Raw genomic sequence first — 101,504 nt, 5'->3', positions numbered from 1 at the left:
AACGCCTGGTTCAACGAGTGTGGTTTCACGGTACAAAATGTGTTGACCGACAACGGATCCTGCTACCGGTCACACAAATTTCGTGATGCTCTGGGTGACATCAAGCACCGACGAACCCGCCCCTACCGTCCACAGACAAACGGCAAGGTCGAGCGTTTCCACCGCACGCTTGCCGACGAATGGGCCTACGCCCGGCTCTACCGCAGCGACGCCGAACGCTGCGCCGAGTTCCCGCGGTGGCTACACACCTACAATCACCATCGCGGCCACACAGCACTCAAAGGTCAACCACCCGCCAGCCGCGTACCTAACCTCTCAGGTCAGTACAGCTAGCCGGCGGCGAGCTGCTCGGCGCGCGTCTTGAGGTTGCCGGCCAGGTGGTCGAGCGCGTCGTTGACGACCTTCTTGATCATCATCGACGGGATACCCGGCATGTCGACTTCGACGTCCATGTCGACGGTCAGCAGGGCGCTGGCCCCGAGGTCGACCACGGAGAACAGCTGCTCCTGCTTCGAGAACAGGTTGCCCTGCTGCATGACGGTCTGAATCTGGCCGTCGCCCGGGTAGTAGACGGCCTGGATGTACGAGCCGTCCATGCCCTGGATCTTGGTGTCCAGCCGCAGCTGGCTGGGCCGGCCGTCGTCGTAGCGGTGCAGGATCCAGCAGCCGGTGACCTCTTCGTTCCACTGCGGGTAGGCCTCGAAGTCGGCGACGATCCCCAGGATCTGCGCTGCAGGTGCGGCAACCTCGACGGTCTTGCTCACGATCGGCATGGCCCAGAGCATATCGAGGCCGCTGCTCCGTCCCTCTTGCGCGTGCGTCCGTTGATCCTGAACTGGCGGCGGATGTCTCTCGACATTTCCCGCCCTGGGTACAGGCTCAACGCATCCGGCGGCTGGTCCGGCCGTTGACCCTGAGCTGACGCACTCCGCTACTCGAGCTTCTCAGCCATCAGCGCAGAGTCAACTGACGACGGCGGTCTCCAGCAGTTCCCGGATCGGCGCCGGGATGGGGACGGGACGACGGGTGTCGCGGTCGACGTAGACGTGCACCCAGCTGCCGACTGCCGCGGGCGTGCTGTCACCGTCGGCCCACAGCCCGGTGCGGTAGGTGACGCTGCTGTTGCCCAGCCGGGTCACCGCCAGCCCGACGACCAGCTGCGACGGGAACTTCAGTTCCGCGAAGTACCGGCAGCCCGATTCGGCGACGACCCCGAGCCACGGCGCGGCCACCGGGTCGACGTCGCGCGTGGTGTTGATCCACGCGTTGATCGCGGTGTCGAAGAGCTCGTAATAGACCGCGTTGTTGAGGTGGCCGAACATGTCGTTGTCGGTCCACCGGGTCTGCACGGGCCAGTGCACCGGGAATTCAGCGGTGGTCAGTGCCTGCTCCATGTCGGCCAGTCTGTCAGGCTGGTGCCATGTTGATTCGCGGTGCCGTACTCGAAGAGATCGGGCGCGCCCGCCCGTACGCCGAATCGAAGCCGCTGACCATCAGCGAGCTGGACCTGGACGCCCCGGGCGACGGCGAGCTGCTGGTCCGTATCGAAGCGGCCGGGCTGTGTCATTCCGATCTTTCGGTGGTCGACGGCAATCGGGTTCGCCCGGTGCCGATGCTGCTCGGTCACGAAGCAGCCGGGATCGTCGAACAGGTCGGCGGCACTTCGGATTTGGCGGTCGGGCAGCGCGTCGTCATGACGTTCCTGCCACGCTGCGGCCAGTGCCGGTCCTGCGCGACGGACGGCCTTGCGCCCTGCATTCCCGGCAGCGCCGCCAACGGCGCGGGCACACTGCTCGGCGGCGATACGCGGCTAACTCGAAGCGGCGCAACGGTTCTCCATCACCTGGGGGTCTCGGCTTTCGCGACGCACGCGGTGGTTGATCGCCGTTCGGTGGTGCCGGTCGACGCCGACGTGCCGCCCGTGGTCGCCTCACTGCTCGGCTGCGCGGTGCTGACCGGCGGCGGCGCGGTGCTCAACGCCGGACAGCCGAAGCCCGGCCAGACGGTTGCCATCGTCGGCATGGGTGGTGTCGGCATGGCCGCGATGCTCACGGCCCTGGCGCACGACGATGTCCGGGTCGTCGCCGTCGACCGGTTGCCGGACAAGCTCGAGCAGGCCCGCGCGCTCGGTGCGCACGACGCCGTCACCGATCCGGGAGACATCAGGGCCGACGTGGTGATCGAGGCTGCCGGCCACCCCGCGGCCCTCGAGACCGCCATCGGCATGACGGCCCCCGGCGGCAAGACCATCACGGTCGGCCTGCCACACCCCGACGCGCGAATCTCGGTGTCGCCCTTGGCATTGGTCGCCGACGGACGGTCACTGATCGGCAGTTATCTCGGGTCGGCCGTGCCGGCTCGGGACATCCCGCGCTTCGTCGAGCTGTGGCGCTCGGGTCGGCTGCCGGTCGAGAAGCTGGTGTCCGACACCATCTCGCTGGACGACATCAACACCGGCATGGACGCGCTGGCCGACGGCCGCGCGGTGCGGCAGATTGTGCAGTTCTAGACCGGGGCCGCCGCGGCCGCCCCGGCCGCTTCGAGAACGCGTTGCCGCAGGGCATCCGACTGTTCATCGGCGGATACCCCTCCGGCGGAAGGACTTCCGGCCGCGGGCTGAATGAACCATCCCCGCGAGACCCGTGCGAGTTGATGACTCAGGGTGACCATCTCGGCCGTCCGCTCGTGATACCTGTTGAAGGCGCGCAGGTGATCATCGGGTTTGGTGGTCAGCTCGTCGGCAAGCACCGCGGCGCCGATGATCGCCAATGTCGCACCCATTCCCGACAACAGCGACGGGCTGTGGGCAGCATCGCCGACGAGCGCGACACGGCCCCGATACGGCTGCCCGACGACGACCTGGGCGACGGAATCGAAATAGAAGTCGTCGGCGTGACCCATGCCGTCCAGTAGTTCCGCGGTCCGCCACCCCATGCCGGCGAAGGCTTCATTGAGCCAAAGTTGTTGAGCCGTAGCGTCAGTTCGGTCGTAGGGGACCGCCGGCGAGTCGAAGAACAAGCCGACGACGATCTTGCTGTTGCGCTCGACGCTGTAGCAACCGAGGGTGCGGCCGGGTCGATTGAGCAACAACCCGGAGCGATCGAGATTCAGCACGTTGTCGGTGGTGAAGTGCGCTTGGTAGCAACCCAGGTGCCGCACAAATTCCGATTCGGGCCCGAAGGCCAGGGCTCGGGTCTGCGAGTGCAGTCCATCGGCGCCGATGACCAGGTCGAAGTCGTGGCTCGTGCCGCTCTGAAACGTGACCGCCACGTGGCTGCCGGCATCGTCGAGCGACGTGACGGAATCATTGAATCGGTAGGCGATTCCGCCCTGTGCCGCGGCGAACAACACGGCGCTGAGGTCGGTCCGAAGCAGCTCGATGTCGCCGCTGATCACTTCTGGCGCCATGGTGACGACGCGGTTGCCTGCAGGGTCGATGCGATAGAAGTCGGCGAGCTCGGTTGCGCGCGTGCGCAGCTCGCCGTACACCCCCATATCGGAGACGATGTCGACCGCCGGTCCGCGCAGGTCCACGGCGTTACCACCGCGGCGCAACGCCTGTGCCCGTTCGACGACGGTCACCCGGAAGCCACCGCGGGTGAGCCGGTACGCCAAGACGATGCCGGCGATTCCCGCACCACAGATCAGCACTTCGCGGCCGGCGACACCGGCCGAATGATGGTCAGCCAAAGACATTTCATGGTCCTTTCGGCCGCGGCCGAGCCCATCGCCCGGTCCGACCCAGCCCAGGCTAGAGCGATACTTGACCAATGGTCAAGTATCGACTTGTTATCGTGCTCGAGACCGGAAAGGGAGGCGATGGCGCGTCTTGACCGAGCAGCTGTCCTCGCAGGTGCCTGGGCATTCATCGAGGAGCACGGCATCGACGCCCTGACGATGCGCAAACTCGCAACGTCGCTGGGCGTCAACCACGGAACGCTGTATTGGCACGTCGAGAACAAGCAGGGACTGACCGACGCGCTCGCCGACGACCTGCTCCACGGGGTAGCCGACGAAACCGGCTCGGGCGCACAGGGCAGCGACCGGTTGATCGAGCTCGCACACCGGCTGCGATCGGCGTTGTTGTCACATCGAGACGGCGCACGCGTCCTGGCCGGCACGTTCGTCCGCCAGCCCAACACGTTGGCTTTCGGCGAAGCGGCAATCAGCGCCGCCCTTGCCGCCGGCGCGCCCGAGGCCGAAGCCGTCTTGGTCGCTTTTTCTGTGCAGTACTACGTCATGGGCTTCGTCATAGAGGAGCAAGCTGCCTACGAGCTCGCCCGGGACGAATCCCGAGACAACGGTCGGGGACCCATCGACGCCACGTCGTATCCGAACGTGTCCGCCGGGTTGGCAACACTGCGAAACACCCCGCGCGACAGGCAGTTTGCCTACGGCCTGACTCGGCTGGTCACGAACACCGGCACGCCCGCCTAGAACCAGGCGTCCCGCATCTCGAGCGTCGTGCGGTCCAGCGACTCGAGCAGGTCCAATTGCGGTGCGGTCTTGGGCAATTCGAATCGGAAGAAGTACCGGGTCGCCTGCCGCTTGCCGTCGTAGAAGTCGCCGTCCTTGCCTGCCGACGCCACGAACTGTTCCAGCCACAGCCACGCCACCACGATGTGCCCGAACGCTTCCAGGTAGACGTGGCTGTTGGCCATCACCGCGGGAATGTCGCCCGAGCCGAACATGCCGCCGGTCACCGCGACCAGTCGCTGCCACGACGCATCCAGCGCGCTCGCCAATTCGGCGCCCTCGCCGCCCAACTCGTCGGCTGCGCGCACCGTCTCTGCGATGACCTGCCCCAGCGCCGCCAGGCTCGCACCGCCTCGCTGAGTCACCTTGCGGCCCAACAGGTCCAGGCTCTGGATGCCGTTGGTGCCCTCGTGGATCGGGTTCAGCCGGTTGTCACGGTAATGCTGCTCGACGTCGTATTCGCGCGTGTAGCCGTACCCGCCGTGCACCTGGATCGCCAGGTTGTTGGCTTCCAGACACCACTGCGACGGCCAGCTCTTGACGATCGGGGTCAGGATGTCGATCAGCAGACCAGCCGCGTCGGCCTCGGCATCGGACTCCGCGCTGTGCTGCACGTCCACCAACCGCGCGCAGTACAGGCCGAGCGCCATGCCACCTTCGACATAGGCTTTCTGCGCCAACAGCATCCGTCGTACATCGGGGTGTTCGACGATGGGCACCTGCGGCGTCGTCGGATCCTTGACGTCCAGCGGGCGGCCCTGCGGCCGCTCCCGCGCGTACTGCACCGACTTGAGGTAGCCGGTGTAGCCGAGCGCCACCGCGCCCATGCCGACGGCCATCCGGGCCTCGTTCATCATCTGGAACATGTAGACGATGCCGCGGTGCGGCTCGCCGACCAGATAGCCGACCGCGCCGTTCTCGCCACCCGGATTGAATTGCGTATCACCGAAATTCAGCACCGTGTTGGTGACGCCGCGTTGCCCCATCTTGTGATTGAGGCCGGCGATGGCCACGTCGTTGCGCTCGCCGATCGATCCGTCGGGGTTCACCAGGTACTTGGGCACGATGAACAGCGAGATGCCCTTGGTGCCGGGAGGTCCGCCGGGGAGCTTGGCCAGCACGAGGTTGACGATGTTGTCGGTGATCTCGTGTTCGGCGCCCGAGATCCACATCTTCGACCCGAACAGCCGGTAGGTGCCGTCGTCGCGGGGTTCGGCGCGGGTGGCCACGTCGGCGAGCGACGATCCGGCCTGCGTCTCCGAGAGCGCCATGGTGCCCGAAAAACGGCCTGCCAGCATGGGTTTGACGTAGGTCTCGATCTGCTCGGGCGTGCCGAACTTGGTCAACAGATTCGCGTTGGCGATGGTCAGCATCAGGTAGCCCGACGTCGACACGTTGGCCGCGGCGATCCAGGCGAACGCCGCCTGCGCGACGACGGCGGGCAACTGCGCGCCACCCACCGATTCGTCCATCGACATGCCGATCAGATCGGCGCCGACGAACGCGTCCCACGCCTCTTTGACCTCCGGGACCATCGTGACCGTCTGCCCGTCGAAGGTCGGCTCGTTGGCGTCGCTCTTCTTGTTGTGCGGCGCGAAGTAGCGTTCGGCCAGTTGCTCACTGAGGTCCAGAACCCCGTCGAAGGTCTCGCGCGAGTGATCGGCGAACCGCTTGCGGCCGGTGAGTTGGTCGACCTTCAGCCACTCGTACAGGAGGAAGTCGAGGTCGCGGCGGGACAGCAGCTGGGATTTCATCGGACCTCGGTCACCTCTCGATCGCGGGTTCTATGCGCCGCCGCCGAGGGGGTCCTCGGTGCGGATCGTTTCGTCGCGGATCAGGCCGCGCAGCAGTGCCGTGCTGAATTCGACGGCGATCTCGGAAGCCGTGCGCCGGCCGTGCGGCCGCAGCCACCGGTAGGCGCCCAGCGTCATCCCGATGTAGCCCAGCGCGAGGACGTGCGAGTCGCAGTCGTTGAACTCGCCGCTGGCGATGCCGCGGTCGATGACGTCGCGGACGTGCTCGTAGACGGTCGTCTCCGCCTTGCGGATGTAGGCGACCTGCTCCTCGGTGAACCATTCGGTGATGTACGGCCCCTCCTGGAAGTACACCGCCGCGGATTCCAGGTCGCTGGCGATGCCGGTGAGCAGCCGCCGGGTGAAGTTGAAGATGGTCTCGCGCGCCGAGGCCGTCGGGTCGTCGTGCAGGGCATCGACGGTGAAGTCGGCGGTCGACTTGTAGATGTCCCAAAGGATCAGCGACTTGCTGGCGTAGTAGTGGTAGACGGTCGCCTTGTTGAGTCCGACGGCGTCGGCGACGTCGTCCATCCGGGTCCCGTGGTAGCCACGGGCCGCGAACAATTTGGCGGCCACCGCCAGCAACTCCTCGCGCCGCGACGAGCCGTTCGACCCGTTCGACGCAGCCGAGGCCCCCGCGGGCGATCCCGTGGCAGAACCTTTTGTCGACGACTCTGAGGACATGTCAGCTCACTCTATGCAGCCGGGCGCACGGCCCGGGACCCAATCAACTGGTTGGCCAGTCTATGCCGTGGCATATCGACGACCGATCCGCCACTCGCAACCGGGACCCAGCAGCTAAGCTCGCGAGTAACAAGCTTGTCGGTTGGAGGCACCTGATGGATCCGAGCCCGGACTACGACGCGAGCGACGAGGTCGAGTACTTCTTCAACTGGGTCCCGTGGGGCCTGCGCGGCGTGTACCCGCCCCCGGCGTACCCACCGGTGTAACCACCCGAGAATTCCACCTCACCGACCGGTGTGTTGGCGCGCGGCGTCCCACCGGTCGGAATTGCGTGTGCAGACGAACAACTAGCGCAGGTCGAGCCCCTCGACGAGAGTTACCGTAGGTAAGCGGGGGCCGTATCCGCGGAGTTGACGGTGTTGGGGGATGTCCTGTGGGTCTGTCGATAGCCGACATCGACAAGTGGAACCCGGACTCGCTCGATGCGGTCGGCACAGCGAGCACAGCTCGGGCAGATGCAGCGTCTCAGGCCAGCTCGCGTTTGGGCAATCTGCCAGCGTTCGAGAGTTGGCAAGGCTCAAGCGCCAGCGCTGCGCAGCAGCGGACCAAAGTGGAAGCGGACGGCCTGGACCAGCACAGCCGCGATGCGGCGGCAGTCGCATCGGCCGCCAAAACCGCCGCCAACGAAGTTCGGCAGACAAAGAACCAGCTCAACGATTTGCGGTCGACGCTGGGGCAGTACGGAATCACTATCGACGCAAAGGGCAGTCGGGCGGTGCCGCCGACGAATCTGTCCTCGCTGCCCGCTGCCACCCGCAAGCTGGTGCAGGACATGACGCACACGGCTCAGCAGTCCCTCGACAAGATTCGGCAATCAGCCGACCACGCCGACGCCCTCCTTGCCGATGCGCTGCAGAAACAAGCGGGGCCCCGCTCCAAGGAACCAACCGACAAGGCCGACGATTCGCCCGGCAACAAGCCGGACCTGCTGATGGATGACAAGGGGTGGCAGTATCCGTGGGATCCGCCACCGCCGGGCGATTCCGCTCCCGGCGGCGGTCGCTGGGACATCGACCCGCAGCCCTACCCGAGCGGGCCCGGCGGCGGACCGCCGGTTGGACCATTTACCCCGCCCAAGCCATGGCATCGCGATATCAAGCCTCCGATCGAGGGCGGACCCACTGGCTACCAGGACGTCGTCGGCAAAACACCGAACGGATGGGGCGTCGACCCGTCGTGGCGGATGCAAGAGAATTACAAATTCCGATTGACCGGCGAGACGTTCAATGGCGCCCCCGACCACACGCGATGGGTGCAGCGCGATGGGAAATGGTATCAAGCAAAATGGGTCGACTATAATTTCGAGGCCGAGCACGTGCGTCGCGGCGTAAGCTCAACCGGCTTTTTCACTCCGAATTTCGGTTTGGGTGAATGGCATCCGATCGATATCAAGGATATCTACCGTGCGCAGGCCGATAACCCACGGCTCACGATGTACGTACCCACACCGAGCGGCGGCGGACAGGTAGTGCTCAATCCCAAGCGCCCAGGAGTGTCAGCCCCATGAGAACCCTTTTACGCACGCCCGCGCGCCGCCGGGCGGCACTACTCGTCGCTATCGCGGTAATTGGATCGGTAATCGCTGCGGCACTGTGGATTTCACAGCACCGCGACGCTGGCACTCCGTCGGCATCCGATTGCGGCGTCGTGGCCGATGTGGCGCAGGATTGGCGGGCCGTAGGCGAAGCCAGCAATGCCGCGGCCATGCAGCCGGGCGCTGCCGAGGACCCCGAACGTTGGGCTGCGCTTGCGGATAAAAGCCGCCGCGCCGCAAATTCGGTATCCGCGCCCGACCTGAAATCCGATTTGACTTCATGGGCCACTGGATTCGACGAATTCGCGAATATCGCGCGCGATACCGGGAAAGGCCCCGAGGACGTCCGGTTTCAGCGGTTCGTCGATAATTCCAAAAAAGTAGCCGAGGCCACGGACAAATTGCAGGCCGCCTGCCCCAAGATCGCTACGCCCCGGGCGTCGAATTCTTCGGCGGGTTGACGCGTCTCACCTGATCGTCCAGCCCTGATCGGAGATCGGCCGCGTCGGAGCTGAGTGGACGTTTGCCGTCCAGGAGATCCCACCGGTCGGAATCTGTGTACCCAAATCCGTGCGGATGACGTAGACATATCCAGGCAACGCCCCGGCACCGGACTTTTGGTCGCATTATGAGCGACTGCTAATTTATAAGCGATTGCTAACTGGTATAGGGGGGCAAGAGCACCGTCCCGACGTGGATGGGGGAGACTCTTGCAAGCAAACCAACACAGATCGGATCGGATTCGATGATCATCGGGATTCCCCGCGAGTCTCTGGCTGGTGAGACGCGGGTTGCCGCCACTCCTGCAACTGTCGGGCAGCTGATCAAGCTCGGCTATTCGGTAGTGGTTGAGTCCGGCGCGGGCGACTTGTCCAGTTTCTCCGACGCCGCCTATGTAGAAGCCGGCGCCGACATCGGCTCCCCCTGGGCCGCCGACATCGTGCTCAAGGTCAACGCCCCTGACGACGCCGAGATCGCGTCTCTCAAAGACGGCGCCACCCTGGTCTCGCTGATCTCCCCCGGGCTCAAGCCGGAACTGGTCGAGAAGCTCGCCACCCGACCGATCACGGTACTGGCCATGGACGCGGTGCCGCGCATCTCGCGCGCCCAGTCCCTGGACGTGCTGTCCTCGATGGCCAACATCGCCGGCTACCGCGCCGTCGTCGAGGCCGCCCACGCGTTCGGCCGGTTCTTCACCGGCCAGGTCACCGCAGCCGGCAAGGTCCCCCCGGCCAAGGTGCTCGTCGTCGGTGCCGGTGTCGCCGGTCTGGCCGCGATCGGTGCTGCCGGATCGCTCGGCGCTGTCGTGCGGGCCACCGACCCCCGCCCCGAGGTCGCCGACCAGGTTGCCTCCCTCGGCGGTGAGTACGTGTCCGTCGACCCGAATGCCGGCGAAGTGTCCGCGACGGGCTACGCCAAGGAAATGGGCGACGACTACAAGGCCCGCGAAGCCGAGCTCTACGCCGAACTGGCCAAAGACGTCGACATCATCATCACCACCGCGCTGATCCCGGGCCGTCCCGCGCCGCGGATCATCACCGCGGACATGGTGGCCTCGATGAAGCCCGGTTCGGTGATCGTCGACATGGCTGCAGCCAACGGCGGCAACGTCGAAGGCACCGTCAAGGACCAGGCCATCGTCACCGACAACGGCGTGACGATCATCGGCTACACCGACCTGGCCGGCCGCCTGCCCGCGCAGGCCTCGCAGCTGTACGGCACCAACCTGGTCAACCTGCTCAAGCTGCTCACCCCGGAGAAGGACGGCCAGGTCGTCCTGGACTTCGACGACGTGGTGCAGCGCGGCGTGACCGTGGTCCGCGACGGCGAGATCACCTGGCCCCCGCCGCCGGTGCAGGTCTCCGCCGCCCCCGCCGCCAAGGCCGACGCGACCCCGGTGGTCTCGCAGGCCAAGGAGCCGATGTCGACGCAGCGTCGTCTGGGCATCACCTTCGCCGCGGCCGCAGTCCTGTTCGTGCTGATCGCCGCCTCCCCGGCCGCCCTGCAGGTCCACCTGACGGTGTTCGCCCTGGCGATCGTGATCGGCTACTACGTGATCGGGCACGTGCACCACGCCCTGCACACTCCGCTGATGTCGGTGACCAACGCGATCTCCGGAATCATCGTGGTCGGCGCACTGCTGCAGATCGGGCACCACAACACCCCGATCACCGCCCTGGCGGCCGTGGCGATTCTGCTCGCCAGCATCAACGTCTTCGGTGGCTTCGCGGTGACCCGCCGCATGCTGGCCATGTTCTCCCGCAGCTAGAGCCTGCTGACCTAAAGAACCTTTGGAACGGATTCATGTTCAACGCAGAAACCATCACCAACGTGGCGAACGCGGCCTACGTCGTCGCCGCCCTGTTGTTCATCCTCGCTCTGGCCGGGCTGTCCAAGCACGAGACCTCCAAGGCCGGTAACGCCTTCGGCATGGCCGGCATGGGCGTCGCCCTGATCGCGACCATTGTGCTGGCCGTCAACAACAAGATCGAGCCGCTCGGCCTGGCGCTGCTGGTCGGTGCCATGGCCATCGGTGCCGCCATCGGCCTGTGGCGTGCCCGCATCGTCGAGATGACCGGCATGCCCGAGCTGATCGCCCTGCTGCACAGCTTCGTGGGTCTGGCCGCCGTGCTCGTCGGCTGGAGCGGCTACCTGCACGTCGAGCACGAACTCGACGGCCAGGGCGCCCTCGAGCTGGCCAAGGAAGGCATGCTCGGCATCCACTCCGCCGAGGTCTTCATCGGCGTGTTCATCGGTGCCGTGACCTTCACCGGTTCGATCGTGGCCAACCTGAAGCTGTCGGCCAAGATCAGCTCCTCGCCGCTGATGCTGCCGGGCAAGAACTTCCTCAACGTCGGCTCGCTGGTCCTGTTCGTCGCCCTCACCGTCTGGTTCGTCATCTCCCCGAACCTGTGGCTGCTGGTCGGCGTCACCGTCCTGGCCCTGCTGCTGGGCTGGCACCTGGTCGCCTCCATCGGCGGTGGCGACATGCCCGTCGTCGTCTCGATGCTCAACAGCTACTCCGGTTGGGCCGCGGCCGCCTCGGGCTTCCTGCTGTCGAATGACCTGCTGATCATCACCGGCGCGCTCGTCGGCTCCTCCGGTGCCTACCTGTCCTACATCATGTGCAAGGCCATGAACCGGTCGTTCATCTCCGTCATCGCCGGCGGCTTCGGCATCGAAGCCGGCCCCGCCGAAGACAAGGACTACGGCGAGCACCGCGAGATCACCGCCGAGGGCGCCGCCGAGCTGCTCGGCTCGGCCGACTCCGTGATCATCACCCCCGGCTACGGCATGGCCGTGGCCCAGGCCCAGTACGGCGTCGCGGACCTGACCCGCAAGCTGCGCGAGAAGGGCGTCAACGTCCGCTTCGGCATCCACCCCGTCGCCGGCCGCCTGCCCGGCCACATGAACGTGCTGCTCGCCGAGGCCAAGGTGCCTTACGACATCGTGCTCGAGATGGACGAGATCAACGACGACTTCGACGACACTGCAGTCGTTTTGGTGATCGGTGCCAACGACACCGTGAACCCCGCCGCCTCCGAAGATCCGGGCAGCCCGATCGCCGGCATGCCGGTGCTCACCGTCTGGAACGCCGACAACGTCATCGTGTTCAAGCGCTCCATGGCCTCGGGCTACGCCGGCGTGCAGAACCCGCTGTTCTTCCGCGACAACACCCAGATGCTGTTCGGCGACGCCCGCGACCGCGTCAACGACATCCTCGCCGCGCTGTAGCAGTACACGAAAAGGCCTCCAATCCATCAGGATTGGAGGCCTTTTCGTGTTGGTGCCCGACACAACGTCAGTCTGAGAGCGTCGCTGAAGCCATATACGGTTATCTGCGCTCCCAGCCTGACGTTGTGTTCGCGTCTCGCGCCATCCCGGGCCGCCGGGCACCCATCAGCGCACGAAATCGCCTATCGCTGCGAGGAACTGGTCCGGCTTCTCGACCATCGGGCTGTGCCCGGAGCCTGCGATGAGGTGCGGCGGCAGGCCCGCGGCGGTGTAGCGCGCGACGTTTGACGCCGTCGGCGTCAGGACGTCCTTGTCGCCCCACAACACCAGCACCGGCTTGCCCAGCCCCTTCAACGTCTCCACCACCGGACGGCCGGGCTCCTTGGAGTCACACACGCCCGCGTAATTGAGCTGTTTCAGGGACCGGAATGCCAGCGCCGGAACGGGGTAGTCGGCGGCAAACCCGGTCTGCAGCGAGCTTTCGCTGATCGCGTCGACACCGCGGAAGCGGTCCAGCGCGGGCCCGATGACGGGCCAGCACAGCATCCTGCCGAGCAGCGGCATCGCGACCAGATCCTCGCCGGCTGGGGTATCGGAAACCGCCACGCGCTCGACCATTTCCGGGTACTTGGTGGCGAACGCGGCAGCCACCTCGCCGCCCATCGAATGCCCCACCAGTTCGGCATGCCGGACACCCAGCGCCTCGAGCGCGCGGTGGACGGCCTCGGCCTGGCCGTCGGCGTGATACGGCGCCGCATCGGTCGGCGCCTCGGAGCCACCATGCCCGACAAGGTCGACGGCGATCACCCGCTGATGTGCGGCCAGTACCGGGGCGACCTTCTCCCACCACTCGATGGACGCCGAATACCCGTGCAGCAGAACGATTGCCCGGTCACCGGGCGGCCCGTACTCGCGGACGTTCAGGTCTGGGCCGTCGAGTGTGAGCACGTGGCCGCCGGCGAACGGTTCTGCCGCGCGGCTGGTGTGCGCCACCACCACGGCGTTGACGACCAAGGCCACCACCGCAGCCACCAGCAGGCCCACCAGAATGCGCAGTTTCATGGCGCGACGCTACCGCCGCGGGCCCACTCCCAGCGACGAATTATCTGTTGCCCCTCAGCTCGCGCTCGGGTGGCGAAGTCACCGTCACCCGGGTTCCGCCACCGCCGGCGGAGTCGACGAGCATCGACCCACCCATCGCGTCGAACCGCGCCAGCAGCGAGCCCAGCCCGATGTGTCCGTCGGCCACGTACCGTGACACCACCGCGGGGTCGAACCCGACGCCGTCATCGGCGACGGTCAGGACAACGCGATTGCCGATGCGGCCCAACCGCACCGACACCGTCGTGGCCTGGGCATGCTTGCCGATGTTGGTCAGCAGCTCACGGGCCGCGCGGTAGAGCAGCTGCTGCGAGTCCGGCTTGCCCACTTCCTCGAGGTCGGCGCGCACCGCGATCCGGCCGCGAGACTCGAACTGCCGCAGCAGTTCCCGCACCGCCGGCGTCAGGCCGAGCTGGGCGAGCACCTGTGGATGCAGCTCGGTGACCGTCGAGCGCAGTGCCGTCGCCGTGTCTTCCAGCGCGGCGTAGACCGCGTCGAGTTCGGGCCCCGGGGTCCGCTCCCGGACCTCGTCGAGCTGCAGCCTGGCCGCCAGCAGCGTCTGCAACGGGCCGTCGTGCAGCCCTTCGGCGACCTCCCGGTTGTGCCGCTCGTCGGACTGCATGGCTTCGGACACCAGCTGGCGGCGCACCTCCTGCAGAGCCTGCACGCGCTCCTGACGACGGACCAACACGAAGCACAGCACGGTCGTGGCCACCGCCAGCCACACGAGGAATCCGAAGTGCGTGTAGACCATGTTCGGCAGGCCCATGCGGTCGTCGTGTTTGGAGTAGAAGATCCACACCGCCAGATAGCCCGTCGCCGTCAGGGTCCCGATCGCCGCGGTCATCAGCGGCCGGTCCTGGAATGCCACCGAGATGGGCAGCAGGAAGAAGACGGGCAGCAGGGCCGCGGTCGCGCCGCCGGACACCAGGCACAGTGCCAGGATCACCACCAGGTCGATACCGGTTGACGCCCAGTCCGCCCAGCGCGGCACGGGCCCGCGCAGCACCGCCACCAGCCAGATCACCGCGGCGACGGCATACAGGCCCAGGATCACGGCGTACAGCTCGGGCAGCCAGTGGTCGACCTCCCAGATCCACACCAGGACACCGATCAGCGCGATCAGCGGGAGCCGTAGTCCGGCGGAAATCCGCACCGGTTCGGCGGCCAGGTACTCCCCGATCCGGCTGAGTGTCGGGCTCACGTCAGTCCAGCAGCTTCCGACGCATCGCCTCGGCCACGGCCGCCGCGCGGTCCCCGACCCCGAGCTTCTCGTAGAGCCGCTGCACGTGGGTCTTGACCGTCGATGGCGCCAGGAACAGCTCCTTGGCCATGGTTGGGATGGTCGCGCCCTTGGCGATCAGCTGCAGCACCTCGCGTTCGCGCGGGCTGAGCACCGGGGCGTCCGGCTCGGCGCGACGCCGGATCTCACCGGCGAGCCCCGCGGCCAGGCTCGGTGCGACGACGTCGCGGCCCTTCGCACATTCGAGGATCGCGTTGACGAGCTCGCTGCGCGTCGACTCCTTCGGCAGGAAGCCGGCCGCGCCTTCCTGCAACGCCCGGTACACGATCTCGGCCTCGTCATGCGCAGAGAGCAACAGGACCCGGGTCGGCAGGCCGTCGCGCACGACCGCCGCGGCCACCTCGGCGCCGTCCATGCCGGGCATGCGGTAATCCAGCAGAGCGACCTGAGGCTTGTGGGTGCGGATCGCCTCCAACGCCGACGTGCCGTCGTCGGCTTCGGCCAGTACCTCGATGGCGCCACTCGCCGTCAGCGCGCGGACGACGCCGTCGCGAAACATCGGGTGGTCGTCACCCACCACCACGCGAACCCGTTCGTCGTTCATGCCGTCAGCGTCGCACGGCGACCAGCGAAAAGTAACTCCGATCGCAAATTGACGGCCGCGTGTCCCCCGATCGGTGGACACGGGAATCCTCCGACAACTCGGCCGATTACCCGATACCCGCGGGCTCCGCGGCCAGGCACTCTTGAGTCATCACCGGAACACACCGGAGCAAGACACCAAAAGTCCACTGACACAGGAGAATTCACATGAACATCACGGCCCGCACCTTCGGCTTCTCGATCATCGCCGCCGGCGTTCTCGGCGGCTCGGCACTCGGCCTGGCCGGCGCCGCCGGCGCCACGACCCTCGGACCCGACGTCCGTCCGCCGGCGATCGTCGCCACCCCGTCGATCACGGCTCCGCCCGCCGGGATGCCGCTGCCCGGCGTGCTCTGGCACCACGGCATCTACCGCGTGGCCGCCCTGCAGGGCCGCTGACCACCCCGAGCCCGGATTCCCTCCCCGAAGTCGTCGCGGGGAGGGAATCCGCTGTTGGTCAGCCGTTCGACTCCGGCCACGCGCCACGGGACAGATCGTGGTCCAGCGCATCGGGCCCGGGATCGCCGCCATAGAAGATGCTCGGGTCGAAGGCATCGCCGAAATGGTCGCGCAGCAGCGACGAGAACAGCAGGGCCGCAGCCTGTGGCCGGTGGTTCATGACGAGGTGGCTGGTCTCGCCGGCCTCGTTGAAGTACACGACGACGAAGTTGTAGATCTCCACCCCGCCGGCACGGTAGACCTCGGTGCCTCGGATGCGGGACTGGTAATCCTCCAGGAAGAGATCGCCACGCCGGCCGTAGAAGCGGAAGTCCTGGTAGGCGTACAGGCTCCGCGCGAAGCTCAGCATCTTCCCCACTTGCTCTGCGCCACGGACTTCGCCGTTGAACACGGCACCCTGCAGGATGACGTCGTCGGCGAGGTTGTCCAGCCAGTGCGGGTAGTAGGTCAGATGCGTGGCTTGGTTCTCGAGCTTGTGCTCGTTCGGTGCGGTCATGGTGTTTCTCCTGGTTCTAGGATTCGAACACCAGCAGCGGTTTACCACCGTGCGCTGGTGCTTCAGCCAAATAGACTGCCTCGCTGAAGTTTTCGACAGGGATCAGCTGACCCTCGGGGACATGCACGGCGCCGCTGTCGACGAGTTGGATCGTCCGGTTGATGGTGGCGGTCATGCGGTCTTTCGGCGTCTGGTTGAACCACCGGAAAAGCCAGAAGCCGCGAACCGTCTTGGCCTCGTAGATCAGGGAACGGGCGAAGACCGGAATGGTCAGTTTGTCGGCCTCCGTTTGGCGGTGCGTCGACAGCGCGCCGTAGACGACGAGTTCGCCACCCGGCGCCAGCGCCCGTGACACGTCCGCGCCCACCTGGCCGCTCACACTGTCGATGGCCTTGAATACGCCTTCGTCGCCGACGATTTCGGCCACGCGCTCGCGGATGTCCTCGTCCTCGGTACTGATCACCGCCGTCCCACCCAGGGCGAGAATGTCGTCGACCGCGGCGCGGCGCCGAACCACGTTGAGGGTCTTGAAGCCGAAGTGCGTGCCGAGCTGGATGACCGACTGCCCGACCGTGGAACCTGCCGCTGTCTGCAGGAGCCATTCGCCGGGCTGGACGTCCAGGACGTCACCGGTCAGGATGACGGCGGTGAGCGGATTGCTGAGCAGCTGGGCAGCGGTGGAGTCGCTCACGCCGGCGGGCACCGGCAGCACACGCTCGGCGTCGGCGACGAGATATTCCTGCCACGTGCCCCGGACACCGGCGGTGATGACACGTTGCCCAACCGCCAAACCATTTACGCCGCTGCCGATTTCGTCGATGATGCCGACGGACTCGATGCCCGGCGTGGTGGGGAACTCCGGGACGAAGCCATAGCGACCACGCACGGTGTGTAGGTCACTGGCGTGGACCGGCACCGCAGTCACCCGAATCCGCACGTGGCCGGGGCCGGGTTCCGGAATCGGCCGCGTCTGCCGCTGTAGGACCTCGGCCGGTTCGCCCATTCTGGTCGCCACGACGGCCCGCATTGTTGGCATCTCGGCATCCCTCCGCTCGGTTCTAGAACCCATAACGACTGGCGCTGCCGAATTCGGCCCAGATTGGCTGACCCTGCCGGTACCAGGATCACCGCGGTGACCCATACCTCCGGCGGGTGCCGACATCGTGGATGTTGTGCCGGCAGCGAGACGAAAGGAGCGCCGCACATGCAGACCAGGTGCCCTATCGAGTTTCCCGTCGTCCGGACGTTGGCTCACGCCCCGAATGCGCCGACCGTGCTTCTGATTCACGGTTTCCTCGACGACCTGACCGTGTGGGATGGCGTGATCGACGGCCTGGGCGACAACGTCGCGACGGTGCGATACGACCTGCCGGAATTCGGTCGTCGAGCCGGAACCGCCAGGGACACAATCGCTATCACGCTGGCTGCGCTCGCCGCCGAGGCGGGCGCCCTGATCGACAGCATCACCGGACCGGTGATCGTAGTCGGCCAGAGCCTCGGTTCGCAGGTTGCCGAGCTGGCCGCGGCGGCGCATCCCGACCGGGTCACGGGCTTGGTGCTGCTCACTCCAGTTCCGTTGGGCGGCACACACTTACCCGACGACGTGGTTGCGCAGTTCCACGCCCTCGACGGCGACAGCATCGCACAGCGCGCGGCGCGGACCGCGATATCCCCCCACCTCAGCGACGACCAGCTCGACCGGCTCACCGACATCGGCAGGCACCTGGTGCCGGGCGTCGCCGCCCATTACGTCGACGTGTGGAACGACGGCGCGGCCGACGCACCCGCCACCAGCGCATTTCCGGGACCGGTGCTCGTGATCCACGGCGGCGCAGACGGTTTCGTCACCGGCGAGCTTGCCGACGCCATCGCCTCACGCTTTGGTCGGCCAGACGTCCGCACCATCGAGTCCGGTGGCCATTGGCTGCATGTCGAGTTCCCGGACGCCGTCGCGGCGATGATCCTGGACTTCGCCGACTCTGTCCGAGTCACCAAGTGTGAGCGTCAATCACCCGCTTGACGGTTTCGAGTGACTGGGCCAGCACGTCGATCTCCACCGACCCCAGTGCCACCCGGATCGCGTGGGGCGGGTTCTTGGTCATCGCGAAAGGTTCAGCGGTGGACACGGATACCGTCTCGCGCAGCAGATCGGTCGCCACTTGATCGGCGCGCGCTTCACCGGGCAGCGGAAGCCACAGGAAGTACGACGACGGGTTCCCCACGACGTCCAGTCCGGACAGCACATCGCGCGCGACCACCTGCCGCCGCCGGGCATCGGCTCGCTTGTCCGCTTCCAGTCGGGTGACGGTGCCGTCGTTGAGCCACCCGGCGGCGATGGCGGTGATCAACGGTGGCGTGTTCCACGTCGTCCCCCGGATGGCCCTTTCGAAGGCACCGATGAATTGTGCTGGCGGAACGACGAATCCGACCCGGAGACCGGTCGCCACGCTCTTCGACAGCCCCGACACGTAGACGGTCAGTTCCGGGGCAAGCACCGCCAGCGGCACGGGCGGTCGCTCGACCAGATATGCGTACGACGCGTCCTCGATGATCGTCACACCGTGCCGGCGCGCGATCTCGACGAGGGTCTCGCGGCAGGGCGCCGGCGTCACCCATCCCAGCGGGTTGTGCAGCGTCGGCATGGTGTAGATCGCCCGGACCGGCCGCGTACGGCACAACTCCTCGAACGCATCCAGGTCGGGTCCCTCGTTCCCGGCCGGAAGTGGCGCCAGCTCGAGCCGGAGCACCTGCGCCAGCACCTTGAAGCCGGGGTAACTGAGGGCATCGACGGCCACTACGTCACCGGGTTGCAGCATCGCCAGCGCGCTGACCGCCAACCCGTGCTGTGCGCCACTGACGATCAACACGCGTTCGGCCGGGACGCTCAGGCCGCGTCGCTCCAGATGCAGTGCGGCCGACGCTCGTTCGTGCAGCCGCCCACCGTGGGGCTGGTAGCGCAACAGGGCGTCGAGATCACCCGACGAGGCCAGACCCCGCAATGCATTTCGCAACTGATCGGCCTGTCCCGGAACCGACGGATAGTTGAAGTTCAAATCCACGACATCGTCGGCGAATGCCCGCTCCGAGACGTCGTCGCGGAGCGGCAGCGACGATTCCCGGACAAACGTGCCCCGGCCGGCTTCGCCGCTGACCAGTCCCATCTCGGCGAGTTCGGCGTAGACGCGGGTCGCCGTGACCAGCGCCAGTCCTTCGCGCGCGGCGAGCTCCCGGTGGGTCGGCAGTCGGGTGCCAGGAGGGATCACGCCGGCGCGGATGTCTGCCGCCAACGCATCCACGACGGCCTTGTAGCGAGCCCGACCCACACCCGCATTGTATGCATGACAATTTGTTGATCGTATTGAATTGGCGATCCTAGGCTCGGAGCATGCACATCGCCATCCTCACCTTCGACGGCTACAACGAACTCGATTCGCTGATCGCACTGGGCGTGCTCAACCGGGTCCGCAAGGCGGATTGGCGCGTGTCCATCGCCAGCCCGAGCCCCCGCGTCAGCTCGATGAACGGCGTCGTCATCGAATCCCACATCGACCTGGAGCAGGCGTGTTCCGCCGATGCGGTCATCGTCGGCAGTGGTATCCGGACGCGCGAGGTGGTCGCCGACCAGAGCTTGATGGCACTCCTGAAGCTGGACCCATCCCGGCAACTGTTGGCTGCGCAGTGCTCGGGCACGCTGGTGCTCGCCAAACTCGGCCTCCTCGACGGAGTTCCGTCGTGCACCGACTCGACGACCAAGCCCTGGGTGCAGGCCGCCGGAGTCGATGTCCTCGACCAACCGCTATTCGCCAAGGGCAACGTCGCGACGGCCGGCGGCTGCCTGTCGTCCGCGTATCTGGCGGGGTGGCTCATCGCCCGTAGCGAGGGCATCGACGCCGCTGTCGAAGCCCTGCGCTACGTGGCACCCGTCGGCGAGAAGGACGACTACGTCGCCCGTGCACTACGGAACATCACGCCGTATCTCGATCGCGCCACCGCGGCCTGATCGCGCCGCGGCTACCGGTCCTGCATATCGAGCACGACGCGGAAACGCGCGTCTCCGGACATCATGCGCGCGTAGGCCTTCGGCGCCTCGCCGAACGGCAGCACCTCGGTCATCGCGGCAACCCCGTGCGCGGCACTGAAGTTCATGCCGTCCTCGTTTTCGACGGGGGTGCCGGTGAGGCTGCCGACGATCGACCGGCTGGCGGTGACCAGGTCCACGGTGTTCACCGGAATCGGGTCTCCGGCAACGCCCACGACGATCAGTTGGCCACGCGGCTTCAGCCCAGCCAGCAGCGGCGCCATCGACGAGCCGCTCGACGCCGTGGCCACGACGGCTTCAGCGCCGCCGAGTTCCTGCAACGCCTCCGCGGGATCGGTTGCGGCACTGTCGATGTAGTGATCCGCGCCGAGCTCGGTGGCCAGCGCAGCCTTGTCGGTGCCCCGGGCGATGGCCGCAACCCGGTAGCCGAGCTTGTGCGCGTACTGCACGCCCAGATGTCCCAGGCCGCCGATACCCTGCACGGCCACAAGCGAATCCGGCGCCGCATGGACCAGCTGCACAGCGTTGTACGTCGTGATGCCGGCGCACAGCAGCGGCGAGGCGGCCACGGAGTCGATCCCATCGGGGATCCGGACCAATCCGCTGGCCCGGGCATACGCGACCTCGGCATAGCCTCCGTCGGTGTTGGTGCCGAACCAGGGCTGATCGCTGCAGTTGACGAAATCACCACGGCGGCAGGATGCACAGACGCCGCAGTGGCCACCGAGGAAGCCGACGCCGACGCGGTCACCGACCTGCCAACCGGTGACGCCGGCACCGATGGCGTCGATCACGCCGACGGCTTCATGACCGGGTACGACAGGCAGGTGCGGGTCGGGCCGCTGCCCCTCGACGGCGAGGACGTCGCTGTGGCACACCCCGCAACTCTGTACGCGGAAGCGCACCTGACCCGGGAGTGGCTCGAGCAAGGGCCGCTCCACCAGCTCGAAGTGGGCCTGGCCGGTGACCTGAAAGGCGCGATAAGTAGACATTGATATTCCTTTGATCGAATTCAGTTGGCACTCGGCGGTACGGCAGATCCGCTACGCGCTTCGATGCCACGGACACTGCGGTTGAACGCTTTTCGCAACGAGCCCTTGCCGACCGAGCCCAGCACCCACGCCAGCGCCTTGCCCCTGACGTTCTTGCCCTCACGCACGATCTCGAGGTCGACGTGCGTCGTACCGTCGCCCTGCCGCGTCAGCGTGTAGACATAGCCCGACGCACCACCGAACACGTTCGAGTCGGTCGTCGTCAGCAGCACCCGGGTGGGGTCGGTCCAGTTATAGGTCAGCCGTTCCCAGATCCCGCCCGAACCCTCGGTGACGTCGGCACGGCCGGGTACGAGGTAGTGCACCTCGAGGTAGGAGTCCGCGCTGTTCGGAAAGACCTGCTCACGGCCCGGCCCGAAGTCGGTGAGGCCTTCGACGAATTGCTCCGGCGTGGCCGACGTGGTGGCTTGGAAGCGAATGTTGGACACTGGTCGGTCCTCTCGGTTGCCGGAGCTACTGGCTCCGTAGTGGGAGATGTCGCCTCAGACAGCGCCAGAGCCTCCGACGCCATTCCGGCACGCGGCCCGCCAATCCGTCCCCGCGAATCCTGGTAGCGACAGGACCACCTTCGGCGGACGCTATGCCGCCACGGGTCGTGTTGCAGGGTAGGCAACGGCGGCGAAAGGCCCATGATGACAACGGAACTGCTGAGCTCGGTATTGGAAGCGCATGGCGGGCTGGACCGGTGGCGCAGCGTGAACTCCGTGGAGGCGACGATCGTCACCGGCGGCAAGCTCTTCGGCATCAAAGGAATGCCGCAGGACCCCGTGCCGCGACGGATGTCCGTTGCGACGCACCGCCAGTGGGCGTCGGTACAGCCGTTCGGCGCGCCGGATCAACGCTCCGACTTCACCCCCGAGCGCGTCGCCATCCAGAAGCTCGACGGCCGGGTGGTGGCCGAGCAGACGGATCCGCGAACGTCTTTCGCCGACCACGAGCTGAGTACACCGTGGAATCCGTTGCAGCGGGCGTACTTCAACGGCTACGCGTTGTGGATGTACCTGACCACGCCGTTCTTCATGGCGCTGCCCGGCATGGACGTCACCGAAATCGAACCCGTCCTCGATCACGGCGAGCGGTGGCGCGGTCTACGGGTGCGCTATCCCGATGGCTTCGCCAGTCACAGCCGCGAGGAGGAGTTCTTCTTCGGCAGCGATTTCCTCATCCGCCGGCATGACTATCGCGTCGAGATCGCCGGCGGGTTCGCCGCCCAGCACTATGTCAGTGAGATCGTCGAGGCCGACGGCATCATGGTGCCGACGCGGCGCCGGGCCTACCGGTGTGACTCCGCCGGCCGTCCGCTCGCCGACGAGCTCATGGTGGCCATCGACCTCAGTGGCGTCCGCGTTGTTCCCGAGGAGTGGGCCGCGCTTCCACATGTCTAACCAAGTGGCTTATCGTGGCGGTCATGGACTTCGCGTTGTCGGCAAAAGCGCAGGATTACCAGCACAGGCTCACCGAGTTCATGACCGAGCTCGTGCTGCCGGCCGAGGCCTCCTACCACGCCTATCGCGAGGAGAAGGGCCCGAAGGACCACACGGTGCCGCCGGTGGTCGAGGAACTCAAGATCGAGGCCCGCAAGCGTGGCCTGTGGAATCTGTTCCTGCCGTCGGAGTCCGGGCTGACCAACCTGGAGTACGCCCCGCTGGCGGAGATTTCCGGCTGGAGCATGGAGATCGCCCCGGAGGCCATCAACTGTGCGGCACCGGACACCGGCAACATGGAGACCCTGCACCTGTTCGCCAACGAGCAGCAGAGCAAGCAGTGGCTCGAACCCCTGCTGGCGGGCGAGATTCGCAGCGCGTTCGCCATGACCGAGCCCGCCGTGGCGTCCTCGGACGCCCGCAACATCGAGACGACGATGCTGCGCGATGGTGGCGACTACGTCATCAATGGCCGCAAGTGGTGGATCACCGGCGCCGCCGACCCGCGCTGCAAGATCCTGATCGTCATGGGCCGCACCAACCCTGACGCCGCCTCGCACGCCCAGCAGTCGATGATCCTGGTGCCGGCCGATACCCCGGGTGTGGACATCCAGCGGTCGCTGCCGGTGTTCGGGTGGCAGGACCAGCACGGCCACTGCGAGATCGTCTTCGACAACGTCCGGGTGCCGGCGGAGAACCTGTTGCACGAAGAGGGCTCCGGTTTCGCCATCGCGCAGGCCCGGTTGGGGCCGGGCCGCATTCACCACTGCATGCGCGCCCTCGGCGCCGCCGAGCGTGCCCTGGCCCTGATGATCGACCGGGTGCAGAAGCGCGTCGCGTTCGGCAAGCCGCTGGCCGAGCAGGGCGTGGTGCGTGAGTCGATTGCCAAGTCCCGCAACGAGATCGACCAGGCCCGGCTGCTGTGTGAGAAGGCCGCCTGGACCATCGACCAGCAGGGCAACAAGGCCGCCCATGTGCTGGTGTCGCAGATCAAGTCGGTGGCCCCGCAGGTCGCGTGCGACGTGATCGACCGCGCCATCCAGGTACACGGCGCTGCCGGTATCTGCGACGACGTCCCGCTGGCGCGGCTCTACGCCTGGCACCGGGCGATGCGGCTGTTCGACGGTCCGGACGAGGTGCACATGCGCACCATCGCGCGCGCCGAACTCGGCCGCGAGAAGTCCGCACTGGCGGCCGCGGCGTTGGGTCACTGATGCGGTCCACTGGTCTGGAACTCGCCGGCGCCTGGAACTTCCGCGATGTTGCCGAGGAGACGGGCATTGCCCCCGGCCGGCTGTTCCGCTCCAGCGAGCTCAGCGCGCTCGCCGAAGACGGCCGTAAGGCGTTGCAGCACTATGGCATCACCGACGTCGCGGACCTCCGGTCGCTGCGTGAGGTCGAGCGCCGGGGCCCCGGCCAGGTGCCCGACGGCGTCGCGGTCCACCTGCTGCCGTTCCACGAGCTCGCCGCGGCAGGCACCGATACGGCCGAGGCGCCGCACGAGAACGCCTTCGAGAAGATGATGACCGCCAAGCCCGACGACGAGGACGTCGCCGTCGCCGCCGGTCGCTTCATGGTCGAGGAGTACCGCCGCTTCCCCACCCTGCCCGGTGCGCATCTTGCGATACGCCAGGTCATTTCGATGCTCGCCGACGCACGGCCGGTGATCGCGCACTGTTTCGCCGGCAAGGATCGCACCGGCTTCACGGTGGCGACGGTGCTGGGGGCCGTCGGCATCGATCGCGACGCGATCCTCACCGACTTCCTGCGGAGCAACGACGCCGTGCCGCAGCTGCGGGACGGCATCCTCGAGACCATCCGGACCCGGGCCGGTGAGACTGCTGAGGTCGTGACGTTCGCCGAGGCCCGGCTCACCGAAGAGGTGCTCGGCGTCCGCGAGGAGTACCTGGACGCGGCCCTGGCCGTCGTCGACGCCGAATACGGTTCGCTATCGAATTACCTTGCCGCCATTGGCGTCACCGACGAACAGGTGACGCGGTTGCGCGCGGTGCTGAGGGGCTAGGTCCGGTCCGTCGGTGGCGCGGCGAGTGTCACCCGGACCTCGTCGGCCACTTTCATCGCGCCCATCAGCATCGAGAACTGTTTGATGCGATGGTCGCTGTGCCGCACCAGCGCCTCGCCGGTGACCTGCACGTCCGCGCCGTCCTGCACCACGTGGACGACGACGGTCTGCTCGTGGCTCTGGCCGCTGAGGTCCAGAGTCCCGGTGAGCCGCCACGCGTCGCCGCTCCGTTCGATTGCCGACGAGCGGAATGTCGCCTGCGGAAAGCGCTTGGCCTGCAGCGTTTTCAGCGCGTTGTTGCGCACCATCGTCCTCTCCGAGCCGGACAGCGGCGTCATGCCGCCCTCCCCCGTCAGGACTTCCAGCGAGTTCAGGTCGACGGTCACCTCGACCGACGTGGGTACGTCCCCGTCCACGTCGACGGTCGCGCGCCACGATCTCATCGCGATGGTCAACCGGTGTCCCATCCGAGCCGCGGTACCGGTGACGCCGGTGTGCAGAAGCAGCTCACCGGCCGACGCGTCGAAAGTCCTTCCCGCTGCGGTCAACTACCGACCACCAATCCCGTCACCCACGCCGCCGCGGCCAACAGCGCGGCCGTCAACTCGACCCCCATGGCCAGGGCGACGCCCTTGATGGCGTGTTTGGTCGACGTCCAGGCCCGGCCCGGATCCCGCAAGGCCGAGTACTCGGAAAGGTAGACGCCCAGCACGAAACCGAGGGCCAGGCCCAGCACCGGGATCACGAAAAACCCGATGATGCCGAGGATTCCCCCGACGATGAGGCTGCGGGTGGATACGTCGGCCCGACGCATCCGGCGCACCGGCCAGAGATATTTGATGACCTCGCCGGCCACGAACAACGCCGCCGCGACACCGAGCACCACCCATGACGTCGCGGTGTGGACGGCCACCGCCCACACCGCGATCGCCAGGAACACGAGCAATCCGCCAGGAAGCACCGGCACCACGATGCCGACCAGGCCGATCGCGATGACCAGGGCCACCAGCACTGTTCCCAAGGTGTTCACTTACGGCTCCAGGACAGCCTTGCCGTGAATCTTCCCGTCCGCCAACGCCTGAAGCGCGGCGGCACCGTCGGACATCGCGAAGCGCATCGGCTCCGGCGGCCGCAGCCCGCCGTCGACCAGCTTGGCGAGGCCCGCCCCGATCTCCGCGGCCGAACCGGGCACCTGGCGGATGAACTCGCCGTACCCGACGCCCACCACGCTGACGTTGCGCAGCAGCAGCCGGTTCACCTTGACCGTCGGGATGCCTTGTCCGGCAGCGAAACCCAAAACCAGCAGCCGACCCTCGGGGGCCAGCACCCGGATCGCGTCATCGAACGCCTCGCCGCCGACCGGGTCCACTACCAGGTCCACTCCCCGACCGTCCGTCGCCGCCAGCGCAGCGTCGCGCCACCCGTCGGTCAGCGGCAGGACCACGTCAGCGCCGACAGACGCCACGAAGTCCAGCGCCTCGACCCGGTGCACCATGGCAACCACCTTGGCGCCCATGGCCTTTGCGATCTGGATGGCCGCAACCCCGACGCCGCCGGCCGAGCCCAGCACCAGCACCGTCTCCCCCGCAAGCAACCGGCCGCGGCGGGCCAGCGCGAAGTACATGGTGTAGTAGTTCCCGAGCAGGCAGACCGCCGAGGCGTCGTCCAAGCCGTCGGGCGTCGGGATCACCGAGTCCGGCAGCGCCAGCGCGCGTTCGGCGTAGCCGCCCATCATGGTGAACGCCGAAACCCGCTGACCGGCAACGAAACCGGAGCTTTCGGGCGCCGACCGGACGGTACCGGCCACCTCCATACCCGGGGTGAACCCGGGTGGAAGCTTGAGCTGGTACTCGCCGCGGATCAGCAGCAGGTCGGGAAAGCAGACGCCGGCCGCACCGACATCGATGACGACCGCGTTGCCCGAAGGGTCTGCGGCGTCATCGACATCGGTGTAGGCGAGGCCCGATGGGCCGGTCAGCGACTGTGCGACAAGCGCTTTCACCTATCAGCCGAGCGCGAACGAAGCGGCCTTGGCGGCGGACAGGTCGGTGATCTCGCCCCACTTGGCGGCCACCTCGTCGACGGTGGGCACGTGGTCGAAGGTGACGCCGTCGTTCTGGAACAGCGCGGTGCGCTGCACCTTGCCGCCGCCGACGATGAAGATCGACCCCGTCTCGGGCAGCTCTTCGCTGCACAGCTGCGCCACGACCGGTGCCACGTACTCCGGGGACAGTTTCGCGAAGACCTCCGGCGGCACGATGTCCTCGGTCATGCGGGTCGCGGCGATCGGTGCGACGGCGTTGAGCTTGATGTTGTACTTGGCGCCTTCCTGGGCCAGCGTGTTGATCAGGCCGACCAGCCCCAGCTTGGCGGCGCTGTAGTTGGCCTGACCGAAGTTGCCGAACAGACCACTGGTCGAGGTGGCGACCACGACGCGGCCGTAGGCGTTCTCGCGGAAGTGCGGCCAGGCGGCACGGATGACGTTGTAGCCGCCGTACAGGTGCACCTTGAGCACGATGTCCCACTGCTCGGCGGTCATCTTGTGGAAGGTGCCGTCGCGCAGGATGCCCGCGTTGGACACCACACCGTCGATCTTGCCGAAAGCCTCGATCGCGGTCTTGACGATGTTCTCGGCGCCCTCGGCCTCGGCCACCGAGTCGTAGTTGGCGACGGCGCGGCCGCCGGCGGCCTTGATCTCGTCGACGACCTGGTCGGCCATGTTGTGGCCGGCGCCGGTGCCGTCGCGGGCGCCGCCGAGGTCGTTGACCACGACACAGGCGCCTTCGCGGGCCAGCGTCAGCGCGTATTCACGACCCAGGCCGCCTCCGGCTCCGGTGACGGCAATGACGCGATCTTGCACTCCGGGCATGGGTTTCCTCTCATGGAACAGAAATGGAACAGCCCGCCCAATCTGTTTTCGGGTGGGGCCACCCCTTGTGTATACGGCGACCGGCTGACCGCCGTGCCGCCGGGTCTGCAATCTCTAGAAGAACTTGCGCGCGATCTTCCACGCCTTGTCGGTGTACGGCGGGTAGATGAGCTTGCCCAGGTCGGGCCGCGTCGGCTTGGTCATCACCGACTTCGCGTGGCTGAACTCCAGGAAGCCGTAGCGGCCGTGGTAGGCGCCCATGCCGGACGGTCCGACGCCGCCGAACGGCAGGCGCGCGGTCGACACCTGGAAGATCAGGTGGTTGACCAGCATGCCGCCGGCCGGGACCTCACGGATGAACCGTTCGCGGACGGCCTTGGCCTTCGTGAACAGGTACGCGGCAAGCGGCTTGGGCCGGGCGTTGACGAACGCGATGGCGTCATCGAGCGAGTCGACGGTGATCACCGGCAGGATGGGCCCGAAGATCTCCTCGGTCATGACCGGTGCGTCGAGCGGCGGGTCGACCACGACGGTCGGCTGCATGGTGAGCCGTGCCGGGTTCGTGCCGCCCCCGGTGACTACGTCGCCGCCGGTGCCGAGGTAGCTGCTGAGCCGGTTGAACTGCCGCTCGGTGACGATCGGCAGGCCGTCGGCGTCGTCGGCGGTGAACGCCACGACGGCGTCCCGGATCTTGGCGACCAACTCGTCGCGGATGGGCTTCTCGGCCACCACGTAGTCCGGCGCGACGCAGATCTGGCCCGAGTTGATCACTTTGGCGAAGGCAATGCGCTTGGCGGCGACGTCGATGTCGGCGTCGGCCGCGACGATCACCGGGCTCTTGCCGCCGAGTTCCAGCGTGACCGGCGTCAGGTGCTCGGCTGCGGCCGCCATGATCTTCTTGCCGATCTCGGTGCCGCCGGTGAACATGATGCGGTCCAGGCCCTGCGCGATCAGCTCCTGGCTGACCATGCCGTCGCCCTCGATCACGGCGATGGCCGAGGTGTCCAGGTACTTCTCGACCAGCTCCACCATCAGCCGCGACGAGGCCGGGGCGAACTCAGAGGGCTTGAGCACCACCGTGTTTCCCGCGGCGATGGCACCGACGAGCGGGCCCAGCGTGAGGTAGAACGGGAAGTTCCAGGCGCCGATGATCAGCACCGTGCCGTAGGGCTCGTACTCGACCCAGCCGCGGCCGGGCAGCTGCGAGCGCTCCAGCAGGCGGTAGCGACGTTTCGCCCACTTGTGCAAGTTCTTGGCGGCGTCCTTCGCCTCGGCGATGGTGCCGACGCTGTCGGCGAGCCAGGCCTCGAAGGGCTTGCGGCCGAGATCGGCCTCCAGCGCCTTGGCGATGGCCGTTTCGTTCTCCTCCATCGCCTGGGCCAGCGCCAGCAGCTGACGTTTGCGCCACTGCAGGTCGCGGGTGCGCCCGGTGGCGAAGGTCTTGCGAAGACCGGCGACGACCGCCGGGATATCGGCAGCCGTGTGGCCGACGGATACCGCTGAATCAAGGGTCATGACGAACGTCCTTACGTGAGCCAGGCAACACCGGAATCCTAACCAACCAGCCGGTTGGTTTGAAGAGTCAACCGGTCTCGATCAGCCCTTGCGCGCCGTCACGAAGGTGGAAAACGCCTTGTCATCGGCGGTATCGACCTGCACCCAACGATTCAGCCGGCGCATCTCCTCCTGCGAGGTGACCGACGTCGACGACCAGCCGTGCGCGTCCAGCCACTCGGCGACGTCGGCGCGGTCGGGGTCCTCGTACATCAGATCCTGCACGTTCATGACCTGCCCCATGCCGAACTGACCGGCGAGCTTGTCGAATCGGTCCCGCATCCGCTGGCGCCGTTCGGCGGCGTGCTCGCCGACCGTCTCGACCGAGATGCGGCTACCCGGCGCGCTCAGCGCGGTGATGTTCTCGAAGAGCCGGTCCTGCGCGTCGGCCGGCAGGTACATCAGCAGACCTTCCGCCAGCCACGCGGTCGGTGCCGAATCGTCAAAACCGGCTTCCCGCAACGCTTTCGGCCAGTCATTGCGCAGGTCGATCGGCAGCTGATGCAGTGTCGCCGCCGGCGTCGCGCCATGCGCCTTCAGGGTCTCGTCCTTGTACTCGAGCACCTTCGGCTGGTCGATCTCGAAGACGGTCGTGCCGGCCGGCCAGTCCAATCGGTAGGCCCGCGAATCGAGCCCGGACGCCAGGATCACCACCTGCCGGATGCCGGCCGCCGCGGCGTCGGTGAAGTAGGCATCGAAGAAGTGCGTACGCACCGCCTGGTAGTTGCCCATGTGCTCGAGGACCGCGGCCACCTCGGGATCGGCACCCGCCATCCGGTTGTTGAAATCGGCGTCGAGGATCGTCTCCCACACACCCGTACCGGCGCCGGCCACCAGGATTTTCGCGAACGGGTCGCGGATCAGCGCGTCATCGCGCTCGGTTTCCCCGGCCCGCGCGGCGGCCACCATCACCGCCGTCGCACCCACACTGCTTGCGATGTCCCAGGTGTCGTCGTCGGAGCGCTCGCTGCCCATGTACCAGGTCTACCAGCTGATGCCGGTCTATTCGGTGACCTGCCACAGCTTGTTGGCCAGCAATAGTTCGAGCCGCTCGATGACGGCGGTCAGCTCCTGGTGGCTGCCGACATACCCGGCGTAGAACCCCATGCCCCACATCACGGCGATGAGCATCTCCACCACCGTGGACACCTCGGTGTCGACGGCCAGTTCACCGCGTTCGATGGCGTCGGTGACGGCCCAGGTCACGAAGTCACGGGAGGCCACGAGCGCGTCGTGTTCCTCCTGGCGCAGTTCGGGATGTCGCTGCGCCTCGAGGATCGAGGTCACCAGGAACGCGGCAGCGGACCGGTCCTCGGAGTCGGCCTGGATGGCGGCGACGAAAAACGACGACAGGCGCCGGATGAAGGTGGTCTCCTCCTCGGCCCGGCGACGGCCCGCAGCGACGACCATGGCGTTGGTCTGATCGAGGACCTCGCCGTAGAGCACGCGCTTGTTCGCGAAGTAGTGATTGATCGCTGGGCGCGTCAGATCCGCGCGGATCGCAATGGCTTGGAATGTTGCTGCGTCGTAACCAAGTTCACTGAAAACCTCGCGTGCGGCGCGCAGGATGCGCTCACGAGTTTCGGCCGCCTTCGCCGCGGGAGGGCGACCCGGGCCACGGGTGGCGATGTACGGCATCGTCAAATTGTGCCATAGATCTCGGCCCGACCCTGCTCGTATGCGCGGGACAGCCGTCGAAATTGCTTCTTCCAGCAAACTTGCAGATCTGTCAACAACCGAAAGCTGCACGGCGTGCGGTTCCCGGCCGCGGGCCGGCGCCGTTCGGTAGCCCGGCCAGGAACGACCGCCGGTGTGCCGGCCTCTGCGAAACACCGCGGCCACAGGCGTGTTGTTGCCGGGGCATTGCGACGTCAGCCAAATTAATGTTGGGCGCCATGGCGGGCGTGGTGTCGCGAGAGTCGCCGGCGTTGCGCCGGGAGCAGCTCGTCACCCGGCTGCGCGACAAGGACCCCGAGTACGACGCACTCCGGCGCGCGACCCGCGCTGGTGTGGTGCTCCCGGTCGTCGCGATCGCCGGACTGGCAGTCGGTACCGCAGTCGGCAGCAGGTCGCAGACGACCATGTTCGCCATCTTCGGTGCGGTCGCGCTGCTTGTCGTGGTGGATTTCCCCGGTAACCGGCCGGCGCGGGCGCTGGCCTATGCCGGGCTCGGCTTCAACGGCGCGGTCCTGATCACCCTGGGCACGCTGCTGTCGCCGCATCCGTGGCTGGCGGTGCCGGCGATGTTCGCCATCGGGCTGCTGGTGACGTTCTCGGGCGTCCTCAGCGAGATCATCGCCGCCGGCCAGCGCTCCACCTTGATGACGTTCGTCCTGCCGGTGTGCACGCCCGCCGGGCCTGTCCCCGACCGGCTGCTCGGCTGGGCCGTCGCCTGGGCCATTGCCGTCCCGGCCGCGCTGTTCCTGTTGCCGCCCACGCATCACGACGACCTGCGCAAGCACGCCGCGCAGGTGTGCCGCCTCCTGGCGGCCCGGCTCGAGGGGTCCGCGACGGCACAAGAGCTGTCCGATGCGATGGAGGTGCTGGGCGACAACTTCCTCGGTGCCGACTTCCGCCCGGTCGGCCTGACCGCGGGCAGCCGCGCCCTGGTACGGGTCGTCGACGACCTGCGCTGGCTGTGCGACCGCGCCACCGACGCCACCGGCTCCCTGCTCGCCGAGACGCGTGAGCCGGCCATTCGGGTACTGAACGACTGCGCCCGGGTGCTGAGCACCCCGCGCGCCGAGGGCCGCGATCGCTACCGCGCCGACCTGGCCGACGCCCTGACCGCGCACCGGGCCGCCACCCGCGGGCGCTACCGCGAGGACATCGAGCTGATCCGGGCCGAACCCGACGACCTGCTGGCCGTCGCGACGGGCCGAAAGCTGTTGCGGCTGCGCACCTTCTCAGCGTGTATCGGGGCGACCGGCCGCGTCATCGGACTCGCGGCCGACGCCGACGCCCGGCCGGTGTGGGCCCGCGTTCTCGGGCGACGTCTGCCGGTGGCCGGGAACTTCGACCGGGTGCTGTCCGAATCCCAGGCCGTGTCAGCCATCCCCTCGGGGTTCGTCGCGACGCGAGCGGTGGTGGTGCAGAACAGCCTTCGCACCGGCATCGGGCTGGCCGTGGCGGTGGCCGTCGTCCACCTGTTCCCCCTGCAGCACGGTTTCTGGATCGCCATGGCATCGCTGTCGGTACTGCGCAGCAGCGCGCTGACCACCGGGACCCGCGTGTTGCGCGCCGTCGGCGGCACCGCGATCGGATTCCTCCTCGGCACCGTGGTGATCCATCTGATCGGCGCGAACCCGGTCCTGCTGTGGTTCGTCCTCCCGATCGTGGCGTTCGGTTCTGCCTATGTGCCCGATGTGTTTTCGTTCGTGGCGGGCCAGGCGATGTTCACCATGCTGGTGCTCACCATCTACAACCTGATCAGCCCGGCCGGTTGGCGCGTCGGGCTGATCAGACTCGAGAACGTGTTGGTCGGCGCCGCGGTGGGCATCGTGGTGTCGCTGCTGCTGTGGCCGCGCGGGTCGGCGGCGGTCGTCCAGCGCACGCTGGAATCGGCGCGCCTCGCCGGCACCCGGTATCTGACCGCGGCCGTGCGGCGCGTGACCCGCGGCGCCTCCGAGGCCGCCACCGACCGCGTGCACGCCCTGAGCTTCGACGCGTTGACGGCCTCCCGGACCGTGGATGATGCCGTGCGCCACTTTCTTTCGGAGAGCAGCGGGGCCACGGAGCTGCGGGCGCCGGTGGTCCGGGCGGCCAATCAGACGGTCCGGTTGCGGGCGGCGGCCGACCTCATCGCTGACGTCGTCCCGCCGCCGCTGGCCCCGTATCGGGCCGCCCGGGAGGTCCTCGAAGCGCACACCGCGTCGATCTGCGCCCGGATCATGGGCTCCGAAGACGCCGATGCCGCAGCGCTCACACCGATCAGTGACGACTTCGTGCTCGCGCTGCGCGCCGAGGCCGGCGGCGGAAACCTGTCGGTCGAGGCCGCGCTGCCTCTGGTGACCGTCGCCGCCAGCCTCGGCGAGCTGGAGCTGCTTTATCCGGACGCCGCGCCGGCGTGATCAGTGCCCGGGGCGGTGCGGCTTCAACGCGTTCGGCGGAATGGTGCCGAACTTGCCGGACTGGAAGTCCTCGAAGGCCTCGATGAGCTCCGACTTGGAGTTCATCACGAACGGCCCGTAGTGGAAGACCGGTTCCCGGATCGGCTGACCGCCGAGCAACAACACCTCGAGCGCGGGCCGGTTGGAGTCCTGGCCTTCGTCGGCAGCGACGGTGATCCGGTCCCCCGGCCCCAGCACCGCGAGCTGGCCCTGGTGGATGGGGTGACCGACGGGCCCGACGGTGCCGCGTCCGGACAGGATGTAGACGAGCGCGTTGAACTTGCGGTTCCACGGCAGGTCGAGGCGCGCGCCGGGTGCAATTGTCGCGTGCGCCATGGTGATTGGCGTGTGCGTGCCGCCCGGGCCCTTGGCGTCGCCCATCTCGCCGGCGATGACGCGAACCAGCGCGCCGCCGTCGTCCGAGGACAACAGCGTGACATCGGTGCCCTCGATGGCCTGGTACCTGGGGGCGGCGAACTTGGCCTTCTTGGGCAGGTTCACCCACAGCTGCAGGCCGTGGAACAGGCCACCGCTCTCGACCAGTTCGGCCGGCGGCGTCTCGATGTGCAAGATGCCCGACCCGGCGGTCATCCATTGCGTGGCGCCGTCGGTGATCAGACCGCCGCCACCATGGGAATCCTGGTGTGCGAAGCGGCCGTCGATCATGTAGGTCACCGTCTCGAACCCGCGGTGCGGGTGCCAGTCGGTGCCCCTCGGTTCACCGGGTTCGTACTCGACCTCACCCATCTGGTCCAGGTGGACGAACGGGTCGAGGTCGGCCGGGCTGACCCCGGCGAAAGCTCGGACCACCGGGAAACCCTCGCCCTCATAGCCACGGGGGCCGGTGGTGATGGACCGCACCGGGCGTTCAGTGTCACTCGGCGCAGCGGAAGCAATACGCGGCAAGCTGATCGTGTCAGCGGTGATAGCAGGCATGTCACCTATAACCGGACTATGGTCCGATTAATTCCGGGTGCTAGTGCGACCGAAATCCGCTGGTCAATGCGTTGCCAGTGCAGCGAGCGCCGCGCTACGGGCGTCCTCCGAGGACTCGGCGGCCAGTGCCGCTTCCGCGGCTGCCCGGCACTGCGCCAGCGTCACCCCGGCCAGTGCGGCGCCGACCGCGCGCACCGCTGCCGCCGCCGACGACAGCGACGTCACACCCAGCCCGACGAGCACACACGCCAGCGCCGGGTCGGCCGCGGCCTCCCCGCATACGCCGACCGGCTTGCCCTGCTCGGCACCCGCTTTGGCCGCCGCGTGCACCAACGCCAGCACCGCCGGCTGCCAGGGGTCGCTGAGCGTCGCCAGGTCGGCCGACATCCGGTCCGCCGCCATCGTGTACTGCGTCAGATCGTTGGTACCGATCGACAGGAAGTCGACGTGCCGCAGAATCCGGTCGGCCAACAACGCCGCGGCGGGCACCTCGATCATCACGCCGGGCGTCAGACCGAAGGACCGCACCTGCGCCGCAAAGGCTTTCGCCTCCGCAGGCGTCGCGATCATCGGCGCCATCACCCACGGGCTCTGGCCGGTCGCCGCAGCCGCAGCCGCGATGGCCTCCAGTTGGCGGGTCAGCAGCTCCGGATTGCCCTGCGCGATACGGATGCCGCGGACGCCCAGCGCCGGATTGGCCTCATCGGCATGCCCGGCGAAGCGCAGCGGCTTGTCCGAACCGGCGTCCAGGGTGCGCACCACCACTTTCCGCCCCGGGAACGCGGCCAGCACGTCCCCGTAGATCTGCGCCTGCTCGTCGACGGTCGGTTCGAGATCCCGATTCAGAAAGCACAATTCGGTCCGGAACAGACCGATGCCTTCCGCCGGCGTCTCGGCCGCCGCCTGTGCCGCGGCACCGTCCTGCACGTTGGCGAGCACCGCCACCTGATGTCCGTCAGCGGTGGCGCCCGGACCACGCCAGCTGTCGGCGAGATCGGCCTCGCGGCGCGCCTGGGCCACGGCCGCGGCGGCCACGGTCGCGTCGGGTTCGATCTCCACGGTGCCGTTGGTGCCGTCCACCAGCACCATCGTCCCCGGCTGCACCTTCTCCAGCCCGGAAACGGCCACAACGCACGGGATGCCCAGCTGACGGGCGATGATCGCGGTGTGGCTGGTCGGCCCACCCAGGCTGGTTACCAACGCGACCACCAGGTTGGGGTCCAGCCCCGCGGTATCGGCGGGCGCCAGATCCTCGGCACACAGCACCGACGGCACGTCGGGCACCGGCACTCCCGGCTCGGGAAGGCCACGCAGATCCGCGATCACCCGGTCCCGGATATCCCTGAGGTCGGCGACGCGCTCGGCCATCAGTCCGCCCATGCGGGTGAACATCTCGACGAACTGGTCCGCCGTCGCGACGACCGCGCGCACTGCGGACATGCCGTCGGCGATGCGCTTCTCCGTCGCCGCCGCCCAGGCCCGGTCCTGCGCGAGCGTCGCCGTCGTGGTCAGCACTTCCGCCGCGGCCCCGGTCGCCTTGGCCGCCCGGGACCGCAGCCGGTCCGCGACCGCCGACGAGGCCGCCGCGAAGCGTTCCCGCTCCCCCGCCCGTTCCGGCTCTTCCAGCTCAGCGGCGCTGTCGTCGGCCTCCGGCGCGGGGCGGGCACCCGGCCACAGCACCGGCGCGTACCGCACTCCGCCGACGGCGGGCACTCCGCGAAGGACTACAGGGGCACTGCTGGTTTCCACGTCGACGACCCTTGGCGACGGGCTCACAAATGTCTGGCTCATGTGATGTAGATTACTCCGAACCGTTGACAAGTCAACACATCCAAGCGTAAAACAAACAATACAAAGATCGAACCGGATGGATTCCCACACAATTGGAGGGTCATGTACGCGGAAGAGCGGCAGCAAGCCATCGCCGCGCGAGTCCTCGCCGACGGCCGCGCCTCGGTCAACGACCTGGCCGAGGCCTACGACGTCACCACTGAAACCGTCCGCCGCGATCTCGACGTCCTCGACAAGGCCGGTGTCATCCGGCGCGTGCACGGGGGAGCGGTACCGGCCCGCACGCTGCACCTCGTCGAGCAGGGCGTCGTCCAGCGCGATTCCACCCAGACACAGCAGAAAGCCGCCATCGCGGCCGCGGCCGTCGCCCTGCTGCCCGCCACCGGCGGGACGGTGCTGATCGACGCCGGCACCACCACCGCCCGCATCGCCGAGCTCATTCCCACCGACCGCGACCTCGTCGTCATCACGAACTCCATTCCCGCCGCCGCGAAGCTGACGTCCAACCCGACGGTGTCCCTGCAGTTGCTGGGCGGCCGCGTCCGCAGCCTCACCCAGGCCGTGGTGGGGGAGCAGGCCCTGCGGACACTCGACTCCCTGCGCGTCGACGTCGCCTTCCTCGGTACCAACGGCATCAGCGTCCGGCACGGCTTCTCCACCCCGGACAGCGACGAGGCCGCCATCAAGCGCGCCATGGTCCACTGCGCCAACCACGTTGTGGTGACAGCGGATTCGAGCAAATTCGGCCGGGAAGACCTGGTCAGTTTCGCGCCGCTGTCGGCCGTTCAAACCGTCGTCACCGACACCGACATCCGCCCCCACGAGCGCCAGGAGCTCATCGACGCCGGCGTCGACGTCATCTGCGCGGAGAGCGAATCATGATCGTCACCGTCACCCTGAACCCGAGCCTCGACCGCACCGTCACGCTCGACGAGCCGCTGACCAGAGGAGCGGTGCACCGCCTCACCCCCGTCTCCACCGAACCAGGAGGCAAGGGCGTCAACGTATCTCGCGCGCTGACCCAGAACGGTGTCGACACCCTCGCCCTGCTGCCGGCCGCCGACCACGACCCGATCCTGACGGGGCTGACGACGCGCGGCGTGCCATTCCACAACATCGCCATCCCGGGCACCGTGCGCAGCAACCTCACCATCACCGAAAAAGACGGCACCACAACCAAACTCAACGAACCGGGGGCCCACTTGGATGCCGCCGCCCTGGCGACCCTGACCACCGCCGTCTGCGACCACGCGGCGGGGGCAACCTGGATGGTGCTGTCCGGATCGCTGCCACCCGGGGTGCCCGACGACTGGTACGCCGACATCGTGGCCCGGCTGGCGGCCCTGCCGTGCCGCGTCGCGGTGGACACCTCCGAACGCCCGCTCACCGCCCTGGCCGAAGCCTTCGGCACCGCGGCACCCGACCTCATCAAGCCCAACTCCGAGGAACTGGCCTGGCTGACAGGCCGCTCCGCACCGGAACTGGAAGAAGCTGCCGCGCAAGGCGATCCACTGCCCGTGGTGTCCGCCGCGCGGCAACTCGTCGACCGCGGCGCCGGCACCGTGCTCGTCACGCTCGGCGGCGCGGGTGCGGTCCTGGTCGACCGTGACGGGACCTGGGCAGCCACGGCCCCGGCGATCGTGCCGCGCAGTACCGTCGGCGCGGGAGACGCGTCGCTCGCGGGCTACCTCGCCGCCACCATCGCCGGCGCCGCGCCGGCGCAGCGGCTGCAGACGGCCGTCGCGTACGGCAGCGCCGCTGCCGCCCTGCCGGGTTCCGCACTGCCCGGCCCCGACCAGCTCGACGTGAAAGCCGTTCAGGTCCAGGCGGTCACGTCCGCCTCCGCCCACCTCTGATCCGTTCTATTCAAAAGGAACACCCATGCCGATCATCACCTCGGACCTCGTCGCACTCGACGTCGACGCCGGCCCCGACAAGCAGAATGTGATCGAACTGCTGGCCGCCCGGATGGCCGCAACCGGACGCGCCACCAACGGAGACGGACTCGTCGAGGCCGCCCTGGCGCGCGAAGCCCAGTCGGCCACCGGGCTTCCCGGCGGCATCGCGATCCCGCATTGCCGGTCGCCCCACGTCGACGAACCGACGATCGGTTTCGCCCGCCTGGCGCCCGCGGTCCCGTTCGGCGCGCCTGACGGCCCTGCCGACCTCGCGTTCCTCATCGCGGCACCGGATTCCGGTGGCGCCGAACACATGAAGCTGCTGTCGAGCCTGGCCCGCGCGCTGGTACGCAAGGACTTCGTCGAACAACTGCGTGCCGCGGGCACCGCCGATGAAGTGGTCGAACTCGTCGAAAGCGTGGTCACCCCCGTACCGGCAGCCGCACCCGCGGCGCCGGCTCCCGCCGCACCTGCTGCCGAAGCGGCGCCCGCGGCCTCGATCATCGCGATCACGGCCTGTCCCACCGGAATTGCCCACACCTACATGGCCGCCGACGCCCTGAAACTGGCCGCCGACCGCGCCGGGGTGGACTTCAGCGTCGAAACCCAGGGCTCGTCCGGGTCCACCCCGCTGTCGGCCGAAACCATCGCCGCCGCCGATGCCGTCATCTTCGCCACGGATGTCGGCGTCAAGGACAAGCAGCGCTTCGCCGGCAAGCCCGTCGTCGCATCGGGCGTGAAGCGGGCGATCAACGAACCCGACACCATGATCGCCGAAGCCGTTGCCGCGGCGAAGGATCCGCAGGCCCCCCGGGTCCAGGGCGAGACCGCCGCGGCCACCGCCACCGATACTCGCGGCGGGCTGGGCTGGGGCACGCGCCTGCGCCAGATCCTGCTGACCGGCGTCAGCTACATGATCCCGTTCGTAGCGGCCGGCGGCCTGCTGATCGCGCTGGGCTTCCTGTTCGCGGGATATGAGATCGCCAACAAGCCGGCCGGACAATCGGATTCGCTCGCACACATCGTCGCGACCACCAACTCGCTGACCAACCTGCCGGCGGGCGGGCTGATGCAGTACCTCGGCGCCGTGCTCTTCACCTTGGGTGGACTGGCCTTCGGCTTCCTGGTTCCCGCGCTCGCCGGGTACATCTCCTTCGCCATCGCCGACCGTCCCGGCATCGCACCGGGTTTCACCGCGGGCGCGGTGGCCGTCACGGTGGGCGGCGGATTCATCGGCGGTATCGTCGGCGGTCTCATCGCCGGGTTCGCCGCCCTGTGGATCAGCTCGTTCAAGGTGCCCCAGTGGTTCCGCGGCCTCATGCCGGTGGTGGTGATCCCGCTCGGCGCCTCACTGATCGTCGGCCTGTCGATGTTCCTGCTGCTGGGCCGTCCGCTGGCGGCGGTCACCTCCGGGCTGACCCACTGGCTCGGCAGTATGTCCGGCAGCTCACTGATCCTGCTGGGCGTCATCCTCGGCCTGATGATGTGCTTCGACCTGGGCGGACCGGTCAACAAGGCCGCCTACTCCTTCGCCGCCGCCGGGCTGAACATCACCGACGTCGCATCGCTGCGGATCATGGCCGCCGTCATGGCCGCCGGAATGGTGCCGCCGCTGGCCATGGCGTTGGCCTCGGCCGTCCGGCCCCGGTTGTTCACCGAGCCCGAACGCGAAAACGGCCGGGCCGCATGGCTTCTCGGCGCGTGCTTCATCAGCGAGGGCGCCATTCCATTCGCCGCCGCCGATCCGCTGCGGGTCATCCCGTCGATGATGTTCGGCGGCGCGGTGACCGGCGCCCTGGTCATGACATTCGACGTGACCTCCAAGGCGCCCCACGGCGGCATCTTCGTCTTCTTCGCCATCGGCAACCTCATCTGGTTCGTGGTGGCCGTCGTCGTCGGCGCCGTCTGCAGTGCGCTCGCGGTGATCGCCGCCAAGAGCGCGGGCCGGTCGCTTCCGCCGGTCGACACCACCGCGGCTCTGCAGCCGGCCGGCAGCTGAAACGTCCCGAACAAGCAATAACCCAACAATCACTAGGAGAAGCAATGCCCAGCAAGACCGTCACCGTCGGATCCGCCATCGGCCTGCACGCCCGTCCGGCAGCCGTCATCTCCGAGGCCGTCATCAATTCCGGTGCCCAGGTCACCCTGGCCGTCGACGGTGGAGAACCCGTGGACGCCGGCTCGGCACTGATGATCATGACGCTCGGGGCGGGCAACGGAGCGCAGGTGACGGTGGCCTCCGACGACGAAACCGCCCTGGCAACCGTCGCTGACCTGGTGGCACAGGACCTCGACGCCTGACGCGCCCGGCTCGGGGTCACTCCCAGCAGCCACAGAAAGCGCACAGAGCCCCCACTACGCACCACTAGTATGAATTCGTGCTACATGCGTATGGGGAGGGCATCGCGGTTCGCGGCGGTGTCGTAGCGGGAAAAATGTCACGGGGGACTCGGAACATCACGAGCGGTCGTCCCCATGGTGGGGGCGGTTGCTCGTGCGTCGTCTAGCCGCCGTAGCTGCTGCGTTGCTGCTGGCTGTCGCCAGCGCCCCGCCCGCACTCGCCATCGAACCGCCGGCCATCGACCCCGGCGCAGTCCCGCCCGACGACACCGGCCCCGATCAGCCGATGGAGCAGCGCAAGATCTGCTCCGCGCCGACCGTGCTGCCGAACACGAACTTCGCCGACAAGCCGTGGGCGGCCGACTATCTGCACCTCGCCGAGGCGCAGAAGTTCGCGACGGGAGCCGGCATCACCGTCGCCGTCATCGACACCGGTGTGAACGCCTCACCGCGGGTCCCCGCCGAGCCCGGCGGCGACTTCGTCGACAAGGGCGGCAACGGCCTGTCGGACTGCGATGCCCACGGCACCCTGACGGCCTCGATCATCGCCGGCCGTCCGGCACCGACGGACGCGTTCATCGGCGTCGCCCCCGAAGCCCGCATCCTGTCGCTGCGCCAGACCTCGGAGGCATTCCAGCCGAAAGACGCCCGCAGCGATCCCAACGATCCGAACACCACCCAGACCGCCGGGTCGCTGCGCAGCCTGGCTCGCGCCATCGTGCACGCGGCGAACCTGGGCGCACAGGTCATCAACATCTCGGAAGCCGCCTGCTACAAGGTCACGCGGGCGATCAACGAGACCGGCGTCGGTTCCGCCATCGCCTACGCGGTGAACGTCAAGAACGCCGTGGTCATCGTGGCCGCGGGTAACACCGGCCAGGACTGCACCCAGAACCCGCCGCCGGACGTCAGCGTGCCGTCGGACCCCCGGGGCTGGAAGCAGGTGCAGACCATCGTCTCGCCGGCCTGGTACTCGCCGCTGGTGCTGACCGTCGGCGGCATCGGGCCGCAGGGCCAGCCGAGCAACTTCTCGATGTCCGGCCCCTGGGTCGGTGCCGCCGCCCCCGCCGAAGGTGACACCGCACTGGGCTACGACGGCAATCCCGTCAACGCGCTGAACGGACAGGACGGCCCCATCCCCATCAACGGCACGTCGTTCGCCGCGGCGTACGTCTCGGGTCTGGCGGCCCTGCTGCGGCAGCGTTTCCCCGACCTGACCGCCGCACAGATCGTCACCCGCATCACCGCGACGGCGCGGCATCCCGGTGGGGGAGTGGACAACTACGTCGGCGCCGGTGTCATCGACCCGGTGGCGGCGCTGACGTGGGACGTTCCCGCCGGCCCCAAGCAGGCGCCCTACCAGGTCAAGAGCATCCCGCCGCCGGTGTACATCCCGCCGCCGGACCGCGGACCCATCACGATGGTCGTCGTGGCCGGTGCCGCGCTGATCGTGCTGCTCGGCCTGGGTGCGGTGACTCGCCGTGCGCTGAGGCGCCGATGAGGCACTTCGGGTTCCGCTTCACCACGGGGCACCTGCTGTGGGCCGCGACGCTGGTGCCCGCGGTCGTACTGCTGTGCATGCATTTCGACCTGCTGTGGCTCGGGATAACCCTCGGTGTCCTGATCGCACTGTTCTCGGTCCTCGCCATCCGCGGACGGCGGCTGACGGGCTGGATCGCCGCGATGTTCGCCTGGCAGCGCCGCCGCAAGGTGGCCCCGCCGGCTCCCTCGGAGCCGGCCGTCGGCGCGACGGTCATGCCCGGCGACCACGTCGCGGTGCGCTGGCTGGGTGACCACCTGGTCTCGGTTGTCGAACTGGTGCCGCGCTCGTTCACCCCGACGGTGATCGTCAATGGCGAGGCCTTCACCGACGACAACCTCGACACCCGACTGGTGGAGCAGTTGCTCGCGGCGCACGGACCGGATCTCGAGGCGGACATCGTCTCGGCGGGTTACCGCGTCGGCAAGACCGCCCCGTCGAGCGTCGTCGCGCTGTACGAGCAGGTGGTCGGCCCCTACGCCGCGCCCGCCAATCGGCGGACCTGGATCGTGTTGCGCGCCAACCCCGACGAGACCCGCCGGTCGGCCCTGCGCCGCGGTACCGGGGTCGCCGGCCTGGCCGGCTACCTGGTGGCGACCACCACCCGCATCGCCGACCAGTTGGCCAGCCACGGCATCGACGCCCGCCCCGCCCGCAGTTTCGAGGAGTACGACCGGGCAACCGCGATCAGCTTCGAGCGCGAGACGTGGTCAACCATCAAGGGCCGCAGCACATTTACCGCGGCCTACTCGGCACCCGGCGGACCCAACATGTGGTGGTCGGCCCGTGCCGACCACACGATCACCCGGGTCCGGGTGAAGCCGGGTCAGGCGCCGACGGCGACCGTGCTGCTGACGACGCTGGCGACGCCGACGACGCCGCGCGGCTTCTCGTGTCTGTTCGGTGGACAGCGCGCCGCGCTGGAGGGGCTCAGCCCGATCACCGACCGGCACTACGAGCTGCCGATCGGCTCGGCCGGCGTGCTGGTGGGGGAGACGGCCGACCGCTACCCGGTGTACATGCCGTTCGACAACGTCGACTCCACGATCAACCTCGGCGACGCGCACGTGTTCACCCAGTTCGTGGTGCGCTCGGCGGCGGCCGGCGCTGTCGTCACCCTGGCACCGCAGTTCAAGGAATTCGCGGGATTCATCAATGCCCGGATCGGGAATGTCCCGAAGGTGGCATGGCCCAATGCCACCACCTACCTCGGCCCACACCCGGGTATTTCACGAATTTTGTTGCGCCACAACTTTATCGACACCCCGCGCCACCGTCAGCTGCCGATCCAGCTGATCAACCCGCGCGAGGAGAGCCGGTTCCAGATGGCGCTGGAGAAGTAAGGGGGAGCAAGTAGATGGCTGGAAAACTGAAAGTCTCCTCGGAGACGCTGAACGCCAAGGCAGCTGAAGTTGACGTAGATCTGCCGACCTTGCCGCCGGCACCCACAGCGCCATGCGAGTTGGCAATCGCGCAGGACGCCACCAATTTCCTCAAGAACAACCTGCAGCAGCTCGACGCCGCATTCAAGGCCGGGCGCGCTCAAAATCGACGACTGGCCGCCTGCCTGCGGGCGGCCGCCGCGGCCTACGACGCCGCCGACGCGGCCGGGAAGTCGGGCATCGATGCCACCAAGCTCGGCGCTGGCGGAGGTGCACCCATCACCCCCAATCTGCCCCCGGCACCGGCGCCCGCAGACCCGGTCGGCAGCTTGCCCTGGATGCTCGAATCGCTCGGCGGGGCCGAATCGCACCCCAGTAACCCCGGCATGGATTGGGAAGTAGCCGCTAAGCAGATCAACAGCGGTGACCAGGGCACCTCGATGATCGAGTTCGGCACACAAATGGTCGGAGTGGTGACGAAGCTGGCCGAACTGAACAGCAAGTTCAATATGGCCGGCGTCGAATGGGAAGGCGATGCTGCCGAAGCGGCAGAGAATGCGCTGAAGGACTACTCAACGTGGCTGACGGCGATGGCCCAGGCGGCGAACAACCTGGCCATCCAGGCCATGGACCTGTCCGCGATCCATGGCGGCAGACGACCCGAGCACCCCAGCATGCAGGACGTGGCGGACTACGAGAATGCCAGCGTGCTCGCGACAGTCGGGCAAGCGGCATACGACTTCTTCACCGGCCACGCCACGAAGCAGCAGGAATCCGACACCGTGCGGGCCAAGTACGCACAACAGGCGACGATCCGTTCCCTCGTGACGCCGCCACCACCCAACTTTGGGTCGAACGCCTGGCCTGCCGTCAAGCCGGGGGATGTGGCGAAGAAAGACGGCCAGGGCACGGGTGCGCCCCAAGGACCTGGCGGTGGTGGGCCGTCCGGTGGCGGCGGGACCCCGGGCGGCGGGGCGCCGAGCGGTGCGACGCCGTCGATGCCGGAATCGCCGAGCGTCAGCCCGGCTTCTGCTGGTGAGCAGAAGCCCGCGGGCGGTGGATCACCTTCTGGCGGTTCACCTTCCGGTGGCGGCTCACCGTCGGGCGGATCCGGACAGGGTTCACCGGGCGGCGGGATGCCCGGCGGATTGGGCGGCGACAAGCCGGAGATGCCGAGCCTGCCCGACGGTCCCAGCGTGAGCCCGGCATCCGCCGGCGGCGGTGCGGGCGGCGGGTCCGGTGGCGGTGGCGGCGGGCTGGGCGGCCAGCCCATGCAGCCGGCAGCCGTCGCACCTGCGGTGGGCGCTGGCGGCGCGGCAGCCGGCGGCGCCAGCCAGGCCGCGGGCCGCCCACCGGTCGGCGGCGGCGGTATGGGCGGCGGCATGGGTGGCGGCATGGGCGGCCACGGCGGTGGCCGCGAAGGCGGCAAGGAAAAGAAGCGCAACGCGAATCTGTCGCCCGATGAGGTCCTGTACACGGAGGACCGTGCCTTCACCGACGGCGTCATCGGACACCGGCGTCGCACCAAGATCGATGACAAGAAGGACACCAAATGATCGAGATGCACCCCGAGGTCGCTGCGGTTCTCCAGCAGGCCCAGCGCCTGCAGTCGGTCATGGACGAGCAGCTCGCCAAGATGAACACCGAATCGTTCACCGCGACCGACGAAGCCAAGACCGTCGAGGTCACCCTCAACGGCCACCACTGGCTGACGGATCTGTTCATCGAAGACGGCCTCCTGCGCCTCGGCGCGGACACCGTCGAAGCCCGCATCAACGAGGCGTTGGGCAACGCGACGGCGAAGGCCACCGAGTCCATCGACGCCGACCGGGCCCGCCTCAACGAGCTGGTCGCCGAGATCACGGCCAGTAATCCGCCCGCTCAGCCGTAGCGGTCCCTGGATGAAGATCGCCAAGCTGGCCGCGGCGACAGCGGCCGTGGCACTGCTGGCCGGCTGCACCACGGTGACGACCGGCGACGCGACGAAAGACCCGTCGTTCAAGCCGGGTGACGCCATCGTCAGCCTGCTGAACCCAGGCAACTACCCGACGACGCCGAAGCCCGGACCGGCACTCAAGCAGGAGGCCGAGAGCGGCCGGATCATCGACGGCGAACGCATGGGCGAGTACGTGGTCGGGCCGTGGGAAGTTGACCCGCAGTTGCTGAACGTCGGCTTCATTTCGACCGGGCTGTTGTTCAGCGTCGGCTCGCTCCTGTCACCAGAGCTCGACCAACTGGCGCAACAACAGCACTTGATCTACGCGTTCGGCTCCGGCCGCCACACGGCGGCAAACGCAGACCACCTTCGCAGGCTGCAGAACACTGTCTTGCGCTTTCCAAGTCCCGAAGAAGCGGCTGCGGCAGCATCTGGTTTCTACACGCAGCACCCGCGCATCCACGATCCCTCGACGAAACTCAATATCCCGATACCCGGACATCCGGAATCGCAGGCGCTCCAATCCACCATGCCCGATGGAACTTTCGCCACCTCGATCATCTCGCCGCATGGCCCATATGTCTTGATTCAAGGCGGCACTGCACAGGAAAGCCCCGACGCGTCATTGCAACTGGCGACCAAGGCGTTAGACCTGCAGGCGCGTCGAATCGACGATTTCAAGCCTACCGATCCCAGTCAGTTCGCCACCATGCAGACCGATCCTGAAGGACTGTTGAGCAGGACGGTCCCCACCAAGGAACACAAGGCAAACCAGGGCTTGTGGGGGCCACACGGCCTCCTTCATTTCGAAGACGACCCAGTCCAAACCACCGCGGCATTGGCGGCAGCCGGCGTCGACGTCGTTTCGGTACGCGGTACCTACCTCTACCGAGCCAAAGACGCCGCCGCGGCGGCGCAGCTCGCGCAGAAGCTCGCCGAGCCTGGCGGTAGCAGCCCCAGCGAACCTGGCCCGACCGTACCCGGACTGCCCACGGCCAAGTGCCGGGCGATCAATTATGCGGAAGTGAAAGCGCTTGTCTACGACTGCACCGCGTCGTTCGATAGGTGGGTGTACGTGGCCTCCTCATTGCAGCCGTTCGACGCCACACAACGAATGGCATCCCAATACCTGCTGCTGACCGCGAAATAGCGACACCTGGTTCAACTCGCGTTCGGCCGCCTTCAGGCCGTCCGGCCGTTGCCGCGGCGGCTGAGGCACTCAGCCGCTCGAGTGCGTACAGTTCGCGGAGAGTCACTGCGTAACGTCTCGGGGAGCCGGCGCAGTCGGGAGACGATGGGGAACGTCATGAAGACCGCCAAGTGGGCCGTAGCGACGGTCGCAGTGGCACTGCTGGCCGGCTGCACAACGGTGACGAACGGCGACGCGACGAAAGACCCCTCGTTCAAGCCTGGTGACGCCATCGTCAGCCTCTTGAACCCCGGGAACTACCCGACGGCACCCAAGCCGGGGCCGGCGCTGAAGCCGGGCGCAGAATCCGGACGGCTCATCGACGCGGAGCGTCTGGGTGAATTCGTCGTCGGACCATGGGAAGTCAATCCCACTCTGGTCAATATCGGGGTAAATGTAACAGGCCTGTTTCTCGACGCCGACCGTCTGAACAGCGTCGAACCCGGTCCCATGAAGCAGATCGCCAAAGATCATCAGCTGATCAACGGGTTCGGCTCAGGTCGTGGAACCATTCGCGGCGCAGATCACGACAACCAGTTGGTGATTCTGGTACTGCGATTCCCAACAGCCGACCTGGCCAACGACGCTGCCCGCCAATTCGCGGCGCAGGCCCCGACAATAGATCCAGCCTCGCCCAATCAACCGATATCAATTCCAGGACATCCCGAGGCACTCGCGCACGCGGCCACCACGTCAGAGCGAAGTTTCACAGTCAGCTCCTATACTCCGCACGGGCCATACGTGCTGTATCAATACGCTTCGAGTGACGTAAACCGCGACACCGCAACACAGTTCGTTGCTAAGTCGCTGGATCTGCAGTCTGCTCGAATCGATGAGTTCCAGCCGACCGACCCAGCGCAGTTCGCCACTATGCAAACCGATCCCGAAGGGCTGCTGAGTCGGACGGTTCCCACGAAGGAGCATAAGAGCAATCAGGGCCTATGGGGGCCCCGCGGCATTCTTCATTTCAGCGATGACCCACTGCAAACGGGCGTGGACCTGTCAGCAGCCGGCGTTGACATCGTTTCGGTGCGCGGCACCCACCTGTACCGGGCCAAAGACGCCGCCGCCGCGACGCAACTGGCGCCAAAGTTCGCCGAGCCAGACGCCAAGAACCACACTGAGCCGGGTCCCGCCGTGCCCGGCCTCCCCTCAGCGAAGTGCCAGGTAACCGATGTCGCTGAGGTGAAGGCTCGGGTCTACTCCTGCTCTGCATCGCTGGACCGATGGGTATACGCAGCGTCGTCGCTACAGCCATTCGACGTCACACAACGCATGGCGTCCCAGTATCTGCTGCTGACTGCGAAATAATCGGACCACAATGACCTCGACCTTCAATCCCGGCGACATCGTGGCCGGCTACACCATCGAATCCGTCCTCGGTGTTGGCGGCATGGGTGTGGTCTACAAGGCCAAGAACCCCCAGCTGCCCCGCAGCGACGCCCTGAAGGTCCTCACCACTTCCATCCAGGGCGACGGCCAGTTCAGGGAGCGCTTCCTCCGCGAAGCCAACGTCGCCGCCACGCTCGACCACCCGAACATCGTCGCCGTCTACTCCCGCGGCGAAACCGAGGCGGGTCAGCTGTGGATCGCCATGCAGTACGTCGCGGGTACCGACGCCGACCAGGAAGTCCGGTCCGGGCGGATGTCACCCGCGCGGGCAGCCCGCATCATCACCGAAGTCGCCAAGGCCCTCGATTACGCGCACCGGCGCGGCATCATGCACCGCGACGTCAAGCCCGCCAACTTTCTGCTGGCCAACGCCGAAGATCCCGGCGATGAAGAACGAGTCTTCCTGGCGGACTTCGGAATTGCTCGCGCCTTCGACGACGCCGCGCACCTGACCACAGACGGCTCGGTGATGGCGTCCATCGCCTACGCCCCGCCCGAGGCACTGAGCGGGCAGCACGTCGATTCGCGTGCCGATGTCTACTCTCTGGCCTGCAGCTTCTTCGTACTGCTCACCGGCCGGACGCCGTACGGGGGACTCCCCGGCGGTATAGCCGCGATCGCCGCGGCACACGTGACAGGAGAAATCCCCCGCGTCACTGACCGCGTGCCCCACCTGCCGTGGGCGCTGAACGAAGTCATCGCCCGCGGCATGGCCAAGGACCCCAACGCCCGCTACCAGACTGCGCGGGAATTCGCGGCCGCGGCCACGGCCGCCGTCACGAACACCGGCCCGGCGCCACAGCCACCCGGCCAGCTGCCACTGCCGGGGCCGGGGCCGGGGCCGGGGCCGGGGCCGCAATCATGGTCGCCCCGTCAGCCAACGCCACCCAGCGGCGTGCTGACTTACCCGAGCGGACAGTTCAGCGGTCCTTACCCGCCCGGCCCGCCACGTGGCCCGCTGCCTGGCCAGATGGCGGCACCCCATCCCCCGGCGGCTCCACAGAAGAGTTCACGCAAGCGTCGACTGGTCATCGGTGCCGCGGTCGCTGCCGTGATCACCGTCATCGCGGTCGTCGCCTCCATCATGCTGACCGGCAAGCCCGGCGCCCCGGCGTACACCGCGCAGTCATTCATTCACGCCCACGGCACCACCGAAATCACCAAGGCGCCAACAGCTGTCGCCGCCCTCGGCCCCGGCGACGCCGATGCCGTGCTGTCGCTCGGTCTGCAACCAGTGGCGATCGCCGGCGCAGGTACGTCCCTACCCTCGTGGTTGCAGTCCAAGATCACCGGAAACCCGTCGGTCAAGGACACCGTCGGCTTCATCGACACCAGCGCCATCCAGGCCGCCAAACCCGACGTCATCATTGCGACCGGCGACATCGACGACGCGACCTACCAACGCCTCGCGGCCATCGCGCCGACGGTGACGCAGCCGAAAGACACCAGCCGGGCATGGAACTGGCAGACCCAGCTCAAATGGATCGGCAAGATCGTCGGCCGTGACAAGGACGCCGACACCCTGATCGACCAGGTGTCGTCCCAGCAGACCGATCTGAAGAACCAGAATCCGCGAGCCGCAGGGAAAAGCGTCCAGGTGATCCACGTGTCGGACGACGGCGTCACTCAGACCTTGACGCCATCCAATGCGGCGGATTATCTCAATTCGCTCGGTTTGAACTACGACCCCGACTTGCGTCGCAAGCCAGGTGATAGTAGTTCAACCCGGTCGATGCCAGACCTCGGCAAATTGTTCCTGATTCACAGTGAAGTGTTGGTGGTCGTGCGCACCGACAAAGCCGCCGGCAACGGTGGGGCAGCGGGACTTCCCTACCAATTGGCCGCCTACCGCGGATCGATGATCATCGTGGATGACCCTAATAGCGTTGCAGCACTTGCCGATCCCGGCGGTTACCTGGCTACCGAGTATCTCAACGCCAACTTCGTTCCGCTAATGAGTGTCATCCGCTGATTCACAGGCCGGCGGCGATCTTCGCGACCAGGTCGCGCCCCTTGTTTCCCACGTTCGGAGCACAGACCCGCACGTCAATGATCACGTTCCTGCGCGAACCCAATGCGTGCTGACATGGAACCCGGGTCCCATCGCTGGCTGTCCCCGACACCGGAACGCTCGCGACGGAATCGACCGATTCAACTCTTTCCAACGCATACGTCAGGGGAACCCGACCGCCCGTGACAGTCGCCTGCTGGTTCTGGCACGACCTCCAATGTCCGGTAGTCGCCTCACGAAAGTCCGCCGCCTCCGCGTCCGTCGAGAATGCGGCCACCACCTGCACCACTTGAGCATGCTGATCCCCGTGAAGAAGCTGCCCAGCGAAACCTGTTCGGCCGTAGTACCCAATGGTGTCGAGAGCCGGCATGACCGCTTCGAGGCAGCGAATCGGTTCCACCCGCAGCTTCGTATCCGGTTTTCTGAAGATCGCCTCCGGCGTCATCGCGACGCCCACCAAGTCGCTGATCTCCGAGGGCGAGCCCAACAGCCTCGGCAGGCCGGCATCATCGATCGGTTTGACTACAGCTGATGTCAACGTCGTTGGGGAAGCAGCACCCGTGGCCGTCGTGGGAGAGCCCGATACTTTCCGGTCAGTGACCGAACAACCCGCCGCGACAACCACCACCGCTCCGATGAGCATTCCAGTACGCCAGGGATTCATCTGATCCTTCCCGTCAGCTGACTTTGTCCGCGATCTGCTTGGCCAGCTCGGCCGCCTGCGTGCCGCCGCCCGGGCTACACGCCAAGACGTCGATCACCACATCAGCCTTGGTGGTCAGCACGTGCTGGCAGCTGCGCCCCGGCTCGGTGAACATCGCAGTGAGAGTGCCCTTGTCAGCGGCGACGGCACCGACGGCCAGTGGGCGCGGCGGCTGGCCGTCGGCCGTGAACGTGACCGGGATATTCGCACAGCCCGACCACGTCGCCGTGGCCGGAATCCGTTCTGCCGCTTGGGGCCCCGGGTAGCCAGTCGCATATGCGACGACCCATGTGTTCGGGTCCGCCGGGTTGTGCAGTTCCATACCCGACATCCCGGTGAAGCCCGGGGCGAAGGTCGTGGCGCTGCCCGCGTCCGCCACACCGGCGCACGGCGGGGGAGTGGCTGTCCCTGCTCGCGGAGTTTCCGCAGTGACGATGGTCGCCGTCGCCATCGGCGGCGACTGCATGACGGCGCTCACCGCCTTGCCGTCTGGGAGCAGGTTCGCCAGATCGATGCGGTGCCCCGGGGGAGCAGCTTTGGGCGGCGCAGCGGGTGCCGTCGGTTGCGTCGGCCGGTTTCCGGAGTCGCGGGTCAGGTACGTCATACCGGCCACAAACCCCACCGCCAGGACCACTGCGCCCACGATCATCGCTGCTTTCGGCGCACTCGATTCAGCGCCGCCACCCGGCAGCCGAAGCCGGCGGTACACCACGAACCCGGCAACTGCGCCCAGCAGCACCAGCACACCGATATCGAGCGCCCACCAACGCAATTCGTGGTGCCACAGCTGATCGTCGACCGACATGAGTGGGGCGATCTTCAGCAGGTCGACCACGCTCGCAGACGCGGCGAAACCCCACCGCCCCGGCAGGAACCACGACGCCTGATCCAGGCCGACACGTCCGGTGACAGGAATCATGCCGCCGGAGAACACGATCGACAACATGATGACGACGACGAGCATCGGAAGAATCTGCTCGCTGGACCGCGCCAGAGAGGACAGCAGCAGACCCAGAATTGCCGAAACGATGGCTGCGACAGTCAGACTCACATAGAAGTCCAGGGTCGGGCTGCCCAACAGCAATGCCCCTTGGGTGGGCGCACCCTTGCCGATCACCACGATCGCGACCACGATCGCTGTCTGAATGGCGGTAAATGCGCTGTAGACAACGATTTTGGCAGAGAGGTACGCGGCGGCCGACAACCCGACCGCCTGCTCCCTGCGGAAGATGGTGCGCTCGCCGACCAGATCACGGATCGTCAGCGCGGTCCCCATGAACACTGCCGCGATGTTGGCGACGATGAGCAACTGGTTCGGTTCATTGGGTGAGTGGCCCACCGTAGCCATCCCGAATCCGGTGTCCCCCGGCACAATCAGCGACATCGCGCCCAGGATGAACGGCAGCAGCAGCAAGAAGCTGGTGTAGATCCGGTCGGCGAAGATCAGTTGCAACTGCCGGCGCGCAACGGTGAGCATTTGACGGCCGGTACTGGTGCGGGCCGGGGCGCCGAGCGGGCCGGCGGGCTCCGGCGGCGCGGCCGGTCGGTTGGCGGCCGGATTGTTCTGCAGGAACACCGCATGCGCCGCGTCGGGATTGGCCGAGACCCAGGCGAAGATGTCCGCCCAGTCCTGGGTACCCATCGCTGATCCAACCGCTTGCGGGGGCCCCGCGTAGACCGTCTTGCCGCCGGGTGCCAGCAGCAGCACCTGGTCGCACATGTTCAGGTAGGTGAGCGAGTGCGTCACCACCAGCACCGTGCGCCCGGCATCGGCCAATCGGCGCAGCATCTGCATGACCTGTCGGTCCAGCGCCGGGTCCAAACCTGACGTGGGTTCGTCGAGGATCAAAAGGGATGGGCCGGTGAGCAATTCGAGCGCCACCGAAGCGCGCTTGCGCTGCCCGCCCGAAAGCTTGTCCACTCTCTTGTCGCGATGTGCAGTGAGCTCGAGCTCAGCGAGCACCCGCTCCACCACCGCGTGGCGATCATCCTTGCTCGTGTCGGGCGGTAACCGGAGTTCGGCGGCATAGTTCAACGCCTGGCTGACAGTCAATTGCCGATGGACGACGTCGTCCTGCGGCACCATCCCGATCCGAGACCGCAACGACGCATAGTGTGCGTGCACGTCGTGTCCGTCGAAGGTGACCTGCCCGGACGTGGGTTTGGTGACGCCGCCGAGCAGCCTGATCAACGTCGACTTGCCTGCGCCCGACGGGCCGATCACCGCCGTAAGAGTGCCGGGCCGAGCGTCGAACGCCACGTTGGTCAGCAGCTGGTGGCCCTCGATGGCGAGGCCGACCTGGCGTACCTCGATGCCACCGGTCGCAACCGCCTGCCGCGACTGGACCGCGGTACCGCCGGTGAACACCAGGTCGGTGTTGCCGACGGTGATGACGTCCCCGGGACGCAGCGTGACCGCCTCGACGCGGTGACCGTTGACGAAAGTGCCGTTGCCCGAACCGTTGTCGTACAACTGGGTTCCGGTCGGGGCGGGCATCAGGTAGGCGTGGATCCGGGAGGCCAACGAATCGTCGACCCTGATGGTCGCTGTCGAATGCCGCCCGATGGTGACGGCGCCCGCAGGCGGCCCCGACGAGCGTTGTGGGGCGGGTGCCGGCGGGCGCGGCGGTGCAGGCGGCGGCTGCGGAACCGGCCGTGGCGGTTGAGGAATCGGCTGCGTCGGGCGCGGTGGCGCCGTCTGCGCCGGTGGCTGCCGGTACTTGGCGACCGGAATGACCTGGGTCGCCGTACGGAAGTGGAGCTGCGGCCCGTCGGGAGCTCCGACGGCCAGCACGAGGTCGTCACTGATGACCGCCGACGGCACACGCGTCCGGTTGGCGAAGATCCCGTTGCGAGACTTGTCGATTGCCACCCACTGACCGACACCGGGGTCCACCCGGATGATCAGATGCAACCGGGACACCACGTGCTTGGCGCCGGGGCCGGCGTCCGGGATCCTGACATCCGAGGCCTCGCCACGGCCGACGGTGACCTCCTTGCCGGGCGGGAAGGTGAACATGGCGCCGCCGAGCGTCACGATGAGCGGCGGGACGGAGCTCACGAATGCACTCTCCTCACTGGTAGCGCTTGTAGCAGCCCTCGTCGTCGGTGGCCAGCCCGGCCCGGAACGCCGCGATCCGGGTGAACGCGGCCGGCACACCCTGCCCATCGACCGCCGTGGCGACGTATCCGTTGGTCAGCAGCCCGGCGACGGCCTTGTCCAGGTCACCGGCGGTCAACTGCAGGCTGGCACCACTGGGCAGGTCATGCGGCTTGGCCATCTGACGCTGGGCCTGCGCGGTCAGGCAGGCTGTGCGCAACGCGGCCGTCGGGTCGTCCAGCTTGACTCCACGCTGGTTCTCCAGCGCCATCATGTACCGCGACACGACGATCGAGAACGCCGTGTTGTCACCCTGGATCAGAGTCTTCTCGGCCATGTCAGCCGGTGTGCCGATCTGTTGGAGGGCGGGCAGGTTCACCGAGATCGTGTTCGTCGACGGACAGTATGAAGCAGGCGAATCACCTTGCGAGGTATCGCATTTCGCCGGACCGTATGTCAGCTTCGGGGGCTGCTTCGGGGAATAGATCACCCCGAGCAACTCGACCAGGGTGCCGATCGTGTCCTTGTCGATGGGCAGGTCGGCGGACCGGTGATCGTCGTCCGTCGGCTCATCTTCGAGCTCCATCGGCAGGCCCTTGCGGCGCTGTTTGATGTCGTTCAGATCGATGGCCGCGCAGGCTTGCGGTCCGACGGTGAAGCCCTGCTGGAACGCGCTGACCCGGTCCAGCGCGGTGCCGTGGCCGTCGGTGAGCATGTCGTCGTCGTGCGGTCCCAGCGTTGGGTCCCGGACGGTGATCAGTCCGGCGAGCACATGGTTGAGGCCGTCGCCGGTGCTCATCATGAACCGCTTGGAATCACCGGCCGCGACATAGTGCAGATACGCGCCGGCAAAGCAGTCGGCCTGTTGTTCACGGACGATGACGGGCGTACTGCGGGTCACCAGCTTCGCCATGTACTGGATCGCGTGGCCGTACTCATGCCCGATCAGACCGGCGACTGAGACGTCGCCGAAGTACTTTCGCCCGGTCGGCACCATGATGCCGCGGTCCCAGGCCATCAGCTTCTCACTGGGGCAGTAGAAGGCATTCACCAGCCCGGCGGTGTCCTCTTCGCACGCCTCCGGACTGTTCCGATCGCGAGCGTCGTACGACAGGAACTTCTCGATGGGCTTGAACGAGCCCTTCAAACCCGATGCGCTGTAGTCGTGTTGCCAGTACTCGGCGATGTCGTTGATCGCCTGCAACGCCAGTCGGTCGACGTCGCTGTTGTTGGTGTTCTGTACCTTGCCGACCGCTGCGGGCGCGTTGTCGCGCAACCCACTCGGACCATCCTTGGCCGGGAGGTCGGCGACGTGGAAGGGGTCGTTGACGGGCGACACCGCGGTGCCGGCGACGGTCGGCGCACAGCCGGCGAGCAGCGTCACCGCGCATACCGCCACCGAGCGGCGCAGCGCCGTTCCGCGCATCACCCGCAATCCGAAATCGCCTGTCATCGTGCCCCCTGACGTTCGGTCCAGACTATGGCCTGCCGGCAGCTCCAGAACAGCGAACGGTGCACCCCGATGTCAGGGTGCACCGTTCATCGTCGGGCCGTCAGAACTGACCGGTAGCGATCTTCTGAATGCCCTTGTGGACCTGAATTCCGATGTAGCCCAGCACAACTGCGATGACACCGTTGATCACCACAGCCAATATCAGCATTGCCGTGAGGGTACCGCTGATGTAGGGGCTGCCGCTCACTCCCGCCAGGCCGATGATGCCGAACAACAGACCCAGCAGGCTTGCCACCGCACCCACACCGCAAATCCCGTAGGCCACGAACTGCGCTGCCAGCTTCGTGCCGAGGGCCAGGAAGCAGTAGGCCAACCCGAGCCAGACCACACTGGCGATGAGCGATCCGATGCCACCGAACAGGCTCAGGAACAACCCGATCAGCACCGCTCCGCCGTAGCCGAGATACACGAACTGGTTGGAACCCTGCGGGTTGTTCCGCATGTTCTGGAACCACGGCTGCTGGATCAGCTCACCGCGGACACCGCGCGTCATCAACCGGAAGATGAACGAATCACCCTTGGTGAGCAGCGACTTGGCCATGTCGACGGGCGTCTGCTGCGGACCCGGCGGTCCGCCGAACTGCGGTCCACCCGGGCCGGGGTATCCACCGGGCTGGGGTGCGCCGAAACCAGGCTGGGTACCGCCCGGGCCGAATCCGGGTGGCGGAACCGGAGCACCGAAACCCGGAGCGCCGAACCCGGGGGCACCGTAGGTCGGAGCGCCGAACCCGGGCGGGGGCGGCGGCATAGATGAACCCGCGGGGTTCCACGGCTGCTCAGGCTGCGGTGGCACCGGTGCTCCGGGCTGGCCGAACTGCGGCTGCGGCGGCTGATAGCTCGGCTGCGGCGGCTGCCACTGCGGGGCCGCGGGCGGCACCTGCTGGCCGTAAGGGTTCGGCGCGACGGGAGGCTGCGGCGGCTGCCACTGGGGGGTCGCGACGGTCGGCGGAACGACCTGAGTCTGGTCACCCGTCTCGGGGGCGGCTGCGGTCGAGGGAACGACCTGGGTCTGGTCGCCCGTCCCCGCAACGGCTGCGCTCGGCGACTGGAACGCCGACCGATCGACGAACTGGGTCTTCTCCTCGAGATCACCGGCCGTCGGCGGCTGCTCACTCGCCGGGCCGGCCTCGTGATTTTCGGACATATCGTGGTCTCCCTAAATATTGACTACTCAAGACACGGTACGGGCGCCAACATGGCGACAGCGCGGCGGTGTCACCCGCCGCGCGACCGAACAAACCCTGTCAGAACCGGATGTTTCTGATGCTGTCGTAAACACCGGCGATCCACAGCAGCAACGGAATCACCGCGGCAATCGCCGCACCGTCGGTCAGCTCCAAGATCCGCTTGGTCACCGGCGACACGCGGCCAACGCCGTCCGTCGCGCCGACGGTGATCAGCGCCACCAGCGCAAGGGCCACGTACAGCACGATCACCAGCCAGGCGCCGTCGGCATCCCACGAGACCAACTTGATCATCACCCCGGTCGGGATGGCCACCGTCGCCGCCAACAGTGCCCAGCCGCACCAGCGTTCGGCATACAGCCGCGACCGGAAGCCGCAGACGACCGTCACCAGTCCCGCGACGATCAGCGAATGCACGAAGAAGTGTCCCTGCACGACGATCGCGATGGCACCGTAGGTCAGCACCGTGACACCGGCGCTCAGGAAACCGATCAGCAGCTGTCGTGCCAGCGTGCTGCGTTCGGTCAGCCGGGCCGCGGAATCGGGCACCGAATCGATGATCGCGCGCCATGTCGCCGACTCCTCATCGATGACATCGCTGTGCGCGGCAACGGGATCCAGCAGTTCCTCGTTCGCGATCACCTCACCCGGCGCGGGGATCGGCGGCAGCGCGATCCGCGCCACCGCGACAGTGAGCTTCGCCGCGTTGGTCACGACGATGAGGCCGAGCGCGATGGCACCGGCGGGAACCCACGACGCCCCGCCATATCCGTAAGCGATGGCGGCGCCCGTCACCGCGGCCGCGATGACTGCCAGGAAGGCTGCCACCGCGGCACGCTTTCGCGGTCCGCCGCGGGTCGCAAGCACGACGATCAGAATCACCGCCGCCGCACCGGCGAGCTGCGGCGCACCCATGTCGTTGATGCCCCGAGGGAGCGGAACCGCCAAAGCGGCCGCGCCACCCAACAGCGGCAACGACGCCACGAGAAGACTCTCGGACAGATCGACGTTGTCGTAGCGGCTCTTGGCAACGAAGCTGCCGCCCAACACCAGCGCGCCCAACAGGCCGAGCGCGACCGGCCACCACCAGCCGTGGCCGGACTGCGACCACGACCACAACGACGCACCAGCGACTGCGAGCGTCGCGACTGGGATGGCCAGTCCGACAAGCCGTTTCAGCGCGGCGCCATCGAACTCCGGGGACTCTTCGAGCACCGCCATGGCGTCGATGACGTCCTCGACCAGCGGCCGGTAGCGTTCGGTCCGACTCACCGACACCAAGGTCAGCAGGGCACCGTCGACGACCCCGGCGTCGTCGAGCGACTCGGTGGACTTCAACGGCGGCGACCCCGGACGCGCGAACGCCCAGACGCCCTGAGCCTTGAAGTCGAACCCGGCCAGCACATCGGCCGGGGTGTCGTCGAGCAGATCAGCGAGGACGTTGACCGTCTCGTCGATGTAGGTCTCGATCGGCGTCGATGCCGGCAGGACCAGATCGGTCATGCGTCGACCCGTCAGGATGGTGACCCGGGTGGTCGACTGCCTTGTCGGATTGTCAGCTGCCGCGGCGGGCGCAGCGGTTGCGGGGCCGGCCGATGCGGTCACCGGCGCTCGAGCCTGTCGAAGTCGTCGGACAGCGCCGCGGCGAGTTCGGTGATGCGCCGCTGGTAGGTCTTGCCCAGCAGGTCGAACTGGATGTCGGAACCGGCGGCGATGTGTTTGTCCCACGGCAGTACGACGACGCGGCCGGCGGGCACGTGGCGTTCGAACTGCTGCACCAGGTCGTCGACGTCGATGTTGGTCTTGCCCGGCGTCACGTGGTTGATGACCACACACGCCCGGCCCAGCAGATCCTGATATCCGTTCTGGCGCAACCAGTCCATGGTCACCGCAGCCTGGCGGGCACCGTCGATCGAGGCACTGGCGACGATCACCAAGCCGGACACGGTCGACAACACGGCTCGCGATGCCTGGTGGAACAACCCGGCGCCGCAGTCGGCGAGCACCAGGTTGTAGTACTGCGAGACGATCTTGACCGCAGCCGACCAGTCCTCTTCGTTGAAGTCGCGGCGCGCGACGCTGTACTCGGCCGATGACAGCACCTCGAGGTTGGAGGCGTTCATGCTGGTGTACGCGCGGATGTCGTTGTAGCGCGCAAGTTCCTTGTCGGACAACAGATCCGATATGGTCGCAGCCGACTGCCGGCCGGCCCGGTCGGCCAGGTTGCCGCCGTCCGGATCGGCGTCGACAGCCAGGATTCGGTCACCGCGGACTTTCGCCATGACAGAACCCAGAGTGACCGTGACAGCCGTCTTGCCGACGCCGCCCTTCAGCCCCAGCACACCGATCTGGTACGAGTCGCGGGCATTACGTCGGATCCGGGTGTAGAGGTCCAACTCGTACAGCTCGTCGGGCGACAGGCCCAAGTTGATCCGCGTCAGCAGGTAGAGCACGTGGCGCCAACCACGCTGCGACGGCATCTTCACCCCGGCCCGCACACCCACGTGCGACAGCGCGTCGATGGCGCGGTGGTCGCCGATGGTGGCGGCCGACGTCTGATCCGGCATGTGCTGCTCGGTCCACTGCATATCGGCCTGGGGATCCATGGCGTAGTGCTGCGGCGGCGGCTGCATGTGCCGCGGTGGGGGAGGCATCATCATCGGCGCGTGCTGCGGCTGCTCGTACTGCGCGCCTGCCATCGGCGCGCCCTGCGGCGAGCGCATGAGGCCGTTCTGCATGAATTGCGGTGGCGTAGGCGGCATTTGAGTCGTCACTTCGGACGGCCGCGGCGGCGGGACCATGCCCGGCGGCTGCTGTGGCTGGCCGGCAACGGGCGGGCCCGACGGCGATTCGGCCCCTGCAGCCGAGGCAGCGGCCGCGGAGGCAGACATCTGCGCGGCGGCAGCAAGGGTCGCGTGGTCGACGGTTCGCGTGGCTTCCTCGTTGTCGGCCTGGCCCGGCGAGTTGTTGAAAAGCCGGTCATAGTCGGCGGACATGAGTACCTCTCGATTGTGTGGGGATTACACCTGGAACGCACATGAGGTGGGCAGAGTCGACCCTACGCCGACCTGCCCACCTCCTGTGTTGCGTCGTGCCGATCGCCTAGCCGAACAATCCGGTGACGCCGTGCTCGGTCGACTGCATGGTGCCACCGGCCTCGCTGACCGCATGCCCGAGGCTCTGCAGCGCATTGTTGAGCTCCATCGCGGTGTTGTCCCACCGCTGCTGGACGGCCTGGTAAGCCTCCGAACCCGAGCCGCCCCACACCGAAGCCAGCTTCGCCAGCGAGGCCTTGCCCTCGTCCAGCAGGCCGTGCGTCGTGTTCACCGCACCAGCCAAGTCGCCGGCGCTTCCTTCGATGCCGGCGAAATTCCAGTCCTGTGCCATTTTGTCTTCTCCGCTTCTGAGTCGTTGTACGTGGTGGTTGGGTCTGGCTAGATCTGCATCTGGCTCGACAGCGACGACCCGGCGTCGGCATCGGTCGCGGTGTACTGCACGCCGGCAGTCTGGATGTTGGCGGAGATGTCGGCCAGCTCCTTGAGCTGCGCCGTCATGGCCTCGTCAAAGCGAGTCAATGCAGCCTGGGCCGCCATGCCCGCCTCGGGCGTCTTCATGTGCGTCGCGAGCTGGCCCGCCACCGCGTCGACGTGGGTCTTCACGCCGTTCAGCTCGCCCGCGATGCGATCGAAATTACCTGCCTCTGAGGCGAGGACTTCGGCATCTGTATTCATGCTCGTCATGCTGGATCACCTTTTCTATTTCCTGTGTCCTCACCACGGGAATGGCGAGTCCTTGCCGACCCCCCTGGGCCGGAAGCCTTTGTGTGACGCGACAACTCACCAGTCGTCGTCATCGTCGTCGAGGTCCTGAACCAGAACCCCGGGGGCTTTGAGGGCCTCCCTTGTCCCTCCGCCCTTCTCTGCTTTGCGGCCAGGCATTCCGCCACCGGCCCCACCGGCACTACTCACCGGCGCCTTGCCGGCACCTCCTGCACCCGCCGCCGCACCCGCCTCGAGCGAAGCGGTCGGGGGGCCCCCGAGACCACCGACCAGCGAGGCCATCAGCGGCGTCCGCGGTGCGGAACCGCCCATTCCGGGCAGTGACGCAGCACGCACCAGGCCGGCACCCGATGTCGCGCCCGAGCCACCCGCCAGCGGGTGATTGGAGAAGGGGCTGGCGCCCATCAGGCCGATCTGCGGCCCGTTGTTCTGACCGAAACTGCTGCCCAGCTGGCTGAAGATCTGCGTCACCTGTTGCATCGGCTGGCTCAACTGCTGAACTGGCTGCGTGATGAGCTGACCGAGCTGCTGCGGCAGCTGCGCGGCCTGCGATCCGACCTGCGAGACCACCTGCATCATCATCTGCGCGCCCTGCTGGCCTTTGTCTTGCTGCTCGCTGGCACGCTGCGCTGCCGATTCCGCTTTGGATGCCTGTCCCTGCGCACGTTGTCCCGCGAAATTCGCCTGGGCAGCGGCATTTCCCACCATCAGCGCCGCGTCTTCGATCGCCGACTGGCTCGCTACCTGCGAGATGACCAAGTTGCGCGCCACTGCCTCCGAAACCCCCATCGCGGCTCGCGCGACAATCGCCGCTTCCGTCGCCTCGCCGACCCCAGGTATCACGATGGGCTTTGGCGGCAGAATGGGTTCGAACAGCGTGTTCATGGTGGTCTCGGCCTGATACGTCTCCATCACCGAGCCCGCCAACGCCCACATGCGCGCGTAGTCCGCCTCGTTGAAGCCGATCGGCACCGTATTGATACCCAGGAAATTCGTGGCCTCGAGCACGCCGTGCGTGACGTGGTTCATCTCGATCTCCGGCAGCTGCGGAGTGGTGGCCAAGGCCAAGCTGTATGACTCCGCCTGTGCCAACGCCTGCATCGCGCGCTTCTGTGCCTGCATAGCAGTAGTGTGCAGCCACGTCACCATCGGTGAGGTTGCCGTGACGGCTCGTTCACTGCCCATGCCGGACCAGTTCGCGCTCAGTTCCGCCAAGCTGGCGGCAAGCTCCACCGCCTGCGTCTCCAGCGCGACGGCCAACGCTTCCCACCCTGCAGCTGCTTGCAGCATCGGCGCAGGGCCTGCACCGGCCATGAGTCGGCCGGTGTTCATCTCCGGCGGGAATGCTCCGTAGAACATCGCCGGCATGGCGGGAAGCCCCATGATTTGCTGTCCTCAGGCTCTGTGTGGGCTCGTCGTACGCGGTGGCTAGATCAGGGTCGCTGACGTGGCCACATCAGTGGCCTCATACATGGCGCCCGCCTCGACGTACGCTGCGCCAGCACGCGCCAGCTCTTCCTGGGCGAAGGCGTTGATGCCCATGACCTCGACCCCCTCGACGGCGAATGCCATGGCGGCCTGCAGCGACACTTCGTCTGCACCGGCCGGGACCAGGGTGCTGGCCTCCGTCATGGTGGCAGTGCCGGTCGCAATGCCACGCGCTCCGTTGGCGACAACCTGCGTGCCGACGCCGATCGCGCCCTCTTCATGTTGCAAAGGCTGCATTTCTTTTCTCCTTACCAATTCAAGATCGCGGTATGGAATTGTGCGAACGGCACAGATAAGAATTGAAGATCCCCCACGGAACCCCCGTTCCCCCTAGGCCGATCAGCGGGCGTTTAGCGTTGCTGAACGTCTGAAACTGATACTACCGAGGGTTTTGGGGGGTTACCTACACTTATTCCGCCGGAGGATCAACATAGGCAGCCTGGATGACCTCCTTACCGTCCGGTGACACCAGAAGCGCCTGGCCAGGGGGCCTACGACGGAGTTTGAACTCGCTCGACGGGAACTCCGCTTTCTCGCCCGACAGGAACATCGTCGGCGTTCCGGCGCCATAAGCGGTACCGACGAACTTGTCCATCGTGGACCGGTGCGCCTGACTCATCTGACATGTCACGATGATGTGCAGACCGATATCGGCGGCGGCCGGCAATAGCGGAGCCAATGGCGCCATCGGCGACCCCATACCGCTGGCGGCGACGATCATGTGCCAGTCGTCGACCAGCAGCACGACGTCCGGACCGCTCCACCACGACCGCGAGCGCAACTGGGACGTCGTCAGGTCCGGTGGCGGCAGCCGCTTCTTCAGGTTCACCGCCAGCGCCTTGATGGACTCTTCCAGGGCGGCGATGTTGCGGTTGATGGCGCCCGCCGCGAGCAGATGTGTCTCAGGCACGGCGTCGAGGAGGCCAGACCGGAAGTCCGCGAGCATGAACCGCACCTGATCGGGGCTGTTGCGCTTGCAGATCGCCTCCGCCACCGCATGCGCAATGGTGGTCTTGCCTGACTTCGGCGCACCGAAGATGAGCTGATGCGGCGTGTTGTACATGTGGTTGTACGCCACCGAGAGATCGGATTCGCGCACGCCCACCGGCACCGTCCACCGAGTCCGGTAGTCGTTCTCCGGGCCAGGCGGATTCGGGTCGAGTTCGTGCAGGTAGATCCGCTCGGGCAGCACGCGAACCCGCGGAGCCATGTCGGTGTGCAGCGACGCGATGTGGTCAACGGCCGCGGTGATGGCCGGCACCAGGTCGGCTGCGCTGTGCACCCCGTCCATCCGGGGCACCCCGATCATCAGGTGGTGCTTCTCCATCGACACCGCCCGCCCAGGGCGGTTCGGCGGAATCTCGCGGGTGATGCGGTCGATCTGCGTCTCGTTGACGTCACCGAGGCGGAACTCGACCTTGGTGCCCAGGTAGTCACGGACACGGGATTTCAGTTCCGTCCAGCGCGGCGTCGAGATGATGACGTGCACTCCGAACGACAGGCCCTGGCCGGCGAGGTCCTGAACCACCGGCTCGAGGTCCGGGAACTCACCGACGAACGCCGGCCAGCCGTCGATGATCAGGTAGACGTCACCGAACGGATCCTGCGACGCCGGATGATTCGGGTCCTCACGCAACTGTCGGTAACTGGCGATCGACCCGATGCGCAGCTCTTTGAACGTCAATTCACGCTGCCGCAGAACGGCTTTCATCTCCGCGACGACGCGCTGTACCCGGTCCGGTTCGGAACGGGTGGCGACGCCGCCGACGTGCGGCAGGTCCTCGAGGTACATCAGACCACCACCACCGAGGTCGACGCAGTAGAACTGCACCTGGCGGGGGGAGTGGGTCGCGGCCGCCGACAGCACCAGCGTCTGCAGAAACGTCGACTTCCCGGTCTGCGGCGCACCGCCGACCGCAATGTTGCCGCCGGCCGCCGACGTGTCGATGCCCCACACTTCCTGCTTGTGGCGGCGCGGTTCGTCCATGATGCCGAGGCCGAAGCGAAGCGGGGCCCGCTGGTCGCGCTCCACCAGTTCGTTGACCGGCATCGGATCCAGCAGCGGCGGCAGCCACATCTTGTACGCGCGGCTCTCACCGGTCGTCAGCTGGTTCAGCACCACTTCACGCAGCGCGCGCTGTTCGGTGTTCGTCATCGTCCGACTCCCGAATCTGCCATCGGCGCTGCGGTGAACGGCCGAATCCGGAAGTTGTTCTGCGCCACCACTCGTGGCGCGTCGTCACCGTCGTCGTTCTCCGCTGCCGTCGGCACATAGGTGCCGCCGGTGTAGATGCTCTTGAACTTGACCGGATCCTCCATGCCGACCCGGAGGAAGCCGACGCCGCTCTCCTTGTTGGTGATGTACTGCGCCTCGGGCGTACCGATCACCGCCTTGGATTCGGCGGAGCTGGTGGTACGCAACGCGATTCGGTACGTCAGGTTGGGCTCCAGTTTGTCGATGCGGGCGCCACCGGTGTTGAGTGACTGCGTCGCCAGCAGCAGGTGCACGCGCAGCGACCGGCCCACGCGGCAGATGCGGTCGAACAGTGCGATGAAGTCCGGGTGATTCTGCAGCAACTCCGCGAACTCGTCGACGACGACGAAAAGCGTTGGGAGCGGCGGCAGGTCGGCCCCACGCTCGCGGTACTTCTCGTACTCGGCGACGCCCGACAGCGCACCGGCCGCGCCGACCTGCATACCGGCCTGACGCAGGATGTTCTGCCGCCGGTCCAGCTCACCGGTGAGCACCTCGCCCATGCGGCCGACGAGTTCGGCTTCCTCTTCCATGTTGGTGACGACGGCCGCGGTGTGCGGCAGCTTCTCCATGCCCAGGAAGGTCGAACCACCCTTGAAGTCGGTCAGCAGCAGGTTGATCTGATCCGGATGGTGCGTCGCAACGAGCGAAAGGATCAGGGTACGAAGGAATTCCGACTTACCGGAACCCGTCGTACCGATCAGCATGCCGTGCGGACCGGCACCGAACTCGGCGCCCTCCTTGATGTCGAGATGCATGATCTCGCCATTTTTCAGCTGGTGGCCGAACGGAATCCGCAACCGGTCCTGATCCGTATCCGAGTACATCCGCCACCGCCGCGGCGTCACTTCCTCGACCGAGCGGGCACCAACCAGGTGGTGCCATTCACTCGACACCTTCTTCTGGACGCGCGTGCCCTTGTCGATGATCGTGCCGGTGATGGACCAGCCCGCGAGCTTGCGCGCCAACCGACCGGCCGACGTCGGGGTCACCGAGTCGGTCACGGTGGTGACCTCACGCCATGGCTGGGACGCCGTGCGGTCCTCACATGAGCCGTCGGGGTTGACCTTGATGCGGTAGCCGGACCGGTGGTTGCCCTTGGTGATGACGGTGACGCCCGCGCGGCCGTCGACCGGGAAGCCGGCTTTGCCGCCGGTCAGGTCGACCACCAGCACGTAGGGACCGGAAGGCGGTGCGTCGGCGCTGTGCGGACCGCGCGCCGTCAGATCGGCCAACCCGTCCGGCTTGGTGAACACCAGGCGCTTGGGTCCGGCATCGTCGAACTCGGTCTGGCTCTGCACGTGGGGCAGCCACTTGAGCCACGCCCAATCGGGATCGTCGAGATCGTCCATCAGGACGCGAATCTGGAGCAGGTCCGGCGGATGGAAGACCGCCAGATGACAGATCATGGCGGCGAGCAAACCGCGCGACCCTTCCGGATCACCACCGACTGCGATGGTCGGGTAGCTCTTGAGGATCACCAGCTTCGGGCAGTCGTGCACCAGACCGTGGGTGCGCAGGAACTTGGTCACCCACATGTGGCTGACTGGTTCCAGGTGCGCCTGCGGCGCGGCCATCGGGCCCGCGAGGTCCGACCCGATGTTCGGCTTGAGCAACCGGTCGACCGCCGCCTGGGCGCCGATGCCGATGCGGGCACCCATGAAGAAATCGGCGTTGTTGCCGCTGACGCTGCGCGACCACTGCCGCTGGGTGCCGACGATGGACAACAGGTCCTCGGGATGCGGCGCGTGGTAGCTGAAGAAGGTGACCTGCGCGTCGGCCGACGATGTCACGCGGGTCCGCAGGCCGGCCAGGTACCGCAGATACTCCTTGCGGTCCTCATTGATCTCCGGCACCTTCTTGCCGCCGCCACCGCCGCTGGCCATGTAGCCGACGGTGCCCATGATCATCATCAGCGGCATCATCAGCATGTACGGCGACAGCTGACGAACGCCGGTGAAGATCATGATCGCGATCATCCCGAGCATGCCGCCACCCATGACGTACGGCATCGCCTTCTGCATGCCGGACGCGGGGATCTCGATGCCCAGGTCGTCGGGCGGCGTCACGTTGATCTCACCCGGGGTCAGGCGCGGACCGCGCTTCATCGATGGGGTGAACTTCTTGGTTGTCATGACGCACCTCCCGGATGCGGCGGAGCCGCGGCCTCGTTGCCGCCGCCCACCTTCCGCGGTTTCGGATCCGCCGGCAGCGTGTCGTGCTCGAGCAGCGCCGCCTCCTTCGACAGCACCGGCCCTTCCATCAGCAGACCGACCACCTGCCACGGCGCCGTGACGGCGCCGCTGAGCCCGAGGGCCTTCGCGGTGTCGTCGTTGGCTATCCCATACCGGACGCCCTGGGCGTCGACGTAGTACTGGGCCTCGCCGTACCGCGGGTCCGGGGACTGCAGCCGGATGAACTGGCCGCCGTCGATGTAGACGGTGGCGTCGCCGCTGATCTGCTTGATGCCGTTGCCCATCGAGCTCGGCGGGATCGGCAGGTGCCGACCGACGATCACTGTGGTCTTGGCACCCTGGTCGCCGGCTTCGCGCTGCCATGCCCAGCACACCGTCGGATCGTCCTGCGGCAACAGCATGGTCATGGGCTTCGCCGGCAGAGGTGAGGTGTAGGTCTGCTCGGGGATCTTGGCGACGACGCTGGATTCCACCGACGGCGGCGAGATCAGCCCGTAGGAGTTCGTGGCGCGCAGTGCGGCCGCCGTGGTGTCGTTGACCTTCGCGACGCCGTCGGGCAGCACCACGTACTGCTGCTTACTGTTGTCGGTGACCGTCTGGAACACCGTGCCGTTGACCAGATTCGGCGGCAGGCCGACGCTGTTTGGCGCGCCCGCGGCCGGGATCGGGGCCAGTGCCCAGGGGCCGACGTTCGGCAGTGCGTTGAACAGGCCGGACGAGATGGGCGCCGACTTCGATCCGACCGGAATTCCCACGGCGGAGGTCAGCGCGCGGTCGGCCAGGTCGATCGCATGCCGACCGTCCTTGGTGATGAGCCAGGTCTTGTCCTGGTACTTGACCAGCACGCCCTGATCCGGGCGGATGGGCGCGACGCCGCCACTGAGGACCACCGGCTCGACCAGCACCGAGGTCTCGACGGTCGGGGTGACGCTTTCGGGCTTGGTGACGGTGTCACACACCGACCAGGTGCCCGACGTGCCGTTGATCGGCGTCGCATAGGGCGCACCGGGGATGCCGATGGGTTGACCCTTGGGCATCTTGGACAGTTCCGCAGGCTTGACGACCTGCGGCTCACCGGTGTGGCCGAGAACCAGCCGCGCCGATGTCAGGTTGTAGACCGGACGGATCTGCCCAGAACCCCCGGGCATCACCACGTACAGCTGGTTGGTGCTGCGGTCGACGAGCAGCGAGTCGCCACCCCGCTTGCCTTGCGGTTTGAAGTACGCCAGCATCGCGGCACCGAGGCAGACGATGACCGCGACGACGATGCCTGCCGACACCGACCGGCTGTAGAACTGCAGCGGGTCGTCGAACATGCGGGTGTCGCGCCGCACGATGGCGTGCTCGACGCGGCGGAGCAGGAAGCGCCAACCGCTGACCTGAACCTTGGTGGTGAGCCGGAAATCAGCCATCGGTTATTCGCCGATGCTCAGGCGCCGATGCACCCCGCTGATCGCGGAAGCCATGTCGTCGCCGGTGATCTCGCCGAGCGCCTCGACGCTCAGGCTCTCGATGTCCATCGAGCGGGCGAGGCGCATGTCGCGAGCCTGCTCACCGGCCTCGACCAGCTGGCGCGCGTAGCGGCCGTTACCCGCGATGTCGATGGCCGGCTTGCCGTTCAGCTCGTGCTGGTACAGCGTGGTGGCCGCTTCCAGCACCTGCTTGGCCGCTTCGTCGTTGATCAGCGAATCATTGCTCTTGGCAATGACTTTCGCGATCTCGACGATCTCTTCGGGGGAGTATGACTCGAACTCGATGCGGGTGGCGAACCGGGAACGCAGACCATCGTTGGCTTCCAGCAGCCGGTCGATGTCCGAGCTGTATCCGGCGATGATGACGACCAGCCGGTCGCGGTCGTTCTCCATGCGGGCCAGCAAGGTGTCGATGGCCTCCGAGCCGAAGGCGTCGCCGCCCTGCAGCCCGTCCTGGATCAGGGTGTAGGCCTCGTCGATGAACAGCACGCCGCCGAGCGCCCGGTCGATGACCTTCGACGTCTTCACCGCGGTGTGGCCGAGGTACTCACCGACGAAGTCCTTGCGGGACGTCTCGACCAGCTTGGGTTCGGCGATGACGCCGAGGCCGGCCAGGATGTTCGCGACCACGCGGGCGATGGTGGTCTTGCCGGTTCCCGGCGGCCCGGTGAAGATCATGTGCTTGGACTGCTGAGCGACCTTCATGCCACGCGCGGCCCGGATTTTCGCCATTTGCGTTGCGGCGCGGTAGGTCTCGATCTGCTCTTTGACCTTCGCCAGGCCGATCTGCCGGTCCAGTTCGGCCTGGGCATCGCCGAGCATCTTGTCGCGCGCCGAGGTGTCCGCCACCACGCTGTTGGGATCCCACTTGTCGGAGCGGGCCGCGATCTTCTCCGCCGTGGTGGTCGTCAGGCGATAGTTCGGATCACGAAGCGCCTCAGTGACTTTCGGCTCCGGGAAATTGGCCTGCAGCCATTCCAGCAGGCGCCGCGCGCCCTCTTCGTTGCCCTGATCGCGGAACGTCATGGCCAGGTACCACGCGATGGGCCGGCCGCACGCCGTGCCCGCCGGCGACTCGTTGGCCTCGGTCAGCTTGTCCTTGGCCTCGGTGAACAGGCCGAGGTTGGCTGCCGCGACGCCGCGGGCCACGCCGGCGGCGCCCGCCAGGAACGCGTCCGGCCAGCTCTCCGAACCCCGGAGCACCTCCATGACATCGGTCCAGCGCTGGCCGCCGGTGTAGATGACGGCCTTGACCCACGCCACCAGATGCTCGGACCCGCCGACCGCCGCGCCCTCCACGGCTTCCAGCGCGTCGGCATAGTTGCCCTCGGCGGCCTCGTTGACGGCGAACGCCAGCGTGAGCGCCAGCGGCGAGTTCACGGGGTAGGTGATGTCACCGAGCTCGCCGCCGATGCGCACCCGGGCGTTGACCTGCGCCAGCGACACCTCGGCCTGGCCGGCGAGCATGCCGAGGTTGCCGCGTGAGTACCAGGCGCGGAACAACGTCGTCCGGTCGGTGTCGCCGCAGCGGATCCGCCCGATCCAGGCGTCACACGCGGTCTCGTCGACCGACGTGATCTCGCTGAACAGCTGCATCGAGCGCGCCGGTGCGGTGTCCAGCATGCCGACGGCGTTGTTGAACATGGCGGCGAGTTGGTCACTCATTGGCGTCTACTTCCCCTGAATATCTGGTGGCAAAGATGTGGGCGCGGGTCGCGGCGGCGTCTTCCGGCGACGGGAGATCGAGACTGCGGGACAGGAAATCCTTGGCCTCGGCGCGGTCATGGCCCAGTTCCCGGAGTCCGGAGTACATGACGTCGTATTGCGCCGACCTGCCATCCTGGCGGGCGAGTCCGGCGATCACGAGAATCTCGTCCGCCAGTTCGACTTCCGTCATGTTCGTGACGCCCGGGGCGAGCCGGATCCGGTGGATCCGGCCGTCCATGAGGGCTGTGACGGCCACCGTCTGCGGCGGGTTGGTGACCGTGTACCCGAACGGGACGGGCTCGTCATCGATGGCGGGCAGATCGTCCCCCGTGCCAACGGCATCGGGGGTGACCACATCGTCGTCGTCGGCGTACAGGTAGTCGAGTGCGCCGCCGAGATCGTCGTCCGAGCCGTCGTCCGGATCATCGCCCGACGGCTCGTCATCGAACCCGTCATCATGGTGGGCCGCCAACGTCAGTCCTGGTAGTCGTCGCCGGCGGCGCCCGCGGAGGGCGTGTCGAACCAGGATCGCGACGGTAGGAACTCCAACAGCCCCTGCAGGGCGCGTTCCAGGTTCTCGTCGGTGCCGGCGAGGAAGCTGCCGTACAGCTCGCCGCTGACTTTCCGCGGCAGGGAGACGATGCGGCCCAGCCGGGAGTCGAGAACACCGGCGGCGACGTCGGCCTGGCTGAAGGTGCCACCCTCGTGCCGCTCGTTGGCGGTGAGTTCCACCCACGAGTCGGGGTTGGCGATGAGTTCGGAGTAGGCCCGCGCCGAGCTCAGGCTGATGCCGAACTGGGTGAGCTGGTCCGGTGTGCGGGCGTCACTGAGCCGGCTGGTCGACGCGGTCAGGGGTTCGACGTTGGCGGGGTTGGCCGTTCCGAGCACGGCATTGACCATGCCGGCCAGGCCCACCTGCGGGGCGACCCGCTGGACGACGATCATCTCGCCGTCGCGGGCCGCGACGACATGCCGCTCACCCTTGCGACAGACGACGAACCGCAGCATCTTCCCGCCGACGTCGCGGCGCCACCAGCGGCCCTCGATGGTGCGGTCGGCGCGGCTGAGGGTGTCGACCATCGCGGCGACTTCCGGATGCGGATTGCCGTAGATGTCGAGGACGCCCTGCGCCGTCAGATCCCGCCGCACCTGTTCCCAGACTCGGTCTCGAAGGTCGAGCTGAGGAATGTTCGGCCGGATGCCGAGGCTGACTGGGAAGTCCATGAGCTCGAGCTTGTCGGCGATGACCAGCATGCCGTCGATGGTGACCTCGACCGCGATGACGTCGTCGATGCCGCCGGAGGCGGTGCTGGCGGCGGTGTACGGGCCGGTCACGACAGCCGTCCCGACGACATAGCCGACCCAGACGACCTGGCATCACGCCCGGCGCATGTGTCCACCCGCTGCATCTCGGCTCCACCCCCTGTTCCCGGCGCCAGGCGCCGGGCATCGCTGTCCTCCGTGACCATCTTGGTACGCCACCTGACGGACGGCAGGCCGATGGCCAAACTCCTACGCGAGTCACGGCATCTGACCTGCGCGGGCGGCCCCACACCACCCCCACAGCGCTTCCCCACAACCCGCATCGAGCCTACCAGCGGGTCCGCCGCCGGATCCGCACCAATTCGCCGGAAGCACACACCCGACCGGCGCGGTCGACGCACGACGAAAACCGTTGGCGGACAGGGTAATCAACGGTGTCACCGGCGATACGCCCGAACCGTCCGCCGAACGGGCGCCGACGCAATTGGGCCCGGCCATCCCGCCGTCGGCGCCGGCGTGGTCGATACTGGGAGGGCATCTGCGTCTTGGCACCTGCGTCGAGCGAACCGAGGAGAGAAAGCGCGTATTCGGTGACTGACCACTTCGAACCGCAGCCGGGCCCCCCGGAAAGCGCTTTCGCCGGACATCCCGTGAACACACCGCCGGCGTGGCCGCGCGTGAATCCGGCCGGGAACAACACCGGCATGCAACACACCGAACCGCTGCAGCGCAGGGCCGGCTACCCACCGCAGCCCGGTCCCGTCCAGCCGGGCCCCATGCCGCCCGGTCCGATGCAGCCGGGACCGCACCCGCACCAGCCCTGGCCACACGGTCCCCAGGGCCAGTTCATGCCGCCAGGTTCGTACGCCGATGCCATTCGCCGCGACGACCTGCTCCGGACCCGCAAGCCCGAGCCCGGTCGCGGCTGGCGCAAGACGCTGTTCAAGGCGACGTTCGGGCTGGTCAACCTCGGTCCGTCACCCGACGAGATCCAGGAAGCACAGCAGATCAACCGGATCCGGTCGGCGCTTTCGGGCCATTACAAGGTCGGTGTGATGGGCAAGGGCGGCGTCGGCAAGACGACGGTGTCGGCATCGATCGGGTCGCTGTTCGCCGAGCTCCGGCAGGAGGACCGGGTGGTGGCCGTCGATGCCGACACCGCGTTCGGCAAGCTCGGCAGCCGCGTCGACCCCAAGGCCCTGAGCTCGTACTGGGAGTTGGCGTCCGACCAGCACCTGGAGAGTTTCGCCGACATTCGCAACCGGGTCGGCAGCAATGCCGCCGGGCTGTTCGTGCTTGCCGGTGAGGCGAGCCCGGCCCGCCGCCGGGTGCTGGATCCCGCCGTCTACCGCGAGGCCGCCTCGCGGCTGGACCGCCATTTCACCATCTCGATCATCGACTGCAGTTCCACAATGGACAGCCCCGTCACGCAGGAGGTGCTGCGGGATCTGGATGCGCTCATCGTGGTGTCGTCGCCCTGGGTCGACGGTGCCGGCGCGGCCGGGCAGACGCTCGACTGGCTGGCGGCGCACGGCCTCAACGGTCTCCTGCAGCGAACTGTGGTGGTGCTCAACGATTCCGACGGCCACGCCGACAAGCGCACCCGCTCGGTGCTGGCGCAGCAGTTCGCCGGGCAGGGGCAGGCCGTTGTCGAGGTGCCGTTCGACGGGCACCTGCGGCCGGGCGGCGTCATCGCGGGCACCCGGGAAATGGCGCCGGCGACGCGGCGCAAGTTCATCGAGATCGCTGCCGCGCTGGCGGCCAACTTTCCCACCGGTGACGACCGGCACCGCGCGCGTTCCTGACGCCCGAGGCAGCTAGACCAGCTGCAGGAGCAGCTTTTCGACCAACTCTTTGTCCTGCTCGGACACCGCTGCCTCGGCCTCGGCGCCGACCACGACGGCCTCGGGCACTCCGGCCGCCAGGGCCGTCTCCTGAATGGTCAGGTTGGCACCGCGGCGGGCCGCGTACAGCCGCTGCCCGAGCGTTGCGGTGGGCGATTTCGCGCCGAGCAGCGTCAGTTCGTCGATGCGGGCACGCACCAGTCCCAATGCCTTGATCAGCGGCGGCGACACGGGGCCGAGCCGCGCGGCACTGGCCGCGACGGCCTCGAGCTGCCGCAGGTCGGACAGAATCTGGGTGACCCACGGCGTGAATTCAGAATCCTCGATCGCCGGCAGTGCGTCCGCCGTGGCGCCCAGCGTGTTCACCGCGGCGACGACGGCCTGCGCGATGAGCGGAACCTCACCCGCATTGGTCAACGGCGGGGCCGGGGCAGCCTGCGCCTGGGGCGCCAACGGCACCTGCGTCGTCGGGACCGGCTCGCCACTGCGGATCCGGGCGATGGTTCCCGGCGGCCACTGCAATACCTCTTCGAGACGCAGGCGGGTTCTCTCCCGCGGCCAGCTGCGGCCCTTTTCGAAGGAGATCAGCGCTCCGGCGTTGATGATGCCGTCGGCCGCCAGACTGCGCTGGCTGATGTCCAGCTCGCGGCGCCGCGCGGCGGCGGCGGCACCGGCGCGCTCCATTCCGGGGTCGACTGCGGGCAGGGCGATGTATTCGGTGACGTCATCGGGATCGATGTTCGGCACCCGATGTCACCTCCCATCCCTTGCGGCCCGCGCTCAACACGAAATCCGGAGCACCGTCGGCGGTCCGATACAGCTTAACCCGTTCAGTCCCACATAACTATTGCGTTAACAGTCACTGAACCGTATCGGTGCGGCGCGAAGCGCTTCAGTTAGACCGTACACCCTCCCCAAACCGCGACTTTCACCAATGTTATTCCGGACCATTCGGATGATTTCTGCGCCTCTGTAGCGCGCTGACCAGCGGATATATCTAACGCTACGGTTTAACTGTTGCATTACTGCAGTCTGGTGCTATAGATTCTTCCCAACCGCGACGGAACAGTCGCAGCGCAACAACAAAGGAGTACTCCGATGACCGCAATTGCCATGGACGGCCTGCCGCTCGGTGAGTGCACCCGGAGCCCGGAGCAGTGGACGACGATCGCCAGCGAGGAGGCCAAGAGCCTCTGCCGCCAGTGCCCGCGCCGCTGGGCCTGCGCGCGTGACGCCGTCGAACTGCCCCGCGCCGAAGGCCTCTGGGCCGGCATCGTCATCCCGGCCGAGGAGGGCCGCGGCCGGACGTTCGCGCTGAAGCAGCTGCGGTCCCTGGCCGAGGCCAACGGCTACCCGGTCCGCCGCCAGCGCCGAATCTTCCTCGAAGTCGCGTAGTACCCGCTGCCCACGCTGCCGTTTGAGGGGGCGGCAGCGCGGGCAGCGGCTTTACGCACGAGGGTTACCGTGGCTCCTATGGCCACTACGAGCACCACCGACAAGACCGGAGCACCCGCCACTGTCACCGCCGAAGCCGGACGATTCACCATCGCCGTCGTCGGCAAGACGGTCGGGCTGATCGATTACATCGACCAGGGTGGCCGACGAATCTTCCCGCACACCGAAGTTCAGCCCGAGTACGGCGGTCGTGGACTGGCGACGATCCTCGTCGCCGAGGCATTGGACGCCACCCGGGCCGCAGGGTTACGCATCGTCCCGGAGTGCTCGATGGTCAGCGGATACATCGCCAAGCATCCCGAATACGCGCCGCTGGTCGACCAGGCCTGAGTGGTTTGGGCGCGCTCCGTATCGGAGAGTGATACGGGGCGCGCCGAGATCACTGCTGGTTCAGATACTGCGCGGTCGAGCCGCTGACCGGCATGTCGGGCATGCCGAGTTTGCGGTGGTCCCAGCTGCGCATGCGGCTCGGTACGACGCGGACCGCGACGCGGTTGTTCATCATCTGGTCGACGAACGGGCGCATTTCGTCGGTGTACGGGCCGGTGTAGCGCTCCCACACACTGATGCCGACACGCAGGCAGGTGTCGGGATCCTCGACTATCTCGGCGGTGCCGTCGATCGACACACCACGCAGGGTGCCGTAGGTGTCACCGTCCTCGATCATCACGGTGATGGTCGGGTCCCGGCGCAGGTTGACCGCCTTCTGCGACTTGGCCTTGGTCTCGAACCAGATTTCGCCGTCGAGCACGGCGTACCACATGGCCACCAGGTGCGGCCGGCCGTCAGCCAGGACGGTGGCCATGGTCGCGGTCCGGCTGCGATCGATGAACTCGACGATCTCGTCGTCGGTCATGACGATCTTCTTGCGCTCGTTCTGTCCCACGCTCTTATGCCTATCAGGCCGCCTCTGGGGACCGTTACTCGCCCCGCAGCGCCGCGATCGCCGGGCCGAACATCGTCGCCTTGATGGCGGCCATGGTCTGGGAATCCTTGCCCGCCACCGGAATCACGAGATCCACCGCGGCGGAGACCACCGCGTCCTCGGCCGCGGCCAGTTCGACGATGCCGTACTTGGCGGCGTCGTCGCCACCGAAGCGCCGGCCGGTGGTCATCGACGCGATGGCCGCCTGCGGCGTCAGCTTTGCCTGGATCAGCGCGGCCATGCCCGGGGTGAACGGAATCCGGATGTCGACCTCGGGGAAACAGAAGAACCCGCGGTCGGCGCGCATGGTCCGGTAGTCGTGGGCCATCGCCAGCATGGCGCCGGCGCCGAAGGCGTGTCCGTTGACCGCGGCGGCCGTCGGGATCGGCAGCGTCAGCACCCGCGCGAACAGGGCGTGGACCCGCCCGACGTACGCCTGCATCTGGTCGCCGTGCGCCATCAGCCAGTCGAGATCCAGCCCGTTCGAGTAGAACTTCCCGGCGCCGGTGGTCACGAGTCCCTGGGCGCCACCCGCGACGAGATCGTCGATGGCACTGTTGATGTCGTCGAGGAAGCCGAGCGAGAAGCGGTTCTCGTCATCGCCGAGATTCAGGATCGCGATTTTGTCCTGGTAGCTGACGGTGATGGTCATGGTTGTTTCCTCCTGGTTGGGGTGGGTTCGTCGGCGAGGACGGCGCGGACGGCTGCGGTCAGCCGATCACGCGCCCAGCTGTTGCTGATTCTGTTGCGGGACAAGATGATTGCGGTCGGTAGGTCGACGATGCACACCGTGATGGCGTCGACCGCCGCGCCGTCGCGCCGGTCCCACAGGTGCGACGACAGCCGCACCATCAGGTCGATGAGCTCGCGGTCGAGGTCTTTGAGTTCGGCCGCCAGCGCTCCCGGCAGGTCGGGGCCGAGCAGTTGGTCGCGCTGCACCCGCCACACCAGTTCGGCCGACTGGCGCTGACGTTCGTAGAACACCGCGGGCGCCTGCGCGGCGGCGACGACCGCGTCCACGGGATCGGCGGCGTCATCGGCCAGCGCGGCGTCGACCAATTCGGTTTGTACGTCGAGGAATCGGCGCGCAGCACGCAGCCAGGTGCGGGCGACGAGCTCAGATCGCGAGCCGAAGTTGTGATAGATCGCGCCGTTGGAGACGCCGGCGGCGGCGGCCACCGAACGGGTGGTGACACCGGCCGGCCCGGCCTCGACGGCCAGCGACTCGGCGGCGTCGAGCACCGAGTCGAGGTCATACACACGAGGCCGGGGCACCGGCACACCATAACAGAGCAATCGCTCCGTTACTACGCAGCGGGGGCATGGCCGGTTACGGCGGATAGATCTGCTTGATGGTCCCGTCGGCGTTGACCTGCATGTATCCGGTTCCGGGCGCCGTGGAGTGGATTGCCAGCCCCAGACCGCCGCCCTCTTCGCCCTCGACGATGAGGTACAGCTGCGAGCCGGGCTCCGCACCAATCTGTGCTGGCGCACCGGCCATGGTGGCGGCAACGGCCTGCGTGTTGATCGCGCCGAGGTCCGCCAGCACGTCGAACGAACTGGTGCTGGTGTCCGAGCCCCACTTGTTCCAGCTGCCGCCGCGGTACATGAAGCTCTGGTCGACGTGCTTGTTCGTGGGTGAGACGCGATCCATGACCGCGTAGTCGGGGTAGACCACGAGCTTGAATCCCATGGTGTCGCCGAACTTCGCCTTGATGGTGCCGATCAGATTGGTGAGGCCGTCGACGGTCTGCAGCTGGCTCGGCCCCGCCGGCGTCGACGCCGCGGTGGAGGCGGGGGTCGACATCGAACCGGTCGGGTACCCGGCGGTGCCACCGGGACCGGTGGGCATCGACGGAAACAGTTGCGCGCTGGGCTCTTTGGTCGCCTGGGGCTGATCGCCCGAACCGCTGTCGGACCACATCACGTAGGCGATGCCGGCACCCCCGAGGACGACGATCGTGACCAAGGCCGCGACGATCACCACCGCCGAGTTGCGCCACCAGGATTGGGCCGGTTGGTTGTTCGCCATCTGGGGCGGCGACCACTGCGCGGATACCGCACCCAGACCTTGCGCCGGGGTCGCGTACTGCGTGTGCGCGTGCGCCGGGTAGGACTCCGGGCCGGTCGTGGGGTAGGGCACCGAAGGGGCGGCCCACGCCGGCGGCGGTGTCTGCTGAGCGGGCTGACCGAAATGAGCGGGCTGCGCCGGTGCGCCGGCCAAGGCGGCACGCGCGGCGGCAGCGAGGTCTTTGGTTGTGGCGTAGCGCAATTCGGGATCCTTGGCCATGCCGGTGGCAATGACCTGATCCATGTACGCCGAAATCCCCGGCCGCATGGTCGACGGCCGCGGCGGATCCGAGTAGAGGTGGCTGGTGATCTGCCGCTCCATGCTGTCGCCCGGAAATGGCGGGCCGCCGGTGAGACATTCGTGCAGTACGCACGTCAGCGCATAGATGTCGGACCGCGCGTCGCACCGGTCGCTGGTGAAGCGTTCGGGCGCCATGTACGCGACGGTGCCGATGGTGGCGCCGGTGTGGGTCAGTTTCGTCTCGCCGGCGGCGCGGGCGATGCCGAAGTCGATGAGGTACGCGAAATCGTCTGGCGTGACCAGGATGTTGGCGGGTTTCACGTCGCGGTGCACCAGCCCGACACCGTGTGCGGCACCGAGCGCGGCAGCGATCTGCTCGACGATCGAGACGGCGCGCTCGGGTGCCAGTGGGCCGTCGGCCAACAGCTGCTGAACGGTCTTGCCGTCGATCAGCCGCATCGTCACGAATAGCCGGTCGTCGATCTCACCGAAATCGTGGATCGGCACGATGTGCGGCTCATCGAGCCCGGCCGCGGCGTGGGCCTCCCGGCGGAAACGCACCTGGTACTGCTCGTCGTCGGCGAAGGTCGGCGGCAGCACCTTCATCGCGACGACGCGCTTCATGGTGGTGTCGTAGGCCTTCCACACCTCACCCATGCCGCCACGACCGAGCAGCTCAATCAGCCGGTACCGGCCGAACGGTGTCCCTTCCACCGGCTAACCATAAGAGGCGGCGGCGTCCGCTGCCCAGCGAATGGTTACGCGCGCACCCTGCGTCGATAGGTGACTTTGTCGAATTCCCGGCCATGCTCGTCGACCGCGGTCACGTCCATTTCGCTCAGCAGCTGTCCGGGCCTGACGTCGACGCGGATGAAGGCGTAGTTGCGGAAGCGCACGCGCGACCAGCCGACCGCCTCCGCCTTCTTCTTGCCGTCCGCCGTCCAGACATAGCTGTTCGGGACGAAGGTGTCGGGGGCTTCGTGGCCGCGGTAGCTCTCGGGCTCACCCGGCTGGAAGCCGTATCGGGGCCGGCCGGCGCAGCCCACGGTGTAGTAGACGGTGCCGTCGGTTTCCGCGTCGACGGTCGAATTGTCCCCGGCGACCTTGGTGGGGCGGTCGCCGCGGATCGGGTCGGTGCGCTCGTAGACGTGGTTGTGCCCCTGCAGCACGAGATCGACCTGATACCGGTCGAACAACTCGCACCAGGCCGCCCGCACACCACCGTCGCTGGCGTGCGAGTCGGTGGTCGAGTACGCGCAGTGGTGGAAGAAGCAGACGATGAAGTCGATGTTGGGGTCGGCGCGGTAGGCGGCCAGGGTCCGCTCGACCCAAGAGTTCTGACTACCGTCGGAATAGCCGGTGTTGGAACGGATTTCGAAGCTGACGTCGTTGGCGTCCAACGACAGCACCGCGACGTTGCCGTACGTGAACGAATAGACCGACGGGCATGCCGCCGGCCCGTTGTCCGGAAAGTCCATGCGCGCCAGGTGGCCGCCGTAACCGTGGCTCGGATACGAGGCCTCCATGTCGTGGTTACCGGTCGCGAACATCCACGGCGTGCTCGCCGCGCTGGCCTCGATGGAGCCCAGATAGACGTCCCAGACGAACGGGTTGTACTTGTCGAAGCCGTGCGCGGCCTTGCCGCCGGACGGGACGAACGACAACGGCTTGCCGCCGCCGGACGGGTCGGCATACGCGATATCCCCCGCCAGCAGGTGGAATTCGGGGTTGGACGCGACGATCTGGTTGAACACATTGGCGGTGTGCGGGACGTCGGGCTCGTTGTCCGGCTTGTAGTAGCCGTCGTCGTAGTCGCCGCGCTTGAGTCCCGCCGGCTGGCGCGGGACGTCATCGGTGCCCTGGTCGCCCATCATGGTGAACCGGAACGGCGCCAATGTCTTTCGCACACTGGGCATCGCCGTCTTGGCCGACCGCACGTCACTGACGAAACCGTCCTCGGTGCGCCACCGGTAGAAATGCGCGCTGCCACCGGGCAATCCGTCGACCGGGACATGGGCGTAGAACTGCTCGGCCGCCAGGACACCGCGGTCGCTGGTCGGGATCTGGGTGACGAGGTTGCGCACCTCGGCTTCGATGGTCGCGCCCAACTGATCGGTGGGCCCGTGGTCGACGAACACCTTGGTGCTACCGGGATTTCGCGACAACTGCGCGGCCAGCCGCAGCTGGCTGTCCGCGTCGCCGCCGAATCCGACCCGGCGGTTGGCGATGCTCAGCGGCGCGTCCTGCGCGTAGGCGCGGCGCCCGAACGGCGCCAGGCCCAGGGCCGCCACCGCCGCGGCGGCCGCCGATCCACGCAGGAAGTTCCGCCGCGATACGCGGTGCCGGCGCAGGTACTGCTGGTGCCAGTCGTACTGCTCGGCGATGGTCATGGTTGTCGACAAGTCGTCGGGGATGCCCGTGTCCGGGATTTCGCCGGCAACGGTCAGTCGGGTCGGACGCACCCGTCGATCGTGGCTCAGCCCGGAGCGTCTGGCGAGTCCGACACCGGAATCAGGGCCGAAGTTCAGCCGGGGTTCACGGAATCGCGATCAACGACACCGGGGCGCCATATCGCTGCGGCCAGTCCTGCCACGCCACATCCGTCGGGCCGACGGCCTGCTCCGTCACCGTCCAGTGGTCGCCTCGGCGGTTCAGCAGGGCCGCGTAGGTCCGGGACACGAACCCTTCGGCGGCACCCTCGGCGAGGGGTGTCCCGCGGAAGTCGAAGGCCTGTCCGTCGGCGCCGCGGATGCCGGCGTACACGAAGGCCCACGGCCCGGAGACGTTGATGGCCTCGACCGCCAGCGTCGCGGGCTTGCCCAGTTCGGCCTTGAGGGCCGCGACGGCCGGCGCCACGATGGCCTCGCCGGTCGGTGAGCCGGGGTCGACGCCCGGGTCGGCCCCGGCCTGCGCGGTGCCGATCAGGATCGACGACCATACGGCCAGAAGCACCACGACGAGACGCCGGAACATGCGCAGACGGTATCGAGGTCCGGCCCCGTGCGCCATACGCTGAGGCCATGAGTCGCGTCGCATGGGCATATCCCGCATCCGCGGTCACCGCGCTGGTGGTCACGATGGCCACCTGCGGCATGCCCTCGGCCTCCGCCGCCCCCGGCGACCCCGCCTGCCCGGGCACGTCGGTCACAGCACAGCAGTTCGTCGGCGCCTGGACCGGCCCGGACGATCCGACCACCACGACGCTGGCGCCCGACGGTGCGCTGCGATCCCGCGGAGCCGGCGACGAGTCGGGCACCTGGAGCGTCCGACCCATCGGCCGGACGCCGGGTGCCGGTCAGCTGCCCGACGACGGCATCTGTGTGTTGTGGCTGCACTGGACCAGTCCCGCGCCGTCTTTCGACGCGTTCTACGTGCCGTTGAAAGCGACCGACACGCAACTGGAGTTGAGCTACGTCGGTCGGGGCAACACCCTCACCTGGATCCGCGCCGACGGGCCGAGATGACACTTTTTGTGATCTGAAAAGTCTTGGGCTGTCCCGAACTCTTTCTCAGCAACGCCTCAGTTGGCGACGGCACGGTGGAGACATCAAGCGCGAGCACGCCTGTCTTACCGACGTTTCGAGAAAGTAGTCAACGCCAATGAGACACCCGTCAGACCAGCCGACCCCGGACAACCAGCACCTCTGGTCGCGGCAGTACGCCGCTGAACAGGAGAAACTGGTCCAGTGGAGCAATGACCGCTACCAGCGTCCCCACGTCTCGGACGAGTACACCCAGCCGCTGCGGACTCCGTACGCGGCGCCGCAGCAGTACCCGGCCCCGCCTGTGCCGCCGGCGCCAGCTAAGCGCTCACGGTCCGGGCTGCTGGCCTTCGGCATCGCCGCGGTGGCCATCGCGGCCGGTGCGGCCGGCACCATGGCCGCCGTCGATCACTACGGCAGCATGGCGCCGACGGCGCAGGTTCCGCTCGCCACCGGCATTCAGAACCGCGCGCTGCCAACGGCTTCCGTGCCCGCACCCGCGCCGGCCGCCCCGACCGGTTCCGTCGAGGCGGTGTCGGCCAAGGTGCTGCCCAGCGTCGTCAAGCTGCAGGTCCAGACCGGCCAGCAGGGCGGCGAGGGGTCGGGCATCGTCCTCACGGCAGACGGCCTGATCCTGACCAACAACCACGTCATCGCGGAAGCCAATCAGGCTGCCGCGGAACAGGATTCGCTGCCCAGCGGACTCAATCCGAGCGGCCGGCTGCCCCGCGGCATGACCGGCGCCGGTCAGACCAAGGCGACCGTCACCCTGTCCGACGGCCGCACCGTGCCCTTCACCGTGGTGGGGGCCGATCCGGCCGACGACATCGCGGTGGTCAAGGCCCAGGGGGTGTCCGACCTGACCCCGATCAGCATCGGATCCTCGAAGGACCTGCGCGTCGGACAGAACGTGGTGGCCATCGGCTCACCGCTCGGCCTGCAGGGCACCGTGACCACCGGCATCATCAGCTCGCTGAACCGTCCGGTGAGCACCGGTGACGAGCAGACCGGCCAGCAGTCGGTGATGAGCGCCATCCAGACCGACGCCGCGATCAACCCCGGCAACTCCGGTGGCGCGCTGGTCGACATGAACGGCAATCTGATCGGCGTGAACTCGGCGATCGCCTCGCTCGGCGGTGGCCCGGATTCCGGCGGCTCCCAGCCGGGTTCGATCGGCCTCGGCTTCGCCATCCCGGTCGATCAGGCCAAACGCATTGCCGACCAACTGATCTCCACCGGCACCGTGCAGCACGCCTCGCTGGGCGTCAAGCTGGCCGCCAACAACAGCGCCCAGGGCGCGGCCGTGGCCGGCGTCGTCGCCGACGGTCCCGCCGCCGCGGCCGGCCTGGACAAGGGCGCCGTGATCACCAAGGTCGACAACCAGCCGATCGACAGTCCGGAAGCGCTCGTCGCGGCGATCCGGTCCAAGGCGCCCGGTGACAACGTCACCGTGACCTACGCCGACCCCTCCGGAGCGGAGCGCTCCGTGCAGGTGACCTTGGGACAGACGGAAGCCTAGGCCGACACAGCCTGTCCCCGCATCCCTGTGAGGGTTGTGTACGCGGAACCCGAGATACGCGGACACAACCCTCACAGGCGTATTCGGGCACCCCGACGCCAACCGGATTCCAATCGCGCCGCCTTACCCTCTGTGTGTCGACATCTCCGGAGGGGCCATGCGCATCGAGTACATCGTGGTGCTGATCGCCGTCATCGTGATCGTGGATATCGCCATTCTCGTTGCGCTGCTACGCAAACGCCGCGCCCGGACCGCGTCCGCCGACCCGGCGCCGACCATCGCGACCGAACTCGGCACCGACGTGCCCAAGAAGTCCGCCGCACCGGTCCTGGCGAAGGCGTTCCTCGCTGTCGGGCTGTCGTTGGCCGTCGCGGCCGGGGTCTGCGCAGCGTTTGTCGCCCAATCGAATTCGTCTGACCGGCACGCCGACGGGACCGTCGTCGAGCTGGTCCCCAGCGGCGGTGGCAGCAGCCCGCGCTACCGGGCGCGCGTCGAATTCGCCACATCCGCAGGGACCCACGTCCGCTTTCTCAGCTCGATCAGCAGCAATCCGCCACCGGCCAGGCTCGGCGAACACGTCGACGTCCGGTACAACCCCGGCGACCCCCACGACGCCACCATCAACACCTACTGGCAGGTGTGGTTCCTGCCGACTCTGCTCGGCATCATCGCCGTCCCATTCCTGCTGGTGGGTACCGGATTCGGGATCGTGAGCCGGGCCGGCCGCCGGCGCGGGCCCGAACTCCTCTGAAGCGACCCGCCCGCCAGCAGATTGCCAGGTTCATCTGGGCTGCCGCAGGTCACGCGCGGATGTATCGTCTCCCCAGTTCCGAATTTGCTGTGAATCGGGGGATATGGCCCAGTACTACCTCTCGGGTGCAGTAACCGCCCGGGTCGACGGCACGCCGGCGGCGCTCGGCGGACCGAAACAGCGGTGCGTACTGGCGGTATTGCTGGCCAATCACGGCACGGTGGTCAGCATCGACCGCCTGATCGACGCAGTCTGGGGCGACGAGCCACCGCCGAAAGCGCTCGCGTCGGTGCGCTCGTACGTGGCCAACCTCCGTCGGGTCCTCGACCCTGGCGCCGACGCCGGGCATGACCAGGCGCCCGATACCCGCCGGGGCGACACGCAGAACCAACGGCTCGCGTCCCACCCCCACGGCTACCAGCTGAACCTGCTCGCCGGCGACACCATCGATCTCGTCACCTTCGAAAGCCTTGTCTCGAAAGGCCGGACAGCACTGATCCGCCACTCGGCCGGTGCGGCCGTCGAGATGCTGACCGAGGCGCTGGCGCTCTGGCACGGAGATCCGTTCGGAGAGTTCGCCTATCACGAATTCGCCGCACCCGAGGCCATCCGCTTCGCCGCCCTGCGGACCACCGCCATCGAGGCCCGTTTCGACGCCGCACTGCAACTCGGCGGCGGCGGCGAACTGGTACCGGAAGTCGAGGCGGCCCTGGCGGAACATCCACTGCAGGAACGGTTGTGGGGCCATCTGATGCTGGCGCTGCACCGGTCCAACCGCACCGCCGATGCCATTCAGGCGTTCGAGCGGGCCTGCACGACACTCGACCGCGAGGTCGGCACCCGGCCCGGCGAAGGCCTGCAGACGCTCTTCGAGAAGATTCGCGACGGCGCCGCGGAACTGCGCGTCGCACCCGCACCGCACGTGCTGAACCCCGATCCGGACCCAGCGGCACCACCACCGTTCGTCGGCCGCGACACCGAGCTGGGTGCTGTCACCGCGGCGGTGCGCCGAGCCGACGGCGGCGCCGGCGGGCTGACGCTCGTAACCGGCGACAGCGGCATCGGCAAGACCACCCTGGCGCAGGCCGCCGTCGACCGCGCGCGGGCGGCGGGCATCGCCGTGGCCTGGGCCGGCCACCCGAGCGGGGTGAAGCTGCCGCAGCTGTGGACGTGGATCCAGCTGCTGCGCCAACTGGGCGGCGAGCTCGGCATCGCCGGCCGCAAGGCCGTGCTGCGGGAGACGCCCGGCGTGGTCAACGCCCTGGTGCCCGAATGGCACGGCGACGACGACCTCAACGCCGGCAGCCGGTTCGCGCCAACGGGATTCGCCTTGGTCGAGCGCATCGTGGCGGCGCTGCGCGAGCTGTCGACCGTGGCCCCGATGGTGCTCGTCATCGACGATCTGCAGCGCGCGGACCCCGCCTCGATCAACGCGCTCGTCCTGCTGGCCGAAGAATTCCCGCGCATCCCCATCCAGGTCATCGGCAACTGGACCTTCTTCGGGGCCGACAGGCCGATGAACCGGTCGTCGTTCGAACGCATCGTCCGCTCGAACGACACCGTCACACTGCATCTGGACGGCATCGACCGTGCGGCCGCGGCAGACCTCGTCGACGCGGTGGTCGGTGGCACGATCCCGCCGGCCATTTCGACACAGGTCTGGGAGCAGGCCGGCGGAAATCCCTTCTACATCAAGGAACTCGCGCGGGCACTGGACACCGACGGCGCCCCGCAGCGCAGCCATCCCGCGCTGTCGGATGCCGTGGTCGGCGTCGTCGGCCGCCGGCTCGGCGTCCTGGACCGGCCCTGCCGTCGGGTGCTGTGCGCGGCCGCCGTCGTCGGGCCCGAATTCAACGTCGCCGACCTGGCGGACATCGTCGACCTGTCGGTCTCGACGGTGCAGAGCCGGCTGCGGCCGGCGTATCAGACCGGCCTGCTCGACGAGCTGCCCGCACGTCCCGGCGCCTACCGGTTCAGCCACGGCCTGGTGCGCGACGCACTCATCGCCCAGCTCGCCACCACCGACCGCACCACCGTGCACGCCGCCATCGCCACCACGCGGACGGCGACGCTCGCGACCGCCGCGTACGAACACGTCATCGCGACTGCCGACCATGCATGGCGGGCCGGGGTGGAACTGAATCCCGATGTGGCCCTTGGCATTCTCGAGGTCGCCATCCAGCGGGCCCTGAACCGGTCGGCGTACCACGACGTCGCCGGGCTGGCCGAGCACGCCCTGCAGATCGGCGACCGGCTGCCGGCCAAACCCGAACACCTGGACCGGCAGGCCACCCTGTGGCTGCACCTGGCCGGCGCGAAGAACATCCTTGAAGGGCAAGCCAGCGAGTCGGCCGCCGCGGCCGTCCAGCGGGCCTTCGAGATCGGCCAGGAGGTCAAGGGCCGCGCCTTCTATGGCGCCATCGCGCTGCAGTCCATGCTGTTGTGCGCACACGGCCGCATCGACGAGGTCGAGATCATCGCCATCGGCCTGGAGGACCAGTACGACAAGTCCGGTGATCCGGTGATCGGCCTCGTCAACGACTTCGTGCACATCCTGCTGTACACCCTGCGCGGCAATACCGACATGCTGATCGGCACCGGCCTGCACATGATGGACACTTTCCCGCCGCCCGAGACCGTCACCGATCCGCTGCACTTCTTCCATCCCCGCGTCTACTGCTGGATGGCCATCGCCGAGGCGGTCCGCGGGGACCTGGAGGCCATGCGCGAATACCACCGCCGCGCACTGCATCTCGCGCAGAGCCGTGGCGACGTGTTCAACATCCTGGCCGCGCGGCTGACCTACGTCGAGTGTGCCGCGGTCCTCGGTGTCACCGACGGCATCGTCGAACTGGCAGACCAGGTCGACGTCGAGTTCACCGCGGCGGGCAGCCCGCAATGGGCGGCCTGCGCACGTATCGTCCGGGTCTGGGCGCAGGTCATCGGCTCCGGCGAGGGGGACGCGGCCGTCGCCTTCCGGGCGTTCGACGAGTACACCTGTGACGGGACGACCGTCATGAACACCATGTTCCTGTGCCTGCTCTCCGATATCGAGCTGCACCAGGGCCGGCCCGACAGTGCCCGCGCCCTGGTGCACCGGGCCAGCCGCCTGGCCGATGCCACGGGCGAGCAGGCCTTCGCCCGTGGCATCGCCGAAAGGCTGGCCGCCCAGTCGGTCGAGCCCGTCTGACTCAGGCCTTCACACTCCGGTCGGGCAGTTCCTCGCGCCACTGGCGCCAGATCGCCCGGTCCGTCATGAGGTCCAGCACACTGCCGAACCCGGACGGATACACCAGGGACACAACCCATTTGCGGGAGTTCCCGCGACTGACCTCACAGCCGCCCCGGTACAACTGCCGTAGCCAAGTGACCGTCACCGCGTCGCGCGGGAAGTCGAAGATCACCACCTCCTCACCCGCGGACAGCTTCGCCTTGTAGTCGGGCAGCCCCAACTGGTCATCGACCCACTTCGAATACTCGGACGCAAGGCACCGCACCTGGGTGTCCGTCAGCTCCAGTTCGACGTTCACCCACCAGGTGTTGGTTCGGCTCTTGAGCAGATACGCCTTACTTCGGGGTGGCGCCGTCGCCATTTCGTCAGAAGGTGATCTTCAAGGATTTATCCACCGCGTCCAGCGCCTCGAACAGCTCGTGGCCCTGGCTCTCGTCGCTGGTCGCGTTGATCTGCAGCACGTACAGGCCGTCGGGTCCCTTGAAGACCACGGTCTCCTGCCCGAACGCGGCCTTGCCGCCGCCCTTGAGGTTGTACGTGCCGGCGATGCGGAAGGCCGGGAAGCCGGCCGACGTACCCGGTTCCTCACCGACGGACTCGAATCCGGGCAGGTTCTTCACCTCGCCGCCGGCAAGCTTGAGCAGCTTGTCGGGATCCACCGGACCGTCGAGGCGCGACACCAGCGCGATGATGTTCGCGGTGTAGTCGGTGCTCTGGGCGCCGGGTCCGGTGTAGACGAGTGCGCCGTACGCGTAGTCAGGAGTGTCCTCGCCGGCGCTGTCCCAGCCGGTCGGGCGGTCGATGTCCACGGCGGGAGCACCCGGGTCCCCGGGATGGATCGACGTCTCCTGAATCTTCTCTTCCTTGATGTAGTCGGCGATCGTGGGGTTCGTGCCGGATTCCTCGGCCTTGCGCGGCTTCAGTTTTGGCGCTGCCTTCGCGGACGATGTCGTACTCGAGCTGCTGCTCGAACTCGACGAGCTGGAACTGGAGCTGGTCGAGCTCTTGTCCTTGTCGCCACCTCCGCACGCGCCCAGCGTGATGCTCAGGCAGACCGCGGCAGCGACGGCGATGACAGGGCGATGCGACATCTGCATCGTGACTCCTCAGGGGTTGACGACGGACGCCGGTCACGTCCTCGGCGCCACGATATGGACGGCCGATTGGAATTCCGTTGAACCCGGCGGCGCAGGCGGTTGGAACGCCGACGGTCACCAACCCGACCTGCGGGGAGTTCCAATCGGATTCCAACATCGCGGCGCTAACTTTTGCCGTCCGCTTGATCAGTGCGGCGCCGGTGGCTGGCGCCCGAACTCGGAAGGGGTTGGCGACATGACCAACACGACGTGTCAGAGGCTCGTTCTGGCGTCCGCGATCACGGTTGCCGTGTTCGGCGCCGCTGCCTGTTCCAGCGGGACGCCGTCGGTGAGCAAGAAAGACGTCGAGAGCCAGATCGTCGAAAAGATGACCGGCGCCGACGGCAAGAAGGCCGATTCGGTGACCTGCCCGGAGAACCTCGCGGGCCAGAAGGGCGCCGAGATCAACTGCACCATGAAGGTCGGCGACAAGACCAGCACGGTGAACGTCACCGTCACCAGCATCGAGGGTCAGAACGTCAAGTTCGACATGGTCCAGACCATCGACAAGGCGCAGGTCGCCAACCAGATCAGCGAGGAGCTGGGTCAGCAGTTCGGTGCGAAGCCCGAATCGCTGACCTGCCCGGAGAACTTGAAGGGCACCCCGGGCGCCACGCTGCGGTGCGAGCTCAAGGACAGCGGCCAGACCTACGGCGTCACGGTCACCGTCAACAAGGTCGACGGCTCCGACGTGAACTACGGGTTCAAGGTCGACGACAAGCCCACGTCGTAAGCGATGGGAATTCACCGGGCCCTGTGGCGGGCATCTGCGCTCCTGGCGGTCTGCACCCTGACAGTCGCCGGCTGCGGCGAGAAGCACTTGAAACCTCAGGGGGAACCCCCGTCGTCATCGTCGACGTCGTCGGCTCCGCCGATCGAGATTCACGGCGACGCCGCGGACCCGGTGAACAAGATCGTCATCAAGGCGATCGGCGACATCGAAAGCTATTGGCAGACCGAGTTTCCCAAGCTCTACAAGAAGGACTACACACCGGTCAAAGGTGGGTTCTACGCCGTGGATCCCACGCAGGGCCCGCTGCCGCCGTGCGCGCAGGCGGCCTCGGACATCGCCGGCAACGCGTTCTACTGCGCCAAGGCCGACAACGTCGCGTGGGACGTCGAGGAGCTCCTACCGAGTCTGCGAAAACGGTTCGGCGACTTCGTCATTCCCATAGTGATGGCCCACGAGTGGGGGCATGCGATCCAGGCCCGCGCGAACTTCCAGGGCGAGACCGTCACCAAGGAGATCCAGGCCGACTGCTTCGCCGGGGCGTGGGCCAAACACAGCGCCGAGACGTTCAAGCCCAGCGCCAACGATCTGGACCGCGCACTCGCCGGTGTGCTGTTCCTGCGCGACGAGCCGGGCACCGGCCAGCACGAATTGAGCGCGCACGGCAGCGGTTTCGACCGGGTGAACTCGTTCCGCAACGGATACGACGAGGGCCCGCAGGCCTGCGCCGACTACAGGCGCGGTAACCCGGTCGTGGTCGAGCTGCCGTTCAACAACGCGCAGGACGCCGCGGCCGGCGGCAACGCCCCATACGAGTCGATCGTCGACGGTGTCCCCGAGGATGTCGAGGACTACATGGCGCGGCTCTACCAGCAAGGCACCGGCAAGCCGTGGACGCCGATGAAGCCCGCGCAGAAGCTCGACCCGCGGAACCAACCGGACTGCGGCAACGAGTCGACCAAGGGCTACGTGCTGTTCTACTGCGTGCCAGAGGACTACGTCGGATTCGACAACGTCGAGGCCATGCCCCAAATCTATGACGAGGCTGGTGATTTCGCGGTCGCGACGCTGATCGCGACGCAGTACGGGTTGGCGCTGCTGACCCGCCTCGGACAGGACAGCAGCGACAAACAGACGTCGCTGCAGGCCGACTGCCTGGCCGGCGCCTGGGCCGCGAGTCTGCTGCTGCACGAACGCGCCGACAGCCGATACAGCCTGTCGCCGGGCGACCTCGACAAAGCGGTGTCCGCGCTCCTGCTGTTCCGGGGTGAGGGCGACGTCGAACGCCAGGGTCAGGGCAGCGACCGGATCGATGCCTACCGCAAGGGCGTGTACGAGGGCGCGAAGTCGTGCCTCGCCCGTTGATCACCGCCGCGCAGCCGCATGAGGAGGAGCCCGCTCGATGACCCACCCCGAACCCACCGCCGTCACCGCGGACGAGACACCGACGGAACAGAAGACCTCGCCCGGACGCGGCCTGCTGGCGTCGATGCACCCGAAGGCATTCTTCGCGATGGCCGACGGCTATCCCGTTGGCGTCAAACAGTTTCTGCAGTTCTGCCTGCTGCTGATCTACCCGGGCTGGCTGATCGCCGCGCCGTTGTGTGCGGCCATCTACTTCACCGGGTACGGGCTGCTGTGGATCCTGTTCTGGCCCCTACGCGCGTGGATGAAGAAGAACCGGCCCGAGGAGTACGCCGCCAGTCAGCTGAAGTGAGCACGCTACCGCCGCGTGAGGAAGGCGAAGAAGTGCGGTGTGGTGTCGACCCGCAGCCGCGTCAGTTTGCGGTAGCTGATGAGCCACTGGCCGTCTTCCAGCCGGTACTGCTCGTGATAGTGGCCGTAGCCGTGCAGGTGTTCTTCGGCGTCGCCGTTGGTCCACCACAGTTGGTCCTCCATGGCCCAGATGCCGGTGGCCGTGGTGTTGCTGGTCAGCTCGATCTCGGGGGTGTGTCCGTGGTGGACGGTGGTGACGGTGGTGCCGCCGTCGAGCAGTGATCGAATGGCGCGCGTGAGCGCCTCCTTGCCGACGACGCGGTTCTTGCTGCCGGGCGTGGATGTCCAATTGTTGTTGTCGGGCAACCCATCCCAGGTCTCGGACACGACGTCATCGGTGTGCAGCGTCGGATAGATCTCCCACTGCTTGGTGTCCATGCACCGCAGCCGGCGGGCGAAGGTGCGCTTGATGGCCTCGATGGCGTGCGCCTGGTCTCCGGTGCTCAGGGTGACGGGTGTCGTCATCGGTTGCCTTCGTTTCGTCGGGTTCGGGTCCGTCCGCGCCAGGGCGCCAAGAGCAGTTCGCAGGCCCGGCGCATGTCACGCTCGGCCTGCTCGGGTGTCGTCTCCCCGGTGATGGCCCACGACAGGATGCCGTACGCGCACTGCTCGAGCAGAAGCGCGATCTGCGTCTGATCGGGGGTGGGCGCCGCGATGCCCGCGACGCCGAGGATGTTCCGCCGCAGGTTGTAGTCGCCGCCGGCCGTCGACTCGGCGCGCCTGGCGTTGACCGACGTGATCATGGCGCGGGCCAACTGCGGACGGCTGAGCATGGCCCGGATGATGCCGACCATGAGTTCGGTGACGTCCGCGACGGGATCGCCCGTGGTGGGGCCCGGCGGCGCCGCCCCCTGGGTGTAGTGAAACAGCAACGCGGCGAACAGATGATGCTTGGTGGGGTAGTAGCGGTAGACGGTCGTGATCGAGACCGCGGATTGGTCCGCCACGTCCTGCATGCGGACTTCCTCGAGGCCGTGGCGCGCGCCGAGGCGCGCGGCGGTGGCGAGGATGCGTTCGCAGCGGTCGATCTGCGCGGGGGTCTTCGGCGTCGCCGGTTCCCGGTCGAGTGGTGCCCGGGGCATGGCTAGTCCGGTGGCCCAGAAGGAGTGCCCTGCAGCATCTTCTGAATCATCGCGTGTGACGCCAGCAGCACCTTGTCGCGATCGGCGGTGGCGTGCACCGCCGGATTGACGGCGTGCGTCGAGATGATGTGCACCGGTCCGTTCGCGAGATTCGCCAGGCCTTCGCGGGCGACGTCGGCCGGGTCGGACGCGGGCATCCCGGGGATGTCGAAGTTGAGGCCGACGCGCTCCATCGCCGGTGTCCTGGTGAGGCCGAGCACGAGTTCGAGGACGTGCACGTTGTGCTCGCGCAGCTCCAGCCAGAGCCCCTCGGCGTAGATCCGGCTGAACGCCTTTACGCCGCCGTACACGGTGTGCCGCGCTGAGCCGAGGTGGCCGGAGAGCGACCCGACCAACATCAACCCGCCGCGGCGGCGCTCGCGCATCGGCGCGCCGAAATGGTGTACCAATCGCAGGGGAGTGGTGACGTTCAGGTCGATGACGCGCTGGAATTCCGTCAGGTCACCGTCGAGGAATTCCGCGCTGTGGGTGTTGGCGCCGGCGTTGTAGATGAGGAGACCCACTTCCAGATCGCCTGTGGCGCTGATGATCTGGTCGACGCCGTCGTCGGTGGTCAGGTCGACGGTCAGTTCACGTACCTCGACACCCGACTCCCGACACCTCGCGGCGGTGACCTGCAACGGGCCCGGCTTGCGCGCGATCAGCACCAGGTTGACGCCGGCCTGGGCGAGCAGCGCCGCGAACTCGGCGCCAACGCCTTCCGAGCCACCGGCGATGACAGCCCACGGCCCGTACTGCTGCAGCTGTGGTGGGTCCTCGCTAGACAAGTTCTCGCTCCATATCTAAAATTCATTTTAGTTTTCTGCGTCCGAGGGTAGCCGATCCAGACGCCAGTTCGGAAGGGCGCACGCATGCGGATAGGTCTGCAGACGCCGGTGGTCATCCAAGTTCCCGCCACCGCCTCGGCGTGGGAGGCGACCGCCGGGGCCGCCGAGATCGGTGAGATCGCCGCCGTCGCCGACCTGCTCGGCATCGACTACCTCACGTGTTCCGAACACATCGTCGTGCCGAACGATGTCGCGGCAACTCGGGGGGCGACGTACTGGGATCCGCTGGCCACCTTGGCTTTCATCGCCGGCCGCACGTCGCGGATCCGGTTGGCGACCTCGGTGCTGGTGCTGGGTTACCACCACCCGCTCGAGATCGCCAAGCGCTACGGCACCCTCGACCAGGTCAGCGGTGGCCGGTTGATCCTCGGTGTCGGTGTCGGGTCGCTGCGCGAGGAGTTCGACCTGTTGGGGTCGGCCTGGGACGACCGGGGCGCCCGCGCCGACGAGGCGATGGCGGCGCTGCGAGGGGCGCTCTCCACCAATCACCCTGTGCACCAAGGTGATTACTACAGGTACGACTCGGTAGTCATGGATCCCTGCGCGCTGCAACACCGGGTGCCGATCTGGGTCGGTGGCCGAACCCGCCGGTCGCTGCGCCGGGCCGTCGAACTCGGGGACGGCTGGATGCCGTTCGGCCTGTCGGCCGCCGAGATCGCGACAATGCTTGCCGCCGTGGAACTTCCCGAGCTCTTCGACATCGCGCTCGCCACGAGGCCGCTGGATCCGATGGGTGCGCCGCAACAGACGCTCGATGAGCTCGGCGCACTCGAGGATGCCGGAGCGACGGCGGCGACCTGCGTGATCGCCTCCCGATCCGCGGCGCACTGCTGCGAGCAACTCGGCGCCCTGGCGGACCTGACGAACCTGTTGACCACGGAGTCGCGATGACCGAGCAACGGCTGGCCGACCTCGAAGCGCGGTTGTCCCGCATCGAAGACGAACGCGCCATCGAGCGGATGATCGCTTCCTACGGCCCGCTCGTCGACGCCGGCGAGGCCGAGGCCGTCGCCGCCATGTGGGCACCCGCCGGGGTGTACGACGTCGAGAACTGGCTCATGACAGGGCCCGACGACGTCGCGGCGATGGTCCGCTCACCCGGTCATCAGGGCTTCATCACCACCGGATGCGTCCACTTCCTGAGCCCCGCCGTCGTCACCGTCGAGGATGATGAAGCGGTCGCGGTGTGCGAGTCGACGCTGTTGCTCAGGCGCGCAACGACTTACGAGGCCGTCCGGGCCGGCGTCAGCCACTTCCACCTCCGCCGCGCCGCCGAGGCGCCGCACGGCTGGCAGATCGTCAAACGCGTCACCCGGCTCCTCGACGGGACCGAGCGGCCCCGCAGGTTGTTGTCGGACGGTGTCGCCGGGCGGCTCCCGACCTAGCCCCGCACGTTGTTCAGCGTGTGCCCGGCCATGGCCGCCAGGACGCGGTGGGCCCGGGCGACCATCGCGGCGGCGGACTCCTCGGGATGATTGCGCCAGAACAGCATCAGCGCCGACACCATGTGTTCCCAGACGCCGGTGGCGGCCACCAGGTCGACGGGATCGGTCAGGCCGACACCGCCGAGCGACCGCGACACCCCCGCGAACGCCTGCTGGCGCAGGATCGTCCGCTGCTCACGCGCCGCATCCCGCGCCGGGCCATTGGGGACCGACCGGTCGAACAGCACATGCCAGTCGCCCGGATGCCCCTCGAACGTCGTGAAGATGGCGGCCAGCACCGGCTCGCCGGCGGCCGCGCCGGCCCCGGCCAGGTGATCGGGAGAATTGAGCGCGTCGGCGACGGCCTGCTCGATCTGGGTGCCGATCTTGGTGACGCACGCGGCGTACACCGCTTCTTTGGACCCGAAGTAACTGATGATAAGGGTCTTGGAGACGTCGGCCTGCGCGGCGATGGCGGCCAGCGACGCACCCGCGTACGTAGCCCGGCTGAATTCGGCGATCGCGGCCTCGACGATCAGTTGCTCGCGCTCACCGCGCGGCACACCCTTGGTGCCGGTTCTGCCGGTGACAGGACGCGTGGTCATCGGGACAGCCTAATCAGGTGGCAGGCACCTCTGTCCCGGAGTTGACCGTTGCCCGGGACGAACGGACCGATTCAGTCCGGCTGAACGTCGATCCACTCGAGATACGCGCTGCCCGAGACCGATCCGGTACCCCAGGTACCGGTATAGGAGTATGCGGCGACGTATCCCGGTCCGTGGCCGAGGCGCCACGGTGAGTCGACCGTCCCGATCAGCGCCAGGATTTCACGGTCGCCATCGCGGACCGACCACTTGAACTTGCGGGGCCTCCGCATGGTGTTGCCACGATCATCGACCAGCGGCTCGCCGTATTCGGTGACCGCGAAGTGGACGTCGGCGTACACCTCGGTCTCGCCGCCGAGAACCCGCACGTGAGCCAACTTGCACGCGGTCCGGCCACGCGCGCGGACGTCGGTCAGCAACACCTGCGTGCGCTCGTCGAGGTTGATGATCTGGTACGTGAAGAAGTCCAGCGGCAGCTTGAGCCGAGCCGGTATCGGCCGTCGTGTAAGCGCTTGGTGCGTACGGATTCTCGCGTACTCGAAAGTGCCCAGCCCACTGACCGCCACCCCGTCGACAGTGCCGGTGTAGGGCGCGAGCAGGCTCAGGTGGTCGTAGATCGGCGACTTGACGAAGTACGAAACCTGATCTGTGACATCAAGTTTGAGGTCGACATCGAACTGCGGATAGCGACCGCGGACGACGACCTTCGGCAAAGCCACGTTGATGGCCAGGTCCTCGGCCCAGCGCAGCCGGCGGGCGTCGGCGGTGAACCAGCAGTCGGTGTGCATGTCGTACGCCCGATAGAAACGTTGGTCGGCATGCGCGGTCGACGAGAAGACCGTGGTGGTGTCGCGCGCGTCGGGGGCTGCCAGGTGGTCGAGGTCGAACAGCTCGGCGCCCGACGCACCCAGCAGCGTCATGGTGTTGAGGTAGCGGTAGGGCTCTGGTAGGTCCGGCACGAATACGCCGAAATGCGTGACGCCCCAGGCCCGTGAGGCATCGTGGGGCTTGAGAATCTCCGGGGCGTCGAACGGCTTGCGCGACGCGGGCAGGCGACTGTCGACCAGCGGCAGCACGCCGTCGATGACGACACGCGACAGCGTACGAGAGATGGGGTGCGTCTTCATGGCGTCCTTGTCTGACGTGCGATCGGCGACTAGGTGAGGGCCGCGAGAGCCCGGTCCGCGGCGGCGGGGGAGATGAGGTCGATCGTCGGCAGGACCGCGCGCAGCACCGCCGGGCTGACCTCCACCGGCTGATGGGTGACGGCCCGCACGATCCAGCGCCCCGCCTCTTCCGCCGACAGTGCCGGAGCATCCTCGTATTCGGCTGTGGGCGCAATCATTTCGGTGCGGACCAGCGGGAAGTAGACGTTGGTGGCGCTGATGCCGGGGTGGGGCCGCTCGGCGTTGAGGCTGCGACCGAAGATCGCCAGCGCACTCTTGGAGGCGGCGTACGCCGAGAAGCGCGGAAACGTGTTGGCGTGCAGGCCCCAGGTGCAGACGTTGACGACCTGGCCGCGACCGCGCTCGATCATGCCCGGCAGCAATCCGAGGCTCAGCTGCACGGCGGCCAGGTAGTTGAGGGACATCGTGCGCTGGTAGTCGTGCAGGCGGTCAGTGGCGTCGGCGATGCTGCGACGGATGGAGTGGCCGGCGTTGTTCACCAAGACATCCACGCGTTCGTCGGCGAGGTCCACCAGCAGCCGGGCGGTGGCGTCCTGGTTCGCCAGATCGCATGTGTGCCAAGAGCATCCGGTCTCGGCAGCGAGCGTCCGCAGCTCGTCCTCCCGGCGGGCGACGGCGATGACGGTGGCCCCGCGGGCGCGCAGCTGAATGACCGCCTGCCGGCCGATACCGGCCGAGGCGCCCGTCACGACGATGGTCAGGTCGCTGACATCACGGCCCGGGCCGGCCAGTGCGGCGTCGAGTCGCTCGGGCAACAGGGTGCGGCGCTGGACCAGGTCGGTCACGGCCTTGCGAATAGACATGGCTTCCTCCCACACGGTGCTCTCACCGGGACGATGCCGATATTACCATGTGGTCACTTGTGGCTAGGTCGAGGCGATGGCGTACCCGCCCATCCACAGCGGCGGCTCGCAGTGGTCGCCCCGCGCAGCGTGCGGGTCCAGCCCGCTCCACCGCTGACGGCGCGTCATCCGGTCGTAGTGCCCGTCGGCCACCGACTTCAGAAAGTCCACGCTGCCGCTCATGAAGTCCAACCCGTAGCCGGTCAGCACGTACTTCGGTAAGTCCGGCAAGCTCTGCTGTGAGATGTCATAGCGCTCGCTGCGGTGGTGCGTCCCGTTGTCGTCGACCTCAGTGGTCCAGCGCAACACCGTCGGGCGGCGCCACGATGCCGCCGTCGCCTCTACGACGGTCCGCCAATCGACACCGATCTCGGGCGCGACCGATAGGGGCGCCGGGATTTCGTGCACGATCTGTGTCCTCATACCGATCCCCTTCCCCAGCTCGTGCACCGAGTGTGGGCGGGGACATCGTGGTCGAGGAAGGGGTACCGGCTCGATCCGCCGGGTTCCTTGCACAAATCAAAGATTTCGCCCGCGAATGTGACCGCCGTGCATGAATAGCGGCTCATTCATCTGCATCACCGGCACAGAGGCACGGCCTACAGCCGATACATCTCGCGCGCCGTTGCCGCCTCCTCGAAAAGGAAGTCCGGTCGCCCCCGATGTGTGGGGTGCTTGGGTTGCGGCGGGTCGGCGGATCGGCGCGAGAACGAGCGCATCGCGACGACGACCTCCGTCCACAGTGGTGTCCCAATCACTTTGTGCCGCAATTGCGTTCGTGGGGCAAGGGCGCCCACTGCCAGGCTCGGCAGCCAGGAGTGTCCAGTCATGGTTGAACGATAGGAACGAGGCCCGGCCCTGGGCATCGTGCTGGGGACGGCTCTTGCTGTCCTACCGGGGACGGAGCGCGGTGTTCACTTGCCGCGGTGCCACAGCCCAGATTGGGCATACCCTGGCCCAGAGGGGGCGCCCATGACTGAGATCGTGCTGTTCCATTCGGTGCTGGGTGTGCGCGCGGGTGTCCGCGACATCGCCGCCAGGTTTGCGGCGGCCGGTCACGGCGTGCATGTCATCGACCTGTTCGACGGCACGTCGTTCGACGAATACGAGCCCGCTTTCGCTCATGTCCAGTCGCTCGGCGGCGACGAAGCCCTCATCGAGAAGGCTGCCGCCGCGGTCGCCGACCTGCCCACCGAAGTCGTGTACGCGGGGTTGTCGATGGGCGCGGCGTCCGCCGTCTATCTCGCTGCCACTCGTCCGGGCGCCCGCGGCCTGCTCGGACTGCACGGCGCGGTATCGCCCCATTGGTTCGGCGTGAGCTCCTGGCCGGCCGACGTCCCGGTCCAGGTGCACGAAGCTGAACACGATCCGTTTCGCGAACCCGACGAGATCGCGGCACTCGGTGCATCAGTGCGTGCCGGCGGCGCCCAGTTCGAGCATTTCGTCTACCCCGACGCGCGGGGCCACCTGTTCAGCGACGCCTCGCTGCCCAATGAGTACGACAGGGACGCCGCGGCGTTGATGCTCAGCCGACTGCTGGAATTCGTGAAATAGACAGTGACGGTAAGGGAATCAGACGGACTCGACCTCGGCCTTGATCCGGTTCAGCGTGGTCCTCATGTCCCGGATGTTGCGCCGGGTGCGCAGCTGGCCACCGAAGATGCCGAACACGGTGTCGAGCAGGCCAGGCGTCATCCAGAACGACTCGGTGACATCCGTGCCGTCACCGGCGGGCGCCAGAGCGTAGTGCCAATTGTTTACCGCCTTGTCGCCGGCGAGAACCGCGAAGCCGAACTCGCGACCGGGCTCGCAGGCCGTGACACGGCACGTCGTCCAATAGATCGGCCCGATCTCGTTGCGCTTGACGTGGCCGCGGAACAAGGCTCCCAACGCGGGTCCGGTTGCACCGTCCAGCCATTCGGACTCGAACACTTCCGGCGAGTACTTCGGGGTGTTGCGAATGTCGGCAATCAGGTTCCAGACCTGATCTGCCGGGGCGTTCATGTGGACGGTCACCGAACCTTTCATGGCGCGAGCCTATCCACCGGTGCCGCCCAGACCATCAGCTGTCGACGAATCGCAGCGAGCTCGGGCCATACTGGCCTGGTGGGGGCGAGAGGTTCAATGCGGTGTAACTGCTGTCGATCGCACTGTGCGCGAGAGGCCCTCGCGGACCTATGACGCGGATACTCATCGCCGCGGGTGTGGCCCTGACGGTCGCCATTCTGCTGACTCCCGTGTTGATCCTGATGTTCACCCAACTTGGGCTGGGCCAGCCGATCCGCGACGAAGCCCCGGAAACCCACCAGAGAAAACGGGGCACGCCGACCATGGGCGGCCTGGCGATCCTCACCGCGATTTGGGCCGGCTACCTCACCACCACCCTTGCTGGGCTCGTAGTCGGCGGTGAAGGGCCGACCGCGTCAGGGCTGCTGGTCCTCGGGCTCGCCACCGCGCTGGGTGCGGTCGGATTCACCGACGACTACGTCAAGTTGCGGCGCGCACGCAACCTCGGCTTGAACAAGCGGGCCAAGAGCGTGGGCCAGCTCGTCGCGGCAGTCCTGTTCGGCGTGCTTGCACTCCAGTTCCGCAACTCCGACGGCCTCACTCCCGGCAGTGCCAACTTGTCCTACGTGCGCGAAATCGCCGCATTCACAATGCCGCCCGTGGTTTTCGTGCTGTTCTGCATCGTCGTCGTCTCGGCGTGGTCGAATGCCGTCAACCTCACCGACGGCCTGGACGGACTGGCCGCCGGTGCCATGACCATGGTGGCCGCCGCCTACGTACTCATCACTCTCTGGCAGCTCCGAAATGCGTGTGCCCTCACGCCGGGACCCGGTTGCTATCACGTCCGGGATCCACTGGATCTGGCTCTCGTCGCGGCGGCGACTGCCGGCGCCTGCATCGGATTCCTGTGGTGGAATGCCGCGCCCGCCAAGATCATCATGGGTGACACGGGTTCGCTGGCGCTGGGCGGCATCATCGCCGGGCTGTCAGTGACCAGCCGCACCGAAATCCTGGCCATCATCCTGGGCGCCCTGTTCGTAGTCGAGGTGACTTCGGTGGTCATTCAAGTCATTTCGTTCCGGACCACCGGCCGACGGGTTTTCCGGAACTCTCCGATCCATCACCACTTCGAGCTGATCGGCTGGCCCGAAACCACTTTGACCATCCGATTCTGGCTCATCGCCGCCATCACCTGCGGCCTCGGAATCGCGCTCTTCTACAGCGATTGGCTGTCGGCCGTCGGTGTCTGAAGCTGAACCGAGAGCGTGGCGGGGGGTGAGCCGGTGACGGATGCTCTGGCTTCAGCCCCTCGTTCTGCGTTCATTCGATACTGGACAGCGGCCACGATCAGTTCGTTCGGCTCGGCGGTCACAGGCGTTGCGATGCCTGTACTAGTGGTCCAGCTCCTTGGTGCGACTCCGTTTGAGGTCGGCGTCGTGAACGCGGCTCAGTTCGTGCCCTACGCCGTGTTCGGTTTTGTTGCCGGCGCTTACACCGATCGGTGGCGACGAAAGCCAACCTTGGTGTGGTCCAGCGTTGGGCGGGCACTGTCTCTGGGTGCGGTTCCCGTCCTGTGGCTGATTGGTCACTTGCAGATATGGCTGCTGGCAATCGCGCTGCTCGCGTTTGGCGCATTCTCGGTATTCGGATTCGCTGCCACTCAATCCCTGCTGCCGCGCCTGGTACCCCGGACACAATTGGTCGCGGCGAACGCGCGCCTGGACCAGTCCGATTCGGCCGCTCAGACGCTCGGCCCGGCGATCGGCGGCGGCCTCGTCGGAATGTGTGGTGCCCCGGTGGCCATCGTCATCGACGCAGTCAGTTATCTCGTCGATGCCGCCCTCAATGCAAGCATTCGCGTCCGCGAACCCCGAGCCGGCTCCCGCACGCGCGACCTTCGCCAAGAGATCAATGACGGTCTCCGGTGGACGTACCGCCACCGCACCCTGGGCCCCTTGGCGGTGTCGACGCACATCTGGTTCTTCGCCAATGGTGCTGCGGTGACGGTGCTTTCGCTTCTTGCATTGCGCACGCTGGGATTGACGGCCTACGTGTTCGGGACGCTGCTGGCAGTTTTCGGTATCACCAGCCTGATCGGCGCATCCTTGGCGCCAGCGTTCGGTGCTCGGTTCGGATCCGGGCGGGTGATCATCTCCGCTCGCGTCGCCTATCCCATGGCATGGCTGCTCATCACTCTTGCTCCCGCTACCGGCAGGGGTGAGGTGCTCTTGTTCATCGCGTTGGGCCTCCTAGGTCTTGCTGCCGGCATCGAAAACCCCAACGAGATGGGCTATTGGCAGGCACTCACACCCGACGAACTATTGGGTCGGATCAACGCCACCAGAAGGTCGGTCAACCAGTCGATGGCCGCCTTGGGAGCGCTCATCGCCGGGCTCGGCGTTGGACTGATCGGTGAGCGACACACCCTTGTCATGGCGACGATCGGTTTCGCGACAGCCGCCCTCGCCGTCGCGCTGTCGCCGCTACGACAATCACCCGACCAGCGCGCCGAGGAACGATGACCGTCCTCGGCCCTTACGACCCCCTCCCGCACGCCACTGCTCGCATCCTGGTCACGGGGGCCTCCGGTGCGGGCAAAAGCACACTGCGCGAGACGATCAGCACTGCGCTGCACCTGCCCACCGTGGAGATCGACTCGCTGCACCACGGACCCCACTGGACGCCACGGCCCAGCTTCGCCACTGAGGTCGAGCAGCGAGGACCGCGCGATGCGACGATCAGCCATCGTGGAAATGCAGTCGTCGCTCGAAGATCAATGCGATGCCGCGACGGATCTGTTCGGCGACAAGGGAAACCGCCTACTGAGCGGATGACTCGACGAACAAGAGGCCAAGGTCGGCAGCACCGACTACGTCCGGCAATTTTCGGACCCACATCGATCTCCCCGGCGTGGTGTCCGCCGATTACGCCCACCGCATTGTCGACCCCCGCGCCGGAAACCTGTTGGGCGGCATTCGGTTCTACCGTCGCAATCTCGACCGACCGTTCGTGGAAGTCATTTCACACAGCTTCACCGACCTCGCTGCGCGACTGCGTCCGCTCAGAGTGGTCGAAGTTCAGGCCGCAAGATCTTCGAACAGCCCAAACACCTGCCAATCTGATTGATCCACCGAATGTTTCGTCATCCCGCAACCAAGCGGTCCATCAACTTGAGGCGATAATCGTTTCGGTAAACGGTACGAATATCACGGGGCAGATCGAGCATTTGGTTGACTCGGTAGCTTCGTTTGTCCGCTCCTAGATTGGCGTCGATGTACTCAAGGGACGGATGGCCTGCGAACGCGGTGAACGCCTCGGGTTGCAGGGTGTCACTTCCCACCGACACATATCCGAGCGCGGGCGCTTGTGCGAGCGGACGCAGATCATCGAGCACCTTGAGGTCAACCTGAAGCATTTTGAGATGAGTCAGGCCGGACAGGTCGGGCATGTCAGCCACGGGCAGTCCTTGCAGGTCCAGGTATACCAATCGGGTGCAGTCCGCGAGCGGGACCAGGCTGCTCACTTTGGTGCGATACAGCGTCAACATCTGCAGTCGCGGGAATGTCGGCAGGGCCGAGATGTCATCGATGCGTCCTTGCGATAGGTACAGGATTCCGAGCTGCGGCGCGGCGCCGAGGAAGTTCAGATTGTCTCGTTTGGCTCCCGTCAAGGTGATAGCCCGCAGGGCAGGTAGTTCGGCGAGGACGTCGAGTTCGCGGGAGTGATCAGCCAGCCCCAACCCACGCAGCGATGGCAGCTCGGTGAGCACCTGCAGAGACACCCGTCGCTTGGTCTTCTCTAGGTCCAGGTCCTCAAGGTGGGCAAGGTGAACCAGCCCGTCCACTGACTGAAGGTGGATTGCTTCGATGCTAAGGCGTTTCAGCCACCCGAAGCGTTCGAGGAAATCCACATCCCGCAAATGCTCGGACACGACGTTCAGAGA

98 protein-coding genes (1 of these 98 only partly in view) are annotated in these 101,504 nt (G+C 67.3%); 41 read left to right on the top strand and 57 right to left on the bottom strand.

Features of this window, described 5'->3' with window-relative positions:
- Positions 1–333: integrase core domain-containing protein (locus tag H289_RS32290; protein ID WP_020100013.1), on the top strand; the 333-nt coding region annotated here is incomplete at its 5' end.
- Here the strand turns inward: H289_RS32290 and H289_RS0106790 are convergent.
- Both H289_RS0106790 and H289_RS0106785 read right to left on the bottom strand, forming a co-directional pair.
- Positions 330–773 (bottom strand): SRPBCC family protein, encoded by a 444-nt coding sequence (locus tag H289_RS0106790; RefSeq protein WP_029104874.1) that lies wholly within the window; start codon positions 771–773, stop codon positions 330–332. The two genes, H289_RS32290 and H289_RS0106790, sit on opposite strands and share 4 nt — an antisense overlap.
- Positions 774–962: 189 nt before the next feature.
- Complete coding sequence (locus tag H289_RS0106785; protein WP_020100011.1) at positions 963–1,394, bottom strand: acyl-CoA thioesterase; 432 nt, start codon at positions 1,392–1,394, stop codon at positions 963–965.
- A 26-nt stretch (positions 1,395–1,420) separates the two neighbouring features.
- Here H289_RS0106785 and H289_RS0106780 point away from each other — a divergent pair, with 26 nt between their 5' ends.
- Positions 1,421–2,509, top strand: coding sequence for an alcohol dehydrogenase catalytic domain-containing protein (locus tag H289_RS0106780; RefSeq protein ID WP_020100010.1), 1,089 nt, complete (start codon positions 1,421–1,423; stop codon positions 2,507–2,509).
- On the opposite strand, the gene H289_RS0106775 is transcribed toward H289_RS0106780, so the two are convergent.
- The gene (locus H289_RS0106775) at positions 2,506–3,696 is read right to left on the bottom strand and encodes an FAD-dependent monooxygenase (RefSeq protein WP_020100009.1); all 1,191 of its coding nucleotides are present in this window, start codon (positions 3,694–3,696) and stop codon (positions 2,506–2,508) included. The genes H289_RS0106780 and H289_RS0106775 overlap by 4 nt on opposite strands.
- Before the next feature lie 123 nt (positions 3,697–3,819).
- On the opposite strand from H289_RS0106775, the gene H289_RS0106770 reads away from it, so the two are divergent.
- The gene (locus H289_RS0106770; RefSeq protein WP_020100008.1) at positions 3,820–4,437 is read left to right on the top strand and encodes a TetR/AcrR family transcriptional regulator C-terminal domain-containing protein; all 618 of its coding nucleotides are present in this window, start codon (positions 3,820–3,822) and stop codon (positions 4,435–4,437) included.
- On the opposite strand, the gene H289_RS0106765 is transcribed toward H289_RS0106770, so the two are convergent.
- Together H289_RS0106765 and H289_RS0106760 are read right to left on the bottom strand one after the other, a co-directional pair.
- Positions 4,434–6,230, bottom strand: a complete 1,797-nt coding sequence (locus H289_RS0106765; RefSeq protein WP_020100007.1) for an acyl-CoA dehydrogenase — start codon at positions 6,228–6,230, stop codon at positions 4,434–4,436. The genes H289_RS0106770 and H289_RS0106765 overlap by 4 nt on opposite strands.
- A gap of 30 nt (positions 6,231–6,260) precedes the next feature.
- The gene (locus H289_RS0106760) at positions 6,261–6,953 is read right to left on the bottom strand and encodes a TetR/AcrR family transcriptional regulator (RefSeq protein ID WP_029104872.1); all 693 of its coding nucleotides are present in this window, start codon (positions 6,951–6,953) and stop codon (positions 6,261–6,263) included.
- Positions 6,954–7,105: 152 nt separating this feature from the next.
- Between H289_RS0106760 and H289_RS32895 the strand changes: the two genes are divergently transcribed.
- The 5 genes from H289_RS32895 (at position 7,106) to pntB (ending at position 12,282) form a co-directional block, all read left to right on the top strand.
- Complete coding sequence (locus H289_RS32895) at positions 7,106–7,219, top strand: hypothetical protein (RefSeq protein ID WP_177127396.1); 114 nt, start codon at positions 7,106–7,108, stop codon at positions 7,217–7,219.
- Between the two features lie 167 nt (positions 7,220–7,386).
- A complete protein-coding gene (locus H289_RS32285) occupies positions 7,387–8,520 on the top strand; it encodes an Rv0964c family protein (RefSeq protein ID WP_081633325.1) in 1,134 nt (377 codons plus the stop codon).
- Entirely contained in the window at positions 8,517–9,008 is a 492-nt protein-coding gene (locus H289_RS32890) for a hypothetical protein (RefSeq protein WP_155944047.1), read from the top strand. The genes H289_RS32285 and H289_RS32890 overlap by 4 nt, the downstream gene beginning before the upstream one ends.
- Before the next feature lie 284 nt (positions 9,009–9,292).
- Positions 9,293–10,816 (top strand): Re/Si-specific NAD(P)(+) transhydrogenase subunit alpha, encoded by a 1,524-nt coding sequence (locus tag H289_RS0106740; RefSeq protein WP_020100004.1) that lies wholly within the window; start codon positions 9,293–9,295, stop codon positions 10,814–10,816.
- A gap of 35 nt (positions 10,817–10,851) precedes the next feature.
- Positions 10,852–12,282: a Re/Si-specific NAD(P)(+) transhydrogenase subunit beta gene (gene pntB, locus H289_RS0106735; RefSeq protein WP_020100003.1), complete on the top strand. Its 1,431-nt coding sequence runs from the start codon at positions 10,852–10,854 to the stop codon at positions 12,280–12,282.
- A 165-nt stretch (positions 12,283–12,447) separates the two neighbouring features.
- Here pntB and H289_RS0106730 read toward each other — a convergent pair whose 3' ends face one another.
- The 3 genes from H289_RS0106730 to H289_RS0106720 are packed head-to-tail and all read right to left on the bottom strand — an operon-like array spanning position 12,448 to position 15,230.
- The gene (locus H289_RS0106730; protein WP_020100002.1) at positions 12,448–13,344 is read right to left on the bottom strand and encodes an alpha/beta fold hydrolase; all 897 of its coding nucleotides are present in this window, start codon (positions 13,342–13,344) and stop codon (positions 12,448–12,450) included.
- Between the two features lie 40 nt (positions 13,345–13,384).
- Complete coding sequence (locus tag H289_RS0106725; protein ID WP_020100001.1) at positions 13,385–14,587, bottom strand: sensor histidine kinase; 1,203 nt, start codon at positions 14,585–14,587, stop codon at positions 13,385–13,387.
- 1 nt (position 14,588) lies between these two features.
- Entirely contained in the window at positions 14,589–15,230 is a 642-nt protein-coding gene (locus H289_RS0106720) for a response regulator (protein WP_020100000.1), read from the bottom strand.
- Positions 15,231–15,436: 206 nt separating this feature from the next.
- Between H289_RS0106720 and H289_RS0106715 the strand changes: the two genes are divergently transcribed.
- Positions 15,437–15,667, top strand: coding sequence for a hypothetical protein (locus H289_RS0106715; RefSeq protein ID WP_020099999.1), 231 nt, complete (start codon positions 15,437–15,439; stop codon positions 15,665–15,667).
- A gap of 58 nt (positions 15,668–15,725) precedes the next feature.
- Here the strand turns inward: H289_RS0106715 and H289_RS29930 are convergent, their stop codons facing one another.
- Together H289_RS29930 and H289_RS0106705 are read right to left on the bottom strand one after the other, a co-directional pair.
- The gene (locus tag H289_RS29930; protein WP_020099998.1) at positions 15,726–16,223 is read right to left on the bottom strand and encodes a hypothetical protein; all 498 of its coding nucleotides are present in this window, start codon (positions 16,221–16,223) and stop codon (positions 15,726–15,728) included.
- A 16-nt stretch (positions 16,224–16,239) separates the two neighbouring features.
- Positions 16,240–17,259, bottom strand: a complete 1,020-nt coding sequence (locus H289_RS0106705; protein WP_029104871.1) for a zinc-dependent alcohol dehydrogenase family protein — start codon at positions 17,257–17,259, stop codon at positions 16,240–16,242.
- Between the two features lie 168 nt (positions 17,260–17,427).
- On the opposite strand from H289_RS0106705, the gene H289_RS0106700 reads away from it, so the two are divergent.
- Positions 17,428–18,243 (top strand): alpha/beta fold hydrolase, encoded by an 816-nt coding sequence (locus H289_RS0106700; protein ID WP_081633324.1) that lies wholly within the window; start codon positions 17,428–17,430, stop codon positions 18,241–18,243.
- On the opposite strand, the gene H289_RS0106695 is transcribed toward H289_RS0106700, so the two are convergent.
- A complete protein-coding gene (locus tag H289_RS0106695; protein ID WP_020099995.1) occupies positions 18,212–19,546 on the bottom strand; it encodes an aminotransferase-like domain-containing protein in 1,335 nt (444 codons plus the stop codon). The two genes, H289_RS0106700 and H289_RS0106695, sit on opposite strands and share 32 nt — an antisense overlap.
- 62 nt (positions 19,547–19,608) lie before the next feature.
- Between H289_RS0106695 and H289_RS0106690 the strand changes: the two genes are divergently transcribed.
- Positions 19,609–20,223, top strand: a complete 615-nt coding sequence (locus H289_RS0106690) for a DJ-1/PfpI family protein (RefSeq protein ID WP_020099994.1) — start codon at positions 19,609–19,611, stop codon at positions 20,221–20,223.
- Between the two features lie 11 nt (positions 20,224–20,234).
- Here the strand turns inward: H289_RS0106690 and H289_RS0106685 are convergent, their stop codons facing one another.
- Entirely contained in the window at positions 20,235–21,254 is a 1,020-nt protein-coding gene (locus H289_RS0106685) for an alcohol dehydrogenase catalytic domain-containing protein (RefSeq protein WP_029104870.1), read from the bottom strand.
- Between the two features lie 20 nt (positions 21,255–21,274).
- Positions 21,275–21,742, bottom strand: a complete 468-nt coding sequence (locus H289_RS0106680) for a hypothetical protein (RefSeq protein ID WP_020099991.1) — start codon at positions 21,740–21,742, stop codon at positions 21,275–21,277.
- A 201-nt stretch (positions 21,743–21,943) separates the two neighbouring features.
- Between H289_RS0106680 and H289_RS0106675 the strand changes: the two genes are divergently transcribed.
- From H289_RS0106675 to H289_RS0106665, 3 genes are read left to right on the top strand one after another with little or no spacing between them, the layout of a single operon-like run.
- Positions 21,944–22,699 carry a hypothetical protein gene (locus H289_RS0106675; RefSeq protein ID WP_020099990.1) on the top strand — a complete coding sequence of 252 codons (756 nt, stop codon included), beginning with the start codon at positions 21,944–21,946 and terminating at the stop codon, positions 22,697–22,699.
- Positions 22,700–22,734: 35 nt separating this feature from the next.
- Positions 22,735–23,952 (top strand): acyl-CoA dehydrogenase family protein, encoded by a 1,218-nt coding sequence (locus H289_RS0106670; protein ID WP_196809996.1) that lies wholly within the window; start codon positions 22,735–22,737, stop codon positions 23,950–23,952.
- Complete coding sequence (locus H289_RS0106665; RefSeq protein ID WP_020099988.1) at positions 23,952–24,761, top strand: tyrosine-protein phosphatase; 810 nt, start codon at positions 23,952–23,954, stop codon at positions 24,759–24,761. Before H289_RS0106670 ends, H289_RS0106665 begins: the two co-directional genes overlap by 1 nt.
- On the opposite strand, the gene H289_RS0106660 is transcribed toward H289_RS0106665, so the two are convergent.
- The 7 genes from H289_RS0106660 to H289_RS0106630 all read right to left on the bottom strand — a co-directional run bounded on the left by H289_RS0106660 (position 24,758) and on the right by H289_RS0106630 (position 30,822).
- The gene (locus tag H289_RS0106660; protein WP_020099987.1) at positions 24,758–25,309 is read right to left on the bottom strand and encodes a YceI family protein; all 552 of its coding nucleotides are present in this window, start codon (positions 25,307–25,309) and stop codon (positions 24,758–24,760) included. The two genes, H289_RS0106665 and H289_RS0106660, sit on opposite strands and share 4 nt — an antisense overlap.
- Positions 25,306–25,791, bottom strand: coding sequence for a DUF456 domain-containing protein (locus H289_RS0106655; RefSeq protein ID WP_020099986.1), 486 nt, complete (start codon positions 25,789–25,791; stop codon positions 25,306–25,308). The genes H289_RS0106660 and H289_RS0106655 overlap by 4 nt, the downstream gene beginning before the upstream one ends.
- Complete coding sequence (locus H289_RS0106650) at positions 25,792–26,763, bottom strand: NADPH:quinone oxidoreductase family protein (protein WP_020099985.1); 972 nt, start codon at positions 26,761–26,763, stop codon at positions 25,792–25,794.
- Between the two features lie 3 nt (positions 26,764–26,766).
- Positions 26,767–27,630, bottom strand: a complete 864-nt coding sequence (locus H289_RS0106645; RefSeq protein ID WP_020099984.1) for an SDR family oxidoreductase — start codon at positions 27,628–27,630, stop codon at positions 26,767–26,769.
- Between the two features lie 114 nt (positions 27,631–27,744).
- Positions 27,745–29,145 carry an aldehyde dehydrogenase family protein gene (locus H289_RS0106640; protein ID WP_020099983.1) on the bottom strand — a complete coding sequence of 467 codons (1,401 nt, stop codon included), beginning with the start codon at positions 29,143–29,145 and terminating at the stop codon, positions 27,745–27,747.
- An 81-nt stretch (positions 29,146–29,226) separates the two neighbouring features.
- Positions 29,227–30,159, bottom strand: a complete 933-nt coding sequence (locus H289_RS0106635; protein WP_020099982.1) for a class I SAM-dependent methyltransferase — start codon at positions 30,157–30,159, stop codon at positions 29,227–29,229.
- 27 nt (positions 30,160–30,186) lie between these two features.
- Positions 30,187–30,822: a TetR/AcrR family transcriptional regulator gene (locus tag H289_RS0106630; RefSeq protein ID WP_020099981.1), complete on the bottom strand. Its 636-nt coding sequence runs from the start codon at positions 30,820–30,822 to the stop codon at positions 30,187–30,189.
- 257 nt (positions 30,823–31,079) lie between these two features.
- Here H289_RS0106630 and H289_RS0106625 point away from each other — a divergent pair, with 257 nt between their 5' ends.
- Positions 31,080–33,254 (top strand): FUSC family protein, encoded by a 2,175-nt coding sequence (locus H289_RS0106625; protein WP_051128417.1) that lies wholly within the window; start codon positions 31,080–31,082, stop codon positions 33,252–33,254.
- Here the strand turns inward: H289_RS0106625 and H289_RS0106620 are convergent, their stop codons facing one another.
- Together H289_RS0106620 and ptsP are read right to left on the bottom strand one after the other, a co-directional pair.
- Entirely contained in the window at positions 33,255–34,229 is a 975-nt protein-coding gene (locus tag H289_RS0106620) for a pirin family protein (RefSeq protein ID WP_029104867.1), read from the bottom strand.
- Positions 34,230–34,292: 63 nt separating this feature from the next.
- Positions 34,293–36,020, bottom strand: a complete 1,728-nt coding sequence (gene ptsP, locus H289_RS0106615) for a phosphoenolpyruvate--protein phosphotransferase (protein ID WP_051128399.1) — start codon at positions 36,018–36,020, stop codon at positions 34,293–34,295.
- A 102-nt stretch (positions 36,021–36,122) separates the two neighbouring features.
- Here ptsP and H289_RS0106610 point away from each other — a divergent pair, with 102 nt between their 5' ends.
- The 11 genes from H289_RS0106610 (at position 36,123) to H289_RS0106560 (ending at position 49,669) form a co-directional block, all read left to right on the top strand.
- Positions 36,123–36,902 carry a DeoR/GlpR family DNA-binding transcription regulator gene (locus tag H289_RS0106610; protein ID WP_020099977.1) on the top strand — a complete coding sequence of 260 codons (780 nt, stop codon included), beginning with the start codon at positions 36,123–36,125 and terminating at the stop codon, positions 36,900–36,902.
- The gene (gene pfkB / locus H289_RS0106605; protein WP_020099976.1) at positions 36,899–37,876 is read left to right on the top strand and encodes a 1-phosphofructokinase; all 978 of its coding nucleotides are present in this window, start codon (positions 36,899–36,901) and stop codon (positions 37,874–37,876) included. Before H289_RS0106610 ends, pfkB begins: the two co-directional genes overlap by 4 nt.
- Positions 37,877–37,901: 25 nt before the next feature.
- The gene (locus H289_RS0106600) at positions 37,902–39,917 is read left to right on the top strand and encodes a PTS fructose transporter subunit IIABC (protein ID WP_020099975.1); all 2,016 of its coding nucleotides are present in this window, start codon (positions 37,902–37,904) and stop codon (positions 39,915–39,917) included.
- A 44-nt stretch (positions 39,918–39,961) separates the two neighbouring features.
- Positions 39,962–40,219 (top strand): HPr family phosphocarrier protein, encoded by a 258-nt coding sequence (locus H289_RS0106595; RefSeq protein WP_020099974.1) that lies wholly within the window; start codon positions 39,962–39,964, stop codon positions 40,217–40,219.
- A 193-nt stretch (positions 40,220–40,412) separates the two neighbouring features.
- The gene (gene mycP, locus H289_RS0106590) at positions 40,413–41,759 is read left to right on the top strand and encodes a type VII secretion-associated serine protease mycosin (protein WP_029104865.1); all 1,347 of its coding nucleotides are present in this window, start codon (positions 40,413–40,415) and stop codon (positions 41,757–41,759) included.
- Positions 41,756–43,141: a type VII secretion protein EccE gene (eccE, locus tag H289_RS0106585; protein WP_020099972.1), complete on the top strand. Its 1,386-nt coding sequence runs from the start codon at positions 41,756–41,758 to the stop codon at positions 43,139–43,141. The genes mycP and eccE overlap by 4 nt, the downstream gene beginning before the upstream one ends.
- 14 nt (positions 43,142–43,155) lie before the next feature.
- Positions 43,156–44,736 carry a PPE domain-containing protein gene (locus tag H289_RS33335; protein ID WP_177127390.1) on the top strand — a complete coding sequence of 527 codons (1,581 nt, stop codon included), beginning with the start codon at positions 43,156–43,158 and terminating at the stop codon, positions 44,734–44,736.
- Positions 44,733–45,071 (top strand): YbaB/EbfC family nucleoid-associated protein, encoded by a 339-nt coding sequence (locus tag H289_RS0106575; protein ID WP_020099970.1) that lies wholly within the window; start codon positions 44,733–44,735, stop codon positions 45,069–45,071. Before H289_RS33335 ends, H289_RS0106575 begins: the two co-directional genes overlap by 4 nt.
- Before the next feature lie 10 nt (positions 45,072–45,081).
- Entirely contained in the window at positions 45,082–46,266 is a 1,185-nt protein-coding gene (locus tag H289_RS0106570; protein WP_020099969.1) for a DUF7373 family lipoprotein, read from the top strand.
- Between the two features lie 156 nt (positions 46,267–46,422).
- Positions 46,423–47,616: a DUF7373 family lipoprotein gene (locus H289_RS0106565; protein ID WP_029120028.1), complete on the top strand. Its 1,194-nt coding sequence runs from the start codon at positions 46,423–46,425 to the stop codon at positions 47,614–47,616.
- A gap of 10 nt (positions 47,617–47,626) precedes the next feature.
- Positions 47,627–49,669: a serine/threonine-protein kinase gene (locus tag H289_RS0106560; RefSeq protein ID WP_020099967.1), complete on the top strand. Its 2,043-nt coding sequence runs from the start codon at positions 47,627–47,629 to the stop codon at positions 49,667–49,669.
- A 1-nt stretch (position 49,670) separates the two neighbouring features.
- Here the strand turns inward: H289_RS0106560 and H289_RS0106555 are convergent, their stop codons facing one another.
- From H289_RS0106555 to H289_RS29905, 16 genes are all read right to left on the bottom strand, one after another.
- Positions 49,671–50,351 (bottom strand): sensor domain-containing protein, encoded by a 681-nt coding sequence (locus H289_RS0106555; RefSeq protein ID WP_081633322.1) that lies wholly within the window; start codon positions 50,349–50,351, stop codon positions 49,671–49,673.
- 34 nt (positions 50,352–50,385) lie between these two features.
- Positions 50,386–53,430, bottom strand: a complete 3,045-nt coding sequence (locus H289_RS29920; RefSeq protein WP_502685696.1) for an ATP-binding cassette domain-containing protein — start codon at positions 53,428–53,430, stop codon at positions 50,386–50,388.
- A gap of 55 nt (positions 53,431–53,485) precedes the next feature.
- Positions 53,486–54,937, bottom strand: a complete 1,452-nt coding sequence (locus H289_RS0106545; protein WP_029104864.1) for a neutral zinc metallopeptidase — start codon at positions 54,935–54,937, stop codon at positions 53,486–53,488.
- Between the two features lie 127 nt (positions 54,938–55,064).
- Positions 55,065–56,168 carry a hypothetical protein gene (locus H289_RS33330; protein WP_029104863.1) on the bottom strand — a complete coding sequence of 368 codons (1,104 nt, stop codon included), beginning with the start codon at positions 56,166–56,168 and terminating at the stop codon, positions 55,065–55,067.
- A 100-nt stretch (positions 56,169–56,268) separates the two neighbouring features.
- On the bottom strand, positions 56,269–57,813 hold the full coding sequence (gene eccD / locus H289_RS0106535) for a type VII secretion integral membrane protein EccD (RefSeq protein WP_020099963.1): 1,545 nt from the start codon (positions 57,811–57,813) through the stop codon (positions 56,269–56,271).
- Entirely contained in the window at positions 57,810–59,204 is a 1,395-nt protein-coding gene (locus H289_RS0106530; RefSeq protein WP_020099962.1) for a MinD/ParA family ATP-binding protein, read from the bottom strand. Before H289_RS0106530 ends, eccD begins: the two co-directional genes overlap by 4 nt.
- 106 nt (positions 59,205–59,310) lie before the next feature.
- Complete coding sequence (locus H289_RS0106525) at positions 59,311–59,595, bottom strand: WXG100 family type VII secretion target (protein ID WP_020099961.1); 285 nt, start codon at positions 59,593–59,595, stop codon at positions 59,311–59,313.
- A gap of 47 nt (positions 59,596–59,642) precedes the next feature.
- Complete coding sequence (locus tag H289_RS0106520) at positions 59,643–59,939, bottom strand: WXG100 family type VII secretion target (protein WP_020099960.1); 297 nt, start codon at positions 59,937–59,939, stop codon at positions 59,643–59,645.
- Positions 59,940–60,044: 105 nt separating this feature from the next.
- Complete coding sequence (locus H289_RS0106515; protein WP_020099959.1) at positions 60,045–61,370, bottom strand: PPE family protein; 1,326 nt, start codon at positions 61,368–61,370, stop codon at positions 60,045–60,047.
- 45 nt (positions 61,371–61,415) lie between these two features.
- Entirely contained in the window at positions 61,416–61,712 is a 297-nt protein-coding gene (locus tag H289_RS0106510) for a PE family protein (RefSeq protein ID WP_020099958.1), read from the bottom strand.
- Between the two features lie 172 nt (positions 61,713–61,884).
- Positions 61,885–63,630 (bottom strand): type VII secretion protein EccCb, encoded by a 1,746-nt coding sequence (eccCb, locus tag H289_RS0106505; protein WP_020099957.1) that lies wholly within the window; start codon positions 63,628–63,630, stop codon positions 61,885–61,887.
- Positions 63,627–65,864 carry a type VII secretion protein EccCa gene (gene eccCa / locus H289_RS0106500; RefSeq protein ID WP_020099956.1) on the bottom strand — a complete coding sequence of 746 codons (2,238 nt, stop codon included), beginning with the start codon at positions 65,862–65,864 and terminating at the stop codon, positions 63,627–63,629. The genes eccCb and eccCa overlap by 4 nt, the downstream gene beginning before the upstream one ends.
- Positions 65,861–67,336 (bottom strand): type VII secretion protein EccB, encoded by a 1,476-nt coding sequence (gene eccB / locus H289_RS0106495; protein ID WP_020099955.1) that lies wholly within the window; start codon positions 67,334–67,336, stop codon positions 65,861–65,863. Before eccB ends, eccCa begins: the two co-directional genes overlap by 4 nt.
- Positions 67,337–67,339: 3 nt before the next feature.
- On the bottom strand, positions 67,340–69,061 hold the full coding sequence (gene eccA, locus H289_RS0106490; protein ID WP_020099954.1) for a type VII secretion AAA-ATPase EccA: 1,722 nt from the start codon (positions 69,059–69,061) through the stop codon (positions 67,340–67,342).
- The gene (locus H289_RS29910) at positions 69,054–69,575 is read right to left on the bottom strand and encodes a hypothetical protein (protein WP_020099953.1); all 522 of its coding nucleotides are present in this window, start codon (positions 69,573–69,575) and stop codon (positions 69,054–69,056) included. Before H289_RS29910 ends, eccA begins: the two co-directional genes overlap by 8 nt.
- A 2-nt stretch (positions 69,576–69,577) precedes the next feature.
- Complete coding sequence (locus H289_RS29905) at positions 69,578–70,438, bottom strand: ESX secretion-associated protein EspG (RefSeq protein WP_020099952.1); 861 nt, start codon at positions 70,436–70,438, stop codon at positions 69,578–69,580.
- A gap of 518 nt (positions 70,439–70,956) precedes the next feature.
- On the opposite strand from H289_RS29905, the gene H289_RS0106475 reads away from it, so the two are divergent.
- Positions 70,957–72,171, top strand: coding sequence for a MinD/ParA family ATP-binding protein (locus H289_RS0106475; protein WP_020099951.1), 1,215 nt, complete (start codon positions 70,957–70,959; stop codon positions 72,169–72,171).
- Positions 72,172–72,183: 12 nt separating this feature from the next.
- On the opposite strand, the gene H289_RS0106470 is transcribed toward H289_RS0106475, so the two are convergent.
- Positions 72,184–72,957, bottom strand: coding sequence for a hypothetical protein (locus H289_RS0106470; RefSeq protein WP_020099950.1), 774 nt, complete (start codon positions 72,955–72,957; stop codon positions 72,184–72,186).
- Positions 72,958–73,308: 351 nt separating this feature from the next.
- Here H289_RS0106470 and H289_RS0106465 point away from each other — a divergent pair, with 351 nt between their 5' ends.
- Entirely contained in the window at positions 73,309–73,605 is a 297-nt protein-coding gene (locus tag H289_RS0106465; RefSeq protein ID WP_029104857.1) for a WhiB family transcriptional regulator, read from the top strand.
- 78 nt (positions 73,606–73,683) lie between these two features.
- Entirely contained in the window at positions 73,684–73,995 is a 312-nt protein-coding gene (locus H289_RS0106460; RefSeq protein ID WP_020099948.1) for a GNAT family N-acetyltransferase, read from the top strand.
- Positions 73,996–74,044: 49 nt separating this feature from the next.
- On the opposite strand, the gene H289_RS0106455 is transcribed toward H289_RS0106460, so the two are convergent.
- The 6 genes from H289_RS0106455 to H289_RS0106430 all read right to left on the bottom strand — a co-directional run bounded on the left by H289_RS0106455 (position 74,045) and on the right by H289_RS0106430 (position 79,874).
- Positions 74,045–74,551, bottom strand: a complete 507-nt coding sequence (locus H289_RS0106455) for a pyridoxamine 5'-phosphate oxidase family protein (RefSeq protein ID WP_020099947.1) — start codon at positions 74,549–74,551, stop codon at positions 74,045–74,047.
- A gap of 34 nt (positions 74,552–74,585) precedes the next feature.
- Positions 74,586–75,242 carry an enoyl-CoA hydratase-related protein gene (locus tag H289_RS0106450; protein WP_020099946.1) on the bottom strand — a complete coding sequence of 219 codons (657 nt, stop codon included), beginning with the start codon at positions 75,240–75,242 and terminating at the stop codon, positions 74,586–74,588.
- Positions 75,239–75,865 carry a TetR/AcrR family transcriptional regulator gene (locus H289_RS0106445; protein WP_029104856.1) on the bottom strand — a complete coding sequence of 209 codons (627 nt, stop codon included), beginning with the start codon at positions 75,863–75,865 and terminating at the stop codon, positions 75,239–75,241. Before H289_RS0106445 ends, H289_RS0106450 begins: the two co-directional genes overlap by 4 nt.
- 55 nt (positions 75,866–75,920) lie before the next feature.
- Entirely contained in the window at positions 75,921–77,615 is a 1,695-nt protein-coding gene (locus H289_RS0106440) for a serine/threonine-protein kinase (RefSeq protein WP_020099944.1), read from the bottom strand.
- A 44-nt stretch (positions 77,616–77,659) separates the two neighbouring features.
- Complete coding sequence (locus H289_RS0106435) at positions 77,660–79,291, bottom strand: metallophosphoesterase (RefSeq protein ID WP_081633336.1); 1,632 nt, start codon at positions 79,289–79,291, stop codon at positions 77,660–77,662.
- A gap of 145 nt (positions 79,292–79,436) precedes the next feature.
- Positions 79,437–79,874 (bottom strand): hypothetical protein, encoded by a 438-nt coding sequence (locus H289_RS0106430; protein WP_020099942.1) that lies wholly within the window; start codon positions 79,872–79,874, stop codon positions 79,437–79,439.
- Positions 79,875–79,921: 47 nt separating this feature from the next.
- Between H289_RS0106430 and H289_RS0106425 the strand changes: the two genes are divergently transcribed.
- From H289_RS0106425 to H289_RS0106410, 4 genes are all read left to right on the top strand, one after another.
- On the top strand, positions 79,922–80,365 hold the full coding sequence (locus H289_RS0106425; protein ID WP_020099941.1) for a hypothetical protein: 444 nt from the start codon (positions 79,922–79,924) through the stop codon (positions 80,363–80,365).
- A 136-nt stretch (positions 80,366–80,501) separates the two neighbouring features.
- The gene (locus H289_RS0106420; protein ID WP_020099940.1) at positions 80,502–81,902 is read left to right on the top strand and encodes a S1C family serine protease; all 1,401 of its coding nucleotides are present in this window, start codon (positions 80,502–80,504) and stop codon (positions 81,900–81,902) included.
- A 157-nt stretch (positions 81,903–82,059) separates the two neighbouring features.
- The gene (locus H289_RS0106415; protein ID WP_020099939.1) at positions 82,060–82,653 is read left to right on the top strand and encodes a DUF3592 domain-containing protein; all 594 of its coding nucleotides are present in this window, start codon (positions 82,060–82,062) and stop codon (positions 82,651–82,653) included.
- Positions 82,654–82,756: 103 nt separating this feature from the next.
- Positions 82,757–85,843 carry an ATP-binding protein gene (locus H289_RS0106410; protein WP_020099938.1) on the top strand — a complete coding sequence of 1,029 codons (3,087 nt, stop codon included), beginning with the start codon at positions 82,757–82,759 and terminating at the stop codon, positions 85,841–85,843.
- A 1-nt stretch (position 85,844) separates the two neighbouring features.
- Here H289_RS0106410 and H289_RS0106405 read toward each other — a convergent pair whose 3' ends face one another.
- Together H289_RS0106405 and H289_RS0106400 are read right to left on the bottom strand one after the other, a co-directional pair.
- A complete protein-coding gene (locus H289_RS0106405; RefSeq protein WP_020099937.1) occupies positions 85,845–86,246 on the bottom strand; it encodes a hypothetical protein in 402 nt (133 codons plus the stop codon).
- A 4-nt stretch (positions 86,247–86,250) separates the two neighbouring features.
- On the bottom strand, positions 86,251–86,982 hold the full coding sequence (locus tag H289_RS0106400; protein ID WP_020099936.1) for an LpqN/LpqT family lipoprotein: 732 nt from the start codon (positions 86,980–86,982) through the stop codon (positions 86,251–86,253).
- A gap of 235 nt (positions 86,983–87,217) precedes the next feature.
- On the opposite strand from H289_RS0106400, the gene H289_RS0106395 reads away from it, so the two are divergent.
- From H289_RS0106395 to H289_RS0106385, 3 genes are read left to right on the top strand one after another with little or no spacing between them, the layout of a single operon-like run.
- Entirely contained in the window at positions 87,218–87,754 is a 537-nt protein-coding gene (locus H289_RS0106395) for an anti-apoptotic protein (protein ID WP_020099935.1), read from the top strand.
- Between the two features lie 3 nt (positions 87,755–87,757).
- Positions 87,758–89,116, top strand: coding sequence for a neutral zinc metallopeptidase (locus H289_RS0106390; protein ID WP_020099934.1), 1,359 nt, complete (start codon positions 87,758–87,760; stop codon positions 89,114–89,116).
- Between the two features lie 37 nt (positions 89,117–89,153).
- Entirely contained in the window at positions 89,154–89,468 is a 315-nt protein-coding gene (locus H289_RS0106385; RefSeq protein ID WP_020099933.1) for a hypothetical protein, read from the top strand.
- Between the two features lie 5 nt (positions 89,469–89,473).
- On the opposite strand, the gene H289_RS0106380 is transcribed toward H289_RS0106385, so the two are convergent.
- The 3 genes from H289_RS0106380 to H289_RS0106370 are packed head-to-tail and all read right to left on the bottom strand — an operon-like array spanning position 89,474 to position 91,436.
- On the bottom strand, positions 89,474–89,992 hold the full coding sequence (locus tag H289_RS0106380; RefSeq protein WP_020099932.1) for a nuclear transport factor 2 family protein: 519 nt from the start codon (positions 89,990–89,992) through the stop codon (positions 89,474–89,476).
- Positions 89,989–90,609 (bottom strand): TetR/AcrR family transcriptional regulator, encoded by a 621-nt coding sequence (locus tag H289_RS0106375; RefSeq protein ID WP_020099931.1) that lies wholly within the window; start codon positions 90,607–90,609, stop codon positions 89,989–89,991. Before H289_RS0106375 ends, H289_RS0106380 begins: the two co-directional genes overlap by 4 nt.
- Positions 90,610–90,611: 2 nt before the next feature.
- A complete protein-coding gene (locus H289_RS0106370; RefSeq protein ID WP_020099930.1) occupies positions 90,612–91,436 on the bottom strand; it encodes an SDR family NAD(P)-dependent oxidoreductase in 825 nt (274 codons plus the stop codon).
- Positions 91,437–91,520: 84 nt separating this feature from the next.
- Between H289_RS0106370 and H289_RS0106365 the strand changes: the two genes are divergently transcribed.
- Complete coding sequence (locus H289_RS0106365; RefSeq protein WP_020099929.1) at positions 91,521–92,387, top strand: LLM class F420-dependent oxidoreductase; 867 nt, start codon at positions 91,521–91,523, stop codon at positions 92,385–92,387.
- Positions 92,384–92,881: a nuclear transport factor 2 family protein gene (locus H289_RS0106360; protein ID WP_020099928.1), complete on the top strand. Its 498-nt coding sequence runs from the start codon at positions 92,384–92,386 to the stop codon at positions 92,879–92,881. Before H289_RS0106365 ends, H289_RS0106360 begins: the two co-directional genes overlap by 4 nt.
- On the opposite strand, the gene H289_RS0106355 is transcribed toward H289_RS0106360, so the two are convergent.
- The 5 genes from H289_RS0106355 to H289_RS32870 form a co-directional block, all read right to left on the bottom strand.
- Entirely contained in the window at positions 92,878–93,483 is a 606-nt protein-coding gene (locus H289_RS0106355) for a TetR/AcrR family transcriptional regulator (protein ID WP_029104853.1), read from the bottom strand. The genes H289_RS0106360 and H289_RS0106355 overlap by 4 nt on opposite strands.
- Positions 93,484–93,596: 113 nt before the next feature.
- A complete protein-coding gene (locus H289_RS0106350; protein ID WP_020099926.1) occupies positions 93,597–94,652 on the bottom strand; it encodes a DUF6670 family protein in 1,056 nt (351 codons plus the stop codon).
- 29 nt (positions 94,653–94,681) lie between these two features.
- A complete protein-coding gene (locus H289_RS0106345) occupies positions 94,682–95,515 on the bottom strand; it encodes an SDR family NAD(P)-dependent oxidoreductase (protein WP_020099925.1) in 834 nt (277 codons plus the stop codon).
- Between the two features lie 63 nt (positions 95,516–95,578).
- Positions 95,579–95,977 carry a hypothetical protein gene (locus H289_RS0106340; RefSeq protein WP_155944045.1) on the bottom strand — a complete coding sequence of 133 codons (399 nt, stop codon included), beginning with the start codon at positions 95,975–95,977 and terminating at the stop codon, positions 95,579–95,581.
- 176 nt (positions 95,978–96,153) lie between these two features.
- Positions 96,154–96,384 (bottom strand): hypothetical protein, encoded by a 231-nt coding sequence (locus H289_RS32870; protein WP_155944044.1) that lies wholly within the window; start codon positions 96,382–96,384, stop codon positions 96,154–96,156.
- Between the two features lie 37 nt (positions 96,385–96,421).
- Between H289_RS32870 and H289_RS0106335 the strand changes: the two genes are divergently transcribed.
- Positions 96,422–97,108 carry a dienelactone hydrolase family protein gene (locus H289_RS0106335; RefSeq protein ID WP_286133590.1) on the top strand — a complete coding sequence of 229 codons (687 nt, stop codon included), beginning with the start codon at positions 96,422–96,424 and terminating at the stop codon, positions 97,106–97,108.
- Between the two features lie 18 nt (positions 97,109–97,126).
- Here the strand turns inward: H289_RS0106335 and H289_RS0106330 are convergent, their stop codons facing one another.
- Positions 97,127–97,582: an SRPBCC family protein gene (locus H289_RS0106330; protein WP_020099922.1), complete on the bottom strand. Its 456-nt coding sequence runs from the start codon at positions 97,580–97,582 to the stop codon at positions 97,127–97,129.
- Positions 97,583–97,731: 149 nt separating this feature from the next.
- On the opposite strand from H289_RS0106330, the gene mraY reads away from it, so the two are divergent.
- The gene (gene mraY, locus H289_RS0106325; protein WP_020099921.1) at positions 97,732–98,811 is read left to right on the top strand and encodes a phospho-N-acetylmuramoyl-pentapeptide-transferase; all 1,080 of its coding nucleotides are present in this window, start codon (positions 97,732–97,734) and stop codon (positions 98,809–98,811) included.
- A gap of 15 nt (positions 98,812–98,826) precedes the next feature.
- Positions 98,827–100,083, top strand: coding sequence for an MFS transporter (locus H289_RS0106320; RefSeq protein WP_353583168.1), 1,257 nt, complete (start codon positions 98,827–98,829; stop codon positions 100,081–100,083).
- Between the two features lie 620 nt (positions 100,084–100,703).
- On the opposite strand, the gene H289_RS0106310 is transcribed toward H289_RS0106320, so the two are convergent.
- Positions 100,704–101,504, bottom strand: partial view of a leucine-rich repeat domain-containing protein gene (locus tag H289_RS0106310; RefSeq protein WP_020099918.1) — the 3' portion only. Its footprint extends 192 nt past the window's final position; 801 of the gene's 993 nt are visible here — the last part of the coding sequence; the start codon falls outside the window, past its right edge — the gene reads right to left on this strand; the stop codon is at positions 100,704–100,706.

Source organism: Mycobacterium sp. 360MFTsu5.1 (assembly GCF_000383495.1).
In the GTDB taxonomy this organism is placed as follows: Bacteria; Actinomycetota; Actinomycetes; order Mycobacteriales; family Mycobacteriaceae; genus Mycobacterium; species Mycobacterium mucogenicum_B.
This window is presented reverse-complemented; position numbering and strand designations above follow the sequence as displayed.

Bases quoted from the DNA above. Each gene is read 5' to 3' on its own strand.
- H289_RS0106790 (WP_029104874.1), bottom strand. From the start codon at position 773: ATGCCGATCGTGAGCAAGACCGTCGAGGTTGCCGCACCTGCAGCGCAG.
- H289_RS0106785 (WP_020100011.1), bottom strand. From the start codon at position 1,394: ATGGAGCAGGCACTGACCACCGCTGAATTCCCGGTGCACTGGCCCGTG.
- H289_RS0106780 (WP_020100010.1), top strand. From the start codon at position 1,421: ATGTTGATTCGCGGTGCCGTACTCGAAGAGATCGGGCGCGCCCGCCCG.
- H289_RS0106775 (WP_020100009.1), bottom strand. From the start codon at position 3,696: ATGTCTTTGGCTGACCATCATTCGGCCGGTGTCGCCGGCCGCGAAGTG.
- H289_RS0106770 (WP_020100008.1), top strand. From the start codon at position 3,820: ATGGCGCGTCTTGACCGAGCAGCTGTCCTCGCAGGTGCCTGGGCATTC.
- H289_RS0106765 (WP_020100007.1), bottom strand. From the start codon at position 6,230: ATGAAATCCCAGCTGCTGTCCCGCCGCGACCTCGACTTCCTCCTGTAC.
- H289_RS0106760 (WP_029104872.1), bottom strand. From the start codon at position 6,953: ATGTCCTCAGAGTCGTCGACAAAAGGTTCTGCCACGGGATCGCCCGCG.
- H289_RS32890 (WP_155944047.1), top strand. From the start codon at position 8,517: ATGAGAACCCTTTTACGCACGCCCGCGCGCCGCCGGGCGGCACTACTC.
- H289_RS0106740 (WP_020100004.1), top strand. From the start codon at position 9,293: ATGATCATCGGGATTCCCCGCGAGTCTCTGGCTGGTGAGACGCGGGTT.
- pntB (WP_020100003.1), top strand. From the start codon at position 10,852: ATGTTCAACGCAGAAACCATCACCAACGTGGCGAACGCGGCCTACGTC.
- H289_RS0106730 (WP_020100002.1), bottom strand. From the start codon at position 13,344: ATGAAACTGCGCATTCTGGTGGGCCTGCTGGTGGCTGCGGTGGTGGCC.
- H289_RS0106720 (WP_020100000.1), bottom strand. From the start codon at position 15,230: ATGAACGACGAACGGGTTCGCGTGGTGGTGGGTGACGACCACCCGATG.
- H289_RS0106715 (WP_020099999.1), top strand. From the start codon at position 15,437: ATGAACATCACGGCCCGCACCTTCGGCTTCTCGATCATCGCCGCCGGC.
- H289_RS29930 (WP_020099998.1), bottom strand. From the start codon at position 16,223: ATGACCGCACCGAACGAGCACAAGCTCGAGAACCAAGCCACGCATCTG.
- H289_RS0106705 (WP_029104871.1), bottom strand. From the start codon at position 17,259: ATGCCAACAATGCGGGCCGTCGTGGCGACCAGAATGGGCGAACCGGCC.
- H289_RS0106700 (WP_081633324.1), top strand. From the start codon at position 17,428: ATGCAGACCAGGTGCCCTATCGAGTTTCCCGTCGTCCGGACGTTGGCT.
- H289_RS0106690 (WP_020099994.1), top strand. From the start codon at position 19,609: ATGCACATCGCCATCCTCACCTTCGACGGCTACAACGAACTCGATTCG.
- H289_RS0106685 (WP_029104870.1), bottom strand. From the start codon at position 21,254: ATGTCTACTTATCGCGCCTTTCAGGTCACCGGCCAGGCCCACTTCGAG.
- H289_RS0106675 (WP_020099990.1), top strand. From the start codon at position 21,944: ATGATGACAACGGAACTGCTGAGCTCGGTATTGGAAGCGCATGGCGGG.
- H289_RS0106665 (WP_020099988.1), top strand. From the start codon at position 23,952: ATGCGGTCCACTGGTCTGGAACTCGCCGGCGCCTGGAACTTCCGCGAT.
- H289_RS0106645 (WP_020099984.1), bottom strand. From the start codon at position 27,630: ATGCCCGGAGTGCAAGATCGCGTCATTGCCGTCACCGGAGCCGGAGGC.
- H289_RS0106640 (WP_020099983.1), bottom strand. From the start codon at position 29,145: ATGACCCTTGATTCAGCGGTATCCGTCGGCCACACGGCTGCCGATATC.
- H289_RS0106635 (WP_020099982.1), bottom strand. From the start codon at position 30,159: ATGGGCAGCGAGCGCTCCGACGACGACACCTGGGACATCGCAAGCAGT.
- H289_RS0106630 (WP_020099981.1), bottom strand. From the start codon at position 30,822: ATGCCGTACATCGCCACCCGTGGCCCGGGTCGCCCTCCCGCGGCGAAG.
- H289_RS0106625 (WP_051128417.1), top strand. From the start codon at position 31,080: ATGGCGGGCGTGGTGTCGCGAGAGTCGCCGGCGTTGCGCCGGGAGCAG.
- H289_RS0106620 (WP_029104867.1), bottom strand. From the start codon at position 34,229: ATGCCTGCTATCACCGCTGACACGATCAGCTTGCCGCGTATTGCTTCC.
- ptsP (WP_051128399.1), bottom strand. From the start codon at position 36,020: ATGAGCCAGACATTTGTGAGCCCGTCGCCAAGGGTCGTCGACGTGGAA.
- H289_RS0106610 (WP_020099977.1), top strand. From the start codon at position 36,123: ATGTACGCGGAAGAGCGGCAGCAAGCCATCGCCGCGCGAGTCCTCGCC.
- pfkB (WP_020099976.1), top strand. From the start codon at position 36,899: ATGATCGTCACCGTCACCCTGAACCCGAGCCTCGACCGCACCGTCACG.
- H289_RS0106600 (WP_020099975.1), top strand. From the start codon at position 37,902: ATGCCGATCATCACCTCGGACCTCGTCGCACTCGACGTCGACGCCGGC.
- H289_RS0106595 (WP_020099974.1), top strand. From the start codon at position 39,962: ATGCCCAGCAAGACCGTCACCGTCGGATCCGCCATCGGCCTGCACGCC.
- eccE (WP_020099972.1), top strand. From the start codon at position 41,756: ATGAGGCACTTCGGGTTCCGCTTCACCACGGGGCACCTGCTGTGGGCC.
- H289_RS33335 (WP_177127390.1), top strand. From the start codon at position 43,156: ATGGCTGGAAAACTGAAAGTCTCCTCGGAGACGCTGAACGCCAAGGCA.
- H289_RS0106575 (WP_020099970.1), top strand. From the start codon at position 44,733: ATGATCGAGATGCACCCCGAGGTCGCTGCGGTTCTCCAGCAGGCCCAG.
- H289_RS0106570 (WP_020099969.1), top strand. From the start codon at position 45,082: ATGAAGATCGCCAAGCTGGCCGCGGCGACAGCGGCCGTGGCACTGCTG.
- H289_RS0106565 (WP_029120028.1), top strand. From the start codon at position 46,423: ATGAAGACCGCCAAGTGGGCCGTAGCGACGGTCGCAGTGGCACTGCTG.
- H289_RS0106560 (WP_020099967.1), top strand. From the start codon at position 47,627: ATGACCTCGACCTTCAATCCCGGCGACATCGTGGCCGGCTACACCATC.
- H289_RS0106555 (WP_081633322.1), bottom strand. From the start codon at position 50,351: ATGCTCATCGGAGCGGTGGTGGTTGTCGCGGCGGGTTGTTCGGTCACT.
- H289_RS29920 (WP_502685696.1), bottom strand. From the start codon at position 53,430: ATGTTCACCTTCCCGCCCGGCAAGGAGGTCACCGTCGGCCGTGGCGAG.
- H289_RS0106545 (WP_029104864.1), bottom strand. From the start codon at position 54,937: ATGCGCGGAACGGCGCTGCGCCGCTCGGTGGCGGTATGCGCGGTGACG.
- H289_RS33330 (WP_029104863.1), bottom strand. From the start codon at position 56,168: ATGTCCGAAAATCACGAGGCCGGCCCGGCGAGTGAGCAGCCGCCGACG.
- H289_RS0106530 (WP_020099962.1), bottom strand. From the start codon at position 59,204: ATGTCCGCCGACTATGACCGGCTTTTCAACAACTCGCCGGGCCAGGCC.
- H289_RS0106525 (WP_020099961.1), bottom strand. From the start codon at position 59,595: ATGGCACAGGACTGGAATTTCGCCGGCATCGAAGGAAGCGCCGGCGAC.
- H289_RS0106520 (WP_020099960.1), bottom strand. From the start codon at position 59,939: ATGAATACAGATGCCGAAGTCCTCGCCTCAGAGGCAGGTAATTTCGAT.
- H289_RS0106515 (WP_020099959.1), bottom strand. From the start codon at position 61,370: ATGGGGCTTCCCGCCATGCCGGCGATGTTCTACGGAGCATTCCCGCCG.
- H289_RS0106510 (WP_020099958.1), bottom strand. From the start codon at position 61,712: ATGCAGCCTTTGCAACATGAAGAGGGCGCGATCGGCGTCGGCACGCAG.
- eccCb (WP_020099957.1), bottom strand. From the start codon at position 63,630: ATGACGAACACCGAACAGCGCGCGCTGCGTGAAGTGGTGCTGAACCAG.
- eccCa (WP_020099956.1), bottom strand. From the start codon at position 65,864: ATGACAACCAAGAAGTTCACCCCATCGATGAAGCGCGGTCCGCGCCTG.
- eccB (WP_020099955.1), bottom strand. From the start codon at position 67,336: ATGGCTGATTTCCGGCTCACCACCAAGGTTCAGGTCAGCGGTTGGCGC.
- eccA (WP_020099954.1), bottom strand. From the start codon at position 69,061: ATGAGTGACCAACTCGCCGCCATGTTCAACAACGCCGTCGGCATGCTG.
- H289_RS0106465 (WP_029104857.1), top strand. From the start codon at position 73,309: ATGACCGCAATTGCCATGGACGGCCTGCCGCTCGGTGAGTGCACCCGG.
- H289_RS0106460 (WP_020099948.1), top strand. From the start codon at position 73,684: ATGGCCACTACGAGCACCACCGACAAGACCGGAGCACCCGCCACTGTC.
- H289_RS0106450 (WP_020099946.1), bottom strand. From the start codon at position 75,242: ATGACCATCACCGTCAGCTACCAGGACAAAATCGCGATCCTGAATCTC.
- H289_RS0106435 (WP_081633336.1), bottom strand. From the start codon at position 79,291: ATGACCATCGCCGAGCAGTACGACTGGCACCAGCAGTACCTGCGCCGG.
- H289_RS0106430 (WP_020099942.1), bottom strand. From the start codon at position 79,874: ATGTTCCGGCGTCTCGTCGTGGTGCTTCTGGCCGTATGGTCGTCGATC.
- H289_RS0106425 (WP_020099941.1), top strand. From the start codon at position 79,922: ATGAGTCGCGTCGCATGGGCATATCCCGCATCCGCGGTCACCGCGCTG.
- H289_RS0106420 (WP_020099940.1), top strand. From the start codon at position 80,502: ATGAGACACCCGTCAGACCAGCCGACCCCGGACAACCAGCACCTCTGG.
- H289_RS0106415 (WP_020099939.1), top strand. From the start codon at position 82,060: ATGCGCATCGAGTACATCGTGGTGCTGATCGCCGTCATCGTGATCGTG.
- H289_RS0106410 (WP_020099938.1), top strand. From the start codon at position 82,757: ATGGCCCAGTACTACCTCTCGGGTGCAGTAACCGCCCGGGTCGACGGC.
- H289_RS0106405 (WP_020099937.1), bottom strand. From the start codon at position 86,246: ATGGCGACGGCGCCACCCCGAAGTAAGGCGTATCTGCTCAAGAGCCGA.
- H289_RS0106400 (WP_020099936.1), bottom strand. From the start codon at position 86,982: ATGCAGATGTCGCATCGCCCTGTCATCGCCGTCGCTGCCGCGGTCTGC.
- H289_RS0106395 (WP_020099935.1), top strand. From the start codon at position 87,218: ATGACCAACACGACGTGTCAGAGGCTCGTTCTGGCGTCCGCGATCACG.
- H289_RS0106390 (WP_020099934.1), top strand. From the start codon at position 87,758: ATGGGAATTCACCGGGCCCTGTGGCGGGCATCTGCGCTCCTGGCGGTC.
- H289_RS0106385 (WP_020099933.1), top strand. From the start codon at position 89,154: ATGACCCACCCCGAACCCACCGCCGTCACCGCGGACGAGACACCGACG.
- H289_RS0106380 (WP_020099932.1), bottom strand. From the start codon at position 89,992: ATGACGACACCCGTCACCCTGAGCACCGGAGACCAGGCGCACGCCATC.
- H289_RS0106375 (WP_020099931.1), bottom strand. From the start codon at position 90,609: ATGCCCCGGGCACCACTCGACCGGGAACCGGCGACGCCGAAGACCCCC.
- H289_RS0106365 (WP_020099929.1), top strand. From the start codon at position 91,521: ATGCGGATAGGTCTGCAGACGCCGGTGGTCATCCAAGTTCCCGCCACC.
- H289_RS0106360 (WP_020099928.1), top strand. From the start codon at position 92,384: ATGACCGAGCAACGGCTGGCCGACCTCGAAGCGCGGTTGTCCCGCATC.
- H289_RS0106350 (WP_020099926.1), bottom strand. From the start codon at position 94,652: ATGAAGACGCACCCCATCTCTCGTACGCTGTCGCGTGTCGTCATCGAC.
- H289_RS0106345 (WP_020099925.1), bottom strand. From the start codon at position 95,515: ATGTCTATTCGCAAGGCCGTGACCGACCTGGTCCAGCGCCGCACCCTG.
- H289_RS0106340 (WP_155944045.1), bottom strand. From the start codon at position 95,977: ATGAGGACACAGATCGTGCACGAAATCCCGGCGCCCCTATCGGTCGCG.
- H289_RS32870 (WP_155944044.1), bottom strand. From the start codon at position 96,384: ATGACTGGACACTCCTGGCTGCCGAGCCTGGCAGTGGGCGCCCTTGCC.
- H289_RS0106330 (WP_020099922.1), bottom strand. From the start codon at position 97,582: ATGAAAGGTTCGGTGACCGTCCACATGAACGCCCCGGCAGATCAGGTC.
- mraY (WP_020099921.1), top strand. From the start codon at position 97,732: ATGACGCGGATACTCATCGCCGCGGGTGTGGCCCTGACGGTCGCCATT.